The organism is Aeromonas sp. FL131, assembly GCF_049860615.1.
Lineage (GTDB): Bacteria > Pseudomonadota > Gammaproteobacteria > Enterobacterales > Aeromonadaceae > Aeromonas > Aeromonas hydrophila.
The window spans coordinates 4,472,819-4,567,500 of record NZ_CP187595.1 but is presented as its reverse complement, the minus strand read 5'-3'; the positions used below and the strand labels follow the sequence as shown (position 1 = coordinate 4,567,500).

Sequence of the window (94,682 nt, the reverse complement as noted above, 5' to 3'; positions counted from 1 at the left end):
GGTGATCTCGGTCCGCCTGATGAAGGACAAGGCCACCGGCAAGCGCAGAGGATTCGGTTTCGTGGAGATGCCCGCTGCCGATGCCGCCAAGGCGATCGCCGCACTCAACGACAAGGAGTATCAACAACGTACCCTTAAAGTACGTGAAGCCAATGACAAGCGGGACAAAGATGAGCGAGAAGGCAGTGAAGTGGATGCCTGACCGCTGGCAGGCAATCCGTTAGAACCTGACCTCTTCGAGTGATGACAGCCCCCAAGCTTGCAAGGGGGCTGTCAGTTTCCGGGTCTGGGCATCCAGCCGGGTGCAATAGGCCTTACCCCCGACATCTTCCAGCCGTGTTGGTGTCGTGACCAAACCGGCCAGCAGGTGAGCCACCCGCTTGGCGACCGCACTGCCGGAATCCACCAGCTGGCACGCAGGCATCAACTGCCGTATTTCTTCATCCAGCAAGGGGAAATGGGTACAGCCCAGCACCAGAGTATCCGGATGCTCTTCCCCTTCCAGCCAGTCCGCCAGTACTTCCCGCAACAGCGCCATATTGACCGGCAGACCCGCCAGCTTGTGCTCGGCCTCGACTACCAGCTCGGTCGCCCCCTTGAGCAGCACCCGCTTGCCCGGCGCAAACTGGGCGATGAGCTCGTGGGTATATTCACGGCTGACGGTACCCGGGGTTGCCAGCAAGCCGATGCAACCATTGCGGGTAAGCGCGGCCGCGGGCTTGATGGCGGGTACCACGCCGACGACCGGTACTGTCATGGCCGCACGCAGGGACGGCAGCGCTATGGTGCTGGCCGTGTTGCAAGCAATCACCACCAGATCGATATCATGCTCGACCACCATGTGGCTGACCAGTCTGGTACAGGCTTCGGTGAGGGCGGCTTCGCTCAGCTCACCATAGGGGAAGTTGGCGTTGTCGAAGCAATAGATATAGTTGTGTGCCGGCAATGCGCGGCGGATCTCGCGGTAGATGGTCAGCCCACCCATACCGGAGTCGAACACGAGAATATTGGCCACTTGAGCTCCCCTTTGCTGCAAGTCGGCGATCATACTCCCGCCGACCGCCAATAGAAAAGGCCCCACCAATGGCGGGGCCTCGCTTTTTATCTTCTCTTATATAGGCAGCGTTGCCGCTCAGAGACGGTAGTCTGCCGTCAACTTGAACTCGGTACCTGCCGACGCATAGCCATAGGCCGGGGCGTAATCACGATCAAACAGGTTGTCGATGCGACCACCCAGCGTGAACTGAGGCGTCACCCCATAGCTCGCCCCCAGGTTGATCAGGGTGTAGGAACCCAGCTCAACCCGCTCCGCCGGGAAGCTGCTGAAGTTCTTGTCATCCCGCTTGCCGACATAGAGCAGTTCGGTGGAGAGATCGACCGGGCCCAGTTGTACCTGAGTCAGCCAGCTGGCCTTCTGCTTGGCACGACGCAGCAGTTGCTGATCCCCGTCGTTCTTGTCTTCGGCCCGGGTGTAGTCAAAGCTCAGATCGTGGCGCAGTGGTCCGGTTTCCAGACCGAGCGCCACTTCCACACCGCGGATCTCGGCGTCGGTGTTGTCCGGTCGGCAGGTAGAGGACGCGCTTTGGCAGGCAATCAGATTCTGGATCTGGTTGCGGTAGAGGTTCAACGACCAATCCCAACCGGTGTAGCGACCGTTGAAGCCCAGCTCCAGGTTCTTGCTCTCTTCCGGTTTCAGCGCGGGGTTCTCATAACCCGGATAGTAGAGATCGAGGAAGGTCGGTGCCTTGAAGGCAGTACCGTAACTCAGGCGCACATTATGGTTGTCATCGAGATCCAGCCCGCTGGCCGCTGACCAGGTGTTGTGGCGGCCATATTGCTTGTTGTCATCGGTACGACCAGAGAGCTCCCACAGCAGGGCCTGCCAGCGGTAGCTGCCCACCACGAACAGACCCGTGTTGTCGCGATCCGGGGCATTGAATGACTGACCATAGCTGCGTGTATCGGATTTCAGCTGCTCCTGCTGCCAGTCAGCCCCACCGGTCAGGTTGAGCCCCTCGACACCACTCCAGCTGTTGATCCAGGAGAAGCGGGTCAGCCCGGTGTGGATGGGCTCCGCACTGGACTCCCCTTTGCTCTCCAGCCAGCTCTTCAGTTTGTTCTCGCCGTAGCTGGCCTCCAGCCGGCTGCTCAGCGCACCGCTCTGATACTTGAGGCCGCCATCGTACTGGAACGCCTGCACCCGGCTCTGATCGGCCGACTGATACGCATCATCCATCTCGGTCTGGTTGTCATAGCCCTGGGCGTTGAAATCGGCACTCCATGCGTCGTTGAAAGCATGATTCAGTCCGAACTGGCCGTTCAGGCTGTCAAAGCCATCCCGATCCGGCTGCTGGGCATTGGCCACCACGTCGAACCCATCGGTGCGCTCGTAGCCGATCATCATATTCATGTCGGTCTGCTGGCCCAGAGTCTGCACGGTACGCAGCTGGCCCTGACCGTAGCCATTGCTGCCCACACCGCCTTTCAGGTGGGTCTCGCTGCCATTCTTGGCGGATGTCTTGGTGATCAGGTTGATGACGCCGCCGATGGCGTCCGAGCCATACACGGCCGCCCGCGGGCCACGGATGTACTCGATGCGTTCGATATTGCCGAGCGGGATCTGGCTGAGATCCGGCGTGCCGGCCACCATGGCCGCGATGGGGCGCCCATTCATCAGCACCAGTGAATGGTTGGAGTTGGTACCACGGATGAACAGGCTGCTCATGTGGCCTCGGCCACCCAGGGTAGTGATCTGCACGCCGGGCAGCGTCTTCAGCAACGCTGGCAGGCTCTGCACCTGGCGGGACTCGATCTCGGCGCGATCGATCACCACAACGGGAGCCAGTACAGAGCTGATGGGTTGCTCCACCCGATTGGCGGTGATGACCAGGGTAGGATTGACGGGGATGGTGGTCTGGGCAAAGGCCGCCGTTGGCAACAGGGCAGCCGCCAATAATTTCTTGGACATGAGAGATCCTTAAGTTCGCGTAAGCATCTACTTCGTGGCCGGTTTCTCTCGGCCCGAAATACGAACTTTGGCAGGTCTTCGGGCTGGGGGGCTGATGGCCTACGGCGACGGCTTCCCACCTGTGGCAGTGCCCTGATGTCGCTTCGTTCCCCCTTACCGCTGCGCGCCAGCTCCGGATTTTCACCGGATTCCCTATTAAGCATGATGCGCCAAAGCGCAGGGATTATAGGCAGAGCAGAGGTGGATGTATAGCCATCCAGATTTCTATTTCTTGCCACCCAGTGCGGCCAACCGCTGCTTCGCACCCTCCATCACCGCCTGTACACCGGGATGGGAGAGGTGACGACCGGCCGACACCAGATAGTAGGAGAGCGTCACCTCGGTCAGGGTTGCAATCCGTTCGACACCGTAGAGTCGCTCGATCTCGTCGGCCATGGCCAGCGGCGCCGGAAAGATCCCCATCCCCGCCTTGCCGAACGACTTCATCAGGGTCGAATCATCGAACTGGCCGACCAGATGGGGATGGATGCCCTGCTGCCGATACCAGGCCAGCAGGCAGTCATGGGTCGCCGACTTCTCCCCCGGGATCAGCAGCGGCAACCCTTCGAGGGAAGCAGGAAAACCCTGCCGCGCCCTGGCAGCCAGCTCGGGGCTGGCAAACAGCGCCAGCGGGCTGCGTCCCAGCTCGTGGTTGTAGCCGCGCACCCCGCTGTCGGGGGGAAGCGGGCGATCGATCAGCACCATGTCCAGCTTGTGGCTGGCCAGCTCGCTGAACAGCTGTTCCGCCCGCTCTTCATGGCACACCAGCCGCAGCGGGGTGGCCAGCGCCATGGCGGGCGCCAGCAGCTCGAACGCCAGGGTGCGGGGCACGGAGTCGGCGATCCCCACCTGCATGGTCAGCTCCTGGCTGACATGGCGCAGGGTATGCTCGAGATCGGCGCCGAGCGAGAAGATGGCGCCGGCCTGTTCGAGCGCCTGGCGACCGGCGGCGGTCAGGGCAAGCCGCCGCCCCACCCGGTTGAACAGCGCTACCCCGAGGGAGAGCTCCAGCTCGGCCACCTGACCGCTGACGGTCTGCGGCGTGAGGTGCAACTGCTCGGCGGCCCGCGTCACACTACCGCTGCGCGCCACGTGCCAGAAGTAATAGAGCTGTTTGTAGTTGAGCATCGGGCCCCTTATCAGTTTTTACCGAACAATCATCAATCAAAATCTGATTTTATCGAAACATCTTGCACTCTAGCATGCAACCACCCTGTGAATTGCCTCCTGCGAACTCCCATGCTGGATGTTGTTGTACTCTTTTTCCTGTTTGGCCTGCTGGCCGGTCTGGTGCGCTCCGAGCTCAAGCTGCCGCCCGCGCTCTACGATACTCTCTCCCTCTTTCTGTTGCTGGCCATCGGCCTCAAGGGCGGCGTCGGCCTGGCGCAGCAATCGCTGCAACCGTTATTACCGCAACTGGCACTGGTGATCCTGCTCGGCATGCTGCAGACCCTGGCCGGGTTTGCCGTGCTGCGCCTCAAGATGAACCGGGCCGATGCCGCGGCCACCGCCGCCCACTACGGCTCGGTCAGCGTGGCGACCTTTGCGGTCGGGGTGAACTGGCTCACCGAGCGCGGCATCAGCTTCGAATCCCAGCTCTCCATCTTCCTGGCGGTGATGGAGATCCCCGCCATCCTGGTCGGCATCGTGCTGGCCCAGGGGATAAGCCGGCAGACCCGCTGGCGCCGGCTGGCCCATGAAACCTTCCTCGGCAAGGGAGTCACCCTGCTGCTGGGCGGCATGGCCATCGGCTACCTGGCCGGTCCCGACGGGATCGCCCCGCTCAAACCCCTGTTCGTCGACCTGTTCAAGGGGGCGCTGGCGCTGTTCCTGCTGGAGATGGGCCTCATCGTCGCCCGCCAGTGCCAGGACCTGCGCCGCCACGGCCTGTTCCTGCTCGGCTTCGCCCTGCTGATGCCGCTCGCCTCGGCTAGCCTCGGCCTGGTGATCGGCCAGCTGATGGGGCTCTCCCTCGGTGGCCTGACCCTGCTGGCTACCCTGGCAGCCAGCGCCTCCTATATCGCCGTGCCGGCCACCATGCGCATCGCCGTCCCTCAGGCCAATCCGGGCCTGTCGCTCAGCGCCGTACTGGGGGTCACCTTCCCGTTCAACATCATGCTGGGGATCCCGCTCTACCACAGCTGGGCCCGCCACTTCACGGAGTAGCCACATGCAGACCGAGATCCGCACCCTGCTCACCGTCATCACGGAAGCGAACCTGGAACCCACCCTGCTGCGCACTCTCACCCGAGAGGGGCTGCGCGGCTACACCATCACCGATGCCAGAGGCCGCGGCGACCACGGTGAGCGCAATGCCAGCTGGAGCGAGAGCGGCAACATCCGGCTGGAGGCGATCTGCAGCCGCGAACAGGCGGAACGCCTACTCGCCCACCTGCAGAGTCGCTACTACCCCGACTATGCCATGGTCGCCTTTTTGCAACCGGTCGAAATCGTGCGACCCGAAAAATTCTGAGCCGGCTTGCCGGCTCTTTTTGCCAACCAGAGACAAACGTTTGACTGCAAGGAGTCATCAGCCATGAATACCCCTCCCCTGATCGGCCTGGTAATGGGATCCGACTCCGACTGGCCCGTGATGCAGGCCGCTGCCCGCATCCTCAAGGAGCATGGCGTCCCCTATGAGGCGCGCGTGGTCTCGGCCCACCGCACCCCGGATCTGCTGTTCGAATATGCCGCCAGCGCCCGTGAACGTGGCCTGCGCGCCATCATCGCCGGGGCCGGCGGCGCAGCCCATCTGCCGGGCATGGTGGCCGCCAAGACCACCATTCCGGTGCTGGGTGTGCCCATTCCGACCCGCCAGCTCAAGGGGATGGACTCCCTGCTCTCCATCGTCCAGATGCCCAAGGGGGTGCCGGTCGCCACCTTCGCCATCGGCGAGGCGGGCGCCGCCAACGCCGGCCTGTTCGCGGTCTCCCTGCTCTCCGTCGCGCAAGACGGCGATGCCCCCCGCTACCAGCAGCAGCTCGACGGTTTTCGCGCCAACGAACGCGACCGGGTGCTGGCCCTCACCCTGGAGGACCCGGCATGATACTGCCACCCGCCACCCTCGGCATGCTGGGGGGCGGCCAGCTCGGCCGCTACTTCGTGATGGCCGCCCACCGCCTCGGCTACAAGGTGGTGGTGCTGGATCCCGATCCCGCCAGCATCGCCGGCGCTGCTGCCGATCACCATATTGTTGCCGCCTATGACGACCCGACCGCCCTGCACGATCTGGCCAGCCGCTGCGCCGCCGTCACCTGCGAGTTCGAGAACGTGCCAGCCACCGCCCTGGCCCTGCTGGAGCAGTACCAGCCGGTACGCCCGGCCGCCGGTGCCGTGCGCATCTGTCAGGATCGCCGCGAAGAGAAGGCCTTCTTGAGCAGAGCCGGCATCCCGGTCGTCCCCAACCAGACCCTGCAGCCGGGTGAGCCGCTGCCGACGCTGCCCGCCTCTCTCTTCCCCGCCATCCTCAAGACCGCCCGCGAGGGATACGACGGCAAAGGCCAGTGGACCATTCAGGCCGCCGACCAGCTGCCAGCAACGCTGGCCGCCAGCGGCGTACCCTGCGTGCTGGAACAGCGGCTGACGCTGGAGGGTGAGTTTTCCCTGACCCTGGCCCGCAGTCCGAGCGGTGCCATCGGTGCCCTGCCGCTGGTGCAGAACTGGCACAGCGGCGGCATTCTGGACCAGACCCGCTCCCCGGCCAAGGTGCCGGCGCTGGAGGCCGACGCCAGACGCATCGCCGAACAGCTGATCGCCGCCCTCGACTACGTCGGCGTGCTGACGGTGGAGTTCTTCCTGGTGGCAGGGAAGCTGCTGGTCAACGAGCTGGCGCCGCGCCCCCACAACTCGGGCCACCCCAGCCTCGACAACGCCGAGTGCAGCCAGTTCGAGCTGCAGGTGCGCGCCCTGTGCGATCTGCCGCTGCCCGCCCGGATCGCCGTGCGCCCCGCCATGCTGCTCAACCTGCTGGGGGATCTCTGGCAGGCCGGCACGCCCGACTGGGCCGCCCTGCTGGCACTGCCCGGCGTGCATCTGCACCTGTACGGCAAGGGGGAACCCCGCCCCGGCCGCAAGATGGGCCATGTCACCATCACCGCCGCCGACTGGCCAACGGTGGAAGAGACCTGCCACCGGGTGCGCCAGCTGCTGGGGCTGCCGCCACGCTGAGCGCTTAACCGTGCACAAAAAAAGACCCGGGCCAGGCCCGGGTCTTTTCATTGCTTGCTGCGACAGGCGGGTGATCAGGCCCGCTCCACCGATACCGGCGCCGGCAGGCGGATGGTGAGGGAGAGCACCAGCGCCACCACCAGCAACACCAGGATCAGGTTGAAGGTCGCCATGAAGCCGCCGAACAGGGAGGCTACGATGGAGCCGATGATGCTGCCCAGACCAAAGCCCAGATAGATGACGCCGTAGTTCTTGGTCAGGTTGTTGAGACCGAAGAAGTCGCTCACCAGCGAGGGGTAGACGGTGATGGTGCCGCCGAAACTGAACGCCACGCAGGCCACCGCCACGAAGAACAGGTTGGCGTTGAGCGGCACGAACAGCAGCAGCGCCATGCCGGCCAGGGTAATCAGCTGGGCGATGGTAATGACCCGGATGCGGGACATCTTGTCGGAGAGGATGCCCAGCACCAGCCGGCCGCCCAGGTTGGCCATGGCGATGATGGCGACGGCGTTGGCGGCGACCACGGCCGGCAGGCCCACCATGTTCTCGCCAATGTCCTTGGCCACGCCGATGACGTAGAGACCGCTCATGCAGGCGGTGAGGAACATCAGCGCCAGCATCCAGTACTGCGGCTTGCGCATCGCCTCGGCCAGGGTGAAGTCGCGGCTCTCGCTCTGCTGCACGGCGGCCGCCTGCTTGGGCGCATCCTTCATCAGCATGCCACCCACCAGCACCATGGACATGGCGATCAGCCCCCACAGCTGGAAGGTGGTCTCGAGACCGTTGCTGGAGAGCAGCAGCAGGTTGATGTACTTGAAGCCCAGGCTGCCGAGGCCGTAGGCACCGATGGAGCAGGCGGAGATGAGCCCCTTGCGCTCCGGGAACCACTTCACGCAGTTGGAGAGGGTCATCAGGTAGCCAGTACCGTCGGCAAAACCGACCAGGATGCCGGCGCAGAGGTAGAGCATCGCCAGGTTGCTGGCGTGGGCGGTGAGGAAGAAGCCGATGCCGAGCAGCACGCCGGCACCCAGGGTGACGTTGCGCACCCCGAACCGCTCCTGCAGCTTGCCCGCCAGGGAGGAGGCCACCGCCAACGAGAGGCTGAGCAGGCCGAAGGCGAAGGCGACCTGGCTGACCGGCTCGTCCAGCTTGTCGGAGAGCTGGGCGTTGAACAGGCTCCAGGTGTAAACGGATCCCAGCGCGAACTGGGTGATGATGGTCCCCAACAGGGTGAGGTAGCGGGTGCGATTCATCTCTTTGGTCATGATGCGTCTCGGTCAATGGCCTTAAGGAAACTGGGGCCACTATAGGCAAGACGCCACTCCCGCCGACCGATTAAGGCATGAAATGCAGATCGGCGGGAATGAATGACAATCAGAGCCGCATCAGCTGACGGAACGCCTTGATGTTGCTGCGGCTGACCGGCACCTCGAACGGCAAGTCATGGAGCCGGATGAGATAGGTGCTGTTGAACCAGGGCACTATCTCGCGGATCTTGTTGATGTTGACGCAGTAGGAGCGGTGACAACGGAAGAACCCCTCGGCAGGCAGCCGGCTGACGAACTCGCTGAGGGTCATGGTCATCACGTAGCGATCATCGCGGGTGTAGACATAGGTGAGCTTCTCGTCGGCTTCCGCGTAGTAGATCTGCTCGCAGGGGGTGACGATGATGCGCTCCCCCTTCACCAGATTGACGGTGCGATTGTGCGGCGTGCCCGGCTCGCTCCCCTGCCCCGTCTGCGACTTGCCAGCCAGCTCGAGCTTTTGCAGCAGACTGATGAGGCGCGGTTCGTTGTAGGGTTTGAGGATGTAGTCGAACGCCTCCAGCTCAAACGCCTCCACCGCAAACTCCTTGTAGGCGGTAACGAACACGATGTGGGGCGGATGGCTCGACTTGTGCAGGTTCTTGGCCAGCAGCAGGCCGTCAATGGAGGGGATCTGGATGTCGAGGAACACCACGTCCACCTCGTGATCCTGCAGGTATTTGAACGCCTCCAGCCCATCCTCGAAGCTAGCCACTATCTCGATGGTGCTGTGCTGCCCCACCAGGTAGGCCAGCTCCTCACGAGCCAGATATTCGTCTTCCACTATGATGGCTTTCAGCATGGCAATGCCTCGCGAGTCAGACACTTAACTTCCTCAATGATGGCCTTCAGCATGGCATCGACTCCTGATCCGGCAGATAGAAACTTACTTCGGTACCCGGCTCCAGCCGCTTGAGGTGCAGGCCATCGCCATAGAGCAGCTTGACCCGCTGATGAACGTTCATCAGGCCGATACTGCGGCTCTCCACCCGGCCGGCGGCGACCCCGTCGATCACCTCCTGGCTGATGCCGTAACCGGTATCGCGCACCGCCACCCGGATGCCGCCCGCCAGCTGCTTCACCTCAATGGTGACACGACCCGGCGCGCTGCGGGGCTGGATGCCGTGCAGGATGGCGTTTTCCACCAGCGGCTGCAACAGCAGGCTCGGCACCTGGATGTGCACGTCGTCCACCTCGAATACCACCTCCAGCTTGTCACCGAAGCGGGCCTGCTCGATAGCCACGTAGTCGCGCACCTGCTGCAGCTCCTCTTGGATGTCGATGAGGGTATCCCCCTTGTTGAGGTTGTAGCGCAGGTAGTCCGCCAGATTGGCGATCAGCTGGCGCGCCTGCTGGGGGCGAATGCGGATCAGCGACGAGATGGCATTGAGGGCGTTGAACAGGAAGTGCGGGTTGATCTTGCTCTGCAGCGCGGTGAACTCCGCCTTGCGGGTCATCTCCTTGAGCTGCTCGATGCGTGACACCTCCATCTGAGTGGAGATGAGCTGGGAGAGGCCCACCGCCATCTCCTTGAGGGAGCTGGTGATGCTGTGGGTGCGACGGTAGTAGATCTTGAGGGTGCCACTCACCGAGCCGTTTTCCCGCAGCGGAATAATGATGACCGAGTGGAAATCGGAGAGGTGATACTGGCGCAGATCGTTGTTGATGATGATCTGGTCCAACAGCACCGCCCGCTGGGTCATGTCGCTGATGGCGTGGTGCTCGTCCAGCTCGTAGTAATCCTTGCCCACCCCCACATAGGCCAGCACGTCGCGGGTGTCGGTGATGGCCACCGCATCGGCGCTGATCTCGCTGCGAATGATGGCGCACACCTGGCTCAGGGAGTGGCGATCGATGTTCTGGAAAAACGGCAGCGTCTTGTTGGCGATGTCGAGCGCCAGCTTGGCCTGCTTGGCGGCGATCAGCTCCTTCTCGTCATCCAGATCCTGCACCAGCTTGATGATGAGGCCGATGCAGAGCGCCCCGGCGATCATCGGGTAGGCGATGTGGCTGACGATCTCGACGCCCACAGCATGGGGCTCGGTCAGCAGCCAGATGAGCAGCATGGTGAGCCCTTCACACAGCATCCCCGCCAGAATGCCGTACAGCCAGAGCCGCGACTTGCGACAGCGCAGGTGCAGCCAGGTGGCGAGCAGGCCGGCAATGATGCTGGCGATGAGGCACGGGATCGAGGTGTGGCCATCCATGTCGATGAGATAGCGGTGCAGACCGGAGATGACTCCGGCCGGAATGCCGACCCAGGGACCGAACAGGATGCCGCCTGAGATGATGGCGATGATCCGCACGTTGATGAGGGCCCCTTCCACCGGAATGCCGGTATAGGTGCTGAACACCGCAAACAGGCAGAAGATCGCCGCCACCAGCACCAGCTCGGCCGGGGTGTGGTCCCGCTTCTGGAACAGCCGCTGGAACGGCCGGGTACGGGTCAGGAAGAACAGGGTCATCAGCATCAGCGCCGCCCGTTCGAACACCGCCAACAACATCATCTGATTTTCGAGCAAAGCTGGGATTCCATATCTATGACTAAAGAGAGGACAAGGCGCGGGATCATACCCCGTATCCCGTGTCAGCTCATTCCGAATAGTGGGGTACAGATTAAGCTTCGCCGCGGGCGGGTCGATAGATGAGTGACCCCCGGCAGCGGGGTAACCTCGATATCCAGGAGATAATCATATGTCTCAGAAAGGAGTTCTGGTGGCACTACTGGCTGGTTGCTGCACGATGGCGGCTCAGGCCGACACACAAACCAATCAGCTCACCTGGCCTGCCACCGCCAGCAAGAGTACCGGGATGGAAATTTCGCTCACCCACCCGGGTCAGCAACCGGTCAATTCCGTTTCCACATCCAGCCCGGTCCAGACCGAGGCCATCAACCTCAGCAATCCGGACTTCAACACCACCTATCAATTGCAGGCCCGCACCCTGTATGCCAGTTTGCCCGAACAGGCCGGCACCGACTTCAAGCTGGCGCTCAACGGCCAACCACTGCCACAACACCATGCCCTGCCTCTGACCCAGGCCACCCGCTACTTCCTCAGCTATCTGGCTCCGGCAGCCAAACCGGACCAGACTGGCGAAGCGGCCTATGAACTGCTGGTCTACTGGCACGGTTGACCATCCAGGAAGGCATGCCCGGCATGCCTTCATTTTCATTCCGGTTCGGCCTGCATTTGCATGATGGCCTGTCTGACAATCCCGTAGGCATGCTGCAACGGCTGCAATGCCCTCGGCAATCCCTGCGGCCCGAGCCCGGCAGATTCTGTCTCGCTGCACACGGCAACCAGTTTCATCGCTCCCATGATCCTGGCCCCACCCTTCAGACGGTGCACATAGCCGAGAAAACGGGCCAGTTCACCACCCTCTGCGGCTTGCTGCAGACCCAGCAGATCATCGTCGCTGGCCCGCACAAATTCATGCAACAAGGGCAGCATCAGCGCAGGCTGATTGCCGGTCAATGGTCCGAGACACTGCTTGATCTCCTGCACACAGCCCTCGATTTCCCGCTGCTCCTCATGCTGCATGTGGCGACACAGGCAGCGCTCCAGCTCTTCCAGCCCTACTGGCTTGAACAGGCAGTCGTCCATGCCGGCAGTCAGCCCCTCGCTCACCTGCTCCTGGCGGGCATCCGCCGTCAACCCCAGGATGAGGCAACGATGCGTACCCCGGCTCAGCTCCAGAGCACGATACTGGCGGGTCAGTTCAAAGCCGCTCATGCCAGGCATGTTGAAGTCGGTGATCATCACGTCAAAGGGTGTGTTGGCAGACAGTGCCAGCGCCTCGCGCCCCGACTCGGCCGCCGTGGCATCATGCCCGAGGTATGCCAGTTGCTGGCTGACCAGCAGCCGGTTGGTGGGGTGATCGTCCACTATCATGACCCGCAGTCGCCGGTGATGCCCTGTCATCGTGCCCAATGCCACGAGTGTGACTGATTCGACGGCGCTCGCCAGCGGCAATTTCATCTCGATGCTGATGCACGTGCCGTGGCCGGGCTCGCTCTCCAGCAGCAGCGAGCCTCCCATCGACTCGCACAGCGAGCGAGAGATCATCAGTCCGAGACCGGTCCCGGAGCGCTGGATGTGCTCGGGCTGCCTGGCCTGACCAAAAGGCTGAAACAGCCTGGCTTGCTCCGCAGGCGCAATCCCTATGCCCGTATCCCGGATCACCAGTTGCAAGGTGCACCAGCCGTCGCTGGTTTTTGATTGCAGCTCGACCCGCACCGATCCCTGATCGGTGTACTTGATGGCATTGCTGATGAGATTGGAGAGGATCTGCTTGTAGCAGATGCCATCAATCTGTACCCAGCGGGGCTCGCCGGCGGCGAGGTCCAGTTGCAGGTTCTTTTGTCTGGCCAGCGCAGTGAATACGGTGACCACCGAGGCCGTCAGCGCCGTGATTTCATGGGGTTCCGGCCTCAGTTCAAGCCGGCCGGACTCGATCTTGGATATATCCAGAATATCGCCAATCAGGCTCAGCAGATCCCTGGCCGAACCATGGGCGATGGAGAGTGAAGTCTTGTCCTCCTCATGCAGTCGATCGCGGCGCAGGGTCAGTTCCAGCAAACCAATGATGGCATTCATGGGCGTGCGGATCTCGTGGCTCATGGTGGCCAGAAAGGTCGACTTGGCACGATTGGCCTCCTGGGCATCCTGACTGGCCAGGGCCAGCTCTTCGAGCAGCCGCAGCCGCTCGCTCACGTCGATCCAGCCACCGATTCCGCCCTGAACATTTCCCTCCAGGTCATAGTAGGGCTGTACCCAGTGATAAACGGCCACGGACCCCGTCGCCATGGAGAGGCGATGATCCCCTTGCCTGGCACAGCGCACCGTACGCGCGGTGCTCAAATCCTCGAACAGGGGAGCCAGAAAAGGCCAGCGCTGCACATCGTCCGCCATGGTGGAGCCCAACAGACGGCTCTTCTCCTCGCCAAAGAAGCTGGCATAAGTGCTGTTGCAGAGCACCAGCCGATCCTCTCGATCTCTGGCATAGATGGGGTGGGGTGTGCCGTCCACCAGATCTTCGATGAACTTGAGCTGGGCACTCAAAGCCATCTCGGCTGCCCGGCGCTGGCGCACCTGTTTGTGCAAAGAGAGGCCCCATAGGCCGATCCAGATGGTCAGCAGCATGATCAAGGCAATGATGCCGCCAAATTCCCGTACCAGCTCCTGCCAGGTGATGGCCTCCTGCTGGGTACTGACGCGCCAGCGATTGGAGAGTCCCTCCAGCTCATCCGGCGGAATGATGGCAATCACCCGATCCAGAATGTCGCGCAACATATGCTGCTTGGGCGAAACGGCAAACGCCGCCCCGATCGGGATGGAGTCGAACAACTCTCCCGTGATGAGCAGACTGTCCGGAAACTTGCTGTTGATGTAGTACTTGGCGACCCGCAACGGCAACACGGTCACGTCGCAGGTCTCGGTCGCCACGCAGCGCAGCGCATCTTCGATCCGTTCGAACTTTCTGGTGGTCAGCTTGCCATACTCGTCCTCTATCGCCTGCTCGGAGATGAAGTCCTTGATAATGGCGACCGTACCGGTCTTGAGCAGCGTCTCCGGTGCCGTCGCCTCATGGCGGACCCCCACCACATAGGCCAGCGGGTCGAGCACAAAGGCACGGCTGAACAGGTAACGACTGCGACGCTCTTCCGATGGGCTCAACACCGCGATGTCCACCTGCCCACCATCCAGCAACTGCAACATCTGCCCTGGCGTCTTGACCGGCACCACCTCTATTTCCACCCCCAGCTTCGCTCGCAACACCTGCAGCAAATCGGCCACCACCCCGTGCAAGGTGTCATTGATGTCGAGAAAACTCAGCGGCGGCACCCCGCTGTTGACGGCCATCCGGATTTTTTTCTGCTGACCCAGCCAGGCCCACTGCTCGCTGGTCAGCTCGACCTTGCTGGCCCCGATAGAGAGGCCGCCGCCATTCCAGCGTTTGGCAATTTCCTCCCGCTTGCCTTCCAGAATTTCATCCAGCGCAATATTGATGATTTTTTTAAGCCGCTGATTTTTTCTTTCCAGCGAAAACGAAAAACCATGGGTGTCTATATAAAGAGGTTTCAGTAATTGAATGCTGTCTTGATAAAATTTATTGACGATGAAGTTCCCGGAAATCATGTCCAGCATGACGGCATCGACCTGGCCATATGCAACCGCAGAAAGTGCGCTATAACGAGAGGAATACATTTTTATCTGAACCTTGGGCAGGTAGCGCATCACATCCAGCGCCGGCAGATAATACTCCGGGACGGCCACCGTTCTTATATCACGCTCCTTTACGTGAATATTCTTATATATGGCCGGATCATCCGGCATATATTTACCTGATTACCCATGACCCTCAGCCAGCTTCAAGAGCCGATATGGCATCGGAGGGCTTGCCACGACTGCATGCCCCAATTCAACCAACATGCTCTTGAGGTCAAAACGATGATTAAACCGGAAGCAGTATTCCGCAAGATGCCTTGGTAAATGCTTCGCTCCGAGCGTATGGCAACTGCCCCGCAGCGAGTTCTTCACATTCCCTATCATCGTGTTTACCCAGTTGAATGCCGGATGATCCAGCAAATCAAGGTTGCCCCCGGTGACAACACCCAGGTGCTCACAATTGGCCTCCTTGACCGCTTTGAAACAGGCCAATCCATCGGATATCACCGCGCTACCACTAGCAAGATGCCGTTTTGCCCAATCAGCAATGACGTTGGTTTTGAAACCATCGACCACCGTCATCCGCATCTTGATTGGATGCCCTTCCTTGTTCAGGGCTACTGCTGCCACAAACGGCGTCTTGCCTGCCGCGCCGCGACCTCGTTTGCCACCACGGCGCTCTCCACCCCAGTAGACATCATCGAGCTGAATGATGCCGCTGATGGGCTGCTTGTCATCGGACTCTTTCATGGCTTGCAGCAGCTTGTGCTTGAGCATCCAGGCGGTGTCATATTTGACGTCCAACTGGCGCTTTAGCTCCATCGCTGACAAGCCAGTTTTGGTCTGTGACAGCAGCTGCATCGCCAGAAACCACTTGGTCAGTGGGAGTTTGGTGTTTGCAAAAATCGTGTTTCCAGTCAATGACATCTGGTGACGGCAGTTATTGCATTGCAGCACGCGTGGCCGACTTTTCAGGCGACAGCAGGTCTTGTTGGCGCACTCAGGACAGATGAAACCGTTCGGAAAACGCCAAGCAAGCAGCGCGTTTTCGCACTGCGCTTCAGTGCCATAGTCCTTGAAAAAATCAAACAGGCTGTAGCCTTTCTGGAATTGGACTTTGCTTTTGGCCATGATCTCGCACCTCGATAACTGTACGTAAGATCAGTATAGTTCGTGGTAACTGACTGCTAATCATGGGTAATCAGGTATATTTATCGGTCAACAATAATTGCTGCTCTTCTTCATAGGCATTGGAGGTGCTCAGCAGATCGACCTCTCCCCGCTTGAGCGCAGCAATGGCCGCGGCGCGAGACGGCAGATTCTTTACGACGATCTCGACACGCAACAGATGACTCAGCATGCCGACAATGTCGGCGGTGACGCCTTCGTAAGCATTGGCACGCAGGGTGATGTCCATCGGAGGATTGTCGGGCATGGGTACCCCGAGCACCAGCCGGCCACGATTTCTCAACCACAGCCAATCTTCCGCATGCAGTGGCAGGGTCTGCTTCTCGAGGTACTCGCTGTCATTGCGCGCATAGACATGCAGATAGGGCGCCGCCAGCTCATGAGCCGAAGCCCATGAAGCGCAGCAACAGACCAGCAGAGCTGCAAACCAATGCCTCATGGTCACAGCAACTCTTGACGCTTGGCCAGGCTGATCAGATCAACCATGGTGGTGACATTGAGCTTTTGCATCAGCCGACTCTTGTAGGTGCTGACCGTCTTCTCGCTCAGCAGCATGCTCTCTGCAATCTGCTTGTTGGTGTGCCCCTGGCATATCTGCAACAAGACGCTCATCTCTCTATCCGAGAGTGCCGACAAGAGATCTTTCCGATCGACTTCATGGGCATTCTTGGCGCCAGCAATCACATCGCGAGGGAAATAAAGCTGACCTTTCCCTACCTTTACCAGCACTGTTTTCAGCAAGGAAAGGTCATCCAGCTTGGATATGAAACCGTTGGCACCGGCTTGCAGACAACGCACCATAATATGATGCGTAGCTTGTGCCGACAATATGACCACCTTGATATCAGCATCCATCTCTTTCAGTCTTTTGATCACCTCAATGCCGTCCAGCCGGGGAATTCCGATATCCAGCACGACCATATCAGGCTGATATTTCCGCGCCATCGAAACTGCATCAACACCATTATCAACTTCGGCAACAATATGATGATCATCCTGCTGCAGCAGGATATTTACAGCCATTCTGATGGCAGGGTGATCATCTACTACCAATATTTTTGCCATATACTTTCCTGTCATTACTCCATTTGATTCAACGTATATTAACTACAAAGTCAGCACGTGTACCATATGGCGCTTGAATATTAATGATATGTTACGTAGTTCAAGTAACGACGCCTCTCTTCGTACCTCATTCATTTTTATCTGATATTTTTATTTATGCTCATCAAATACTTACAGAGCTATATATTCTTTTGAATCTCTATTTTTTCTTGTACTCATTCCTGTACGGCAACCCCTCCCATCCTCCCCCGTCAGAGGGACGCACCATCTAGATAAGAAAAGCACCAAAACTCTTAAAAATCAAAATCATAAGAAAAACAAAAAACCCTGATAAGAGAATGGACAAGGCTTATTTTAAGTTGCAGACAACAACCATCTTTTAGGACTTTTCCTACACAGCATTCAATCGATCCGAGCAGGTCCGTCCAGTATCTTTGCCGGCGAAAAGATGAGCTGATTGACGAAACATTACCCTTCGGCGATCGGCAAGATTGCCTGGACAAACCCGTCCGGCAAGGTGGAAAGGGAATGCACCCTGGGTGCGTGAAATCAAACGGGTGGCAAATGCCCCCATCAGGAAATGTGTAGGAAATATCAAGATGAAAAAGACTCTGATTGTGCTGACTGTTGCAGGACTGGGCTTCGCTGCCGCCGCTCAGGCCGCTGTAGAAGCAAAATCCGTTGCCACCTGGAAGGCAACCGCCAAAAAGGACACCGAGTCGGCGCTGGTTGTCACGCCGCTCGACAGCCTCTCTTTCCAATACGCGGAAGGGATCAAGGGTTTCAACACCGTGAACGGCCTGTTCGACGTTGCCATCAAGGGTGATGCCAGCGCCACCGACTTCACGCTGAAGGCCAAGAAGCTGAGCGGCACTCTGAACCACCTGAGCGGCGGCTCCACCGTCGACGTCGGCGTGCTGTGGCAAGGAGCTCCCGTCAGCACCACCGCCTATACCACGCTGATCGATACCGCTGCCGGCATCACGGGCGGCAACCTCTCTCCGCTGGCCAGCAGCTTCAAGGATGACACCCAGCGCAGCACCGCCCAGGGCTCGTTCACCTTCAACATCGAGAGCGCGACCGTCAACGGCACAGACGCGGCTTTCGAGACCCTGCCGGATGGCCTGTGGAGTGGGGAAGTCAACGTCGAGTTCGTTGCCAACTGGTCCTAATTACCTCGACGCATAGTATTCGGGGCCCTGCGGGGCCCTTTGCAATCACAGGAGTTCCCATGAACCTGAAAATGCTGATGGCATGGATGCTGTTTATTCCCGGGGTCAGCCAGGCCATCAACGTTGGTTCCGTCACCACCTTCATCGATGCAGGCAGCCAGGATGTAGCCAAGGAGATCGAGAATGGCAGTGCTCAAGCCAGGCTGGTCACCATCTCCATCAGCCGCATCTCTTCACCCGAAGAGGGTGGCCAGGAGATCCCGATGGAAGTGGCCGGCGAGCTGATGCTCTCGCCCAGCCGACTGATGCTGCCCGCCCATGCCAAGAACAACGTTCGTTTCTTTTACAAGGGACCGCAGGACGGCAAGGAGCGCTACTACCGCATCCGCTGGCTGGACACCGCCCTGTCGATGGACGACCAGAGCAACAATCGCCGCCAAGCGGTTGCCACCACCTCTGCCCAGATAGGCACCATTCTGGTGGTCACGCCACGCCAGCAACACTTCGCCTACAACCTGCAAAACGGAATGTTGAGCAATCAGGGGAATGCCTCTTACCGCACCGTGGCCTACGGCCCCTGTCTGGACCGCAAGGCACAGGCGCAGTGTAAAGAGACCTACTACGACCTGCCCGGCAAGCAGCGCCGCTTCAAGAAAGTCGATATGCAGGATCCGCAAAGTCATCTTGGCCTCTGGCTGGGTCAGGAATTCGTCGTCGTCAAATAACCCGTTTGTGCTGGTACTGCCTTCACCACCCGGTCGAGTGGCGGTGTTGTTTTGCCGAAATCTGAAACCATGGTGCGTGATATGTTGAAGAAAACCTGCTTGTTGCCGCTCTCATTGCTGATGGTGGTCTCCGCCTCGGCCAACAGCGCGGCGCCACTCAAGATCGCCAACGTCATCATTCCAGCCAGTTTTGCCCAGGCTCTGGCAGAAGGGCTGGCTGTTCCCGTTCGCCTGCAGTACACGGATGAAAAAAACCAGCTCGACACCCTGACCGATCACCCGATCGGCAATGCCACCCTGCTGCTGCAGGACGGCAAGCTGCATCTGCTGCACATCGATTTTGGTGCTGGCCAGCAGCAAGGTCTGCTCAACGACCAGCTGACCGCCATGCTAGCCAACGAAGAGAAGCGCACGTTTTCTGCCGAGGGCAGCTTGCAGATAGATGCCAACGCCAGCATGCAGCTTGACCTGGTGGCCATGTTGCTGACGATTCGGGTTTCACGCGATGCATTCGGCCAGGCCAGGCAGCCGGACAACCGGGTGACCTTGACCCCGACCGTTGACGCCCTGACCGGTGTTCATCGCTACAATCTGGGCTACTCCTTCAACAGCAATCGGCAAAACGGTCACAACGACTCCAACTTCCTGCAACTGGACAGTACCGTCGGGATGGGCGCCCATCACATGGCGCTGGACGCCTCCCTCTACAACCTTGGGGAGCCAGAACAGAGCGGTGACATCTATCGTGCCATGTACGAGCGGGATCTTGACGATCGCCGCATCGCAGCCGGCATGGTCTCGACCTGGGATCTGCAGACGCTGGGGGTGGTGACCGGCCTGAGTACTGGCCGCATTTATGGGGCATCGTACGGCAACCAGGCCCAGTCACGTAAACAGAAGGCCGACGCATCCACCACCCCGGTACAAGTCTTCATGCCTGCCAATGGCGAGGTCAGGGTGTACCGTGAGGATCGCCTGATCAGCCTGCAAAACCTGGCCATCGGCAACCAGAATATCGACACCTCGGCGTTCCCCAGTGGCGTCTACAACGTCACGGTCGAAGTCTATGTCGATGGACGGCTGACCAGCACCACGACCCAGCGCGTCACCAAGCTGGGCGGTAGTCTGGGCTTTACTCAGGAGTGGGGATGGCAATGGTGGGGAGGCATGATGGAAGGCGCCCAGAACAACGGTGATTCACCGCTGCTGGGAGTATCGCTAGCACGTTCGCTGGATACCCTGGAACTGGCCACTACAACCTATGCCTTCAAGGATGCTGCGGTAGGCGAAGCCCGTGCAAACTGGCAGGCAACCGATCGTGTCAGCGCCCAGTTGCAAACCATGCTGGCCTCCGACCAATCGTGGCGATTCGCATCCAGCCTTGCCCTGCAGGCCCATGACAATGCCTCTCTTTGGCTCAGCCAGGAGAAGCTCGAGACCGGCAGCGCCCTGACGGTGAGCAACGCCGAACTCTACTCTGCCGGCATCACGATCAATCTGGGTGGCTGGGTCAGCGGTCTCGGCCAGCTCACCTTCAATACCCTGCACGACCGCCAGATGAACAGCGATCGCAGTTATGCCGATTACTACCAGCACCTTTATGCCGGCAAATACGGCAACCTGTCGCTGCGCGCCAGCCTGCAGAGCGACAGCGGCACGCTCAACGGATTCAACAACAAGAGCATCACGCTGGATTACTCGATCCCGTTCGACAACCTGTTCAGCTTTGGCATGAGCAGTAACGAGCAGGGCCAGACCACGGCCAACGTCAACTACCAGAAACGCATGGACGGCGTCATCAATCTGGCCTCGTTCAATGCCTCGCGCATGATGCACGGCAGTGATGAACACAATATGGCGCTCTCCGGCACTCTCGGGTTCGAGAACAAGGTCATCGGCGGCACCATGACGCTGGGCCGCGGCCATGGTGGCGACATGAATGGCAACCTGATTGCGCGCGGCGCCCTGGTCACGACGGAGGACTCACTGGTCGCCTCTAGCCGCAACTCCTCGGGGGCCGGCTTGATCATCAATACCGGTATCGATCGCCAAGGACAGATGCTCGCCAAGGTCAACGGACAGGATTACCCCCTGCAGGGCGAGCAGACCTTCCTCGCCCTCCCCCCTTACGGGGAATACGAGATCGAGCTGCTCAACAGCAAGCGGGGCAAAGACAGCTACGACATCAATACCGGCAAGCAGCGCTACACCCTGTTTCCCGGCAACGTGGCCACCCTGGATGCGCGCAGCACAATCAAGGAGATGGTGACCGTCTTCGGCATACTCAGGGCGGAAGACGGCTCCTTACTGGCCAATGCCCGCATCGACAACCATATCGGCACCACGGTGACCAACGAGGAGGGTGAATTCTCGCTGGATGTGGATAAAGCCAATCCCATGCTGACCTTCCGCCAGGGGAATGACTTCTGTGAAGCCGAGCTCGATCTTGAAAAACACAGCGGCGCCGCCTGGGTAGGCATCATTACCTGCCAGGGGCTGCCCACCTATGCCATGGTGAGAGAGTACTGATGATGAATCCCGCATATAAATGGCTGTTGGCGATGGCAATTGCCACCAGCTGGGCCTCGCAGGCCAGTGCCGCAGTATCCAAAACTGTCTGGCCAAATGCTCCGCTACGAAACTTTCTGTTTATTGAGAACCAGGAAGACAACAACCTGTTTGTGGCACCTACCGACGGATTAGATCCACGTTTGACCGGTGCAAATGCTTGGACCTCCCTTAAAGGGAATGGGCAAGTGAGCCTGGCGTATGTTGATAATGGATACAACACTGATATTAACAATTGGAACGTCGACATGTGGGAAAACGGCCCGATCCGTCGTCCTTATGTCAACCAGCGCTGCATCATGACATATACCCGCTGTGATCCCGACACGGCAGAAGCGGTCAACAAACCCGCCGTGGTAGATGACCTTGGCTTTTTCGGTCTCATTGGCGCATCCGCGGGATGGGGGCACGGCAAGCTCAGCACAAGCTTCTTTGACTATCTGCGCACCATGCCAGTTGGAGCCATTTTGAACAGAGAAATGAACTTGTGCATGACCACGCTCAAATACGATGCGGCGGCTGGAGAGCGCTGTATCAATCAGAACAGTGGCTACTGGTACGTGAGAAACATGCAGCACAAGAAGGCTGGTCATCTGCGCTTCGTACAAACCAACGCGATTAGCGAAGTCATTGTTGACAGCAATGGCGTACCTTATGTCTTGCCTGGTTCTCAAGGCTGTGAAAACTATCGTCTAGGCAATCAAGACGGCATTTTATGTCGGTTCCTTGATTACAACTTCAATGACGATGGCAGCCAAAATTATATCGAACCGTATATTTATACCAATGTCAGAAATAGCTCATTGAATAGCGCCATTGGCGTCACTGATTTGCAAATGAGTGCGGATCTCAAGAATTGGGCATACAAGGGTTATCGCCATAATATCAGCTACCTCAGGGGGCAATCCTCTGTGTATCTGTTTCTATCAAGCAATTTCTTCAAACAAGTGGTGAGGTTGGGTCTGCAAGAACAACTTACTCGTAGCCTGATCAACTTCAATATGAAAAATGGGTATGCACCTGAGAGTGGATACTATGAGTTCAGTGGCACAACTGAGATACATATCAAGCCACGGGACTTCAGCGTATCGATTCTGTCATCCGATGGTATAACCACACCTTACAGGGAAGGCAGCGTTGGAAAAGATATTCTGAATTTCCCCTACAATATTTCTGATAGTGGCCCTATTAGTGCCGATCTGCTCGAAATATCTATTTCGCAAGACCAAGGCGTTCCTTATCAAGGGCATTGCACTTTTTACCCGGCCGGGAAAGTATCATCCGAGCAGGCCGTGCCAATTCCGACCAGGCTGGTGTTTGATTCAGGGACTCATGGTGCCGCTTCCCAGCATGCCATAGAATGTGGCGGACACTCGGTAGATATCCGTGCCTTGGGCATAAAAGACAACCAACCACCACAAGAGTGGAGCGATCCCGTCAGCGGCAAAGGCATTACCCGATTCTACAAGCTGGCGCTGGAATTCGATCTGACCGATCCCATGGTGCAACGCACCATTGGCAACGACTTGTGGGAAGGGGAAGTACAGCAAAGCGGTACCATTACCATCAAAGGGACCTGGCGCTGACCATGAAGAACGACACGCATCGCATTCTCTGGCTCTTGCTGGCCGGCACGCTGAGCTCACAGGCCATGGCCATCGACATCGGCGCCATGACGATTGCCATGGCACCGAACGAAGAATTCATTGCCCGGACCGTCACCAACAACAGCGGCTCGCCCAAGGTCTACGAAGTGCAGATGGAAAAAATCAGCAATCCCACGGCTACGGGGACAAGCGTTCCGACGGTGCCCGGCGAGCTGCTGTTCGCCCCCAAGCGCTTCACACTGCACGCCAAGCGCATGCAGAACGTCAAGCTCTACTACAAGGGGCCGGCGGATGGTCAGGAGCGTTACTATCGCATCACCTTCACCGAGTCACCGGCGGCCCAGCTTGATGAAAGTGGCCAGGCCAGGCGCCGTGGTGCGTTGGAGATGAAACTCGCGCTGCAATCGACCCTGGTGGTGCGCCCGCGCCAAGTGCGTTTTCAATACCAGCTGGACCCGGCAAGGAACAGCATCACCAATACCGGCAACACCTACTTCGAATTCATGGTGAAACGGGGATGTCTGCAGGCGGACAGCGAGGCCGACAGCAAATACCTGCTGCCCGGCGAAACCTACCAGAACCCAAGGATCGGCCAAGCAGGCAACCAGAAGCTGATCGTCTACCAATCCCGGTTCATCCGGGTCGGCAAGGATTGCTGGCCTGACTAGCCGCTCGCAAACGGGCGACCGGGATTGGGCAATGCCCTGACCATCAGGATGACAACGTGGCCAGCCGGGCGGCGAAGCCCATAAAGAAGAGGCCGATAAGGCCATTGCCGAGTTTGGCGAGGCGTACCTTGCGCGCAAAGAAGCGGGCCATCAGGGTGCCGCCGAAGATCAACAGGGTGAGATAGACGAAGCTCATGGCCTCCAGCATGCTCGCCAGCACCAGGTAGGAGACCCAGGTGTGGGCATAGTTGAAGTCGACGAACTGTACGAAGAAGGAGACGTAGAACAGGATCGCCTTGGGGTTGGTGAGGCTTAAGGTGAGCGCCTTGGAGAAGTAGCGCTCGCCGGACTCGACCACGGATGCCTCCCCTTCCCGCCTGGCGACGAAGTTGGCGTGGAGTATCTTCACCCCCAAGTAGAGCAGATAGAGGGCGCCGAGGTAGCGCACCAGGGTGAACAGCAGGGGGGTGGTGCGAATGAGGGAGGCGATGCCCAGATAGGCGCAGAAGATCAGGATGGCGTCGCCGACGAAGACCCCGAGGGCCGCCTTGTAGCCGGGGCCTATGCCACGGGTCGCCCCGGTGCGCAGCACATAAATCGAGTTGGGCCCCGGCGCTATGATGATGAAGAAGAGCCCGACCAGATAGGTCCAGACGTTGATGACTCCCAGGCTCTCAAACATGGCGCGCCCCCCTGGACTTGGAAAAGAGCCCACTCAAGCAGGTCCAGACATTGATGACACCCAGGCTCTCAAACATGGCACCCCCCTCTGGACCTGGAAAACAGCCCGCTCAGGCAGGTCCAGACGTTGATGACTCCCAGGCTTTCGAACATGATCCCTCCATGGCGGGCGGCGACCCGCATAATGCGACGACGAGGTTTCTATACTAATCCGCCGCCCGCCGAGCACAAGTGCCGATCTATAATCCGTCGCCCCACCCTCTCACCGCCGTAACCGGCAACCCCGATCACCCCCACTTTATGGTGTCCAGACGCGTCGGGATCAGGCATGTTAAGCCATACCCAGACTCACAGAACCCGCCCTCATGGAAAAGAGCCTCAGTACCGATCAGCCACTCGCCGCCGCTACCGCGCACGATGCCTTGAATCGCACCACCTATCCGGTGATCGCCGCCATCAGCTTCTCGCACCTGTTGAACGACATGATGCAGTCGGTGCTGCTGGCCATCTATCCGCTGCTCAAGCTCGGCCTCAACCTGTCGTTCGCCCAGATCGGCCTCATCACCCTCACCTACCAGTTCACCGGCTCGCTGTTGCAGCCGCTGATCGGCCTCTACACCGACCGCCGACCCATGCCCTATTCATTGCCGTTCGGCATGGGCTTTACGATGATCGGCTTGCTGTCGTTGTCGCAGGCGACGAGCTTCGGCGCCGTGCTGCTGTCGGCCATGCTGATCGGTATCGGCTCGTCGGTATTCCACCCGGAATCTTCCCGGGTCGCCCGCATGGCGGCCGGCAGTCAGCCTGGGCTGGCCCAGTCGCTGTTCCAGATCGGCGGCAACCTGGGCTCGGCCATAGGCCCGCTGCTCGCCGCGCTGATCATAGTGCCGCAGGGCCAGGGTAGCGCGGCCTGGTTCTCGCTGTTCGCCCTGGTCGGCGTCATCGTGCTCAGCCTAGTCGGACGCTGGTCCAGCCACCACGCCGCCAACTTCCATAAACGGATGAAGGCGCACCTCGGCCACGGCCTGAGCCGTCGCCAGATCGGCTGGTCGCTGGCCATCCTCGGCCTGCTGATGTTCTCCAAATTCTTCTACATGGCCAGCCTGAGCAGCTATTACACCTTCTACCTGATGGACAAGTTCAGCCTGTCGCTGGACAGCGCCCAGCTCTATCTGTTCGCCTTCCTGTTTGCCGTCGCGGCGGGTACCGTGCTCGGCGGGCCAATTGGCGACCGCATCGGCCGCAAACGGGTGATCTGGATCTCCATCCTCGGCGTCGCCCCCTTCACCCTGCTGCTGCCCCATGTCGACCTGTTCTGGACCTCGGTGCTCTCGGTCATCATCGGCCTGATCCTGGCCTCGGCCTTCTCCGCCATCCTGGTCTACGCCCAGGAGCTGGTCCCCGGCAAGGTCGGCACCATCTCAGGCCTGTTCTTTGGCTTCGCCTTCGGCATGGGAGGCATAGGGGCGGCCCTGCTGGGCCAGCTGGCCGATGCCACCAGCATCGAAACCGTGTACAGGGTCTGCGCCTACCTGCCGCTCATCGGCTTGCTGACCGCGTTCTTGCCAACCCTTAGAAAGGGATAGCGAGCCACCGCGCGAGGGATGAAACCCATAAAAAACGCGGCCTGAGCGGCCGCGTCTGGAAGTGGATGAGAACGAGGGTTGGTCAGCAGTACTGGCCAGCCCCCCCCCCAGCCGCCGGGGCTACAGCCCCACTGGAAGTTGCCCCCCAAAGGCCGCAATCGCGCTCATCGACGATATAGAAGCATCTTCCATCAGCAGTACTGGCCGGCTACCCAACCGGAAGACCAGGCCCACTGGAAGTTGTAGCCACCGAGCCAGCCGGTCACGTCCACCACTTCGCCGATAAAGTAGAGACCGGCCACCTTGCGCGCCTCCATGGTCTTGGAGGAGAGCTCGTTGGTATCCACCCCCCCCAGGGTCACTTCGGCGGTGCGATAACCCTCGGTGCCGTTGGGCAGGATCTGCCAATCCCCCAGCAGGGTGGCCACCGCCTCCAGCTCCCGCTCGTTGTACTGGCGCATCGGCTTGCTGACCAGCTGGCCCAGCTCCACCAGCTTGTCGACGAAGCGCTTGGGCAGCTCGCGTCCCAGCACGGTTTTCAGCTCCTGCGCCGGATGGGCCTGGGCCCACTCCCTGAGGGTGGCGGCGATGTCGAGCTCCGGCAGCAGGTTGATGTGGATCTTCTCCCCCGCCAGCCAAAACGAAGAGATCTGCAGGATGGCCGGGCCGGAGAGGCCGCGATGGGTGAACAGCATGGCCTCCTTGAAACAGGTGCCATCCTCGGCGGTCACCGCCACCGGCAGGCTGACCCCGGCCAGATCGGCGAAGGCCTCTTTCTCGGCCTGATGCAGGGTAAAGGGCACCAGCCCGGCGCGGGTCGGCAACACCTTGAGGCCGAACTGCTCCGCCAGCTTGAAGCCGTAGGGGGTGGCGCCGAGTTTCGGCATGGAGAGGCCGCCGGTGGCCACCACCAGCGAGTGGCAGCTGATCTCCCCCTGACTGGTGGTCAGCACGAAACCCTCGTCACTCTTGCTGACGGCGAGGATCTCGGTCTGGAACTGCAGGGCCACGCCGGCCCAGTCACACTCGGTCAGCAGGATGTCGACGATCTCCTTGGCGCTCTCGTCACAGAACAGCTGGCCCAGGGTCTTCTCGTGATAGCTCAGGCCGTGCCGGTCCACCAGATCGATGAAATCCTGCTGGGTGTAGCGCGCCAGCGCCGACTTGCAGAAGTGGGGGTTGGCCGAGAGGAAGGCGTGGGGGCCGGCCTGATGGTTGGTGAAGTTGCAGCGGCCGCCGCCGCTGATGAGGATCTTGCGGCCCGGCTTCTTGGCGTTGTCGAGCACCAGCACGGAGCGGCCCCGATAACCGGCCTGGGCCGCACACATCAATCCGGCCGCCCCGGCGCCGATCACCACCACATCAAACTGCTTCATCATCACTCACTCATCAAAAGAAAAACGGCCCCTTTATACGAAGACCGTCATTGTATCCGGCAAAAACCAGCACCGCGGTTTCATGGCTGCCGCAATAGCAAACGGCCCCTGTTGAGAGGGGCCGTCATTGTACTGGCTGAACACTAAGTGTCCACGACTATCAGGCGTTGCCATCCATGATGCTGGCAGGGGCGCCCTTGGCCAGCTCGGCCAGCTCCTTGTCGATGAAGTAGAGGCCCTTGCCGTCTTCACCCACCAGCGACAGGCGGTCGACGATACTCTTGAACAGCTTCTCCTCTTCATGCTGCTCGGCCACGTACCACTGCAGGAAGTTGAAGGTGGAGTAGTCCTGGGTGGTGAACGCCACGTGGGCCAGGCCGTTGATGCACTTGGTGATGTGGTATTCGTGCTCGAGGGTGGTACGGAAGATGTCACCCAGCGACTTGAACTCGTGGGGAGGGGCATCGATGGCACCCAGCAGCGGCATGGCACCGGTCTCGCTCACGTAGGTGAACAGGCGCTCCATGTGCTGACGCTCCTCGACGGCGTGCTGGCGCAGGAAGTTGGCCGCCCCCTCGAAGCCCTTGTCCTCGCACCAGGCGCTCATCTGCAGGTAGAGGTTGGAGGAATAGAATTCAAGATTAATCTGCTCGTTCAACTTCTCGATCATGGCTTTGGCCAACATGATGATTCTCCACTGTGATTTGGTCACGATTGTCGCCACAGTTTCGTTATGAAGCAACCAGATACCGCTGCCCAAGCTCTCAGTTGTGACAGCTTTTCGCCTCATCCTATCCCCCATACGGTTATAGAGAAGCAAAGAAACATGGTGTAGGTGGATTCAGCCATTATGATGGCGCCAGTGGTCGGGGAAAGGATTCAATGAGATTCATAATGGCACTGGCGCTGCTCTGGATGACCCAGCTGCAGGCCACTCCCTCCTTGCTGAAAGAGGCTGAACTGCAGGCGGCGCGCGATCCCGTTGGCTATCTGCAACGCCTCGACGCCAACCCGCAGCAGGACATGGAGCAGTTTTACGCCAGAGCCCTGGCCCAGGCCTCGCTGGGGCGCTATCCGCAAGCCCTGCTCGACAACGCCCGTGCCCGCGGGCTGGCCAGTGCCCAGCAGGAGACCCTGCGCCTGCTCGACTTCCGCTTGCAGCAGATCGCCCTCACCCTGGATACCGAAGCGCCGGATCAGGCGCTCACCCTGCTGGAGCAGCTCAAACCCGCCGTCGCCGGTCATCCGCAGCAGACCTCCGAGTGGCACGCCCTGAACGGGCTCGCACTCTATCGCACCCAGCAGCTCAGTGCAGCGATCGCCGAGCTCAAGACCGCCTTTCGCCTCAAGCAGACGATACCAGACTCCACCATCGCCAGCCTACAGTGCGCCCGCCTGCTGATGACCCTCGGCAACCTCTATGCCGACCTCAATCTGGCACGGGAGGCCGAAAGCTATTACCTGGAGGCGCTGCAGCGCATGGTGCAGCTGGACGAACCCAACAGCCAGACCATCATCCGGGCCAACATGGCGCGGCTCTATATCGATACCGATCGCCCCGCCCAGGCCAGACGGCTGCTGGACAATCTGCTGGCCAACCCGGCGCTGGCGCCGGACTACCGTGCCATCATCCTCGGCTATCAGGCCATGGCGCTCAATGCCGAGCGCGACTGGGCCGGCGCCCTGCGCGCCTTGGACGAGGCGCAGGCGCTCTATCAGCAACTGGGCTACCCGGAAGCCGGGGTGCGTCTGCTGGAGACCCGGGCCAGGGCACTGCAGGGCAGCGGCGAGAAACAGCTGGCGCTGCAACTGCTGACCAGCCAGGGGCCCGCCGGTGCCGGCAGCAAGGCCTTGCAGGCCAGCCTGCTGGCGGATCAGGGGCGCTACCCCGAGGCCTACCAGGCACTCAATGAATACGTGAACGACTACAAGCAGCACTTCAACCAGACCCTGAGCCAGCATGCCGCCGCCTTCCAGGCCGAGATGGATCTGGCCCGCAGCGAGGCCAGCAACCGGGTACTGCAACAGGAGAACGAAAACAAGCGCCAGCAACTGCTGCATCAGCAGAGCGCCCGCCACTACCAGCTGGCGCTGGTCGGCCTGCTGGCCAGCGCCCTGCTGCTGCTGGGCGTCACCACCCACCGGCTGCACCGCAGCTCGCGCCACCTCTACAAGCTGGCCACCTTCGATCAGCTGACCGAGCTGCCCAATCGCCGCGCCCTGCTGGAACGGCTGGCTACCCAGTGGCAGCAAGAGGGCCCGCTCACCCTGCTGATCATCGACATCGATCACTTCAAGCAGATCAACGACCGTCACGGCCATCAGGCGGGAGACAGGGCCATTCAGCGGCTGGCGCGGGAGCTGAGATCCTGGGCACCCGACCTGCAGCTGGTCGGGCGCTGGGGCGGCGAGGAGTTTCTGGTAGCGGTGCCGCTGCCGGCGGCGGATTGCTGGTATCTGGCAGAGCAGCTACGCCAGCGCATCGGCCAGATCGACAAACCCCGCATGACCATTAGCATCGGGGTAGCCGGCCGCTCGGCCGCCGACGACGGGCTGGGCCAGCTCATCCACCGGGCCGACATGGCCATGTATCAGGCCAAGCGCCAGGGCCGCAACCAGACCATCCTGGCCGCAGAGCCGAGCAACCCGGAGCAGCCGGAGGCCCTGGCCAGCAGCGTGGCCTGACCTTCAGCCCCCTAGCTCAGGGCAGCAACTCGGTCAGCGAGGCCAGATCCACCGGTGCGCCGTAGTCGACACCCGGCAGCTCGAAGCCATTGAGCTGCATGAAGTCCTGGCGCAACCCGGCAAAATCCCCCAGCCCATGGAAGTTGTCCGGCGTAACCTTGGACCAGAGCGCCGAGACGGCGGCCTGAATGGCGGGGTCCAGTTCGTGGTCATCCATCCGGATCAGCCGGTTGCCGTCGGCCACCACCCCTTGCGGGCCGTACATCTTGGTGGCGAACAGCCGCTGCATCTGCTCGATGCAGCCCTCGTGCACGCCACGCTCCTTCATCACCCCCATCAGCAGTCCCAGATAGACCGGCAGCACCGGAATATAGGCGCTCGCCTTGGTCACCAGCGCCTTGCAGACCGATACCCAGGCGTGGCCGCCAAGCTCCGCCAGCTGCAGGTTGATGGTCTCGGCGGTGGCGTGCAGATGCTCCTTGGCATAACCGATGGTGCCGTCCCGATAGAGGGGGTAGGTCGATTCTGGGCCGATATAGGAGTAGGCCACGGTTTGCGCGCCGGGTGCGAGGCAATCCGCCTGCTGCAACGCCTGTAGCCAGAGCTGCCAGTCCTCGCCGCCCATCACGCTGACGGTGTCGCGGATCTCCTCCGGGGTGGCCGGATCCAGCGCCTGCTGCACCAGGGTGTCCTGTTCCAGATCCAGTCCCCAGCCGCTGAATGGCTGGCCGGTGGTCTTGAGCACGGAGCGCACTTGCGTGCCGTCAGGCAACACCCGGATGCCGCTCGCCAGCGAGTAGATCACCAGATCCACCTGCCCCAGCTGCTGGCGGATGGTGTCGATGGCCTGCTGGCGCATCCCGGTAGAAAAGGCATCCCCGAGCAGATTGATGGCGATACGGCCGGCCTGCTCCGCCTCCTTGCGAAACCAGATGTTGTTGTACCAGCCGGCGCTGCCCGGCCCCTTGTCGGAGGGGCCCCGCTCGAACGATACGCCGACGGTGTCGGCACCGGCCCCGAAGGTCAGGGCGATGCGCGACGCCAGCCCGAAGCCGGACGAGGCGCCCAGCACCAGCACCCGTTTCGGCCCGTTGAACGGGCCCGCCGCCCGGATCCGCTCGATCTGCTGCAGCACGGCGGCACGGCAGCCGATGGGATGACAGTTGCGGGCGACGCAGCCCTGGATCTGTGGGTGAATGATCATCAAGGAGTCTCCAAGGAATCAATACGATACGCAAAATGACAGTGCAGACCGACCCGCATCCAACCGGGATCCGGTGTTCAATGGCCGGCGACGGTCTGCCAAAGGAACTGGCTACAGCATAACCAAGCGAGACGGGATTACCTTGATGTCGGGCGGAATATCGGCGAGAAGGCGGCAGAAAAACAAAAGGGAGCGCGAGGCTCCCCAAAGCGGTATTCAGATGCTTTTTGTTGTTTTGTGTTCATTGCGAAGCACGGGCACATCCTATGCCTGTCACCGGTCGCAGGCAAGCCGGCGGGTGTGACCTGCTTCAAACTCCTGTTCGATTTATAGCCAGTTTATTGGCTGTCGTTGGCGACAAGCTCCATAAGAAACTCATTTAAATCCCAAAACTGTGCCGGGGACACCATTTTAGTTTCAGCAGACATTGGTATAGTGGACTCAGGATCAGTGAGGAGAACTCCCATGAATGGAACCTATTACAAACACATACTGGCCGCGATCGACCTGTCGGAAGACAACCGCAAGGTGATCGAGAAGGCGGTCGACCGGGCCCGCTCCAACGGCGCCAAGCTGTCGGTGATCCATGTCGATGTGGACCTCAAGGATCTCTACACCGAGATGATCGATATCGACATCGACAACGTGCAGGATCAGGTGATCGCCGAAGCGAAAGAGAAGCTGGAAGCCTTCCTGGCCTCGGTGGACTACCCCATCGAGAAGAAGCTGGTGATCTGCGGTGATTTGAGCGAGCGGGTCAACCAGGCGGTCAGGGATTACCAGATCGATCTGCTGGTGTGCGGCCACCGCCAGAGCTTCTGGAGCCTGCTCACTTCGAGCGCGCGCCAGCTGATGAATACCGTGCCCTGCGATCTGCTGGTCGTCCCCTTGCAGAAGTGATCAAACAGGCGTAGTTTGATTTGCCATGAATATGACCTCATTCAATCACAACTACTGGTGGTGCTGCTCTTAAACAGGCGGCACTGCTTTTCTATGTAATATTTCCCAAAGAAAACACCGTGACCGCCGAGAGGTGGTCATTGTTTTCATCCCTTTGTCGCCTCCCGGCTCACCCAACTGGAGAGAGTGACATGCACAACCCCGTTATCCTGACCGGCGACCGTCCCACCGGCAAACTGCACATCGGCCACTACGTCGGCTCGCTGCGCCAGCGCGTGGCCGCCCAGCACCATTACCGCCAGTTCGTGATGATCGCCGATCTGCAGGCGCTGACCGACAACGGCCACAACCCGGCCAAGGTGACCGACCACGTGCTGGAGGTGATGGCCGACTACCTGGCCGCCGGCCTCGACCCGACCAAGACCACCTTCTGCCTGCAGAGCGCCCTGCCCGCCCTCGCCGAGCTGACGACCTATTACCTCAACCTGGTCAGCGTCGCCCGGCTGGAGCGCAACCCCACCGTCAAGGCGGAGATCCAGCAGAAAGGGTTCGAGCGCAGCCTGCCCGCCGGCTTCCTGATCTATCCGGTCAGCCAGGCCGCCGACATCACCGCCTTTCGTGCCACCCATGTGCCGGTGGGTGAGGATCAGCTGCCGATGCTGGAGCAGACCAACGAGATAGTGCGCCGCTTCAACACCCTGGTGGGCAAAGAGGTGCTGACCGAGTGCCAGCCCATTCTGAGCGACACCGGTCGCCTGCCCGGCATCGACGGCAAGGCCAAGATGTCCAAGTCCCTCGGCAACACCATAGAGCTCGGCATGTCGGCGGAGGAGATCAAGCAGGCGGTGTTCGCCATGTATACCGACCCCAACCACCTCAAGGTGAGCGATCCGGGTCAGGTGGAGGGCAATACGGTGTTCGCCTATCTGGATGCCTTCCACCCCGACAAGGCACTGGTGGCCGAGATGAAGGCCCACTACCAGCGCGGCGGGCTGGGAGACATGCGCTGCAAGCAGGTGCTGAACGACTGCCTGCAGACCCTGCTCGCCCCGATGCGGGAACGGCGCGAGGCGGCCATCGCCGACAAGCGCCAGTTGCTGCGCCTGTTGCAGCAGGGCACCGAGCAGGCGCGCGCCCTGACCGACGAGGTGCTGGCCGAGGTGAAGGGGGCGATGGGGCTCGACTACTTCGCCGGACTGAACTGATCCGCCCCGCGCTGCGCCGGGCTGCCGAGCGCATCCGCGCCGTAGCGCTCGAACGCCAGCCGGTGCAACAACCCCTTGAACCAGCCGATCGCCTCGTCGTGGGCGGTGAGCGGGTGGCCCGCCATCAGATAGACGATGGGGATGTCGGGGTCCAGCTGGTGCAGTCGCAGCGGGTAGTAGCGGCAGAAGTGGCGCCCGATCATCTCGGGCACCACCACCAGATAGCGGCCGGTCGCCATCAGCGGCGGCACCGCCATAAAGCTCGGTAATCGGACACCCAATTCACGCTCCACCCCGAAGCGGGCCAGCCAGAGATCCACCATGGCCTGGCTGTGGCCCCAGCTGGAGGTGTGGATGTGGGGCCGGCTGACCAGATCGTCCGGCCCCAGCACGTCCGGCAGCTCGCTGCCAAGGGGCGACAAACAGACCAGCGGGTTGTTGAACCAGGGCTCACGCCACAGCCGGGGCGAGAGGTGATTGGCATCGGCGAAGCCGATCACCAGATCCAGCTCCCCCTTCTCCAGCTCCCGCTCGTAGTCGCTGTCGGCCAGCTCGCACACCTCCAGCCGGCAGTGCGGGGCATGCCGGTGCAGCCGCTCCACCAGCGCCGGCACCAGCCCATGTTCCACCGAACCCGGAGTGGCGATGCGAAAGATCCGCCGCGCACTGGCGGGGTCGAACCCCTTGGCCTGCCGCAACCCCTGCTCCAGCATGGCCAGCGCCTGGCGCACCGGGCCGGCCAGCGCCTTGGCGCGCTCGGTCGGCATCATCTCGCGCCGGCTCATCACGAACAGGGGGTCGTCCAGCGCCGTTCGCAGCCGCCCCAGCGCATGACTGACGGTGGACTGGGAGAGGTGCAGCCGCTCGGCGGCACGGGTGACGTTGCGCTCCTGCATCAGCATGTCGAACACAGTGAGCAGGTTGAGGTCTAGGCGGGAAAGGGGCAGTTCCATCGATATTGGCCATGGTCGGATGACGACAATTCATTTTTGGCATAGTAGCAGATTGCATAGAATGCGCAGGCGAATTACATCGGAGATTAAAATGCGTAGCTATCTGTTGTTGCTGGCGATTGGCCTGTTGTGGGGCTCCCAGTTCATTTTCATGCATCAGGCCGTGACCGAATTGCCCCCCATCATGGTGGCAGCGGGTCGCGCCTTGTGTGGCAGCCTGACCCTGGGTCTGCTCTGCCTGTTCATGCGTCTCAAGAGCGAGCACACCCCGTGGCGTACCTATATGCTGATCGCCCTGCTCGATGCCACCCTGCCCTTCATCATGGTGGCCTGGGGTCAACAGTATGTGGATAGCGCCATCGCCGCCGTGGTAATGGGTTGTATCCCGTTTGTCACCATCCTGATGGCACCCTTGTTGGTTTCCGGTGAAAAAATCACCAAGGGCGGTCTCGTCTCCGTGGTCATCGGCTTCGTCGGCGTGCTGGTGCTGTTCTGGCCGAAACTGGCCAGCGGCATGAATGCCGGCCTGCTCGGCGCCATGGCCATCCTGTTCGGTGCCAGCTGCTTCGCCATCGGCCTGCTGATGATCAAGCGCTTCGCCAAGGACCACCCGGTGGTCGTGGCACGCAATATCCTGATCTCTTCGGCCATCCAGCTGCTGCTGGCCGCGCCGTTCGTCACCGATCTGAGCGCGCTCACCATGCCGAGCCAGCATGCCATCGGCGCCGTCGCGGTGCTCGGGGTGTTCTGTACCGGTCTGGTCTACTTCCTCTACATGGCGCTGATCCAGAAGGCGGGCCCGACCTTCGCCTCCTTCAGCAACTACCTGGTGCCGCTGTTTGGCGTCATGCTGGGTGCCCTGTTCCTCGGCGAACAGATCCAGTCCACCACCGGCGTGGCACTGGCCCTGATCCTGGGCTCGGTCGCCCTCAACCAGTGGGCTCAGCAGCGCCGCGTCCAGCGGGAGGCTGCCCTATGTCAGGCATCCTGACCACGCTCTGCGGCGGCCTGGTGGTGATCGCCGGCTGGCAGTATCGCCAGCGGCTGATGGGTCTGCTCGGACTGCTGATGGTGCTGCTGCCCTGGTTCTTCGACAGCAAGCTGCAAGCCATGCTGAGCTATGCGCTGAGTGCCTGACATCCATCTCTGAATGTGTGACGAGAGTGTATCTCTCCTGTTTTTGGGACCGTTTTTCAAAAAAACCTCCGATTTGTCCCTTCTACCGGCGCTCTGCGCCGGTTTTTTTATGCCTACCTTGCCCCGTCCTGCCGCCAGTCACACCCGATAGCGATAACTCAGCCGCTCGTTCTTGCGCGGGCCGGTGATCTGCCAGCCGAGCAGAAAGCCGTCCCCGGTCGACGTCAGCTCGGCGCTGTAGTGATCCTGGCCGCACAGGTGGGGCTCGGCGGTGAGCCAGCGACCATCCGCCTGAGGCAGCAGCTCGAACAGCACCACCGGCTGCTCGTAGCGCAGATGTGAGAGCCGGATCCCCCGCTCGCCACGCTCCCACCAGAAGCGGTTGTGCATGGTCAGCACCCGGCCATGGGGCGTGGTGTAGCGACCCTGCTCGGCAAACAGCCAGCCACCCTGATGATCGGTCACCGTCACTTCCCCCTCGCCACTGCCACACCAGTCGGTGGCGGAGCCTTCCCCGTTGCTCGCGGTAAAGGCAAATGCTCCGATCTGTGGCAACTGGCGCCATAAACGCTGGATCAAGACTTCCATCTCGGCCATCATAGCCCCCTTCAAAATTGACAACTGACGACAAATCAACCACATGAACTACTTGATAGGGGTTACCCTGCTCTGGTCATTCTCCTTCAGCCTGATCGGGGTCTACCTCGCCGGTCAGGTGGATGCCTACTTCTCGGTACTGACCCGCATCGTGCTCGCCAGCCTGGTGTTTCTGCCCTTTCTCAGACGGCGCTGGTTGCGCCCCGACCTGGTGGCCAAGCTGATGGCCCTCGGCGCTACCCAGCTCGGCATCATGTATCTGTTCTATTACCACTCCTTCCTGCTGCTGACGGTGCCGGAAGTGCTGGTGTTCACCATCTTCACCCCCATCTACGTCACCCTGATCCATGACCTGCTGGAGCGGCGCTTCAAGCCCACCTATCTGTGGGGAGCCTTGCTGGCGGTGCTGGGGGCGGCCGTCATCCGCTTCGACGGGCTGACCGAGAGCTACGTGCTGGGCTTCCTGGTGGTGCAGGGTGCCAACATTTGCTTCGCCATCGGCCAGGTCGGCTACAAGGTATTGTTGGCACGGGAGAAGGAACAGCCCCCACAGCTCGCCGTGTTCGGTTGCTTCTATCTGGGCGCCCTGGTCGTGGCCCTGCCCGCCTGGTGGCTGCTGGGCACGCCGCAATACCCCACCAGTACCCTGCAGTGGGGCATTCTGTTGTGGCTGGGGATAGGCGCTTCCGGGCTTGGTTACTTCTTGTGGAACAAGGGGGCGACCCAGGTCAGCAGCGGTGTGCTGGCCATCATGAACAACGCCCTGATCCCGGCGGGTCTGCTGGTCAATCTGCTGCTGTGGGGCAAGGATACCGACCTGCTCAGGCTCACCCTGGGCGGCCTGCTGATGCTGGCCTCCCTCTGGGTGTGCCAGCGCCATGGGGTAAGTGAGCGCTGACTAAAAATCAGCCAACGACGGTGTTGTGCTCCCGTCTGGCCTGACCGTGGCAGGTAGCCAGCCGGGCCAGCAGGTGATCGATCTGCTCGCCAGCCTGGCTCTGCACCAGGCCGATGCTGACGGTCACCGGTCGCTGCGGCAGCAGGCTGGCATCGGCGATCTCGAGCCGCAGCCGTTCGGCAATCTCGAGGCCGCTCAGCCGATCGGTCTGGGAGAGCATCAGGATGAAGCCGTCTTCGTCCCAGCGGGCGAAGGGGTCTTCCCGTCGCAGCTCGTGACGCACGATGCGGGCCAGCTTGGCCAGCATGGCATCGCAGGCCACCTCGCCGAACAGCTGCTGGATCTTGGCCCTGTGGTCGACGCTGAATTGCAGCAGGCTGAAGCTGCCGCTCTCGCTGGCTAGCCGCTCATCGAGCAACAGCTCGAAGTGGCTGCGGCTCTCCAGCCCGGTGAGGGGATCGGTGCCGTGTCGCTCTTCCACCAGCAGTGCCTGTGAGTCGAGCAGACGCACCACCCCCAGCACCTGGCCGTGAACATCGCGCCTGGCCCGCTCTTCCAGCCGGACATAGTGGCCATCGTGATGCAGGATGCGGTATTCGAGCCGGATCTGGGCCACCCGCCCGCTCTGGCAGGCGGTCAGCGCCTCCTGCAGGCTCCCCACGTCGTCGGGGTGCACCCGCTCCAGCCAGCCGAGATCGTCCAGACCGGCTTCGTTCAATCCCAACAGCCGCAAACAGGAGAGATCCCGCTGCACGCCCTGCTGCGGGCTCCAGCTCCAGAGCCCTGCCTCCAGCAAGGCGATGGCATCCGCCATCAGCGCCAGATCAAACCGGGTAATTGCCTCCCTGAGGGGAGCCTTGAGCATGTCCATCGAGCGCCTCGACACCGAATCTGAAGACCTTCTCAATAAGTAACATTGGCTCTCGTGCCGAGCAACAGGGTCAGCTCGCTTTTCCTTGATAGCCGTTCATCAGGGCCTGCCAGTTCTCCGGTACGAAGTGAAAACTGGTATGCAGTTGGGACTCCTTGTTGAAGGAGCGCAGCAACCGTTCCAGGTTGGCCTGCTGCCAGTTGCCGGGAGAACGGATGGCGCCCTTGTCGAAGTCGATCACCCACACCTTGCCCTCCTTGTCGAGCAGCAGGTTGTGGCTGTTGAGATCGGCGTGATAGACCCCGGCGTCGTGCAACCGGCGCACCGTCTGGCCCACCTTGTGCCACACCTCGCCGGCGATCGGCCCCTGCTTGAGCAGGGCGACCAGATCCTTGGCGCCACGGATGCGCTCGATCAGGATGTCAGCCCGATAGAAGGGGCCCTGCTTGGCCATCCGGGCGGCAAACGGACGCGGCACCGGCAATCCCTGAGCACTCAACTTGGCCAGCAGCGTGTATTCGGCCATGGCCCGGCTCGATTCGACCCCTTCGAACCAGAAGCGATCCCGCACCACCTTGCCCACCATGCCACCGCGATAGTAGTGACGCAGCACCAGGTGGCGGGATTCATCCTTGACGAACCAGGTCACTCCGCGGCCGATGGAAGACCCCACCACCTGGCGATGTGTCTGCCACCAGGCCGGATCAAACAGCTCGGGAGAAGGGTCGCGAAACGCCCCTTCGGCGTACCAGCAGATCTGGTTGTGTTCGGTCTGAATTTGCATTTTTGGCGATTCCGGTCGGTCAGTCATGGCTACACAAGGCAAGGGCAGGCAACAGCAACACGGGCCTTGTCAGGGGCACCGGCTGCCGGTCGTGCGCAATTTTACAATCCACGGGGGAGTTTGCATAATGCCATCCATCCATTTTGCCACCATTGCGCCACATCATGCCGCTGTTCCAAACGCCGCCCTCCTCCATCTGCATCCTGCGGCTCTCCGCCATCGGCGACTGCTGCCACGCGCTGGCGCTGGTGCGCGTCATCCAGCGGGCCTGGCCGACGACCCGCATCACCTGGATCACCGGCAAGATTGAAGCGACGCTTTTTGCCGATCTGCCCGGGGTCGAAGTCATCGCCTTCGACAAGAGCAAGGGCTGGCGCGGCTATCGCGAGCTCTGGCAGACCCTCAGGGGACGCCAATTCGATGCCCTGCTGCACCTGCAGGCGGCCATGCGGGCCAGCATCGCCACCCTCGGCATCAAGGCCAAGGTCAAGCTCGGGTTTGATCGGGAGCGGGCCAGCGACGGCCAGTGGCTGTTCACCAACCACAAGGTGCCATCCCCCGCCTCGCCCCACGTGCTGGACGGCTTTCTCGCCTTCGCCAAAGAGCTCGGAATAAAGGATCTGACCCCGGACTGGCAACTGCCCATCAGCGCCGAGCACCAGGCCTGGGCGAAAGAGAAGGTCGACGGCAAGCCGACCCTGCTCATCTGCGCCGCCGCCAGCAAGGCATTCAAGAACTGGACTGCCGCCGGTTATGCCGCGCTGGCGGATCATGCCGCTGACAGAGGTTTTCAGGTCTATCTGTGCGGCGGGCCGGCCAAACTGGAGCGGGATCTGGCCGCCGACATTCAACGGCTGAGCCACAGCAAGCCGGTGGATCTGGTGGGGCAGACCAACCTCAAGCAGTTGCTGGCGCTGATCAAGGAGGCCAGTCTGGTGCTGGCCCCCGACACCGGCCCCACCCACATGGCGACCCTGGTGGATACGCCGGTGCTCGGCCTCTATGCCCACCACAACCCGGAGCGTACCGGCCCCTATCTGTGCCGTGACTACGCGGTCAGCGTCTATCAGGAGCTGGTCGAGCAGGAGACCGGCAAACCGCTGGCCGAGCTCGGCTGGCGCACCCGTCTCAAGGATCCGGACGCCATGAGCAAGCTCACCCGCGAACGGGTCATCGCCGCCTTCGACCGGCTCTGCGCCGATCGCCAGTTGCCCGCCGGACAGCAACTCGGAATTTCCGAGCAGTGAAGCAGGGATAATCTGCTGGCCCGCCCGCACGGTGGCAGGCAGAATGGCGGCTGATGTGGGTGACGCTCCCGCAGCAAGCTACGAATACTTTGATCGGCTGGAATATGATTCCGGCCGTTTTTTTATCCGCCACCTTCTGTTAAAATTCGCCGCCTTTACATCCCTCTTAATTCAAGAATTTTCCGCGTTTTGGATTTGGCTGTCTCCCTTTCGGGCACAAGACGGCGGCCTCTGCTACAACCAAAACACGGTCTCGCTTAAAGGTACAGACATGGCGCAACAAGGCACTCTCTATATCATCTCCTCCCCGAGCGGAGCGGGTAAATCCAGCCTGCTCAACGCCTTGCTGACCCAGCACAACAGCGCAGGCAAGATGCAGCTGTCGGTTTCCCACACCACCCGCGCCACCCGTCCCGGTGAAGAGCACGGGGTGCACTACCACTTCGTCAAGGTGGAAGAGTTCAAGGCGCTGATCGAGCGCGGCGACTTTCTGGAGTGGGCCGAGGTGTTCGGCAACTACTACGGCACCTCCCGCGCCGCCATCGAAGCCTGCCTGGCGCAGGGGATCGACGTGTTCCTCGACATCGACTGGCAGGGCGCCCGCCAGATCCGCGAACAGATGCCGACCAAGTCCATCTTCATCCTGCCACCCAGCCGCGAAGAGCTGGAGCGTCGCCTGATCGGCCGCGGCCAGGACAGTGCCGAGGTGATCAAGGGCCGGATGGAGAAAGCCATTGCCGAAATGGTGCACTATGACGAGTATGACTATGTCATCATCAACGAAGACTTTGAGCAGGCACTGTTCCAGCTGAGGGCTGTCATCGAGTGCCAACGGCTGGAATTGCGCCAGCAGCAGCAGGCCCAACAAAACTTGCTGCAACAGCTACTGGCAGAATAGGCCAAAAACAAGTAAACTTTTGCGTCATTTTTAAACACCGCTTTTTTAAACCGAGAAAGCCCAAACACTGGAGTCCTGCATGGCACGCGTTACTGTAGAAGATGCTGTAAAACAGGTAGGTAACCGTTTTGACCTGGTGCTGGTCGCCGCCCGCCGCGCCCGCCAAATCGCGGTTCAAGGCAAAGATCCCCTGGTTGACGAAGAGAACGACAAGCCGACCGTGATCGCCCTGCGCGAGATCGAACTGGGTCTGGTGAACAACCAGGTGATGGACACCCAGGACCGTTACGAGCAGCAGGAGCAGGAAGCCGCCGAGCTGGCTGCCGTTGCTGCCATCGCCGAAGGCCGCGGTTAAGTCAGTTATTTCTTATAGTCGGCGCCCGCCCGGGTGCCGACTGTTCTCCCCCATTTACAACCGCTCGAAAACCTCGCAAACTCAGGACAATACCCTCTATATCCACGGATTGCCGTTTCACCGCTGCGGGGACTGTCTTGTATTTATTTGAAAATCTTAAAGAAATAGCCAGTTCCTACCTGCCACCCGAGCAGGTGGAGAAGCTCAGGCAAGCCTATGTGGTGGCCCGTGATGCTCACCAGGGACAGATGCGTTCCAGCGGCGAGCCCTATATCACCCACCCGGTTGCCGTTGCCCGCATTCTTGGCGACATGCGCCTCGATCATGAAACCCTGATGGCTGCCGTGCTGCACGACGTCATCGAAGATACCCCTGTCACCAAGGCCGATCTGGCCGAACTGTTTGGCGATGCCGTCGCCGAGCTGGTAGCAGGCGTCTCCAAGCTCGACAAGCTGAAGTTTCGCGATCGCAAGGAGGCCCAAGCCGAGAACTTCCGCAAGATGGTGATGGCCATGACCCAGGATATCCGGGTCATCCTGATCAAGCTGGCCGACCGCACCCACAACATGCGCACCCTGGGCTCCCTGCGGCCAGACAAGCGCCGCCGCATCGCCCGGGAAACCCTCGAAATCTTCGCCCCCATCGCCAACCGCCTCGGTATTCACACCATGAAGAACGAGCTGGAAGAGCTGGGCTTCGAGGCGCTCTACCCCATGCGCTCGCGCGTGTTGCGCGAATCGGTGCGCCGCGCCCGCGGCAATCGCCGTGAAATCATCGACTCCATCCAGAGCGAGATTGAGGGCCGGCTGCGGGAGGCTGGCATCGAATCCCAGGTCAGCGGCCGCGAAAAGAACCTGTTCTCCATCTACAACAAGATGGAGAAAAAAGAGCTGCAATTTCATGAGGTAATGGATATCTACGCCTTTCGTGTGAGGGTGAAGGACATAGATACCTGTTACCGGGTGCTGGGCCAGATGCACAGTCTCTACAAGCCCCGCCCCGGCCGCTTCAAGGATTACATCGCCATCCCCAAGACCAACGGCTACCAGTCGCTGCACACCTCCCTGGTGGGGCCGCACGGGGTGCCGGTGGAGGTGCAGATCCGCACCGAGTTCATGGATCAGATGGCCGACAAGGGCGTCGCCGCCCACTGGGCCTACAAGCAGGATGGTGACAGCTCGGGTACTACCGCCCAGATCCGCGCCCAGCGCTGGATGCAGAGCCTGCTCGAGCTGCAGCAGAGTGCCGGCAGCTCCTTTGAATTCATCGAGGGGGTCAAGACCGACCTCTTCCCCGACGAGATCTACGTGTTCACGCCGGAAGGGCGCATAATGGAACTGCCCGCCGGGGCCACCCCGGTGGACTTCGCCTACACGGTGCACACCGACATCGGCCACGCCTGCGTCGGTTCGCGGGTCGATCGCCACCCCTATCCGCTGAGCAGCCCGCTGCATTCGGGCCAGACGGTGGAGATCATCACGGCGCCGGGGGCTCGCCCCAACGCGGCCTGGCTCAACTTCGTGGTGACCACCAAGGCCCGCTCCAAGATCCGCCAGTTCCTCAAGAACCTGCGTACCGAAGAGTCGGTGGTGCTGGGTCGCCGCCTGCTCAACCATGCGCTGGGCGCCAAGAACATCGAAGACATCCCGGAGCCGCGCATCAAGCAGGTGCTGGCCGATACCAAGCATGAGAACCTGCAGGGCCTGCTGGCCGACGTGGGCCTTGGCAACGCCATGAGCGTGATGGTGGCGCGCCGCATGCTGGGGGATGAGCTGCCGCCGGAAGAGCAGCCCAAGTCCAGCAGCAAGAAGATGCCGATCAAGGGGGCAGACGGCATGCTGGTCACCTTCGCCAACTGCTGCCGCCCCATCCCGGGGGACGCCATCATCGCCCACATCAGCCCGGGCAAGGGGCTGGTGATCCACCAGGAAGCCTGCCGCAACATCAAGGGCTACAGCAAGGAACCGGACAAGTACCTGCCGGTGCAGTGGGAAGTGGACAAGGAGCAGGAACAGGAGTTCCGCACCGGCATCAGCATCGAGATCGTCAACCACCAGGGTGCCCTGGCGGAGCTGGCCAACGTGATTGCCGCCACTGGCGCCAACATTCACGCCATCAGCACCGAAGAGAAGGATGGCCGGGTCTATCTGGTCACCCTGCTCATCACCACCAAGAGCCGGATCCACCTTGCCAACATCATGCGCAAGATCCGGGTGATGCCGAACGTGCTCAAGGTGAGCCGACAGAAAAACTGACCACAGGCGGCGCAAGCCGCCTGCTGCTTTTCAAGAGACAAGCTTGGCCCACCGCCGCAGGCACACCCGTTCAACTTGGCGAGTGGACAAACCCGGCGCCGGCAGAGCCGGTATGACCGCGAAACGCGTCGAACGAATTTACGACAGGCTGGCCCGGTGCCAGCCCGATTTGATCCTGTGCATGCAAGCGATGCGTGCACACACCTCACGACATAGAAACCGATATGACTCCTGAACGCTTCAAGCGCATCACCGACATGCTGGCCCAGCGTCAGCTCGATTTGACCGTCTGTATGGAAGAGGTGCATAAACCTCACAATCTGGCCGCCATCGTGCGTACCGCCGATGCCATCGGCATCCACCGGGTACATGCAGTCTGGCCCAAGACCTGGATCCACAAGCGCAAGGGCACGGCCCGCGGCAGCCAGAACTGGGTGGACGTGAAGCTGCACCCGGACATCGGCAGTGCAGTGGCCGAGCTGAAAGCCTCCGGCATGCAGATCCTGGCGACCCACCTCTCCGACAGCTCGGTGGATTTTCGCGCCATCGACTACACCAAACCCACCGCCATCCTGGTGGGTCAGGAGAAGCACGGCATCGGCGAAGAGGCGCTGGCCCTGGCCGATCACCATATCGTCATCCCCATGGTGGGCATGGTGCAGTCCCTCAACGTCTCGGTGGCCGCCGCTGCCATCCTCTATGAGGCCCAACGCCAGCGCGAACTGGCCGGCTGCTACCAGCGCGGCTGCCCGCTCGACCTGGAGGAGCAGAACAGCATACTGTTCGAGGGGGGCTATCCCATCTATGCCCAGCTCTGCAAAGAGAAAGAGATGCCCTATCCCCAGCTCGGCCCGGCCGGTGAAATCCTGGCGGACGAGCAGTGGTGGCAGCAGATGCAGCTGACCCGCAAGGGCTGGGCCGCCCAGCAATCGGATGATCCTTCGGAAGAGTACGCTGATGAAGCTTAACCACCTGCCCTTGCTGGCCCTGACCCTGTTTTCTGCCGGAGCCCTCGCCGTGAACAATCCCTATCAGCTGACGCCGGAAGCCGACGTCGCCACCCTTCATCAGCAGACCCTGCCCGACTTCTGGCGTCAGCACGCCGTCGAGAGCGCCTTCAAGGGCAAGGACGGGGTCACCATCCGCTATGCAGCCCTGCGCCAGGCCAAGGTCGATCGCGCCATCCTCATCGTCAACGGTCGGGTCGAAAGCTACCTCAAGTATCAGGAGCTGGCCTGGGATCTGTGGCGTCAGGGCTACAGCCTCTACCTCATCGACCACCGCGGCCAGGGTTTGTCCGATCGGCTGTTGACCGACCAGGAGAAGGGATATGTCGACCAGTTCGACGATTATGTACTCGATCTCAAGCAGTTTCATGACGAGGTGATCGCCCAGGACCAGCCCGCCAAGCTGTTCCTGCTGGCCCACTCCATGGGCGGCGCCATCTCCGCCCGCTATCTGGAACGCTGGCCCGATGATATCGAGGCGGCCGTGCTCTCCTCCCCCATGATGGGCATCAATCTCGGCGGCCTGCCCAAGTGGCTGGCCAAGGGGCTGGCGGCCACCATCGGCACGGTCGGCGGCTGGCTGGGCGAGCCTCCCTATGGCCCGGGCCAGGGCCCGTACGAGAGCCACGACTTTGCCGACAACGGTCTGAGCCACAGCGAAGCCCGCTATCAGGCCTTCCGCGAGCTCTACGAGCAGCGCCCGCAGATCAAGCTGGGAGGCGCCACCGCCCACTGGATCTATCAGGGACTGACGGGGGCGGACGCCGCCGTGGCCGAGGCCGGCGCCATCAAGACGCCGCTGCTGGTGCTGCAGGCCGGTGACGACGGCGTGGTGGACAACGCCGCGCAGGACGCCTTCTGTGCGCTCGCTCGCTGCGAGGGAGGCAAGCCGCTGCGCATAGAAGGGGCCTGGCACGAGCTGTTCATGGAGGCCGATCCCCAGCGCCAGGCCGCGCTCAACGCGACTCTGGCCTTCTTCGCACGCTACTAGCGGCTGGTTATTTTTTGTATCCCTAAATAAATGGGGTCGCGGGAGCGGTTGCTGTACACTGCTCCCGCTTTCATTCGTAACCCCGAGGTGATGATGTATAAGGTCGTTGTATCCGATCTCGATGGCACCCTGCTCAACGGGCAGCACCAGATCTCCCCCCGCACCCGCGATACCCTGCACCGTCTGGTGGAGCAGGGGATCAAGTTCGTGGTGGCCACCGGCCGTCACCATGTGGATGTGCGCAGCATCCGCGACACGCTCGGGCTCGACATCTATCTCATCACCTCCAATGGCGCCGTGGTGCACGACAAGCAGGATCAGCTGATCTTCAACCAGGCCCTGCCGGACAGCGTGGCGGCCGAGCTGATCGCACTGGAGCGCGACCCCTCCATCCATATCAACCTCTACTACGGCGACGAGTGGCTGGTGGAAGAGGAGATGCCCTGGCTGCTGCAGTTCCATCATGAATCCGGCTTCAGCTATCGCCTGACCGATCTCGCCAGCCACCCGCTGGACAAGGTCAACAAGGTGTTTTATATCGGCGAACACGAGAAGCTGCTGCAGATCGAGGCAGAGCTGAACCAGCGTTATGGTGATCGGCTCAACGTCACCTTCTCCCTGCCGGACTGCCTCGAGGTGATGCACGCCGGGGTGCACAAGGGCAATGCCGTGCGCGCCGTGCTGGAGCAGCACGGGCTGGAGATGTCCCAAGCGGTGGCCTTTGGCGATGGCATGAACGACTTCGAGATGCTGAGCATGGTCGGCCGCGGCGTGGTGATGGGCAATGCCCACGACCGGCTCAAGCTGGCGCTGGCCAACCACGAACAGACCCTGAGCTCTGACGAGGATGGCGTCGCCGTCTATCTGGAGCAGTTGTTCGCCCTGCAGGGCGTCAACGTCGCCTGAGACAAGGCGCCATGAGCAGCTCTGCGGCTCATGGCGCACGACCCCCTTCAGCGGCTGAAGCGATGGCCGCAGACCCCGCAGCAATACTGGCGGGACAGGCGTCGATCCAGGGTACGCCCCAGCCACCAGCCCAGCCCTCCCCCTATCAATCCACCCAGCACGGCACCACCCAACGCTCCCGCCAGGGCACCGACGACAGTGCCGACACCACCCAGCGCCGAGCCCGTTGCGGCCCCTATCCTGGCGAGCGTAGCGGCGCAGGCATAGCCGCCCGCAGCCCCCAGGCCCAGGGCACAGGCTCGCTTCACCCGTTCATCCTCGATCCGTGCTACCCCTTCACTCATGCAGTGCGGGCATCTCATGGCGTGCTCCTGTGCGGATAACCGTCCGAACGACTCGACCGGCAGCCGGGCTCAGGTGGCCGGCTTGAACCGATCCTTGTCGAGCTGGTGTTTCTTCATACGCAGATAGAGCTTCTTGCGCGGAATGCCGAGGTACTGGGCGGCATCGGTCACCCGGCCGGAAAAGAGGAACAGGGTATCCTCGATCACCCGCCGCTCGAACTCCTCCACCAGGTCGTCCAGCGGCTCCTTGCCGCTGGCCAGGGGGATGACCTGCTCCGCGCCGGCCAGCTTGACGATGCCCACCGCATAGAGCTCGGCCACGTTGCGCAGCTCGCGCAGGTTGCCGGGCCACTGATGCCGCTTGAGCGTCTCCAGATAGGCGCGATCCACCGCCGGTACCGGCCGGCCGATGCGCTTGCAGCCCTGTCGCAGAAAGGCCCGGAACAGGGGGATGATGTCACAGCTGCGCTCCACCAGCCGGGGCAGCTTGAGCCGCACCTGGGAGAGGAAATAGTAGAGCTCCGGCATCAGTTGCTGGCGCTCCACCAGCGCCTCCGGCGACTCGTCAAACAACCCTATGGTACGCAACGGCTTGCTCCCCTTGCGCTCCTGATCCAGCAGGTGGTTGCCGAGCCAGCGCTGGCAGTCGGCACTCAGGCGGGCCGGGGATTGCAGCACCAGGGTACCCTGCCCCGCCTGTACCAGGCTGGTTTGCACCTCGGCCAGGCTGGGGGCCGAGACACAGTCGTGCAGCTGGAAGGCTTGCTCCCGGCGGACGCTGATCCGGTGCAGCAGCCTGGCCAGGGTGTGACGACCCGAGCCGGCAGGCCCTTCCAGCAGCAGGTCCTTGTCGGTCTGTGCCAGCTGGTTGAGCTGGCTGCGAAGCGTCACTATCTGTGGACTGGTGCCGATCAGCTCGTCATCCACCGTCGCCTGGATCTCGCTGCGGCGCGCCAGCACGGCGCTGCGCTGTCGGCAGGCCCGCTCCAGCAGGCCCAACAGATCCTGCGGATTGAGCGGTTTCTCCAGAAAGTCGAACGCCCCCTGCTTGACCGCCCGCACCGCCAGCGGAATGTCCCCGTGACCGGTGATCATGATGACCGGAATCTCGGCGTCCAGCGCCTGCACGCTGGCCAGCAGGTCCATGCCGTTCATGGCCGGCATGTAGATGTCAGAGACCAGCACCCCTGGCCACTGATCCGCCAGCAGCGCCAGCGCCTCGTGGGGCGAAGTCGTCGCCCTGGGGTGGTAGCCGGAGAGCCGCAGCAGGTGGCAATAGGATTCCAGCACGTCCTCGTCATCGTCCACCAGCAGCACGTTGGCAGGACGGTTAGCGGGCAACAACATCGATGGCGTTCTCCTCGTTCTGATGGGCGACCGACCCGGCAGGGTCGGCCAACGCAAATTCCATGATCACCATGGCGCCGCCGGTCAGCGCCGATCCCAACATGATTTCGCCGCCACAACGGGCCAGCAGGGAGCGACAGATGGTCAGCCCCAACCCCAGCCCAACCTCCTTGGAGGTGGTGAAGGGGGTGAACAACCTCGGCAGAATGGCCTCGCTGAAGCCGGCGCCGCTGTCGACCACCGCCAGCCGCAGCCGGGCCTCGCTTCGTTCCAGCAACTGCAGCCGGATCTCGCGCCGCGCCAGCCCGGCCACCGCATCCAGACCGTTCACCAGCAAGTTCACCAGCACCTGCTCCAGCAGCACGGGGTCGGTATCGAGCCAGAGTCCGTCCGGCAATTCGTTGCAGAGGATGCAGCCATCGCGCTTCGCCCGCGTCTCCAGCAGCAGCATGGCCTGCTCAGCCAGCGCTCCCAGCGCGAGCCGGACCCGCACCTCCTCGGCCGGCGACTTGCGGGCGAAGTGGCGCAGGGCGTTGATGATCCGGCTCATGCGCCGCCCCAGCTTGTCGAGCTTGCCCAGATCCTGGTCCAGCGCCTGCAGCTGACCGGCGGCGAGCGCCGTCCGGCTGGTGTAGAGGTAGGTCATCATCGCCGACAGCGGCTGGTTCAGCTCGTGGGCCAGGCTGGTCATCGCCTGCCCCACCACCGCCATCTTGGCCGCCTGGATCAGCTCATCCTGGGTCTGCAGCAGGGTGCGCTCCGCCTGCTGGCGCTGCACCACCTCCTCCGCCAGCAGCCGGTTGTTCTCGGTCAGCTCGCGGGTCCGCTCCGCCACCCGCAGACTGAGCTCCCTGGCCGTCAGCTCCTGGCGGGTGACATCCGTGATGGTGATGATGAACCTGTACCCGCGCCCCTGCTCGAAGCGGCGCAAGTTGAGGTGCAAAAAGCGGGGCGTCTCACCCAGCCTACAGGCCAGGGTGCACTCGCTGTGGCCGAACCGGTGCAGCGGCTGGCCCGCCCTGAACTGAACGGCCAGTACCGCCCCCGCCTCTGCCGGAAAGGCCTGCCACAACGGCTGGCCCAGCTCGACGCCGGTCTGCTGGAACAAGGTGAGCGCGCTCGGGTTGACCGACTCTATGGTGCCATCCGGATGGCAGGTGATGAGGCAGGCCTGGGTGTTGTTGATGAGGTTGAGGGCATTGGCCCGCTCCATCTGCTGCAACTGCAGGCTGAAGTGGCGCAGGCTGTCGCCCAGCCGGCCGATCTCGTCCCGGCCGCAGGTGCTGACCGGCACGTCCAGCCGGCCTGCCGCCACCCTGTCCAGCTCCTGTCCCAACAGGTCGAGCCGCTTGATCAGCCGGCGGCCGATCAACACCACCAGCACGAAGATGCTGAGCAGCAGGGTGAGCAGCAGCACCACCAGGATCACCAGCTTGCCGGTCGCCACCAGCTGGCTGCTGTCCTCCCCCAGCGCACTGAGGGAGCGGTTGGCGTCACTCACCATCAGGCTGACCCGTTGGTGATAACGCGATACGGCGTCGTCCAGCCGCGGCCGCAGAGCCGTCAGCTGCTGGTGGGTCAGCACATCCGCCAGCAGCAGCCGGTGCAGCGGGCCGTCCGGCTTCACCAGGGTGATGATATCCTGCAGGATCTGACGATAGCTCACGGTCGAGGGGTACTCCGCCAGCCGCGAGGTCAGCGCGTCTATCTCGTCAATCTTGTAGCCGATGAACAGGAAGGCGCTCTCCAGATCCTGCTGATAGCGCTGGGCGATCACCTCGCCCACCAGCGACTGCAGTTCATTCTCCTTGAAGGTGAGATCCTGCAGGGCGGAGAACTCCTTGATGACGTTGCCAAATTCGCTCATGTCGTCCGGGCTGGCCACCATGCTGGTCAGGTGCCACTCCACCTCCTGCAGCAGAGGGGCGGCATCGTCCACCAGATCCTGGTGCAGCCAGTTGCTGCGCTTCTGCAGCTGCTGCAGGGTTTCGGCGTGCTCGATCTGCTGCTTGAGGTAACGCCCGTGATCCGCCACCAGCGCGCCCAGCTCCTCGAACGCCTGGCGCTGCGAGGGGGTCTGATCCCCTGGGGTGCCCAGCAGGTAGGCGCGCTGGATGTCCCGCAAGGTGGTGGACACCGCGTTGGAGAGGCGCTGGTACTGCACCGGGTCCCGGGTATCACGCAACTGGGCCAACAACAACAACAGGCGGGAGCTGGCCCGCTCCAGCTGGTAGGCGCCGTCGATGGCGGGCAGGCTCTCTTCCACGATGAGGTGGATCTGCCGGCCCAGCCGATCCCACATCACATAGGCGGCCATGCCCATGGCACCGGTCAGGGCCGTGATGGTCACGAAGGCGAGGATGAGCCGCCGTCCCAGGCTGCGCGGCATGGCCAGCATGCGCCCCAGCCGGTTCATGGTCTGGCTGCCTGTTCGACCAGACGCTGCGCCTCGTGCAGACGTGCCTCGGTAGCCTGGCGCCACTGATGCATCACCCGCTCCGCCTGCGGATTGCCCTGCTCCCGGTCATAGAGACCGTCAAACAGCGCCAGCAACGCCGGATCCTGCGCCTCCCGCTCGCTCAGCGGCGGCGTGCTCGCCTTGGCGACGGCCTGCTCCAGCAGTGCGACCCGCCAGGGCTCGCCATGGGTATTCAGACCGTTGATCCCCTGCCAGGTCATCTTCAGCCTGGGTAGCTGCTGGGTGATGGTCTGCTCGAACAGGGCCTTGAGCAGACCGGCCCGCCGATAGAGCAGCGCCTTGTCGGTGACGTAGCGGGTCTGCCGGGCCAGCCGGGGTTGGCTCAAGGTGGCCTTGGCCATGCCGGGGGTAGCGATGATGGCTTGGCCGCGATCGGAGAGCAGGTACTGGATGAACAGAGCCGCGCTGGCCGGCTGGGTGCTGTGACGTGCCACCCCCAGGTAGGTCGGCAGGATCACCGAGTCGGGCATGATGTTGAAGCCGACGTGATCGAAGCGGGCCTGGCTGTTGAGGGCGTAACTGTCGATCACCAGGCCGGCCCCCGCCAGACCCCGGCTGATGCCGTCGCTCACCCCGAAGCTGCGCGCCGTGATGGCCGACAGGTTGCCGCCCAGCCGCATCAGCAGGGCCCAACCCTGCTGCCAGCCATATTGCTGCAGCACGCTCTCTACCATCATGTGGGTGGTGCCGGACTGGGAGGGCGAGCTCATCATCACGTGCCCCATGAAGAGCGGGGACGCCAGTTGCTGCCAGGTGGTGGGCAGCGGCAGCTGATATTTGGCCAGATAATGGCGGTTATACATGATGCCGCTGCTGGAATAACCGACCACGGCCACTTTATTGCCCAGCCCGAGAGTATGAGGAGCGAGCCATTTGGGCGGCATAGTTTCATTTGGCAAAGCTGCCAGCAAACCGGCTTTGTCCAGCGTGTTAAAAAAAGTCGGCGATGACGACATGATAATATCGACTTTCGGTGCACCGGTTTCCGTTAATAAGCGCAGGGAGGGAATGGTACGCCGATAAATAACCTCGATCCGGATCCCGGGATATTGTTCGGCAAAGCCCTCGATCACTGCCTTGACCGGCGCCTCAGAAAAGGAGGTAAGCACCGTCAGCGAGGCGGCCTGAAGGGTGCTGAATGGCAACAAAACGCAGCCCGTGAGCAGGGCCAGCCGGCGGAAAAAGAGGTGCATGACTATAGGTCGACTCGCGCTTTAATTCAGGATTATGTGCAGTACATCTAATATTTGGCACATGCCGTTATTTTTATTTCCACGAGGATGAGCCAGTTCTGACTCATTATGCCTCGGCATGCCGCTATTGTTATTCATCGAATATCAATAGGACAGTTCAAATATGTCATTTTTGACTCATGGTTTTCCCATGATTGAGTCAGAGTTGACCCATATCCGGCTTTTTGCCGACTGAATTTCTCCCTTCATATGATGGCAGCCGCTATCAGAGCTCCCTCTGAAACCAAGCTGCCAAATATAAACGGAGAACCCCATGTTCAACTTTTTCAAGACGCGAGCCGACCTGCCGGTCATGGAAGCCTCGCCCGATAAAATCCGCTCCATTTACCGCAAGTACCAGTGGCAGGTCTTCCTAGGTCTGGTACTCGGTTACGCCATGTTCTATGTCGTGCGCATGAGCCTCAACGTGGTCAAGAAGCCCATGCTGGACTCCGGCGTGGTGACCCTGGAAGAGCTGGGGGTCATCGGCTCCGCCTTCCTGTTTACCTACGCCGTCGGCAAGTTCTCCAACGGTTTCCTCTCCGACTACGCCAACATAGGCCGCTTCATGTCGGTCTCGCTGGGGCTCTCGTCCATCTGCACCATCCTGATGGGCATGAACACCGCCACCTTCTTTCTGGTGCTGATGTGGGGCCTGAACGGCTGGTTCCAGTCCGTCGGGTCCGCCCCCTCCTGCGTCTCCATCTTCCAGTGGTTCTCCCCCAAGCAGCGGGGATCGGTCTACTCCATCTGGGGCGGCTCGCGCAACATAGGGGAAGGCATCTCCTGGATCCTGACCGCCACCATCGTCAGCTACTTCGGCTGGAAGGCCGGTTTCATCGGCGCCGGCATCGCCTCCCTGATCGCCGCCCTGTGCATGTATCTGGTGCTGAAAGATCGCCCGCAAACCTACGCCCTGCCGGAGCCGGCCGTCGCCTTTGGTGAAGCACCCGAGATTGCCAAGAAGGTGGACCCGGCCGAAATCCGCCGCGCCCAGCTGTTCGTGCTCAAGCAGCCCGCCGTCTGGCTCATCGCCGCCGCCTGCGCCTGCATGTACATGTCCCGCTACGCCATGAGCTCCTGGGCCGTGCTCTACCTGCAGGAGCAGAAGGGCTACAGCCTGATCGACGCCGGCTTCGCCATGTCGGCCTATCCCATCGCCGGTTTCCTCGGCGCCATTCTGGCCGGGATCATCTCCGACAAGCTGTTCAACGCCAACCGCCACATCCCGACCCTGCTCTACGGCTTGGCCAACGTGGCCGGCATGTGCCTGATGTTCTGGGGCCCGCAGAGCCGCATGATGGATGCCGTCGCCCTCGCCCTGATCGGTTATGCCATCGGCGGGCTAGTGGTCTTCCTCGCCGGTCTGACCGCCTGCGACCTGATGCCCAAGACCGCAGTGGGCGCCGTGAAGGGCTTCATCGGCCTCTGCTCCTACATCGCCGCCTCCATCCAGGAGCTGGTCTCCGCCGCCCTGATCAAGACCAGCGAGATCGACGGCGTCACCCACTACGACTTCAGCAGCGCCCAGTACTTCTGGCTCGGTGCCTCCGTGGTCTCCATGCTGCTCGCCATGACGGTGTGGAATGCCAAGAAAGTCGTCAACCACTGATCCCCGTTCAGCACAAGGGTGGCCCGTCGGCCACCCTTGTGCGTTTTCCTCGCAACAGGAGCATCCCATGCGCAAGACCAAAATCATCGCCACCCTGGGCCCGGCCAGCTCATCCGCCGCCATGGTGGAGCAGCTGATCCAGGCGGGAGCCAATGTATTCAGGCTGAACTTCTCCCACGGCAGTCCGGAGCAACACCTGGCCTTAGCGGCCAAGATCCGGGCCTGCGCCGCCCGCCTCGACCGCGAGATAGGCATCCTCGCCGACCTGCAGGGCCCCAAGATCCGCATCGCTAGCTTTGCCGACGGCAGCATCCAGCTGCAACCGGGCGACCCCTTTACCATTGATGCCTGCCTGGACAGCCACTTGGGCGATCAATCCCGGGTCGGTACCGACTATCCGGCGCTGGCCGGCGAACTGCAGACGGGCAACGTCGTGCTGCTGGATGACGGCCGCATCCAGCTCTGCGTGGAACAGGTGATCGACGAGCGCATCGAAACCCGGGTGCTGGTCGGCGGTACCCTGTCCAGCCGCAAGGGCATCAACGTGCTGGGCGGCGGTCTGAGCGCTCCGGCCCTGACCGACAAGGACAAGGCCGACATCCTGACGGCCCGCCTGCTCGAGGCCGACTATATCGCCGTCTCGTTTCCGCGCAGCGCCGCCGATCTCGAAGAGGCCAGAACCCTCATTCGTGCCAGCGGTAGCCGGGCGGCCATCGTGGCCAAGGTGGAACGGGCGGAGGTGGTGGTGTCAGTGGCCGCCATGGATGAGCTGATTCACGCCGCCGACCTCATCATGGTGGCGCGTGGGGATCTGGGGGTAGAGATTGGCGATGCCAGACTGCCCGGCGTGCAGAAGAGGTTGATCCGGCGCTGCCGGGCGCTCGGCCGCCCGGTCATCACCGCTACCCAGATGATGGAGTCCATGATTGCCAGCCTCATGCCCACCCGGGCCGAGGTCATGGATGTGGCCAACGCCGTCATGGATGGCAGCGATGCGGTGATGCTATCGGCCGAGTCGGCAACCGGCCGCTATCCGGTGGAAGCAGTCGCCGCCATGGCCCGCATCGCGCTGGCCGCCGAACAGGAGATGGAACCGGCAGGGCATGGCCTCGCGGCCAGCCACGGGGAGCTGGCCAGGCTGGCCTGACGCTCTACCAGATGAGGCTTTTCAGGTTCAGCTTGTCGAACATGCTGCCCTTGTTCTGCCATGCGAAGCTCTGGTTGGCCCCGCCGAAACAGTCGGCCAGCCGCAGCGGGGTGCCCGGCTTGTGACGACGGCCGGCCACATCCAGACAGCGGTCAGCCTTGCTGTTGAACAGCCGATCTTCCTGCCACTGCCATTGCCGGCTCTCATCCTGGCACTCGGCCATGGTCAGCTCGCTCACCCCTTTGGCCACCAGGCAACGCTGGTCAAGCTGCAAGGCACCGGCATCCCAGCTGAACTGCTGGCGAACAGTCTGGTCGCAAGGCTGGGTGATCAGCTGATTGTGGTCATTGAGGGCCACGCAGAATCCGGCATCGGTTACCAGCGCAGAGGTGGCAATACTCTGCATGGGGGCAGCCCCCATCAGGATCTCGTCGGGTTTGGGTTTGTATGAGCAGCCGCTGAGGGCCACGACAACCAGCGCCAGTGTACTGACGCGTAAAGAATGGTTCATCGCGGCTTTCCGGGGAAGGCCGCCTTGATTTTCAGAAAAAAGTATTCTGAGTCCCTAAATCCATATGCCATACGCTTTATCACTTTGATCTTGTTGTTCACCCCTTCCAGCACACTCGTGTGCATCGGGTAGTTTGCACTCGCCAGGATCCCCCGCATATATTTCGATAAATTTCGACCAAATCGTTGCAGCGGCGCTAGCCCGCTTTCCTTCACCTGCCGCATCCAGCTCCGCCATCGTCGCCATCCTTCCCACACGCTCGGCGCATACCAGATGCCCTTCAACGCCTCTTTCAGCACGTACACCATCGCCAGCGGTTGATTCGCCGCCAACAGCTCCTGCAACTTCACATCCTGTTTTTCACTCAGCTTCGCCCGATTACGTAGCAGCAACCAACGCGCACTTTTGACCACTTTTCGCGCCGGTTTATCGCTTTTCAGTGCATTCGCCTGCTCCACTCGCACCCGGTCCACCACCTCTCGGCCATAGCGAGCCACCACGTGGAACAGGTCGTAGACCACCTCCGCCTGCGGGCAGTGTTGCTTCACCTCCAGGTCGAACGCCGTGTTCATGTCCATCGCCACCGCCTCAATCTGCTGGCATCGCTCGCCGAGCTGCTCGAAGAAGGGACGGATAGCGGCCCGGCTGTTGCCGTGCCCCACCCACAGGACGCGGGTTCGCTCGGCATCCATGATCACGGTGGCATAGCGGTGTCCCTTGTGCAGGGCAAACTCATCCATCACCAGCCGCCGCACCTCCCCAAGTTCGATGGTGCCCACACTGGTCTGCAAACGGCGCTTGTCGATCTCCTTGATGGTGTGCCAACCGACCCCGGTGAGCTGGCTGACATGGCGGATGGGGAGGTACTGAACGAGCGCTTCAATCCAGCACTGCATGCGCCGGGTGAGGCGGGAGCCAGAGGGGAGCCAGTCGATATGTTCACTGACGCGACCACAGCGCAGACAGTCGACGCGGCGAACAGGCAGTTGTAACCAGACTTGTCGGTCAAATAGGTCTCGCTCACGCACCCGGCGGATACGTTGGTCGTGGATCAATGGCGTGGGTTGCAGGCATCGGCGACAACGGGGCAACAGGTCGGCGCGAGGCTCAAGGGTAAACAGGGTGTGATGGTTGGCAGAAAGCGCTTGGGCGATGACGGTATAACCTGGCCAGAAGGAGGCAATATCAATATGATGCACGGCGACAGCAGGGTGATGGTGGTGGTGTGTTTGGAGACAGCCAGTTTACCAGCACCCTGTCTGTCAACTTCCACTTCCCCAAGATCCCGCGAAGAACCTAAAGAATTTGGGTGCATATGACATGTTGGCCTGAATTGTGTTCAATAACGCCCACTTGCCGTGGGTCTGCATCCCAGCATACCCGAAGCGACAGCGAGAAAGTGCCAACAGAAATGTAAACAGACGTGACAGAAACCTGCGGCTACAGGCTGGCAGACGACAGAAAGCAAAAAACCCCGCCTGAGCGGGGTTTTTCAGAATGTGGTCGGTGATAAAGGATTCGAACCTTTGACCCTCTGGTCCCAAACCAGATGCGCTACCGGGCTGCGCTAATCACCGAGGCTTTAAAAAAGCTTTCTTTTCAAAACACAAAGACGACCATGAACGGTCATCCTCGTCATACAGCAAGTATGGTGCGAAGAGAGGGACTCGAACCCTCACACCCGGGGGGCACTAACACCTGAAGCTAGCGCGTCTACCAATTCCGCCACCTTCGCATACCTGACAAGCTGTAAAATGGGGTGGCTGATGGGGCTCGAACCCACGACAACCGGAATCACAATCCGGGACTCTACCAACTGAGCTACAGCCACCACAGCTGTTTTCGTTCTTCAACTCGCCCGCTTAACCGGCGCACTTTTGATGGTGCGCCCGACAGGATTCGAACCTGTGACCTCTGCCTCCGGAGGGCAGCGCTCTATCCAGCTGAGCTACGGGCGCTACGCTGTCGAACGGGGCGCAATATTAATGATGGGGACCCACCTTGTCTACTATTTTTTTATCCCTCAGAATCAACCGCTTGTTTTTCCATCGTTTCTGGCTTTTTTTAAGCGTTTTTGTTTCATTCAGGCTGGATCCAGCCCAGCTCCGCTACTTTTGGCTCCCCCCACATAGCAATCCGATGATGGGCAAAACTTGACTTGCCTCAAAGCCTCCCTAGAATGAATGAACGTTCATTCAGTCGTTGTGATCATCCAATCATGAACAAGAAAGAACGCATTTTCGATGCGGCTCATGAAGTACTCGGCGAACAGGGTTTCCACGGCCTCTCCATTGCCGTGGTGGCCAAGAAAGCCAGAGTGGCGGCAGGCACCATCTATCGCTATTTCAGCGACAAGGATGACCTCATCCGTCAACTCTATCGGCACACCATCCTCCAGTGTCATCCCCTGGTCATGGAAGGCGTGCAGACAGAGGAGGTATCGTTCGAATAATTTCGGCGGCTGTGGCTCAACATCCACGCCATCTTTGTCGACGAACCGAACGCGCTCAAATGCAAATTGCAGTATGAAACATCCCCGCTGGGAGCGGAGCTGGAGCAGGACCCGGTCATCCAGGCCGCCTGGGCCCCGCTGGATCGCTTCTACGAACGGGGGATAGAACAGGGCCTGTTTATCGACCTGCCCGTTCGGGTACTGCAGGTGCTGAGCCTGGACTGTGTGGCAAATCTGGCGTTTCAACGCCAGGTTCACCAATTCGAACTGACGCAAGAGCAGCTGGAAGCCGTGATCCGGGCCAGCTGGCGAGCCATTTTGACCCCTTAAACATTGCACTCATATCTCAGGAGCGAGAGTTCATGAAAAAGTGGATGAGCATCATGTTGCTCATCGCGCTGGCCCTGTTCGGCAGCGTGATTGGCTTCAACCTGTTCAAGCAAAAGATGATAGCCAACTACATGGCCAACATGCCGGAGCCCGAGTTCCCGGTCACCACCCACAAGGTGGAGACCCGTGACTGGGTACCGACCATCGAGGCGATCGGCTTCATCGAACCCAATCAGGGGGTGACCCTGTCGACCGAGCAGTCCGGTACCATCGACAGCATCTCCTTCGAATCCGGCGCCACCGTCAAGCTGGACCAGCTGCTGCTGAGCCTGGACGCCAGCGTCGAGAAGGCCAACCTGCGCGCCTCCATGGCCAAGCTGCCGGCGGCCAAGGCCAAGTACGAACGCTACCAGAACCTGTTTACCAAGGGTTCCATCTCCCGCGACCAGCTGGATGATGCCGAGGCGACCTATCGTTCCCTCGAGGCCGACATCGAGAGCCTGAAATCGACCATCGCCCGCCGCGAAGTGCGCGCACCGTTTGCCGGCGTGGTCGGCCTGCGCAACGTCTTCCTCGGTCAGTACCTGCAACCGGGCACCGACATAGTGCGGCTGGAAGACACCAGCGTGATGCGCCTGCGCTTCACCGTGCCGCAGACCGACATCTCCCGCATCAGCCTGAATCAGGAGATCCGGATCAACGTGGATGCCTACCCGAACCGCCAGTTCAAGGGTCACATCAGCGCCATCGAGCCGGCCGTCAACTACCAGAGCGGCCTGATCCAGGTGCAGGCGAACATCCCCAACAACGACGGCCTGCTGCGCTCCGGCATGTTTGCCCGCGCCAGCATCCTGCTGCCGGCCCAGAAGGACCAGATAGTGCTGCCGCAGACCGCCATCACCTTCACCCTGTACGGCGAGAACGTCTACCTGGTCAAGGAGCAGGACGGCGTGAAACGCGTCGAACAGGTGGTGGTCAAGGTGAGCGAGCGCAAGGGCAACGATGCCCACGTGGTCTCCGGCATCAAGGCGGGTGACGAAGTGGTCATGTCCGGCCAGGTACGCCTGAGCAACGGCGCCAAGGTAAAAATCGTGCAGGATCAGGGTCTGAAGGTTCCTGACCAGGCTCCCATGCTGTAAAACGCGGAGAGACAGATGCGCTTTACCGACATATTCATCAAACGGCCCATCCTGGCCATCTCGATCAGCTTTCTGATCGCGTTGCTGGGCTTGCAGGCCGTGTTCAAGATGCAGGTGCGCGAGTACCCCGAGATGACCAACACGGTCGTCACGGTCAGCACCAGCTATTACGGCGCGAGTGCCGACCTGATCCAGGGCTTCATCACCCAGCCGCTGGAACAGGCCATCGCCCAGGCGGACAACATCGACTTCATGACGTCGTCCACCCAGCTCGGCAGCTCCACCATCACCGCTTACATGAAGCTCAACACCGATCCCAACGCTGCCCTGTCCGACATTCTGGCCAAGGTCAACTCGGTACGTTCCCAGTTGCCCAAGGAGTCGGAAGACCCCTCGGTCACCATGTCCACCGGCTCCACCACGGCGGTGCTCTACATCGGCTTCACCAGCCCAGAGCTCAACGCCAGCCAGATCACCGACTACCTGGAGCGGGTCATCAAGCCCCAGCTCTTCACCGTCGGCGGCGTCTCCAAGGTCGACATGTACGGCGGTACCAAGTACGCCCTGCGGGTATGGCTGGATCCGGCCAAGATGGCGGCGTTCAACCTGACCGCCGCGGACGTGATGAACGTGCTCAACAGCAACAACTATCAGTCCGCCACCGGCCAGGCCACCGGCTACTTCACCCTCTACAACGGCAACGCCGAGACCCAGGTCAACACCACCGAGGAGCTCGAGCGCCTGGTGGTCTCCACACGTGACGGCAAGGTGATCCGCCTGGCCGACATCGCCAAGGTGACCCTGGAGAAGAGCCACGACACCTATCGCGCCACCGCCAACGGCCGCGAGGCCGTGGTACTGGCCATCAACGCGGCACCGACCGCCAACCCGATCAACATCGCCCACGACGTGCTGGAGATGCTGCCGAGCCTGAAGAGCAACATGCCGAGCACCATGGAGGCCAACGTCCTCTATGACTCGACCGTTGCCATCAACGAATCGATCAGCGAAGTCATCAAGACCATCGCCGAGGCGGCCGCCATCGTGCTGGTGGTGATCACCCTGTTCCTGGGTTCGTTCCGGGCGGTCATCATCCCGATTATCACCATTCCCCTCAGCCTGATCGGGGTGGTGATGGTGATGCAGATGTTCGGCTTCTCCATCAACCTGATGACCCTGCTGGCCATGGTGCTGGCCATCGGTCTGGTGGTGGATGACGCCATCGTGGTGCTGGAGAACGTGGATCGCCACGTCAAGGAGGGGGAAGAACCGTTCCGGGCCGCCATCATAGGCACCCGTGAAATCGCCGTGCCGGTCATCGCCATGACGGTCACCCTGGCCGCCGTGTATGCGCCGATCGCCCTGATGGGGGGCATCACCGGCTCCCTGTTCAAGGAGTTTGCCCTCACCCTGGCCGGCGCCGTGTTCGTGTCGGGCATCATAGCGCTGACCCTCTCGCCCATGATGTGCGCCAAGATGCTCAAGGCCAACGAGGAGCCGGGCAAGTTCGAGAGCAAGGTGCATCATCTGCTCGATCGCATGACGGTCCGCTACGATGCCATGCTGCACGCAGTGATGCAGAAGCGCATCGTGGTGGTGCTGTTCGCCGTCATCGTCTTCGCCAGCCTGCCGATGCTGTTCAAGTTCATTCCGAGCGAACTGGCACCGAACGAAGACAAGGGCGTCATGGCCGTGCTGGGTACCGCCCCCTCCAACGTCAACCTGGACTATATCCAGGGCACCATGGAACAGGTGAACAAGGTGCTGGACGAACAGCCGGAAGTGGCCTTCTCCCAGGTCTTCTCCGGGGTGTTCAACGCCAACCAGGCGTTCGGTATCGCCTCCATGGTGCCGTGGAGCCAGCGTGAAGCGAGCCAGAAAGAGGTGCTGGAACGGGTTGGCAAGCTGGTCGAGAACGTGCCCGGCATGTCCATCACCACCTTCCAGTTCCCGGAATTGCCGGGTGCCTCGAGCGGCCTGCCGATCCAGTTCGTCATCACCACGCCGAACAACTTCGAGAGCCTCTATCAGGTGGCGAGCGAGATCCTGACCGCAGCCCAGGGGAGCGGACGCTTCGTCTACTCCGAGCTGGACCTGCAGTACGACTCCGCCACCATGAAGATCAAGATCGACAAGGACAAGGCGGGTGCCTACGGCATCACCATGCAGGACATCGGCATTACCCTGGGCACCATGATGTCGGACGGTTACGTCAACCGGATCGACCTGGATGGCCGCTCCTACGAGGTGATCCCGCAGGTCGAGCGCAAATACCGCCTCAACCCCGAGTCGATCAAGGGTTACTACGTGCGGGCGGCCGATGGCCAGTCCATCCCGCTCGGCAGCCTGATCAGCATCGAGGTGGTCGGCGAACCGCGCGCCCTGCCCCACTTCAACCAGCTCAACTCGGCCACCATAGGTGCCGTGCTGATGCCGGGCACCACCATGGGCAACGCCATCGCCTGGCTGGATGCCACCGCCAGCGAGAAGCTGCCGCAAGGTTACCGTTACGACTACATGGGTGAAGCCCGCCAGTTCGTGACCGAAGGCAGCGCCCTGTACGCCACCTTCGCCCTGGCGCTGGCCATCATCTTCCTGGTGCTGGCGATCCAGTTCGAGTCGGCCCGCGACCCGCTGGTGATCATGGTCTCCGTGCCGCTGGCCATCAGTGGCGCACTGATCGCGCTGGCCTGGGGTGCCGCCACCATGAACATCTACTCCCAGGTGGGTCTGATCACCCTGGTCGGCCTGATTACCAAGCACGGTATCCTGATCTGCGAGGTGGCCAAGGAGGAGCAGCTGCTGCACGGTCGCAACCGGATGGAGGCCGTGATGGCCGCCGCCAAGGTGCGTCTACGCCCCATCCTGATGACCACGGCCGCCATGATCGCCGGTCTCATCCCGCTGCTCTATGCAACGGGGGCCGGGGCTGCCCAGCGCTTCAGCATCGGCATCGTGATCGTGGCCGGTCTGGCCATCGGCACCCTGTTCACCCTGTTCGTGCTGCCGGTGATCTACACCTACCTGGCCTCCGAACACAAACCGCTGCCGGTGTTTGACGAATCCATTCCGCCCAAGGCGAAAGGGAGTCATTAAAAACCGTTCTTAATCAACAAGGCCCCGTTTCGGGGCCTTGTTTTTATCACGCTAACGAAACACGACATAAGTGCATGAAGCAGTTAAACTAAATGGCAATATATCCAGACCGCAAGGACGCCATGTCAGGACTCTTCTCCAAGACCGCTAAGGCCGTCGGCCGTAACGGACTCTCATACCGCCTGCTCTCCTACATTCTGGTGTGCAGTACCGTATTGGCGATGATCATTACGGTGTTGCAGCTTGCCTGGGATTACCGCAAGGACGTGGCCGTGATCGAGGACAGCATCGGCCAGATCGAGGCCTCCTTCCTCCAGCCCATCGCGGCCAGTCTGTGGAACCTGGACGAAGAGCAGGTCAAGGTACAGATCGAAGGCATCATGAACCTGCCCAACATGCAGTTCGTGATGGTGAAGGAGATGCTCGGCAACTCGGAAGTGCCGCTGCTGACCCAGGGGGTGGAGCGGGAAAGCTACGACATCTCCCGCGAGTTCAACCTCACCTATCAGGGTGAAGTGGTGGGCAAGCTGTTCGTCGCCGCCTCCCTCGAGCAGATCTACCAGCGCCTGATCGAGAAATCGGTACTGATCATGGTCAGCCAGACCATCAAGACCCTGGTGGTCTCGTTCTGCATCCTGATCATCATCTACTACCTGGTGGTGCGGCACCTCAACCGCATCGCCAACTATGCCCAGAAGTTCAATCTGGACCGGCTGGCCATCGAGTTGACCCTGGAGGGGCGCCCCCTGCCCCGCAAGAAACCCGACGAGCTCGACACCCTGGTCGCCACCCTCAACCAGATGCGTACCCGGCTGAACGACGAATTTGCGGCGCGCCATCAGGCCGCCGAGCAGCTGCAACAGGAGCGTGACTTCTCCGCCACCCTGATCAACTCGGCCAACATGGTCATCTGCTGCATGGAGCCGGACCTCAACATCGCCAGCATCAACCCGGCGGCCATTCTGCTGACTGGCTACCACCAGCAGGAGATACTGCAGCACAACTGGCTGGATCTGTTCGTCAGCAAGGCCCAGCGCGATGAGCTGGCGGCCATCCTGGCCGATCACGGTTCCATCGAGGACAAAGAGGTCATCATGCATGACCAGCAGGGCCACGAGCTGGTACTGCAGTGGACCTTCGCCCCCTTCTACGAGGGGCCCAACCTCAAGTATCTGATCGGCTTTGGCTACGACATCACCCGCCTCAAGAAGGTGGAGCGGGAGATCATCCAGCTCAACGAACAGCTGGAGGGCAAGGTGGTGGAGCGTACCCGCAGCCTGAGCGATGCCAACGACCAGCTGGGCAAGGCCTACGACGATCTGAAACAAGCCCAGCAGACCCTGGTGGATTCGGAGAAGATGGCCTCCCTCGGTTCGCTGGTGGCCGGCGTGGCCCACGAGATCAACACCCCCATCGGCATCAGCGTGACTGCCTCCTCCTACCTGCAGGAGCGGGTGGCCGACTTCAAGCAGCACATCGACTCCAAGCAGCTGTCGCGCTCCTATCTCACCGAATTTACCGTCAACCTCGACGAGTCCATGCAGCTGCTGCAGGGCAACCTGCGCCGCGCTTCGGAGCTCATCGCCAGCTTCAAGCAGGTGGCGGTGGATCAGTCGTCCGAGGCTCGCTACAACTTCAGCCTCGCCGACAACCTGCACCAGGTGGTGGTCTCCCTCGGTCACAAGTTGAAGAAGGCCCAGTGCGAGGTGGATATCCAGTGCGATCCCAAGCTGTCGATCTTCTCCTTCCCCGGCAGCTTCACCCAGATCTATTCGAACCTGATCCTCAACTCCATCAACCATGGCTTCGACAACTGGGACAAGCCCAAGAAGATCACCATCAAGGTGGAACAGCAGGGTGAAGAGCTGCTGATCGACTACAGCGACAACGGCCGCGGCATCCCGCCCGAGATCTTGCCGCGCATCTTCGACCCCTTTGTCACCTCCAAGCGGGGCCAGGGCGGCAGCGGGCTCGGCACCCACATCATCTACAACCTGGTGGTGCAGCTGCTGCGCGGTCGCATCAACTGCGTCAGCGAGCCGGACAACGGCGCCCAGTTCCATATTCGCCTGCCGATCCAACATAACTGAACGCTGGCTCTTGTGAGCCAGCCGCTTTATCCCCATCATGCTGTGATTGCATTCTTAATGAGCGGAGAACCTCGCAATGGCACAGCATTTTGACTATATCGCCATCGGCGGCGGCAGCGGCGGCATCGCCTCGGCCAACCGGGCTGCCATGTACGGTAAGAAAGTTGCCCTGATTGAAGCCAAAGAGTTGGGTGGAACCTGCGTCAACGTCGGCTGCGTGCCGAAGAAGGCCATGTGGTATGCCGGCCAGATCGCCGATGCCCTGAAATATGGCGCCGACTACGGCTTCGACACCACCCTCAACCACTTCAACTGGGCCAAGCTGGTCGAGTCCCGCCAGGCCTACATCGGCCGCATTCATCAGTCCTACCAGAACGTGCTGGGCAAGAACCAGATCACCGTCATCAAGGGCTTCGCCCGCTTCGTCAGCAGCAACACCATCGAAGTGAATGGCGAGCAGTACAGCGCCGATCACATCCTGATCGCCACCGGCGGCCGCCCTGAAGTGCCGGCCATCCCGGGTGCAGAGCTGGGCATCGACTCCGACGGCTTCTTCGAGCTGCAGAGCCAGCCCAAGCGGGTTGCCGTGGTAGGGGCCGGCTATATCGCGGTAGAGATCGCCGGCGTGATGCAGGCGCTCGGCTCCGAGACCCACCTGGTGGTGCGCAAACATGCGCCGCTGCGCAACTTCGACCCCATGATCCACGAGACTCTGGTCGAAATCATGGCGCAGGAAGGGCCCAAGCTGCACACCCACGCCATTCCGAAAGCCGTGGTCAAGAACGCCGATGAGAGCCTGACCCTGCAACTGGAAGATGGTCGCCACCTCACCGTCGACTGCCTGATCTGGGCCATCGGCCGCGTCCCGGCCACCGACAACCTCAATCTGGCCGCCGCCGGTATCGAGTTGGACGAGAAGGGCTTTATCCCGACCGACAAGTTCCAGAACACCGCCGTCGCCAACCTCTATGCCGTCGGTGACAACACTGGCCGCATCCAGCTCACCCCGGTGGCTGTCGCGGCGGGCCGCCGCCTCTCCGAGCGGCTGTTCAACAACAAGCCGAACGAGCACCTCAACTACGATCTGGTGCCAACCGTGGTGTTCAGCCACCCCCCCATCGGCACCATCGGCCTGACCGAGCCGGAAGCCGTTGCCGAATACGGTGAAGATCAGATCAAGGTCTACCGCAGCCAGTTCACCGCCATGTACTCGGCGCTGACCCTGCATCGCCAGCCCACCCGGATGAAACTGGTCTGTGTCGGGCCGGAAGAGAAGGTGGTCGGCCTGCACGGCATCGGCTTTGCGATGGACGAGATCCTGCAAGGCTTCGGCGTCGCCATGAAGATGGGCGCCACCAAGGCGGACTTCGACAACTGCGTCGCCATCCATCCGACCAGCGCGGAAGAGTTTGTGACTATGCGCTGATGGCCGTGTGAGGGGAGAAACTCGAGGATTGTCTCGACAACTGCGTTCTCCCTCTTCATCCGACCAGCGCAGAAGAGTTTGTGACGATGCGATAAGCATGTTTGAAGCTGGCCTGTCACTATCAGACCAGCCTCAGTCAATTGCTACCAAACCCGGCCTAAGCCGGGTTTTTTGATCGCGCCCCACCCATCCCACTGCCCATCCCTTCATTTTTACGCCGATTTTACGCCAGCCAAATCGGGCTTTATGGCGCCTTTACGCCCGTTTTACATACCCTTTCAGCGTCAATAAGACCTATGGGATCGACACGGATATGCATCGATCCCTGACGCTAATTACCTCAACGGAGTCGTTATGAATTGGCTATATCTGCTGCTGGTCCTCGCCCTCGCGGGTTATCTGCTGTGCGCCCTCGCGCGCACCCATGAGTGAGGAACCGGATATGTGGCAAGAGATCATCTATCCCGTCGCGTTCGTGCTGCTGGTGCTGCTGCCGGCGCCTCTGCTTGGCAACTACCTGTATCGGGTATTTGAAGGCAAGAGTCGCTGGCTGGCCCCGCTTGAGCGCGCCACCCTGGCCTGCTGCGGCACGGACGGGCGCGAGCAGGACTGGAAGTCCTACGCCCTCAGCCTGCTGGCCTTCAACGGCGCCGGCTTCGGCCTGCTGTTCCTGATCCTGCTGGCGCAGGGGCTGCTGCCCCTCAACCCGCAGCAGCTGCCCGGGCTGAACTGGCAACTCGCCTTCAACACCGCGGTCAGCTTCATGACCAACACCAACTGGCAGGCCTACTCCGGCGAAGCCAGCCTCTCCTACTTCAGCCAGATGGTGGGGCTCACCACCCAGAACTTCGTCTCCGCCGCCACCGGCGCTGCCGTCGCCATCGCCCTGTTTCGCGGCATCGCCCGCCAGCAGACCACCCACCTCGGCAACTTCTGGCAGGATCTGGTGCGTTTCTGTCTCTACGTGCTGCTGCCGATGGCGCTGATCCTGGCGCTGCTGCTGGTCTGGCAGGGGGTGCCCCAGAGCCTGTCGGCCTACCTGCCGTTCCACGCGCTGGAAGGCCAGGAGCAGCTGCTGCCGCTCGGCCCGGCCGCCTCCCAGATCGCCATCAAGCAGCTCGGCTCCAACGGCGGCGGCTTCTTCGGCATCAACTCGGCCCATCCGTTCGAGAACCCCACCGCCCTCTCCAACTGGCTGGAGATGGTCGCCCTGCTGACGCTGGCCGCCGCCATGGTCTGCACCCTGGGTCGCTACGTGAAGGATCTGGCTCACAGTCGCGCCATCCTCATCGCCATGACCATCATGCTGGTGCTGGGGCTCTGCCTCGCCATCGGTCAGGAGCTGAAACCGGATCCGGCCCTCGCCCACCTCACCAGCGAAGCCGGCAACTGGGAAGGCAAGGAGAGCCGCTTCGGCCCCGTGCTGTCCAGCATCTGGGAAGTGGCCACCACCGCCGCCTCCAACGGCTCGGTCAACGCCATGCACGACAGCTTCGCCCCGCTCGCCGGCATGGTCGCCATGATCAACATGCTGCTGGGTGAAGTGGTGTTCGGCGGCGTCGGGGCCGGCATCTACGGCATGATGCTGTTCGTGCTGCTGACCGTGTTCCTGTGCGGCCTGATGGTGGGGCGCACCCCCACCTATCTGGGCAAGCGGCTCGGCATCACCGAGATGAAATGGGTGGTCGCCAGCATGCTGGTGATGCCGGTCGGGGTATTGGTGATCGGCGGTATTACCCTGCTGATGCCGGACTCCGCCACCGTCATCGGTCACGACGGCCCCCACGGTCTGTCACGGCTGATCTATGCCTACGCCTCGGCCGCCGGCAACAACGGCTCCGCCTTCGCCGGCTTTGCCGCAGCCGACAGCTGGCAGTGCATCGCCATCGGGCTGGCCATGCTGCTCGGCCGCTTCGGCTACATCATTCCGGTGCTGGCCATCGCCGGCCAGCTGGCCCGTGCCCCGCGCCAGGAGCGAAGCGAGGGGGACTTCCCCGTCAGCGGCCCGCTCTTCATCACCCTGCTGATCGTCACCGTGCTGCTGATGGGGGGTCTCTCCTTCCTGCCGGTACTGGCGCTGGGCCCGGTGGCGGAACACCTGAGCCTGCTGGGAGGTGCCTTCTGATGCTGCACATCCGACTGATCTGCGTGACCAACTATTCGATGCAGGGAGCTTTCCAATGAGCAAGTCCGCTTCAATGAGCACCGACACCATTCAGGTGAAGGGCAAGAAACAGAAATCACAGATCCTGCAGGCCATGGTGGAAGCCCTCTATCGCTTCAACCCCAGGGCGCTGTTTGGCAGCCCCATCCTGTTCACCCTCTGGCTGGCGGCCGTGATGGCGACCCTGGAGTCGCTGCTGGGGCAGCCGCTCTCCGGCGTTGCCCCATCGCTGGCCTGGCAGCTGACCGCCTGGCTCTGGCTCACCCTCTGGTTTGCCAACTTCGCCGAGACCCTGGCCGAGGGGCGTGGCAAGGCGCGGGCCGACAGCCTGAAGGCCGGCATGAGCCAGCTCAAGGCTCGTCGGGTCACCAGCCCACAGGATGACAAGGGCGAATGGGTACCGGCCACCAGCCTGCTCAAGGGCGATCTGGTGCTGGTGCGCAGCGGCGAGATGATCCCGGCCGACGGCGAAGTGGTCGCCGGCATCGCCTCGGTCAACGAGGCGGCCATCACCGGCGAATCCGCCCCCGTCATCCGCGAGTCCGGCACCGACCGCAGCGGCGTGACCGGCAACACCACCGTCGTCTCCGACCAGATCTGGGTGCACATCAGCAACAACCCGGGCGAAAGCACGCTGGATCGCATGATTGCGCTGGTGGAAGGAGCCAAGCGGCAGAAGACCCCCAACGAGATGGCGCTGGATGCCCTGCTGGTGGGGCTGACCCTGATCTTCCTGCTGGTGGTGGCCACCCTGCCCTGGTTCCTCGACTACAACGGCACCCAGGTGCCCCGACTCTATCTGCTGGCGCTGTTCATCACCCTGATCCCGACCACCATCGGCGGTCTGCTCTCCGCCATCGGCATCGCCGGCATGGACCGGCTGGTGAAGCTCAACGTGATCGCCAAGTCGGGCCGGGCGGTGGAGGCCGCCGGCGACGTGCGCACCCTGCTGCTGGACAAGACCGGCACCATCACCTTCGGCAACCGGATGGCGGACGAGCTGATCCCGGCCCCCGGCGTGGACCCCTCCCTGCTGGCCCAGGCCGCCATGCTGGCCTCGCTCGGTGACAACACGCCGGAGGGCAAATCCATCCTGACCCTGGCGGGCAAGAGCCACACCAGACCGAGCCAGCTGGAGAGCGACATCCTCATCCCCTTCAGCGCCGAGACCCGGCTGAGCGGGCTGGATCGCAACGGCCATCACTATCGCAAGGGGGCGGTGGATGCGGTGCTGCGCTACCTCTCGCTCGATCGCAAGGCGGTGCCCGAGCTCATCCTCAAATCGGTGGACAACATCGCCCGCCAGGGCGGCACCCCGCTGCTGGTCTGTACCCACGAGAAGCTGCTGGGAGTGGTGTTCCTCAAGGACATCATCAAGCCGGGCATCAAGGCCCGCTTCCAGATCCTGCGCCACATGGGGATCCGCACCGTGATGATCACCGGTGACAACCCGCTAACCGCCGCCGCCATCGCCGCCGAGGCCGGGGTGGATGACTTCATCGCCGAGGCGACACCGGAGAAGAAGCTGGCCTACATCCGTCAGGAGCAGGCCGACGGCCGGCTGGTCGCCATGTGCGGGGACGGCGCCAACGACGCACCGGCGCTGGCCCAGGCCGATGTGGGGCTGGCCATGAACGAGGGGACCCAGGCCGCCAAGGAGGCGGGCAACCTGGTGGATCTCGACTCCAACCCCACCAAGCTGCTGGACGTGGTGCTGGTGGGCAAGCAGCTGCTGGTGACCCGCGGCGCCCTGACCACCTTCTCCATCGCCAACGACGTGGCCAAGTATTTCGCCATCCTGCCGGCCCTGTTCATCGCCGCCTATCCGCAGCTGGGAGTGCTGAATCTGATGCAGCTGGGCAGCCCCGAGAGCGCCATCCTGTCGGCCATCATCTTCAATGCCCTGATCATCGTCGCGCTGGTGCCGCTGGCCCTGCGCGGGGTCAGCCTGCAGGGCTCGGCCGCCAGCCTGCTGCGCCGCAACCTGCTGATCTACGGCGTCGGCGGCCTGATAGTGCCTTTCATAGGTATCAAGTTGATCGACCTGGTCATCACCGGCCTGGGGCTGGTGTAACTACATAGCGGGGTGCAGGCATGGCTTGTACCCCATCAATCTTTTGGAGCAAAGAAACATGATCGCAATCAGAACCCTGCTGACCCTGACCCTGCTGCTGGGGGTAGCGTATCCGCTGGCAGTCACCGGGCTGGCCCAGCTGCTCTTCCCCTGGCAGGCCAACGGCAGCCTGCTCACCAACGCCAAACAGCAGGTGGTCGGCAGCGCCCTGCTGGCACAGAAGTTCGAGCGGGCCGACTACTTCCACTCCCGCCCCTCCGCCAGCGACTTCGCCACCATAGGCGGAGGTGCCAGCAACCTAGGGATGAGCTCGCCGCTGCGGGCCGAGTTTGCCGCTGCGGCGGCCAGGGCGCAGCCGGAAGCCAGGGTCCCCGCCCTGCTGACCCGCTCCGCCTCCGGCCTCGATCCCCATCTGCCGATCGATGCAGCCCTGGCTCAGGTAGAGCGGGTCGCCGGGCAACGCGGGCTGGATCCCGTTCAGCTGACGGAGCAGGTCAAGTCGGCGGCACAAGCTGGTATCCTTGGCCCGCAGGTGGTCAACATTCTCCAGTTGAACCTGCAACTCGATCATCAAAAGGGCGCCTGAGGGCGCTCCTTGCCGTTCGGGACAGGCTCCCTTTCGACAACGGGGACAAGCATGAGCAATGAGGTCACGGCCGCGGTTCGGCCGATGCAACGGGAGCACGGGGATGCGTGATGAGGTGAGGGCGGACGCCCTGCTGGCGAGCCTGGAACAGGAGCACAGGGGCAAGCTGAAGGTGTTTCTCGGTGCCGCCCCCGGCGTCGGCAAGACCTACGCCATGCTGCAGGCGGTGCGGGAACAGGCCAAGGAGGGGGTCGACATCCTGATCGGGGTGGTGGAGACCCACGGCCGCCAGGAGACCCTGGCCCTGCTCGACAAGCTCGCCATCCAGCCGCGCAAGCTGCACCTGCACCGCCAGCAGCGGCTGGAGGAGATGGATCTGGACGGCCTGCTGGCCCGCAAGCCCGCCATCGCCGTGGTGGACGAGCTGGCCCACAGCAACGCCCCCGGCAGCCGCCACGAGAAGCGCTGGCAGGATGTGGAGGAGTTGCTGGGCGCCGGCATCGACGTCTACACCACCCTCAACGTGCAGCACCTGGAAAGCCTCAACGATCTGGTGTGGCAGCTGACCGGGGTCAGGGTCAAGGAGACCCTGCCGGATCAGGTGCTGCTGGAAGCCGACAGCCTGGTGCTGATCGACCTCCCCCCCAAGGAGCTGCTCGGCCGCCTCAAGGAGGGCAAGGTCTATGTGCCCCATCAGGCCAAGGCCGCCCTGCAGTCCTTCTTCTCCCTCAACAACCTGACAGCCCTGCGCGAGCTGGCGATGCAGACCGCCGCCAGCCACGTTGAGGGGGATCTGCAACTGCAGTGGCAGGCGGCCGGCAAGACCACTCTGCCGCTGCGGGGCAAGCTGATGGTCTGCCTCGGCGATCAGCACGGCGCCGCCCTGGTGCGCTACGGTCACCGCTTCGCCCAGCGCCGCCAGCTGCCCTGGCTGGTGGTGCACATCGACAGCAAGGGGCAGCGTTCGGTCGAGCTGGAGCAGGCACTGGCGCTCGCTTCCCAGCTGGGGGCCAAGGTGCTGACCCTCTCCAGCCCGGCGGTGGCCGACACCCTGCTGGAGACCGCCGAGCAGCAGCAGGTGTCGCAACTGCTGCTGGGCAAACCCCACAAGGCCCCCTGGCGTCGCTCGCTGGTGCAACACCTGCTCAAGCAGGCGCAAGGACTCGAGATCACGCTGGTGGATACCGAGAAGCGCAAGCCCAGCCTGGGCTTGCAGCCGCTCCACCCCAAGGACATTCGCCAGAGCCTGCTGGCGGTGGCCATCATGGGGACCACCTCGGCCGCCGTCTGGGGCCTCTCCCACTGGCTGCCGCCCGCCTCCCTGCCCATGCTGTTCGTGCTGGGGGTGCTGGCCACCGCGCTCACCACCAGCCTGATGCCCGCCATCCTGGCCGCCGTACTGGGCTTCGTCGGCCACAATCTGCTGTTCACCGCCCCCTACTTCTCTTTGAGCGTGGCCAGCCACAGCGATCTGCTCACCCTGTTCGTGCTGCTGATCGTCGGCATCACGGCCGGGCGGCTCGCCTCCCGTCAGCGCCAACAGCTGATCGGCCTGCGCGAGACCCAGCAACTGGGCAATGCCCTGCTGTCGCTGAGCCAGGGGCTGGCCACCGCCAGCAGCCCGGAAGAGGTGCTCAGACAGGGATCCCAGGCCATCTCGCTGGCGCTGGGCCAGCCGGTGTTCGCCCTCGATCAGCACTACCAGCACAGGGCCGGCTCGACCCAGCACAAGCCGGGGCAGACCGACAAGGCGGCCATCGACTGGTGTCTGGCCCAGAAACAGAGCGCCGGCGCCCACACCGCCACCCTCAACGCGGCCGAGGCCCAGTACCACCACCTCAGCGATGAACTGGTGCTGGGGATAGTGCTGGCCAATCCGCTCGCCTCTTCGGCCGAGCATCAGCTGCAGGCCCTGCTCACCGATATCCGCGCCGCGCTGGCCCGGATCGATCTCAACGAACGGCTGGCCGACAGCCAGCTGCAGGCGGAGACCGACCGGATGCGCGCCGCCCTGCTCTCCTCGGTCTCCCACGATCTGAAGACGCCGCTGGCTACCATCATGGGGGCCGGCAGCACCCTGCTGGAATATGGTGACCGGATCAGCAGCGAAGACCGTAGCGAGCTGCTGCACTCGGTGCAGGACGAGGCGCGCCGCCTGCACAGCTATGTGCAGAACCTGCTGGACATGACCCGCATCGGCTCGCCGGATTTCCAGCTGAAACGGGACTGGGTCGACCTGGCGGATCTGGTGGAGAACGCCCGCCGCCGGCTCGACTCCTCCTGGCGCCAGCACAAGCTGCTGGTGCACTTCGATCAGCAGATCCCCCGCCTCTATGTGCACGGTGCCCTGATCGAGCAGGTGCTGGTCAACATCCTCGACAACGCCTCCCGCTACTCGCCGGCCGGCACCCCCATCGAGTTCAAGGTGATGCTGGCGGACCCCGATCTCATCCTCGACATCATTGACATCGGGGTCGGCATCGCCGAGTCGGATCGGGACAAGATCTTCAATCTGTTCTACACCCAGCCGGTCGGCGACTGCGGCAGCCGCGGCACCGGGCTTGGCCTCGCCATTTCCCGCGCTATGATAGAGGCCCACGGTGGCCGCATCTGGGCATTTTCCGGCCCCAACGGCAACGGCACCTGCATGCGCATCTCCCTGCCGCTGGCTCTCAATGCAGCCGCGGCCTGAACATTTTTACTCTATCCAGCTGGAGGCTGAATGGCTCACATACTGGTCATCGACGACGAGGCGGCCATCCGCCGTTTTTTGCGGATCAGCCTGATCGCCGAGGGGCATCAGGTGAGCGAGGCGGTCGGCGTCAACGAGGGGCTGGCGCAGTATCGCCACCTCAATCCCGATCTGGTGATCCTGGACCTCGGCCTGCCGGACGGAGACGGCATTCAGGTGTTGCAGGCCATTCGCGAGCACCATCAGCACCCGGTACTGGTGCTGTCGGCGCGGGATTCGGAACAGGAGAAGGTGCGACTGCTGGATGCGGGCGCCAACGACTACATGAGCAAGCCGTTCGGCATCGGCGAGATGATGGCTCGCATCCGGGTGCTGCTGCGCCAGCGGGCCGGGGTCAGCAGCGGCGAGCAGCGCCACTTCCCCCAGTGCGGGCTGACCCTGGACAGCAGCAGCCACAGGGTCACCCTGGGGGAAGAAGAGGTGCCCCTCTCCCGCAAGGAGTTCGCCCTGCTGCAGGCACTGGTGTGCCACCCCGGCAAGCTGGTGCTGCAGACCCAGCTGCTCAACGACATCTGGGGGCCGAGCCACAAGGAAGACACCCACTACCTGCGCATCGTCATCGCCAGCCTGCGCAAGAAGCTGGGAGATAATCCCCAGCAACCCACGCTGATCGAAACTGAATCCGGCATCGGTTACCGCTTTATCGGCAGCTGATGTTTCACGTGGAACGACGCCAACCACAGCACAGTGCCAACAGACCGCAGCCGCCGAGCAGCAGACCGAGATCCTGCAAACTGGCGGCAACCGCCAACCCCAGGCTGAGCAACAGGTAGTAACCGAGCCCGAACAGGGCACCGGCACTGCCTGCCACCTCCCGATAGGCCAGCAGCGCCTGGCTCAGCACATTGGGGATCGCCAGCCCGAACGCCACTACCACCCCCATCATGGGCAGCAGGAACCAGAGCGAAGTCTGACTGGCCCACACCAGCCAGCCGGACCCCAGCGCCAACGCGGCAGCAAGCCGGATCAGCGAGGAAGGCGACCAGCCACGCCCCAGCAGGCGCTTGTTGAGCAGGCTGCCCCCCAGGGTCGCCAGCGCCAGCAAGATGCCGGAGTAACCGAACTCGCCCGCACTCAACCCCAGCCCGGCAAACAGGAAGGGAGCCAGGCTGTAGTAGCCAAACAGCATGGTGTTGAACAGCGCCACCAGTGCGGCGCTGCGCCACAAGGCTGCATCACGCACCATCCGTTGTGCCAGCGGCCAGAGCGCTGCCCGCTGGGTGATGGCCGGCCGGGTTTCCGGCAGTTGCCAGCAAGTGACCAGCAGCAATCCGGCGGCCAATACCAGCAGTGCACTGAATACCCCGAGATAGCCGAACCCGCTCGCCAGCTGGCCGCCGCTCACCAGCCCCAGCACCGGACTGAGGGAGAGCGCGATGCCCATCACCGAAAAAACCCGCGCCAGATCGCTGCCCTGATAGCTGTCGCGCAGCATGGTCTGGGTCACCACGGAGCCCACGGCGGCGCCGAAGGCCGCAATGACCCTGGCCAGCAGCAGGGTTTCAAATTGAGTGGCCAGCAATGCCAGCAGAGTGCCGGTGCCATAGGTCATCAGCCCCGCCAGCATGGCGGGACGCCGCCCGACCAGATCGCACAGTCGGCCCCAGCAGACCACGCCCGCAGCAAACGCCAGAAAATAGACCGACAGGGTCTGGGATGCCTGCCCCTCGCTCACCCGAAACTGGCTGGCGATATGGGTCAGCACCGGGCTGTAGATGGTCTCCACTATCTGCGGAAACATCATCAATCCGACCACCAGCCAGAGCGGTGGCAACTTGTTGTTCATGACAAACCTCCTTCACAAGAGGCCGTCATTCTAGAGTGACGCCGATTGTCCGATTACAATAAGCAGGACTATAAACATCAATAATCGGACACATGGCCTTTATTCTTCCCGATCACCCTTTTGACCCGGATCAGCACGATGGCAGCGCCATCGGGATCGCCTCCGCTCTCGGCTGGCACGACTCCGGCCGCCATCAGCACAGGCGCCATCAGCTGCTGTTCGCCCAGGCCGGTTGCATGACCATAGAGCTGGACGATCAGGTCTGCCTGCTGCCGCCGACGCGAGCGGCCTGGTTGCCGGCAGGCCTGCCCCATCGGGTGCTGATGCGCGGGGTGGTGGCGTATCGCTCCCTCTACTTCCAGCCAGAGCACGGCTTGCCGACCGAAATGGCGGTGCTGGCGGTCAACCCGCTGCTGCGGGAGATCATCGAGCGGATGGCGATCTGGCCGTGGGACAAGCCGGCAGCGGAGCAGCATTGCACGCTGGCGCTGTTGCAGGAGGAGCTGGCGCAAGCGCCGCGAGAATCCTGGCAGTTACCGCTGCCGTCAGACTCGCGTCTGGCCGGCTGGCTGCAGGAAGTGAAGCGGGGCGACACCCTGCCCGATCGGCTCAACCGGCTGGCCGAACGGGTGGGTGCCAGTGACAAGACCATAGGTCGCATCTTCATGCGAGAGACCGGCATGAGCTACCAGGCCTGGCGCCAGCAGTGGCGACTGTTGCGGGCGCTGGAACTGCTGGCCGAGGCCGAACCCATCAGCCGGGTAGCGGCAACGCTGGAGTTCGCCAGCGACAGCGCCTTCATCAGCTTCTTCAGACAACACACGGGGCAGACCCCGCTGCGCTATCTCAACTCTCGGGGTGAGTCGCATCGGCCGAGCTCGCCTCCACCACCAGGGTCTCCAGCGCCAGCGGCTTGAGGTTGTGGATCGCCTCCTCCACCACCGCATGGGAGGCCTGCTGCTGCTGGGCCGCTATCTCCTGCGCCAGCTTGGCGCTGTCCAGTTCGGGTCTGGGGTACTCGTCGGCCATCACGTTCAGGCTCAGGCTGCTGGCAATCAAGGTTGCGATCAGGATTTTCATCTGGTGTGCTCCGGTGTGGTTGAGATGACCAGATAGCTATTCCAATTGTTGTGCCACATCTATAACGACATGATTTTGTTTAAATTAATTGTTTTCAGATGATAAATAGCCCCAATTGGAAAACATCCTGTAGTCAGGATTGAACCAACAAGTAGTCATTTTCACCACGCTTAATTTTTGTCTGTTGTTCCACGTGGAACGTCCCGTTATTTTGATCGACACCCGCTTTTAAACTGAGCTATGGTGCTACATCTTCGTAACTGACTCTGGATCTGTCACCGAATGGAATTTTCCTTGTTCGGCGAGAAGTTCACTCGCCACGCCGGTATTACCCAACTCATGGATGACCTCAATCAGGGGCTGACCAATCCGGACGCCATCATGCTGGGTGGCGGCAATCCGGCCCCAATCCCCGCCATGCTGGAACGCTTTCAGGCCGAGGCCAAGAGCCTGCTCGACAACGGCGAGCTGGTCAAAGCGATGGCCAACTACGATGGTCCCCAGGGCAAGGACAGGTTCACCAAGGCGCTGGCGGCCCTGCTCAGCAAGGAGCTGGGCTGGGATATCTCGGCCCGCAATATCGCCCTGACCAACGGCAGCCAGAACGCCTTCTTCTATCTGTTCAACCTGCTGGCGGGCGAATTTGCCGATGGCCGCAAGAAGAAGGTGCTGTTCCCGCTCGCCCCCGAGTACATCGGCTATGCCGACTCGGCGCTGGCAGACGACTACTTCGTGGCTTACAAGCCCACCATCGAGAAGCTGGCCGATGGCCAGTTCAAGTACCACGTGGATTTCGAGAGCCTGCAGGTGGGTGACGACATCGGGGTGATCTGCGTCTCCCGCCCGACCAACCCCACCGGCAACGTGCTGACCGACGAAGAGATCGAACACCTCGACCAGATTGCCCGCGACAAGGGCATTCCGCTGCTGATCGACAACGCCTACGGCGTCCCCTTCCCGGGCATCATCTTCAGCGAGGCCAAGCCGTTCTGGAACGCCAATACCATCCTCTGCATGAGCCTCTCCAAGCTCGGCCTGCCGGGCACTCGCTGCGGTATCGTTATCGCCGACGAGAAGATCATTCAGGCCATCACCAACCTGAGCGGTATCATCAATCTGGCACCGGGCAGTCTGGGCCCCGCCATTACCATCCCGATGATCGAGAGCGGCGAGATCATCGCCCTCAGCGAACAGGTGGTGAAGCCCTTCTATCAGCAGAAGGCAGAGCTGGCGGTGCAACTGCTGCGCGAAGCGATCCCCGATCCGCGCTTCCACATCCACAAGCCGGAAGGCGCCCTCTTCCTCTGGCTCTGGTTCGAGGGCTTGCCGATCCACTGTCAGGAGCTGTACGAGCGACTGAAGGCGAAGAACCTGCTGATCGTGCCGGGCCACTACTTCTTCCCTGGCATCGACGACCCGGAGTGGCGTCACAGCCAGGAGTGCATCCGCCTCAACTACTCCCAGAGCGAGGAGCTGGTGCGGCGCGGCATCGCCATCCTGGCCGACGAGATCAACGCCCTCTACGCCGGCTAAGCCAGTTCGGCGATACAAAAACAGAGAGGCCTGCACATGCAGGCCTCTCTTGTTTATTGCGCGCCGGTTTTCTTAACCGGGCAGTGCCAGCTGATCGGGCTTGCCGATCGGGATGGCACGAGGCTTGAGCGCCTCCGGCAGCTCGCGCGCCAGATCGATGGTCAACAGCCCATGCTCCAGCTTGGCGCCCTGCACTTCCACATGCTGGCTCAGCTTGAAGGCGAGCTCGAAGTCGCGCTCGGCGATCCCCTGATGGAGGAACTGGCGCTCATCGGCGGCGGCCTTGCGCCCCTTCACCTTGAGGGTGCCGTTTTCGGTTTCCAGCTCCAGCTCTTCGCGCTCGAAGCCGGCCACAGCAACCGTGATGCGATAGCCGTCGTGATCGCGCTTTTCGATGTTGTACGGGGGGTAAGCGGCGGTCTTCTGCTCGAACAGACCTTCCAGCTCACGGGCCATCCGCTCGAAGCCGACGGCGTTGGAATAGAGATGAGAAAAATCGAGGTTACGCATAATCCTATCCTTCTATAAGCAACAGGTTTCACTTCTCCACGGGCCCATCATCGGCACCCGGGAGACGTCATCAATTCAATGAGGTCAGGCTATCAGCCGTTGATCTCGATCTTGCGGGGCTTCATCGCCTCGGGCACTTCGCGCACCAGGTCGATGTGCAGCAGACCGTTTTTCAGATCGGCACCCTTCACCCGCACATAGTCAGCCAGCTGGAAGCGACGCTCGAAACCGCGTTCGGCTATGCCTTGGTAGAGGTAGTTGCGCTCGCTATCGGCCTGCTTGTTGCCCTTCACCGTCAGCAGATTTTCCTGGAAGCTCAGCTCCAGCTCTTCCTGAGTAAAGCCCGCCACCGCCATGCTGATGCGGTAGTCGCTATCACCCAGCTGCTCGATGTTGTAGGGGGGATAACCGGCATTGCCATTGCTGGCCGCAGATTCGATGAGATTGGCCAGACGATCGAAACCGATGGCAGAACGATAGAGCGGAGAAAAGTCGATAGAGCGCATAGTATTATCCTCTTTTGAGCGATAACTGATTATTTGCCCTCCTGATGGACGGGCGCCTGGTCGAAACCTCTGTCGAGCGTTCCGGCCTTGTTATCTATATAGGGGCCCGCTTTCGGCTTTCAAGGGTCCTGATCGAAAAATCTTCTCGCCGCCCGTTGCAGGCCTTTTCCACATTCGGCTTTCTCCTCCAGTCACAACATGGCACCCTGAACGGAGATTTTGAGGAGCCACATCATGTCCCGTTCAGAACGCCTGCTGGCCCTGCTGCAACTGCTGCGCGGCCACCGCTACGCCATCACCGGCAGCGAGCTGGCCAGCCAGCTTGGCATCAGCCTGCGCACCCTCTATCGGGATATCGCCACCCTGCAGGCACAGGGCGCCCACATCGAGGGGGAAGCTGGCATCGGTTATGTGCTGCGCCCCGGCTTCATGCTGCCGCCGCTGATGTTCAGCGAGGAGGAGCTGGATGCGCTGGTACTGGGCTCACGCTGGGTGGCGGCCCATGCCGATCATGCCCTCAGCACAGCCGCCAGCAGCGCGCTGGCCAAGATAGAGGCCGTGCTGCCCGCCGACTACCGCCAACAGCTGCATGCCAGTGCCCTGCTGATCGGTACCTCTCGCGGTGACTGCCCCGTCGACGAGGCTCCGCTGCGCAGCGCCATCCGCCAGCAGCGCAAGGTGAGCCTGAGCTATCGGGATCTCAAGGAGGAGAGTTCGGAGCGCACTGTCTGGCCCTGTGCCCTCGGCTACTTCGACCAGGTGCGGGTACTGGTGGCCTGGTGCGAGCTGCGCCAGGCCTTTCGCCACTTTCGGGTGGACAGGATCAGCGCGATGCGGCTGGAGGCGGAACCTTATCCTGGCAGTCGGGAGCGGCTGCTCAAGGAGTGGCGCGACAGCCAGCAGATCCCGCAGCCCAGATTCATTGCTGACAGAAACTGACAGCAGGCAGCGCCATGCTGACGGGGTCGGCGCCGATGCGCCATCTCATCAGCAAGGAGCATCACCATGTTAGTCCCCCAGTTCACCATCCTCTATGTTGCCAACCCGGCTCGCAGCACGCTCTTCTATCGTGAGCTGTTCGGACGCCCACCGGTGGAGGAGTCCCCCACCTTTGCCATGTTCGTGTTCGAATCGGGCGCCAGACTGGCGCTCTGGTCCAGTGCCACGGTCGAGCCCGCCGTGACTCAAACGGCCGGGGCCATGGAGCTGGCCTTCGCCCTCCCCGATGATGCCGCCGTCGATCGCCTGTCTACCGAGTGGCTGGCGCGCGGGTTAACACTGATCCAGGCACCGACCCGGATGGAGTTTGGCTACACCTGCATGGCGCTCGATCCGGATGGCCATCGTCTGCGCCTCTACTGCCCAGCCCCCGAACTGGGCTGAGCCGGCACCATCAAGACGGAGCCATGTTTCACGTGGAACGTGCAGCCTTCTTCACCAGGAAAACAAAAAGCCGCTCACAGGGAGCGGCTTTTTTATATCGAGCTGACAGCGCTGTCGGATCTCACTTCTACTGAGAATCACCATTCAATGAAAACAGCCACTTATCGGCCTTCGTGCGCACGAAAAATCTCATCAATGTTGCAATGAATCTTACGAAATCTCATAACTCATGAAACACCTTAAATTTCAGTTAGTTATGAACACATCTGGTGACTTGAGCAATTCCAAGGAGATTATGGCTTTTCCCGCAGTGGTTTCGGGTCAGCTGGAGAACTCGGTTCCTGAAGATCTGAATCTTTACTCTGCTTCCGGCGCTTGAGCTCCTCTTTCACCCATTGGCCTGCCCGCTTCATCTCATTCCTGAGATCTTGTACAGATCTAGTTATCACCTGACACCGGCCTCAAACCGGTGTCTTGTTTACGCTACTTTAGTGCGCACTTCCTTCGGTATCAATTTCAGACCCTTCTTGAACATGCTGTAAGGCGTCTGTCCCTCCATCATCCTGCCCTGATGTGGCCGCTGGGTGTTGTAGTGTTCCAGGTAGCTATCCAGGTCTGTCTGCATCTGCTCTACCGACTCATACCAGGTCGTCCTCCCCTTGATACGGAAGTGTTCATCCAGCAGTGTGCGATGCAGCCGTTCGATAAAGCCGTTGCTCTGCGGCCTGCGTACCTTGGTTGTCCGGTGCTCAATCCCCTCCAGTTGCAGGAACAGCTCGTAGGGATGGTGGTCAGCTCGTCCACAGAACTCGCGCCCGTTATCCGACAGGATGGTATAGACCCGTGCCTCGTGGGCCTCGAAAAACGGCAGTACCGTTTCATTGAGCACATGAACCGAGGTCACCGGCAGCTTGCTGGTGTAGAGCCGTCCCCAGGCGTGGCGGCTATAGCAGTCCAGCACGGTTTGCAGATACACCTTGCCAACCCCCTTGAGCGCGCCGACGAAGAAGGTGTCGACCGCCACCAGTTCTCCGGTGTAGTGAACCTCAATCTGGCGTTCGCGAAACTCGGGGCTGAAGCGTTCGAGCAGGCGAATCTGCTCGTCATTGAGCTCAATGGTCTGCTCCCGGTGAGTTTTCTCAAGGCGCAGCAAGCGGTCGTGCTTGGAGAGCAAGTCGTGCCGTTGCCACACGCCACGCACACCGCCCGCACTGACATTGATGCCTTGCAGAGCCAGTTCTTGCGCGACCCGCAGCGGGCCATGAGTTGGTCTGGTGAGGGAGTAATCGAGGATGGCCTGTTCAATCTCGGGAGCGACCCGATTGGGATGAGCCCCTTTACAGCCGGGCAATTTGTCGAGCAATCCCTCGGCGCCATAGGTCTGGTAATTACGGCGAATTTCGTAGAACTGCTGACGGCTGTAGCCGATGAGCTTGCAGGCTTTGCTGACATTATTGAGCTCTTTGGCGAGCTCTAGCAGGCTGAGTTTGCGACGTGCTACTTTCTCGTTGGTGGTCATACGGTGACTCCGGATAACACGGTAGGGGTACCGTTTTGTTATCCGGTTTGAAGCCGTATGACCACTCCCTTTTGTGGGCAACTGTCAGGTGAATACCATCTCCATACTGTCGGATCTCACTTCTACTGAGAATCACCATTCAATGAAAACAGCCACTTATCGGCCTTCGTGCGCACGAAAAATCTCATCAATGTTGCAATGAATCTTACGAAATCTCATAACTCATGAAACACCTTAAATTTCAGTTAGTTATGAACACATCTGGTGACTTGAGCAATTCCAAGGAGATTATGGCTTTTCCCGCAGTGGTTTCGGGTCAGCTGGAGAACTCGGTTCCTGAAGATCTGAATCTTTACTCTGCTTCCGGCGCTTGAGCTCCTCTTTCACCCATTGGCCTGCCCGCTTCATCTCATTCCTGAGATCTTCTATTTCTTGCTCTGTTAGACGCCGATAACTCATCTCGTAACCTCCTTGGACCCCCCGGCTCAGAAGTGATTCCGCTGAGGCGTACTACACGGTAGTCTATGCGATTCGAAACCATCTGATACACAAGGAGTTATCATCATGGAAGAATCTGTTTTCGGAATGGCCATTGATATCTCGGGCTTACCCGGCCCGTTGTTGAATATGGCCATACTTGTAGTCTCTTTTATCGGATTGCGACTCTTTTTCCACTATAGAGCAGGAACCTCATATGGTTTTGTAAGCAGGCTGTATGCATTACTTGTAGGTCGCTCAGAGTACCAAGACGACACCCTTGCCGAATTCTGGCGACGCAATAAGGAACTTGAGCGTTTTAATGCGATTTTCAACTTCAAAGCCAAATCGTTAGATGACGCTCATAAGCTCATTAAATGGTTCGACGAATATGACTTGGACCATAAAAAATTCGCCCGCCTTAAGGGCTGGTTTGACATTGAAAAGCTGGAAATAAAGAAAGCGACTAGAACCCAAGCTGTTGGCTTCATGCTTTTGGGGATTGCGTTTGCTTTGGTGTCGGTCCCGCCGCTCGACCTTGGGTTAAGAAATGCTGCGTTGATCAAGTTCAAAGGCGAATCCCAATGGATCTGGCTGGATCATGACCAAGCGTACAACTCCCCCTACAATCTCACCAAAGACTGGCGGTTCACCGCACGAACCTGCTCACAGGAAACATTCAGTGCAGAGTCTGTGGGATGAAAAAAGAGTTTCATCCTTGAAAATAAAGTCTCACCATTAAAAATAGAGTTTCATCATTTGGCCAACATCGACTAACCTCGAGTCATCAACAGTCGATGTTGGCCTTTCTATGTCAGGGATTTTCAAGGGACTGAATCAGGGACAGATAGACAGACGGATCAGGGAAGGCCGTGGCCAAGGTCATGGGCCTGACTACAAGCCGTTTATCTATACCAGGGACGTATCGTCTCTCGGTCGTTCCCACCGCATTTACGGCAACAAATGCCGGCGTTTACACCACCTCCTCTCCGATCTGGAACTGGCTGTTCTCCTTACACTCGACTGGTCCCCTCATGTCATCGACATCAGGGAGCAGTTTCCACTACGTGTCGAAGACACCGTCAGGCTTGCCCAAGAGCACGGCCTCCCCCACGGCAAATTCCAAGGAGCCGCACAGGTGCTGACCAGTGACTTCTTGGTAGACTTCGACGATCAGTCCAGGCCGGCCATTGCCTTTCAGGCCAAGTACAGCGCCGATCTGGCGAAACCCGAAGTCATAGAACGCCTCGAGCTAGAGAGGCAATATTGGGCTGAGAAGAACATACCTTGGTACATCGTCACCGAGATGGATTTCACCAAGACGGCTTTCAATAACATCCAATGGCTTTACCCGGTACAGACGGAGGATGCAGTAGCAGCAGATGATCTGGAGCACTACCTGGGGCTCTTCTCAAAGGAATTCATGCAAGCTCCCGACAGGCAAATAACCGCAGTGGCGCAGAGCCTCGACATGGTTTACGAACTGGAACCAGGACAGGCGTTGTACTGGCTTCGCCAACTCTTGGCCCGCCGTTACTTCATCTTCGACATCACGGCCCCTTACAGGACCTTGCTGGGAAGCCAGCTCACACTCAACGACGACTGGCAAGGAGTCACCCAAGCCTATGCTGCCGGTTAACCAAGTTTTCAGGGTTGGAGACAAGCATTTTCGCCTCCTATGGTGCGATGCCGAGACGGCCTTTTGGATCGACCTCGAAGACAAGGCGGCTTGGCCGGTGCCGATAGCTACCAGCGAGTTGGAAAACATGCTGTTGGACGGTGCCGTGGAACCCGCCGAAGACCCGTTCTTGGACTCGACACTCAGGGAAATAGAGGAAGGCAGCCCGGAATGGGAGAAAAGAGAATCTGCTTGGGAAATGCTTCGAGGTGAGGTAGGGGACGTCGGACTTTTCTTCAGGAAAGGGCGAGGGCCAGCCGTTATCCGAATAACCCAGACACATGGCGTCACCCACCAGACCGTCTACCGATTGCTGAAACGGTATTGGCAAAGGGGCATGTGCAAGAATGCGCTGCTTCCCGACTACGTAAAATCTGGAGCCAAGGGCAAGGCAAGGAAGCCAAGTGGGCAGAAGCTAGGAAGGCCGAGGATTGTTCGCAACGGGACGGGCAGCAACGTCACCGAAGACATCGCCCGGATCTTCCGGCAGGTGATCGAAGGAAGGCTTCTCAAGGAGAGCCACCCTGTCGTCACTGATGCCTACGCCAGCGCCGTGAATTTGATCCGGGCAAGGTACCCGGCGATGGAGGTAGAGGATCTGCCGACCCCGGAACAGTTCAGGTACTTCTTCAAGAGGGAATACACAGCGGTCTCTGTTGCCGAGAAGCAGTGCACCTCCGTGGACTTCGCCAAGGACGTCAGGCCCCTCAAGGGGACATCTACGGCCGACACCTTGGGTCCAGGTCATCGCTACCAAATTGACGCCACCATTGCGGATATCTACCTAGTGTCCGAACAGGACCGCAGCCTCATAGTCGGTCGACCCGTCATCTACTTCGTGGTCGACGTCTTCAGCCGCATGGTGACTGGCATGTACGTTGGGTTCGAGGGGCCTTCCTGGGCCAGCGCCATGATGGCTCTGGCCAACGCAGTAACCGACAAAACGGCCTACTGCCGGGCGTTTGGCATCGATATCGATCCTGAGCACTGGCCAGTCGGTGGCCTCCCTGATGTCATCCTCGCCGACAAGGGTGAGTTGAACGGCACCAAGGTCGAGCCGTTTGCCGAAGCCTTCGGTGTCCGCATCGAGAACGCGCCAGCTCGACGCGGGGATGCCAAGGGAATAGTGGAAAGGAAGTTCCGCACAGTGCAGGGAGACTTTAAGCCTTACGTCCCTGGCGTGGTGGGGGAAATCACCAGCCGAAAGCGCGGTGGTAAGGATTACCGGCTGGATGCTACCTTGACCCTGCCGGAGTTCACCAAGCAGATCCTCGACTCGGTGCTGTACTACAACAACTATCGCCCCCTGTCCAAATACGACAGGTCTGAAGGTATGCCCGGCGACTTGCCGGCCATCCCCCTGGCGTTGTGGCGTTGGGGATTGGCCAACCTCACCGGCCGTTTGCGCCAGGCACCGGATGAGTTAGTGCGCATCAACCTGCTTCCCCACGACTTCGCCACCTTGTCCGACAGGGGAATACGCCTGTTCGGGTGCTACTACACCTGCGCCGAGGCAATGAAGTTGGGATGGTTCCACAGGGGGCTTGGCCAGCGGCCATCCAAAGTTCAAGTAGCCTACGATCCGCGCAGTGCGGACCATATCTATGTGAGGCCGAACCAAAGTCTGAAGGATTACTGGGTTTGCGACCTTGCCGATTTCAGCCGGCGCTTCAGAGGAACCACTTTCTGGGACGTATGGAACCAGACTAAGTCCGAGCGGAAAGCCGACGCCAATGCAGCCATGGTGGCGATTGAGGAGCGCGGCAAGCTGCTAGAGAGGATGGAGGAGGTGACGGCGCAAGCCGAGGCGCAACGTCCGGAGCGGACAGGCCTCACCAAGAAGGACCTGGGTACCCAGATTCGCGAGAACAAGCAACAGGAAAAACGCCACGAACGCCATCATGCAGCCTTCAAGCCTGCCAAGGTGCGGCAGGACAAACCTGCCAATGTGGTCCCGCTCAAAGGCGGCAAGCCGGATGACTACGCCTACCCAGACATGAGCGATCTTATCTTCGGGGAGGGCGACGATGACTGACGAGGTCCGCCGCGGCGCCATTCCCCAGGCTAGCTATCAGGAGCAGCAACTGCCCGAGTACGACGGCAACCCCCTCATTAGCGCCCTGCCGCCCATCCCCGGTTTTCAGGAAGTGGTAGCCCAGCTCCAGGCCTTGCCCGCCTTCGATCCTCAGGAGGCTTTGCTGGACGGTCGGGTCAGAGCCCATGCCATAGCCCGTTTGCTTCATGGCTTCTTCCAGCCCTTGACCCACCATCTGGAGTTGGAAGGCAAAATCAGCCTGATGATCCGTCAGGGCTACATAGGCCGAAACCCGGCCAACGGCGCCTGGTATTCACACCTCCAAAACGGCTACCGCCGAGTGGAGGAAGAGGATCTGGATGTAGCCATCTACCAAAGCGTTTCCTCCACGGCCAGCAGCTTGTCGCTGTTCGGTTGCTCGGGTTGCGGCAAGACCCGCACTCTGGAGCGGATCCTGGGGATGTATCCCCAAGCCCTCCACCATCCCGAATACAACATCACTCAGCTGACCTACTTGAAGGTCGACTGCCCCATAGATGGCGATCTGGACGAGCTGTGCCTGAGCTTCTTCAATCAGGTGGACAGGGTACTCGGAACCCATTACAGCCGTAGCCACGGCCGCAAGAAGCTGGGGACGAAGCGCCTGCTGGCCAGCATGTGCCAGGTAGCCAACCTCCATGCCCTCGGGGTCCTCATCATCGACGAGGTCCAGAATCTCAACGAGGCCAGATCGGGTGGCGCCGAGAAGATGCACAACTTCTTCGTGTCCCTGGTCAACACCATAGGGGTGCCCATCATCCAGGTAGGCACACACCGGGCTAGCAAGTTCTTCCAGCGCACATTCAGGGCTGCGCGGCGGATTTCCGGGCTGGGTAGCATCCGCTGGGACAGGCTGCCCAGGGACGAACACTGGACGAGGCTCCTGAAGCGGCTCTGGAAGTTCCAGTGGTTGAGGGAAGCAGCCCCCCTTGACGAGGAGTTGGAAGCGACCATGTACGAGCTGACCCAGGGGGTCATGGACATAGTGGTCAAATTGTTTGCTCTGGCGCAGATCCGGGCCATAGTGACGGGCGCCGAGCACATCAAGCCACCGCTGCTGCGTAAGGTCTTTGAGGATGAATTTAAGCCGGTTCATCCTATGCTGGCCGCCCTGAGGAGCGGCAGGCCAGAGCTTATCGCCAAGTACGACGATCTGCTGATGCCCGAGATAGAAGGTCGGCTGATCTCCCTCAGCCGGTCGCTGGACAGGGCTGTTCCACTCAAGCCGCCGTCGCCCCCGGTCGACGACAAGGCCAAAAAGCTGGCCGCCTTGCTCGAGGCTATGGAGATACCGAAGGACATAGCCATGCCCATGGCCGACGAGTTGATGGCCGATCACCCTAGCCTTCCATTGGCGACCTTGGTCCACAAAGCGACAGCCTACCTCGCCCAGGATAAGCCCAAGGTGTCGACCATCTCCAAGGTGAAACGAGCCGAGTGGGGCCGCCTCCCACAAAGTGACTTGCGGCGGCTCTATGCGGACGGGCCCGAGAGCTCGGCCTACGACAGCTTCAAGAAAGCCGGTCTGGTGTTCGACCTACAGTCGCTGCTGGGAAAGGCGGGCTGAGATGTACTTCCCCAGGCTCTACCCGGACGAGCTGCTCTACAGCGCCATCGCACGCTGCCGGGTGCACCTGGGAATAAGTAGCCACAAGGGCCTTTTAGCCATGCTGTTTGGCGACACCAGAGTGGCTGCGGTCACCGACCTGCCCAGCCACCTGCAAAGCCTGGCAGGCAACACCGGCTTGGATCCGGAAACACTGGTGGCCAACCACACCCTCTTCCCCCTCTACGCGCCATTCATCCCCAAGCAGCGTCGTTTCAAGCTTCATCAATCCATGCTTGCCCCGGACCAACCCGGCGCCATAGGTTTGGCGGGCGCGTCGACAGCCCTAGTCAAATGGCCTGAATGGTTGCGCTACTGCCCGCTCTGCTTCGAGGAGATGGTGGCGAACCTCGGCGAGCCCTATTGGCGGCGTTGCTGGCAGGTGCAGGGCGTGGACGCTTGCCTCGAGCACGGTTGCCTGCTTCTGGATTCCTCTGTCCCGTTTCGGTGGGCGCACAGGCATGAGTTCCACGCTGCCACCCTGCTCCCCGGTGACAGAGCTATCCCTGCCGAAGCCGCATTGACAAGGCTTGCCACCGCCCTGACGCAGCTCCTGGCGTACCGGGGTGGGAGATCCCCCGGGTTTGCGGGCTGGAGCAACTTCTACCAGTGTCTGGCCACGGACTGCGGCGCCCGGCGGGGCGGGCAAGTCAGGGCCGATGCGATCTGGCGGATGATCCAGGACACCCATCCCAGGGACTGGATCATTGCCAACGGCCTTTGGGCCGTCGAACCGCCGTTCTGGCTACTGGCCCTGTTCAGGAAGCACCGCAAGGCCTTCGGCTGCCTTCAGCACCTGATCGTCTGGACCAGCTTACGCCCAGGACATGATGTCGGCGGGATCATAGAGGAGGCGTGGACATGCCGCCTAAGCATGCATCAGGCTGACCAGCCAGAGTTCTTACTCTCGGCAGAACCTGAACAGCGGCAGCGCTATCGCGCTATCTGGACTGCCGCTCTTGCTGCACATGGTGGTCCTAAAGCTGCCAGGAAATGTGAAGGTCAGGCGGTTTACGCTTGGCTGTATCGGCATGACAGGGGATGGCTGCTCGCAACCAACCGGGACAGGACATCCCGGAAAGGCAACCACGGTCATACCGACTGGAGGCGCCGTGATAGAGATCTGGTGCGCCGGTTGATAAGGCTCGAGCGGGACTCTGCCGAGAAGATCGGCCTACCGCGCCGAAGCCGCAACTGGTTCCTGCACCAACTGCCTCATCATGCCTCGGTTGAGCGTCACCTAGCGCAACCCCCCCTCTGCCACGCCTTTCTGGAACGCTATGCCGAGTCCGTGGGTGAATACCAGATCCGCCGCCTGACCCGGGCGGCGCTGGAAGACGCCTCGGCCGGAAGGTGCTCCAAGCGTTGGCAGCTGGAGAGACGCTGCGGTCTGAACAAGGGAAGGACGGCCCCTCTGGCGGCCGCGTTTATTGCGGACATGGGAGAGTGGGATTGAGTCGAGTGTTGTTTCGTCAGATACCCAAGGGAGCCAGGCTGCTGGCAATGGGAAACTTCTTCAAAGAAAGCGTGCCAGACGCCCAGTGGCGGCTGGCGGTATTCCTCAACCAGGGCAGCGATATGCTGCCGCGCCGATTCGGCCTAGAGATGCTATGCGTGATGGGGCTTGGACGTGAGTTCATCGCGGAAGATAAGACTCCCTACATATCGCACGGCTTCCTTAAAAAGCTGGTGCTGCCGCCAGTGGATACATGGCGGGAAAGCACCTTGGGCGAATGTCCCCGCCTGTCCAGAAGGCTTGCCCGCAATCCTGAGGTGGCCAGCCAACGCTGCTTCGTATTCGAGGCGAACGGCCTGACCGTCTGGCTCCCCAAGTTCGAACTGGCCCGCAAGCTTTTCTTTCATGCTGGCTTTCTGGTGCGCTCGGCCTTCGAGCCCAACGGCCTGGACATGGCTTTCTCGGTGCAGAAGGAAAAAGAGATCATCCACATCCGAACGCCGGCGAAGACCGGAGCCCCGAGTCAGCTGCTTAAGATCAAGGGGTACCGGGACCACTTCAGCTGGCTGCTGCTGGACCCGGACGTGCGAAGTTCCTTCGAATCTATTTGGCGAAGCCTCAATGATGAGCAGGACACAGGGGGGACGAGGTATGCCAGATGGCGGTTCAATTTCATCCCGCCGAGCTGCCTATCCGGCGTCACCATGGAGGTTCAGGGCCCCCTGGACCAGGACAAGAGGGAGTTGTTGGTGTGGGAGATCAGGGGGCTGCTGGGGCTCAGGTTCGATTGCCGGGACGAGATCCACTTCCACCATCCTTCGCTTCGCCTGTCCGTAAAGGGGGAAGGCGGCGGCCGGATGCCTCCAGCTCCGGGGACCGAGGAAATCGAGGTGGATGAGGAAGAAGAGCCTGATGATGGTAGGGAGCGGCAGCTGCTTGAGCTGCCCATAGAAGGCATCGCCTTCGACGACCATCCGGCGACACGGATCGCCTACCAAGGCCAGCGAGCCGCCGGCCAGGGTAAGAGGGTGGATGACGACACGGTGCCCGGCGGGGAGGCGAGAATTCTCGGTTTGGCCGATGACGTCACGGGGGGCACAGTGGCACCGGGGGAGTTCCAGCAGTTGGACGTACCGAAAGACACAGGCCAGTTTCCCAACCGCTTCGTGATGCTCAGGAATATTATCCGGCAGATAGCCGAGGAGCCAGGCATCGAGCTGCTGGAGTTGGAGGTCAAGTCCCTGCCCCAGGTGCCGCGTTGCAGCTACCACATGATGGACGAAAATACGCCCCGTTGTTACTTGATGGCGAGGTTCGGGCTGGAAGATGGATGGGAGCGGTACTTGTTGGAAGTTGATACTTCCGATAACAGAAAGCGACTGTCCACCCGAATCGTGATCTTTCGAGCAGAAGCAAACGCTAGAGATTGTATCGATAGAATACTTAAAGATATGGTTAAGTTCTCTCTGAGATGGCCAACACTCATGGAAAAGGTCTGCAAGTCTTTTCATTCGATTCATCACCCAAAAGAAAATTCGACGGATCAACTTCAGGTAAGGGTTGATGCTTGGGTGCTGCGGTTGAAGGAGGGAGTGAAAGCGTTATAGGTGATGATGAGTCATGGCGGTAATATAAACAGAATCTTTTGACTACCACATCTTTAGATGGCCTCAACCCTCGGCATGAATACACCGCTTATTTTCGATTAAAAATTAAACACGTCCAGATAAGTCGAGATCTGGCAAAGGATGATGAATTTGTCTGAAAAACAAAACCTACACTTCGATGTCAGTACTGGCCTAAAACGTGTGTTGGGTCGGGAACTCATTACTGATGACGAAGTCGCGATATTCGAACTCGTCAAAAATTCATTCGATGCAGGTGCAGACAGCGTGCAACTGTACTTCGGCGATGAAGCTATTGTCTGTACAGACCTAGTTATCACCTGACACCGGCCTCAAACCGGTGTCTTGTTTACGCTACTTTAGTGCGCACTTCCTTCGGTATCAATTTCAGACCCTTCTTGAACATGCTGTAAGGCGTCTGTCCCTCCATCATCCTGCCCTGATGTGGCCGCTGGGTGTTGTAGTGTTCCAGGTAGCTATCCAGGTCTGTCTGCATCTGTTCTACCGACTCATACCAGGTCGTCCTCCCCTTGATACGGAAGTGTTCATCCAGCAGTGTGCGATGCAGCCGTTCGATAAAGCCGTTGCTCTGCGGCCTGCGTACCTTGGTTGTCCGGTGCTCAATCCCCTCCAGTTGCAGGAACAGCTCGTAGGGATGGTGGTCAGCTCGTCCACAGAACTCGCGCCCGTTATCCGACAGGATGGTATAGACCCGTGCCTTGTGGGCCTCGAAAAACGGCAGTACCGTTTCATTGAGCACCCCCGAGCTCAACAAGCTGCATCTGCGCAACCGGCAGACGTTACCGGCGCCCGGCATCACCACTATCAAGGAGGCCAAAGCCAAGCTGCTTGGCCGCTGGCAACCGCATCACCAGGTGACCATCACCATCAGCCACCCCGAGTACATCAATCTCGGTCGGCTCTACCGAGGGCGCTTAGCAACCCTGGCAGAACTCCCGGCACACCTGACCCAACTGCGGCTGCGCCACAACGTGCCCGGCACCCACATCCGTATCCAACTGAGGTATCGCTAATCATGAGCACGACAAACGAGCATACAACTCACTCCGGTCTCATGGGCCTAATCATGACCCGTCAACATGAACTCAAAAGGGCCTCGCTAACACGCTAGCACAAAAGATCGAAATATTTTTGGGTTTCACTGTAATGATTCGCCCTCTTTAAACGACTGATGCTTAGGAAGGCGCTTTTGCCATTCCTCAATCAATCGATATCTCAAGGAGAGAAACATGAGCAATACTCGCAACCTGACCGCTTCCCTGGCCTTGGCTCTGACAGGCGCCATCGCAATGGTGACTCTGCCTGCACACGCCGAAACCAACACCGCCGACAAACCGGCCATGGAAAAATGCTTCGGGGTTTCCCTCAAGGGAAAAAATGATTGCAAAGCCGGAGCCGGGACCAGCTGTGCCGGTACCTCTACCAAGGACTATCAGGGCAATGCTTTCAAAGCAGTTGCGGCTGGCACCTGTACCACCCTCAAATCCCCCACCTCCCCGACTGGCCATGGTCAGCTGGAAGCCTTCACCGAAAAGATGTAACTCAAGCGGAGCAATTCCATGCCGACCCGTCACAATATGATTGACCGAGGCGGTATCTCCAGGCCAGCGGCAAGTTTGCCGCTGGCCTGCGGGATAGGGCTCAAGCCTCAGCATGCCAGCCAGCTGGTCCAGCAACCTGCAGACATCGGATTTGTCGAGATCCACGCCGAAAACTACCTGGTGGCAGGCGGCCCCTTTCACAGGCATCTTACCCAGGTCCGGGAGCATTATGCACTGTCGGTGCATGGCGTCAGCATGTCGATTGGCGGGGCTCACGCGCCAGACCGGGAACACCTCAAGTCTGTAAGCCAACTCATGGCTCGTTACGGAGCCGCACAATTTTCCGAGCATCTTGCCTGGAGTGGTCATCACCCCTCCTACCTCAACGACTTGCTGCCCTTCCCCTACACGCCTGCCAGTTTGCTGCGCGTATGTGAACACATAGATCAAGCCCAAGAGGCCTTGGGCCAGGCCATATTGGTGGAGAACCCGGCGACCTATGTCTCATTTGTGCAAACCGAATACAGCGAGACCGACTTCATCGGTGAAGTGCTGAACCGCACCGGCTGCGGTCTGCTGCTGGATGTCAACAATGCCTGGATCAGCGCACAGAACCATGGCCGCGATGCCGTTGCTTATATAAAGCAGTTGCCCATGAGCAGAGTGGGCGAAATCCATCTGGCGGGCCATAGCACAGAGCAAGACAGTCTGGGAGCCCCCCTGCTGATCGATAGCCATGATCGCCGGGTCTCCGAGGAGGTGTGGGCGCTGTATCGCTTTGTCATAGAATTGGCCGGCCCCAAGCCAACGCTCATCGAATGGGACCAGAACGTTCCAGAATTGGCGATGCTGCTCGATGAGGCGCGCCTTGCATCCCAATGCTGGCCTGCCACCGTTTGTCCGCGAGGAGTGATGTCATGACTTGGTACGATGAATGGTGCCAGGCACTGCTCAGCCCAGGGTCGCCAGCCCCCGCTGGCTTGTCGACTTGGAATGGCTCCGACCCGGCGCAGCGCTTTGCGGTCTATCGCAACAACGTACTCGTGGTGTTGCGAGATGCCCTGGCAGATACGTTTCCGGCCTTACGTGATCACCTCGGGCACAGCACCTTTGCTGACCTCGCCCTCGACTACGTATGCCAATATCCCCCCCACAGCCCCATCCTGGCTGACTATGGGCACAGCTTCCCCGACTGGCTCGTAAAACAGCAGGTGCTGCGGCAATTGCCATCCTGGTGCCATGAACTGGCTAGATTGGAACGTGCTTACGTCGACAGTTTCCACGCCGCCGATGCCGAGACCCCGACACTGGTCGACTGGCAGCATCTTCTGGCCGACGAGCAGCGCCTCGTCCATTCCCGACCGCAGTTGCACCCCTCACTCCATCTGATCGAGGTGCAACACGAGATCCTGCCACTCTGGGCAGCCAGTCAGGAAGCGGCTCGCCTTAGTCATCCCCTTGATCTGGAAGATGAACGGCCAACGCCGAACCTGCGTTTCCATACCTTGTGTGTCCTGCGTGAGGAGGAAGAGGTTGCAGTGGTCGTGTTGAGCCAAGATGCCGCACTCGCTCTCAAGCGGATAGCCTCGGGCTCATCGTTGGCAGAGGCACTCGCCGATATTGATGACGAGCCGTTACGTATCCAGCTGCTTGCCCACTGGATCCGCCTGCCACTATTCTGCGCACTATAGGAGTCGATATGAACGCAGTACTTCGCCATTGGAACAATTTCACGCTCAGGTTGGCACAGGCCCCTTATTGGCCATTGGCCCTGCTGGCCCGGTTTTCCCTGGCAGCCTTATTCTGGCGCTCGGGACAGACCAAAATCAGCGGGTTTGCCGTCGACCCGCTCGACGGGACTTGGCAATGGGGTTGGCCCCAACTGAGTGATTCGACCATCTACCTGTTTGCCGAGGAGTATCGCCTGCCTCTCCTGGCGCCCGAGCCCGCTGCCCTGCTGGCAGCCCTGATGGAGCACCTGCTGGCACTGATGTTACTGCTGGGGATCGGTAGTCGCATCGCCGCCATCGGTTTGTTGGTCATGACGGCCATCATCCAGCTCTTTGTCTATCCCGATGCCTATCCCACCCATGGCCTCTGGGCTGTCGCCCTGCTTGCGCTCATCGTCAGGGGACCTGGTTTGGTATCGGTTGATCACTGGCTGGCACACCGCTTCAAATCCTGAATTCATCAATAAAAACATATCTATCAATTGTTTTGTGGAAACCTCTTATGTCCGAAAGAATCAATCTTGGTAAATCTGCGCCAAAGCTGTACCAAACCCTCGTTAGCCTCGACCAGCTTGCGTCTGAGGCAGTCACATCCGCTGGTATTGCAGAAGGCTTTTCCCACCTGTTGGTATTGCGTGCATCCCAGATCAATCAATGTGCGTATTGTGTCAGAGTGCATGCTCGCGACGCCCTTGCAAGCGGGGAGACCATTGACCGCATCAGCGTGCTACCGGCATGGAGAGAGACGAGTTACTTCAATGAGAAAGAGTGTGCAGCTCTGGCACTTGTGGAAGCAATAACGCTGGTTGCTGATGGACAAGTACCGGATGCAATTTACGACCATGCTACCGCCATCCTTTCCCAAGAGGAACTGTCAGCGATTGAGTGGCTTGCGATTGTCATCAACGCTTGGAACCGCATTGGTATTGCAAGCCGTTATCCTGTCAAACCATAGAAATGTACCCTCATAGCTCCGGGAGATTTTCATGTTAATCAAGCGTTCTGCCCCCCATCACCCCACCGAGCGGGATGTCACCCCGGAATCCGTCTATCAGGATCGTCGCCTCATCCTCAAGGGGCTGGGATTGGGCGCCGCAGCTACTCTGACCTTCCCGACCAAGGCCAGTCTGCTAGATCTCTTCCCCACCGAGAAACCGGTGCCGGGCCCCGCTACCAAGGCGCTCAACTACCGGGCTGCC

At 60.9% G+C, this 94,682-nt stretch carries 83 protein-coding genes, 4 tRNA genes, 2 pseudogenes and 1 riboswitch (2 of these 90 running past the window's edge); of the genes and pseudogenes, 55 read left to right on the top strand and 34 right to left on the bottom strand.

Annotation, left to right across the window (positions count from 1 at the left end):
- On the top strand, positions 1 to 202 hold the 3' end of the coding sequence (locus ACPW75_RS21280; RefSeq protein ID WP_011704113.1) for an RNA recognition motif domain-containing protein. The gene continues 290 nt to the left of window position 1, outside the view; the window shows 202 of its 492 coding nt (coding positions 291-492); its start codon lies off the left edge, out of view; its stop codon occupies positions 200 to 202.
- A gap of 18 nt (positions 203 to 220) precedes the next feature.
- On the opposite strand, the gene murI is transcribed toward ACPW75_RS21280, so the two are convergent.
- The 3 genes from murI to ACPW75_RS21265 all read right to left on the bottom strand — a co-directional run bounded on the left by murI (position 221) and on the right by ACPW75_RS21265 (position 4,135).
- Positions 221 to 1,015 carry a glutamate racemase gene (murI, locus tag ACPW75_RS21275; RefSeq protein ID WP_017410537.1) on the bottom strand — a complete coding sequence of 265 codons (795 nt, stop codon included), beginning with the start codon at positions 1,013 to 1,015 and terminating at the stop codon, positions 221 to 223.
- Positions 1,016 to 1,132: 117 nt separating this feature from the next.
- Positions 1,133 to 2,968 carry a TonB-dependent receptor domain-containing protein gene (locus ACPW75_RS21270; RefSeq protein WP_077097877.1) on the bottom strand — a complete coding sequence of 612 codons (1,836 nt, stop codon included), beginning with the start codon at positions 2,966 to 2,968 and terminating at the stop codon, positions 1,133 to 1,135.
- 52 nt (positions 2,969 to 3,020) lie between these two features.
- Positions 3,021 to 3,197: riboswitch (cobalamin riboswitch) on the bottom strand.
- Between the two features lie 35 nt (positions 3,198 to 3,232).
- Positions 3,233 to 4,135 carry a LysR family transcriptional regulator gene (locus tag ACPW75_RS21265; protein ID WP_190283826.1) on the bottom strand — a complete coding sequence of 301 codons (903 nt, stop codon included), beginning with the start codon at positions 4,133 to 4,135 and terminating at the stop codon, positions 3,233 to 3,235.
- 111 nt (positions 4,136 to 4,246) lie between these two features.
- Between ACPW75_RS21265 and ACPW75_RS21260 the strand changes: the two genes are divergently transcribed.
- The 4 genes from ACPW75_RS21260 to ACPW75_RS21245 all read left to right on the top strand — a co-directional run bounded on the left by ACPW75_RS21260 (position 4,247) and on the right by ACPW75_RS21245 (position 7,174).
- Positions 4,247 to 5,173 (top strand): sodium-dependent bicarbonate transport family permease, encoded by a 927-nt coding sequence (locus ACPW75_RS21260; protein WP_179101518.1) that lies wholly within the window; start codon positions 4,247 to 4,249, stop codon positions 5,171 to 5,173.
- A 4-nt stretch (positions 5,174 to 5,177) separates the two neighbouring features.
- The gene (locus ACPW75_RS21255) at positions 5,178 to 5,480 is read left to right on the top strand and encodes a P-II family nitrogen regulator (RefSeq protein WP_005306985.1); all 303 of its coding nucleotides are present in this window, start codon (positions 5,178 to 5,180) and stop codon (positions 5,478 to 5,480) included.
- A 63-nt stretch (positions 5,481 to 5,543) separates the two neighbouring features.
- Positions 5,544 to 6,053 (top strand): 5-(carboxyamino)imidazole ribonucleotide mutase, encoded by a 510-nt coding sequence (gene purE, locus ACPW75_RS21250; protein ID WP_011704108.1) that lies wholly within the window; start codon positions 5,544 to 5,546, stop codon positions 6,051 to 6,053.
- On the top strand, positions 6,050 to 7,174 hold the full coding sequence (locus tag ACPW75_RS21245) for a 5-(carboxyamino)imidazole ribonucleotide synthase (protein ID WP_077097883.1): 1,125 nt from the start codon (positions 6,050 to 6,052) through the stop codon (positions 7,172 to 7,174). Before purE ends, ACPW75_RS21245 begins: the two co-directional genes overlap by 4 nt.
- A 74-nt stretch (positions 7,175 to 7,248) precedes the next feature.
- Here the strand turns inward: ACPW75_RS21245 and ACPW75_RS21240 are convergent, their stop codons facing one another.
- The 3 genes from ACPW75_RS21240 to ACPW75_RS21230 all read right to left on the bottom strand — a co-directional run bounded on the left by ACPW75_RS21240 (position 7,249) and on the right by ACPW75_RS21230 (position 11,000).
- Entirely contained in the window at positions 7,249 to 8,439 is a 1,191-nt protein-coding gene (locus ACPW75_RS21240; RefSeq protein ID WP_016348936.1) for an L-lactate MFS transporter, read from the bottom strand.
- Positions 8,440 to 8,548: 109 nt separating this feature from the next.
- On the bottom strand, positions 8,549 to 9,280 hold the full coding sequence (locus ACPW75_RS21235) for a LytR/AlgR family response regulator transcription factor (protein WP_011704105.1): 732 nt from the start codon (positions 9,278 to 9,280) through the stop codon (positions 8,549 to 8,551).
- Between the two features lie 46 nt (positions 9,281 to 9,326).
- Positions 9,327 to 11,000 carry a sensor histidine kinase gene (locus tag ACPW75_RS21230; RefSeq protein WP_162275801.1) on the bottom strand — a complete coding sequence of 558 codons (1,674 nt, stop codon included), beginning with the start codon at positions 10,998 to 11,000 and terminating at the stop codon, positions 9,327 to 9,329.
- Positions 11,001 to 11,172: 172 nt separating this feature from the next.
- Between ACPW75_RS21230 and ACPW75_RS21225 the strand changes: the two genes are divergently transcribed.
- Entirely contained in the window at positions 11,173 to 11,613 is a 441-nt protein-coding gene (locus tag ACPW75_RS21225) for a hypothetical protein (protein ID WP_077097885.1), read from the top strand.
- A gap of 35 nt (positions 11,614 to 11,648) precedes the next feature.
- Here ACPW75_RS21225 and ACPW75_RS21220 read toward each other — a convergent pair whose 3' ends face one another.
- The 4 genes from ACPW75_RS21220 to ACPW75_RS21205 form a co-directional block, all read right to left on the bottom strand.
- Positions 11,649 to 14,627: an ATP-binding protein gene (locus ACPW75_RS21220; protein ID WP_425904348.1), complete on the bottom strand. Its 2,979-nt coding sequence runs from the start codon at positions 14,625 to 14,627 to the stop codon at positions 11,649 to 11,651.
- 201 nt (positions 14,628 to 14,828) lie between these two features.
- The gene (locus ACPW75_RS21215) at positions 14,829 to 15,779 is read right to left on the bottom strand and encodes an IS1595-like element ISAeca5 family transposase (RefSeq protein WP_279962591.1); all 951 of its coding nucleotides are present in this window, start codon (positions 15,777 to 15,779) and stop codon (positions 14,829 to 14,831) included.
- Positions 15,780 to 15,849: 70 nt separating this feature from the next.
- Positions 15,850 to 16,275: a hypothetical protein gene (locus tag ACPW75_RS21210; RefSeq protein ID WP_256822372.1), complete on the bottom strand. Its 426-nt coding sequence runs from the start codon at positions 16,273 to 16,275 to the stop codon at positions 15,850 to 15,852.
- 2 nt (positions 16,276 to 16,277) lie between these two features.
- Complete coding sequence (locus ACPW75_RS21205; protein WP_017410528.1) at positions 16,278 to 16,901, bottom strand: response regulator transcription factor; 624 nt, start codon at positions 16,899 to 16,901, stop codon at positions 16,278 to 16,280.
- A 599-nt stretch (positions 16,902 to 17,500) separates the two neighbouring features.
- On the opposite strand from ACPW75_RS21205, the gene ecpA reads away from it, so the two are divergent.
- The 5 genes from ecpA to ACPW75_RS21180 all read left to right on the top strand — a co-directional run bounded on the left by ecpA (position 17,501) and on the right by ACPW75_RS21180 (position 23,641).
- Positions 17,501 to 18,073, top strand: coding sequence for a common pilus major fimbrillin subunit EcpA (gene ecpA, locus ACPW75_RS21200; protein ID WP_077098165.1), 573 nt, complete (start codon positions 17,501 to 17,503; stop codon positions 18,071 to 18,073).
- 59 nt (positions 18,074 to 18,132) lie between these two features.
- Complete coding sequence (locus ACPW75_RS21195) at positions 18,133 to 18,798, top strand: hypothetical protein (protein ID WP_077098163.1); 666 nt, start codon at positions 18,133 to 18,135, stop codon at positions 18,796 to 18,798.
- Positions 18,799 to 18,879: 81 nt separating this feature from the next.
- On the top strand, positions 18,880 to 21,327 hold the full coding sequence (locus ACPW75_RS21190; protein ID WP_232105277.1) for a fimbrial biogenesis outer membrane usher protein: 2,448 nt from the start codon (positions 18,880 to 18,882) through the stop codon (positions 21,325 to 21,327).
- Positions 21,327 to 22,952: a hypothetical protein gene (locus ACPW75_RS21185; RefSeq protein WP_179101536.1), complete on the top strand. Its 1,626-nt coding sequence runs from the start codon at positions 21,327 to 21,329 to the stop codon at positions 22,950 to 22,952. Before ACPW75_RS21190 ends, ACPW75_RS21185 begins: the two co-directional genes overlap by 1 nt.
- Positions 22,953 to 22,954: 2 nt before the next feature.
- Entirely contained in the window at positions 22,955 to 23,641 is a 687-nt protein-coding gene (locus ACPW75_RS21180) for a fimbrial biogenesis chaperone (RefSeq protein ID WP_179101535.1), read from the top strand.
- 43 nt (positions 23,642 to 23,684) lie between these two features.
- Here ACPW75_RS21180 and leuE read toward each other — a convergent pair whose 3' ends face one another.
- Entirely contained in the window at positions 23,685 to 24,323 is a 639-nt protein-coding gene (gene leuE / locus ACPW75_RS21175) for a leucine efflux protein LeuE (protein WP_077098157.1), read from the bottom strand.
- A 364-nt stretch (positions 24,324 to 24,687) separates the two neighbouring features.
- Here leuE and ACPW75_RS21170 point away from each other — a divergent pair, with 364 nt between their 5' ends.
- Positions 24,688 to 25,908 carry an MFS transporter gene (locus ACPW75_RS21170; RefSeq protein WP_077098154.1) on the top strand — a complete coding sequence of 407 codons (1,221 nt, stop codon included), beginning with the start codon at positions 24,688 to 24,690 and terminating at the stop codon, positions 25,906 to 25,908.
- A gap of 191 nt (positions 25,909 to 26,099) precedes the next feature.
- On the opposite strand, the gene ACPW75_RS21165 is transcribed toward ACPW75_RS21170, so the two are convergent.
- Positions 26,100 to 27,284, bottom strand: a complete 1,185-nt coding sequence (locus tag ACPW75_RS21165) for an NAD(P)/FAD-dependent oxidoreductase (protein ID WP_179101508.1) — start codon at positions 27,282 to 27,284, stop codon at positions 26,100 to 26,102.
- Between the two features lie 160 nt (positions 27,285 to 27,444).
- The gene (gene ftnA / locus ACPW75_RS21160; protein WP_016348910.1) at positions 27,445 to 27,969 is read right to left on the bottom strand and encodes a non-heme ferritin; all 525 of its coding nucleotides are present in this window, start codon (positions 27,967 to 27,969) and stop codon (positions 27,445 to 27,447) included.
- A gap of 209 nt (positions 27,970 to 28,178) precedes the next feature.
- On the opposite strand from ftnA, the gene ACPW75_RS21155 reads away from it, so the two are divergent.
- Positions 28,179 to 29,969 (top strand): GGDEF domain-containing protein, encoded by a 1,791-nt coding sequence (locus tag ACPW75_RS21155; protein WP_077097711.1) that lies wholly within the window; start codon positions 28,179 to 28,181, stop codon positions 29,967 to 29,969.
- A gap of 16 nt (positions 29,970 to 29,985) precedes the next feature.
- On the opposite strand, the gene fabV is transcribed toward ACPW75_RS21155, so the two are convergent.
- A complete protein-coding gene (fabV, locus tag ACPW75_RS21150; protein ID WP_077097709.1) occupies positions 29,986 to 31,173 on the bottom strand; it encodes an enoyl-ACP reductase FabV in 1,188 nt (395 codons plus the stop codon).
- A gap of 465 nt (positions 31,174 to 31,638) precedes the next feature.
- Here fabV and ACPW75_RS21145 point away from each other — a divergent pair, with 465 nt between their 5' ends.
- Positions 31,639 to 32,073 (top strand): universal stress protein, encoded by a 435-nt coding sequence (locus ACPW75_RS21145; protein WP_010635648.1) that lies wholly within the window; start codon positions 31,639 to 31,641, stop codon positions 32,071 to 32,073.
- A 191-nt stretch (positions 32,074 to 32,264) separates the two neighbouring features.
- The gene (trpS, locus tag ACPW75_RS21140) at positions 32,265 to 33,278 is read left to right on the top strand and encodes a tryptophan--tRNA ligase (RefSeq protein WP_077097707.1); all 1,014 of its coding nucleotides are present in this window, start codon (positions 32,265 to 32,267) and stop codon (positions 33,276 to 33,278) included.
- Here trpS and ACPW75_RS21135 read toward each other — a convergent pair.
- On the bottom strand, positions 33,257 to 34,231 hold the full coding sequence (locus tag ACPW75_RS21135) for a LysR family transcriptional regulator (RefSeq protein WP_042064403.1): 975 nt from the start codon (positions 34,229 to 34,231) through the stop codon (positions 33,257 to 33,259). The genes trpS and ACPW75_RS21135 overlap by 22 nt on opposite strands.
- Positions 34,232 to 34,322: 91 nt before the next feature.
- On the opposite strand from ACPW75_RS21135, the gene ACPW75_RS21130 reads away from it, so the two are divergent.
- Together ACPW75_RS21130 and ACPW75_RS21125 are read left to right on the top strand one after the other, a co-directional pair.
- On the top strand, positions 34,323 to 35,222 hold the full coding sequence (locus ACPW75_RS21130) for a DMT family transporter (protein ID WP_016348905.1): 900 nt from the start codon (positions 34,323 to 34,325) through the stop codon (positions 35,220 to 35,222).
- Positions 35,207 to 35,368, top strand: a complete 162-nt coding sequence (locus tag ACPW75_RS21125; RefSeq protein ID WP_016348904.1) for a hypothetical protein — start codon at positions 35,207 to 35,209, stop codon at positions 35,366 to 35,368. Before ACPW75_RS21130 ends, ACPW75_RS21125 begins: the two co-directional genes overlap by 16 nt.
- Positions 35,369 to 35,506: 138 nt before the next feature.
- Here ACPW75_RS21125 and ACPW75_RS21120 read toward each other — a convergent pair whose 3' ends face one another.
- Complete coding sequence (locus tag ACPW75_RS21120) at positions 35,507 to 35,965, bottom strand: DUF6314 family protein (protein WP_077097705.1); 459 nt, start codon at positions 35,963 to 35,965, stop codon at positions 35,507 to 35,509.
- A gap of 43 nt (positions 35,966 to 36,008) precedes the next feature.
- Here ACPW75_RS21120 and ACPW75_RS21115 point away from each other — a divergent pair, with 43 nt between their 5' ends.
- On the top strand, positions 36,009 to 36,863 hold the full coding sequence (locus ACPW75_RS21115) for a carboxylate/amino acid/amine transporter (protein WP_073352238.1): 855 nt from the start codon (positions 36,009 to 36,011) through the stop codon (positions 36,861 to 36,863).
- Positions 36,864 to 36,870: 7 nt separating this feature from the next.
- On the opposite strand, the gene ACPW75_RS21110 is transcribed toward ACPW75_RS21115, so the two are convergent.
- A complete protein-coding gene (locus tag ACPW75_RS21110) occupies positions 36,871 to 37,734 on the bottom strand; it encodes a GGDEF domain-containing protein (protein WP_024945897.1) in 864 nt (287 codons plus the stop codon).
- A gap of 70 nt (positions 37,735 to 37,804) precedes the next feature.
- The gene (locus tag ACPW75_RS21105) at positions 37,805 to 38,518 is read right to left on the bottom strand and encodes a 3-deoxy-D-manno-octulosonic acid kinase (protein ID WP_011704082.1); all 714 of its coding nucleotides are present in this window, start codon (positions 38,516 to 38,518) and stop codon (positions 37,805 to 37,807) included.
- Between the two features lie 164 nt (positions 38,519 to 38,682).
- Between ACPW75_RS21105 and ACPW75_RS21100 the strand changes: the two genes are divergently transcribed.
- From ACPW75_RS21100 to ACPW75_RS21070, 7 genes are all read left to right on the top strand, one after another.
- Positions 38,683 to 39,765 carry a glycosyltransferase family 9 protein gene (locus ACPW75_RS21100; RefSeq protein WP_077097715.1) on the top strand — a complete coding sequence of 361 codons (1,083 nt, stop codon included), beginning with the start codon at positions 38,683 to 38,685 and terminating at the stop codon, positions 39,763 to 39,765.
- A 271-nt stretch (positions 39,766 to 40,036) separates the two neighbouring features.
- A complete protein-coding gene (gmk, locus tag ACPW75_RS21095) occupies positions 40,037 to 40,663 on the top strand; it encodes a guanylate kinase (RefSeq protein ID WP_016348898.1) in 627 nt (208 codons plus the stop codon).
- 79 nt (positions 40,664 to 40,742) lie between these two features.
- Positions 40,743 to 41,018 (top strand): DNA-directed RNA polymerase subunit omega, encoded by a 276-nt coding sequence (gene rpoZ / locus ACPW75_RS21090; protein ID WP_005307060.1) that lies wholly within the window; start codon positions 40,743 to 40,745, stop codon positions 41,016 to 41,018.
- A 137-nt stretch (positions 41,019 to 41,155) separates the two neighbouring features.
- Positions 41,156 to 43,273, top strand: coding sequence for a bifunctional GTP diphosphokinase/guanosine-3',5'-bis pyrophosphate 3'-pyrophosphohydrolase (gene spoT, locus ACPW75_RS21085; RefSeq protein ID WP_011704079.1), 2,118 nt, complete (start codon positions 41,156 to 41,158; stop codon positions 43,271 to 43,273).
- Between the two features lie 224 nt (positions 43,274 to 43,497).
- A complete protein-coding gene (gene trmH, locus ACPW75_RS21080) occupies positions 43,498 to 44,241 on the top strand; it encodes a tRNA (guanosine(18)-2'-O)-methyltransferase TrmH (RefSeq protein ID WP_024945900.1) in 744 nt (247 codons plus the stop codon).
- A complete protein-coding gene (locus ACPW75_RS21075) occupies positions 44,231 to 45,271 on the top strand; it encodes an alpha/beta fold hydrolase (RefSeq protein WP_077097701.1) in 1,041 nt (346 codons plus the stop codon). Before trmH ends, ACPW75_RS21075 begins: the two co-directional genes overlap by 11 nt.
- A 93-nt stretch (positions 45,272 to 45,364) precedes the next feature.
- Complete coding sequence (locus ACPW75_RS21070; protein WP_077097699.1) at positions 45,365 to 46,177, top strand: Cof-type HAD-IIB family hydrolase; 813 nt, start codon at positions 45,365 to 45,367, stop codon at positions 46,175 to 46,177.
- Positions 46,178 to 46,224: 47 nt separating this feature from the next.
- Here the strand turns inward: ACPW75_RS21070 and ACPW75_RS21065 are convergent, their stop codons facing one another.
- From ACPW75_RS21065 to ACPW75_RS21050, 4 genes are read right to left on the bottom strand one after another with little or no spacing between them, the layout of a single operon-like run.
- Positions 46,225 to 46,539: a hypothetical protein gene (locus ACPW75_RS21065; protein ID WP_190283822.1), complete on the bottom strand. Its 315-nt coding sequence runs from the start codon at positions 46,537 to 46,539 to the stop codon at positions 46,225 to 46,227.
- 51 nt (positions 46,540 to 46,590) lie between these two features.
- The gene (locus ACPW75_RS21060) at positions 46,591 to 47,868 is read right to left on the bottom strand and encodes a sigma-54-dependent transcriptional regulator (RefSeq protein WP_077097165.1); all 1,278 of its coding nucleotides are present in this window, start codon (positions 47,866 to 47,868) and stop codon (positions 46,591 to 46,593) included.
- Positions 47,852 to 50,284 carry an ATP-binding protein gene (locus ACPW75_RS21055; RefSeq protein WP_077097164.1) on the bottom strand — a complete coding sequence of 811 codons (2,433 nt, stop codon included), beginning with the start codon at positions 50,282 to 50,284 and terminating at the stop codon, positions 47,852 to 47,854. Before ACPW75_RS21055 ends, ACPW75_RS21060 begins: the two co-directional genes overlap by 17 nt.
- Positions 50,281 to 51,540, bottom strand: a complete 1,260-nt coding sequence (locus ACPW75_RS21050) for an ABC transporter substrate-binding protein (protein ID WP_179101475.1) — start codon at positions 51,538 to 51,540, stop codon at positions 50,281 to 50,283. The genes ACPW75_RS21055 and ACPW75_RS21050 overlap by 4 nt, the downstream gene beginning before the upstream one ends.
- A 313-nt stretch (positions 51,541 to 51,853) precedes the next feature.
- On the opposite strand from ACPW75_RS21050, the gene ACPW75_RS21045 reads away from it, so the two are divergent.
- Both ACPW75_RS21045 and pyk read left to right on the top strand, forming a co-directional pair.
- Entirely contained in the window at positions 51,854 to 53,191 is a 1,338-nt protein-coding gene (locus ACPW75_RS21045) for an MFS transporter (RefSeq protein WP_024945907.1), read from the top strand.
- Positions 53,192 to 53,258: 67 nt separating this feature from the next.
- Positions 53,259 to 54,338, top strand: coding sequence for a pyruvate kinase (pyk, locus tag ACPW75_RS21040; RefSeq protein WP_077097162.1), 1,080 nt, complete (start codon positions 53,259 to 53,261; stop codon positions 54,336 to 54,338).
- A gap of 4 nt (positions 54,339 to 54,342) precedes the next feature.
- Here pyk and ACPW75_RS21035 read toward each other — a convergent pair whose 3' ends face one another.
- The 6 genes from ACPW75_RS21035 to ACPW75_RS21010 all read right to left on the bottom strand — a co-directional run bounded on the left by ACPW75_RS21035 (position 54,343) and on the right by ACPW75_RS21010 (position 56,807).
- Positions 54,343 to 54,849, bottom strand: coding sequence for a ricin-type beta-trefoil lectin domain protein (locus ACPW75_RS21035; protein WP_425904347.1), 507 nt, complete (start codon positions 54,847 to 54,849; stop codon positions 54,343 to 54,345).
- Positions 54,846 to 56,048 (bottom strand): ISL3-like element ISAeme19 family transposase, encoded by a 1,203-nt coding sequence (locus ACPW75_RS21030; protein WP_084865641.1) that lies wholly within the window; start codon positions 56,046 to 56,048, stop codon positions 54,846 to 54,848. The genes ACPW75_RS21035 and ACPW75_RS21030 overlap by 4 nt, the downstream gene beginning before the upstream one ends.
- 301 nt (positions 56,049 to 56,349) lie before the next feature.
- Positions 56,350 to 56,426 (bottom strand) — tRNA-Pro (locus tag ACPW75_RS21025).
- Positions 56,427 to 56,498: 72 nt separating this feature from the next.
- Positions 56,499 to 56,584, bottom strand: a tRNA-Leu gene (locus tag ACPW75_RS21020).
- 20 nt (positions 56,585 to 56,604) lie between these two features.
- Positions 56,605 to 56,680 (bottom strand) — tRNA-His (locus tag ACPW75_RS21015).
- 50 nt (positions 56,681 to 56,730) lie between these two features.
- A tRNA-Arg gene (locus tag ACPW75_RS21010) sits at positions 56,731 to 56,807 on the bottom strand.
- Positions 56,808 to 57,067: 260 nt separating this feature from the next.
- Between ACPW75_RS21010 and ACPW75_RS21005 the strand changes: the two are divergent.
- From ACPW75_RS21005 to ACPW75_RS20960, 10 genes and pseudogenes are all read left to right on the top strand, one after another.
- Positions 57,068 to 57,631: pseudogene (locus ACPW75_RS21005) on the top strand (TetR/AcrR family transcriptional regulator).
- 32 nt (positions 57,632 to 57,663) lie between these two features.
- Positions 57,664 to 58,770, top strand: coding sequence for an efflux RND transporter periplasmic adaptor subunit (locus tag ACPW75_RS21000; protein ID WP_005307097.1), 1,107 nt, complete (start codon positions 57,664 to 57,666; stop codon positions 58,768 to 58,770).
- Positions 58,771 to 58,785: 15 nt separating this feature from the next.
- Positions 58,786 to 61,866, top strand: coding sequence for a multidrug efflux RND transporter permease subunit (locus ACPW75_RS20995; RefSeq protein ID WP_077097160.1), 3,081 nt, complete (start codon positions 58,786 to 58,788; stop codon positions 61,864 to 61,866).
- 122 nt (positions 61,867 to 61,988) lie between these two features.
- Positions 61,989 to 63,956 carry an ATP-binding protein gene (locus tag ACPW75_RS20990; RefSeq protein ID WP_275115643.1) on the top strand — a complete coding sequence of 656 codons (1,968 nt, stop codon included), beginning with the start codon at positions 61,989 to 61,991 and terminating at the stop codon, positions 63,954 to 63,956.
- Between the two features lie 76 nt (positions 63,957 to 64,032).
- The gene (gene gorA / locus ACPW75_RS20985) at positions 64,033 to 65,382 is read left to right on the top strand and encodes a glutathione-disulfide reductase (protein WP_190283821.1); all 1,350 of its coding nucleotides are present in this window, start codon (positions 64,033 to 64,035) and stop codon (positions 65,380 to 65,382) included.
- 442 nt (positions 65,383 to 65,824) lie between these two features.
- On the top strand, positions 65,825 to 67,507 hold the full coding sequence (gene kdpA / locus ACPW75_RS20980; RefSeq protein WP_041216162.1) for a potassium-transporting ATPase subunit KdpA: 1,683 nt from the start codon (positions 65,825 to 65,827) through the stop codon (positions 67,505 to 67,507).
- A 55-nt stretch (positions 67,508 to 67,562) separates the two neighbouring features.
- Positions 67,563 to 69,620, top strand: a complete 2,058-nt coding sequence (gene kdpB / locus ACPW75_RS20975) for a potassium-transporting ATPase subunit KdpB (protein ID WP_024946250.1) — start codon at positions 67,563 to 67,565, stop codon at positions 69,618 to 69,620.
- Between the two features lie 58 nt (positions 69,621 to 69,678).
- Positions 69,679 to 70,206, top strand: coding sequence for a potassium-transporting ATPase subunit C (locus ACPW75_RS20970; protein WP_077097156.1), 528 nt, complete (start codon positions 69,679 to 69,681; stop codon positions 70,204 to 70,206).
- A 103-nt stretch (positions 70,207 to 70,309) separates the two neighbouring features.
- Positions 70,310 to 72,898 carry a sensor histidine kinase gene (locus ACPW75_RS20965; protein ID WP_017410498.1) on the top strand — a complete coding sequence of 863 codons (2,589 nt, stop codon included), beginning with the start codon at positions 70,310 to 70,312 and terminating at the stop codon, positions 72,896 to 72,898.
- Between the two features lie 30 nt (positions 72,899 to 72,928).
- A complete protein-coding gene (locus ACPW75_RS20960; protein ID WP_011704058.1) occupies positions 72,929 to 73,612 on the top strand; it encodes a response regulator in 684 nt (227 codons plus the stop codon).
- 4 nt (positions 73,613 to 73,616) lie between these two features.
- Here ACPW75_RS20960 and ACPW75_RS20955 read toward each other — a convergent pair whose 3' ends face one another.
- On the bottom strand, positions 73,617 to 74,744 hold the full coding sequence (locus ACPW75_RS20955) for a multidrug effflux MFS transporter (RefSeq protein WP_077097154.1): 1,128 nt from the start codon (positions 74,742 to 74,744) through the stop codon (positions 73,617 to 73,619).
- A 92-nt stretch (positions 74,745 to 74,836) separates the two neighbouring features.
- Here ACPW75_RS20955 and ACPW75_RS20950 point away from each other — a divergent pair, with 92 nt between their 5' ends.
- The gene (locus ACPW75_RS20950) at positions 74,837 to 75,661 is read left to right on the top strand and encodes an AraC family transcriptional regulator (protein WP_077097152.1); all 825 of its coding nucleotides are present in this window, start codon (positions 74,837 to 74,839) and stop codon (positions 75,659 to 75,661) included.
- Here ACPW75_RS20950 and ACPW75_RS20945 read toward each other — a convergent pair.
- A complete protein-coding gene (locus ACPW75_RS20945; RefSeq protein WP_016348875.1) occupies positions 75,591 to 75,824 on the bottom strand; it encodes a hypothetical protein in 234 nt (77 codons plus the stop codon). The two genes, ACPW75_RS20950 and ACPW75_RS20945, sit on opposite strands and share 71 nt — an antisense overlap.
- A 282-nt stretch (positions 75,825 to 76,106) precedes the next feature.
- Here ACPW75_RS20945 and ACPW75_RS20940 point away from each other — a divergent pair, with 282 nt between their 5' ends.
- On the top strand, positions 76,107 to 77,357 hold the full coding sequence (locus ACPW75_RS20940; RefSeq protein WP_045788723.1) for a valine--pyruvate transaminase: 1,251 nt from the start codon (positions 76,107 to 76,109) through the stop codon (positions 77,355 to 77,357).
- Positions 77,358 to 77,429: 72 nt separating this feature from the next.
- Here ACPW75_RS20940 and ACPW75_RS20935 read toward each other — a convergent pair whose 3' ends face one another.
- On the bottom strand, positions 77,430 to 77,867 hold the full coding sequence (locus tag ACPW75_RS20935; RefSeq protein WP_076362540.1) for an Hsp20 family protein: 438 nt from the start codon (positions 77,865 to 77,867) through the stop codon (positions 77,430 to 77,432).
- A gap of 92 nt (positions 77,868 to 77,959) precedes the next feature.
- Positions 77,960 to 78,373, bottom strand: a complete 414-nt coding sequence (locus ACPW75_RS20930; protein ID WP_016348872.1) for an Hsp20 family protein — start codon at positions 78,371 to 78,373, stop codon at positions 77,960 to 77,962.
- Between the two features lie 234 nt (positions 78,374 to 78,607).
- Here ACPW75_RS20930 and ACPW75_RS20925 point away from each other — a divergent pair, with 234 nt between their 5' ends.
- A complete protein-coding gene (locus ACPW75_RS20925; RefSeq protein WP_077097150.1) occupies positions 78,608 to 79,312 on the top strand; it encodes a helix-turn-helix transcriptional regulator in 705 nt (234 codons plus the stop codon).
- Between the two features lie 66 nt (positions 79,313 to 79,378).
- A complete protein-coding gene (locus ACPW75_RS20920) occupies positions 79,379 to 79,756 on the top strand; it encodes a VOC family protein (RefSeq protein ID WP_077097148.1) in 378 nt (125 codons plus the stop codon).
- Positions 79,757 to 80,234: 478 nt separating this feature from the next.
- On the opposite strand, the gene ACPW75_RS20915 is transcribed toward ACPW75_RS20920, so the two are convergent.
- Positions 80,235 to 81,275: an IS481-like element ISAs19 family transposase gene (locus ACPW75_RS20915; RefSeq protein WP_119197101.1), complete on the bottom strand. Its 1,041-nt coding sequence runs from the start codon at positions 81,273 to 81,275 to the stop codon at positions 80,235 to 80,237.
- 564 nt (positions 81,276 to 81,839) lie between these two features.
- Here ACPW75_RS20915 and ACPW75_RS20910 point away from each other — a divergent pair.
- The 7 genes from ACPW75_RS20910 to ACPW75_RS20880 all read left to right on the top strand — a co-directional run bounded on the left by ACPW75_RS20910 (position 81,840) and on the right by ACPW75_RS20880 (position 90,515).
- Positions 81,840 to 82,454, top strand: a complete 615-nt coding sequence (locus ACPW75_RS20910; protein WP_077097146.1) for a DUF6216 family protein — start codon at positions 81,840 to 81,842, stop codon at positions 82,452 to 82,454.
- A 109-nt stretch (positions 82,455 to 82,563) separates the two neighbouring features.
- Entirely contained in the window at positions 82,564 to 83,391 is an 828-nt protein-coding gene (locus ACPW75_RS20905) for a TnsA endonuclease C-terminal domain-containing protein (RefSeq protein ID WP_077097949.1), read from the top strand.
- Positions 83,378 to 85,465, top strand: coding sequence for a Mu transposase C-terminal domain-containing protein (locus ACPW75_RS20900; protein WP_077097947.1), 2,088 nt, complete (start codon positions 83,378 to 83,380; stop codon positions 85,463 to 85,465). The genes ACPW75_RS20905 and ACPW75_RS20900 overlap by 14 nt, the downstream gene beginning before the upstream one ends.
- Complete coding sequence (locus tag ACPW75_RS20895; RefSeq protein WP_077097945.1) at positions 85,458 to 87,071, top strand: ATP-binding protein; 1,614 nt, start codon at positions 85,458 to 85,460, stop codon at positions 87,069 to 87,071. The genes ACPW75_RS20900 and ACPW75_RS20895 overlap by 8 nt, the downstream gene beginning before the upstream one ends.
- Before the next feature lies 1 nt (position 87,072).
- The gene (locus ACPW75_RS20890) at positions 87,073 to 88,566 is read left to right on the top strand and encodes a TnsD family Tn7-like transposition protein (protein WP_109001716.1); all 1,494 of its coding nucleotides are present in this window, start codon (positions 87,073 to 87,075) and stop codon (positions 88,564 to 88,566) included.
- A 5-nt stretch (positions 88,567 to 88,571) separates the two neighbouring features.
- Positions 88,572 to 90,173: a Tn7-like element transposition protein TnsE gene (locus tag ACPW75_RS20885; RefSeq protein WP_234932894.1), complete on the top strand. Its 1,602-nt coding sequence runs from the start codon at positions 88,572 to 88,574 to the stop codon at positions 90,171 to 90,173.
- A gap of 150 nt (positions 90,174 to 90,323) precedes the next feature.
- Complete coding sequence (locus tag ACPW75_RS20880) at positions 90,324 to 90,515, top strand: hypothetical protein (RefSeq protein ID WP_162543689.1); 192 nt, start codon at positions 90,324 to 90,326, stop codon at positions 90,513 to 90,515.
- 25 nt (positions 90,516 to 90,540) lie between these two features.
- Here ACPW75_RS20880 and ACPW75_RS20875 read toward each other — a convergent pair.
- Positions 90,541 to 90,966: pseudogene (locus ACPW75_RS20875) on the bottom strand (integrase core domain-containing protein); the annotation flags it as partial.
- On the opposite strand from ACPW75_RS20875, the gene ACPW75_RS20870 reads away from it, so the two are divergent.
- From ACPW75_RS20870 to msrP, 7 genes are all read left to right on the top strand, one after another.
- Complete coding sequence (locus tag ACPW75_RS20870) at positions 90,944 to 91,225, top strand: hypothetical protein (protein WP_199916166.1); 282 nt, start codon at positions 90,944 to 90,946, stop codon at positions 91,223 to 91,225. The pseudogene ACPW75_RS20875 and the gene ACPW75_RS20870 sit on opposite strands and share 23 nt — an antisense overlap.
- Before the next feature lie 216 nt (positions 91,226 to 91,441).
- Complete coding sequence (locus tag ACPW75_RS20865; protein ID WP_077097939.1) at positions 91,442 to 91,753, top strand: BufA1 family periplasmic bufferin-type metallophore; 312 nt, start codon at positions 91,442 to 91,444, stop codon at positions 91,751 to 91,753.
- 18 nt (positions 91,754 to 91,771) lie between these two features.
- Complete coding sequence (locus tag ACPW75_RS20860; protein WP_081398616.1) at positions 91,772 to 92,674, top strand: DUF692 domain-containing protein; 903 nt, start codon at positions 91,772 to 91,774, stop codon at positions 92,672 to 92,674.
- The gene (locus ACPW75_RS20855) at positions 92,671 to 93,444 is read left to right on the top strand and encodes a DNA-binding domain-containing protein (RefSeq protein WP_077097937.1); all 774 of its coding nucleotides are present in this window, start codon (positions 92,671 to 92,673) and stop codon (positions 93,442 to 93,444) included. Before ACPW75_RS20860 ends, ACPW75_RS20855 begins: the two co-directional genes overlap by 4 nt.
- Before the next feature lie 8 nt (positions 93,445 to 93,452).
- Positions 93,453 to 93,938: a DoxX family protein gene (locus ACPW75_RS20850; protein ID WP_077097935.1), complete on the top strand. Its 486-nt coding sequence runs from the start codon at positions 93,453 to 93,455 to the stop codon at positions 93,936 to 93,938.
- 47 nt (positions 93,939 to 93,985) lie between these two features.
- Positions 93,986 to 94,438 (top strand): carboxymuconolactone decarboxylase family protein, encoded by a 453-nt coding sequence (locus tag ACPW75_RS20845; protein WP_077097933.1) that lies wholly within the window; start codon positions 93,986 to 93,988, stop codon positions 94,436 to 94,438.
- A 31-nt stretch (positions 94,439 to 94,469) separates the two neighbouring features.
- Positions 94,470 to 94,682, top strand: partial view of a protein-methionine-sulfoxide reductase catalytic subunit MsrP gene (gene msrP, locus ACPW75_RS20840; RefSeq protein WP_077097931.1) — the 5' end (the start) only. Its footprint extends 795 nt past the window's final position; 213 of the gene's 1,008 nt are visible here — the first part of the coding sequence; the start codon lies at positions 94,470 to 94,472; its stop codon lies off the right edge, out of view.

What these genes read in the sequence shown, in the direction of transcription:
- ACPW75_RS21270 (WP_077097877.1), bottom strand. Translation starts at nt 2,968, where the DNA reads ATGTCCAAGAAATTATTGGCGGCTGCCCTGTTGCCAACGGCGGCCTTT.
- ACPW75_RS21265 (WP_190283826.1), bottom strand. Translation starts at nt 4,135, where the DNA reads ATGCTCAACTACAAACAGCTCTATTACTTCTGGCACGTGGCGCGCAGC.
- ACPW75_RS21260 (WP_179101518.1), top strand. Translation starts at nt 4,247, where the DNA reads ATGCTGGATGTTGTTGTACTCTTTTTCCTGTTTGGCCTGCTGGCCGGT.
- ACPW75_RS21255 (WP_005306985.1), top strand. Translation starts at nt 5,178, where the DNA reads ATGCAGACCGAGATCCGCACCCTGCTCACCGTCATCACGGAAGCGAAC.
- purE (WP_011704108.1), top strand. Translation starts at nt 5,544, where the DNA reads ATGAATACCCCTCCCCTGATCGGCCTGGTAATGGGATCCGACTCCGAC.
- ACPW75_RS21245 (WP_077097883.1), top strand. Translation starts at nt 6,050, where the DNA reads ATGATACTGCCACCCGCCACCCTCGGCATGCTGGGGGGCGGCCAGCTC.
- ACPW75_RS21240 (WP_016348936.1), bottom strand. Translation starts at nt 8,439, where the DNA reads ATGACCAAAGAGATGAATCGCACCCGCTACCTCACCCTGTTGGGGACC.
- ACPW75_RS21235 (WP_011704105.1), bottom strand. Translation starts at nt 9,280, where the DNA reads ATGCTGAAAGCCATCATAGTGGAAGACGAATATCTGGCTCGTGAGGAG.
- ACPW75_RS21225 (WP_077097885.1), top strand. Translation starts at nt 11,173, where the DNA reads ATGTCTCAGAAAGGAGTTCTGGTGGCACTACTGGCTGGTTGCTGCACG.
- ACPW75_RS21220 (WP_425904348.1), bottom strand. Translation starts at nt 14,627, where the DNA reads ATGCTGGACATGATTTCCGGGAACTTCATCGTCAATAAATTTTATCAA.
- ACPW75_RS21215 (WP_279962591.1), bottom strand. Translation starts at nt 15,779, where the DNA reads ATGGCCAAAAGCAAAGTCCAATTCCAGAAAGGCTACAGCCTGTTTGAT.
- ACPW75_RS21210 (WP_256822372.1), bottom strand. Translation starts at nt 16,275, where the DNA reads ATGAGGCATTGGTTTGCAGCTCTGCTGGTCTGTTGCTGCGCTTCATGG.
- ACPW75_RS21205 (WP_017410528.1), bottom strand. Translation starts at nt 16,901, where the DNA reads ATGGCAAAAATATTGGTAGTAGATGATCACCCTGCCATCAGAATGGCT.
- ecpA (WP_077098165.1), top strand. Translation starts at nt 17,501, where the DNA reads ATGAAAAAGACTCTGATTGTGCTGACTGTTGCAGGACTGGGCTTCGCT.
- ACPW75_RS21195 (WP_077098163.1), top strand. Translation starts at nt 18,133, where the DNA reads ATGAACCTGAAAATGCTGATGGCATGGATGCTGTTTATTCCCGGGGTC.
- ACPW75_RS21190 (WP_232105277.1), top strand. Translation starts at nt 18,880, where the DNA reads ATGTTGAAGAAAACCTGCTTGTTGCCGCTCTCATTGCTGATGGTGGTC.
- ACPW75_RS21185 (WP_179101536.1), top strand. Translation starts at nt 21,327, where the DNA reads ATGATGAATCCCGCATATAAATGGCTGTTGGCGATGGCAATTGCCACC.
- ACPW75_RS21180 (WP_179101535.1), top strand. Translation starts at nt 22,955, where the DNA reads ATGAAGAACGACACGCATCGCATTCTCTGGCTCTTGCTGGCCGGCACG.
- leuE (WP_077098157.1), bottom strand. Translation starts at nt 24,323, where the DNA reads ATGTTTGAGAGCCTGGGAGTCATCAACGTCTGGACCTATCTGGTCGGG.
- ACPW75_RS21170 (WP_077098154.1), top strand. Translation starts at nt 24,688, where the DNA reads ATGGAAAAGAGCCTCAGTACCGATCAGCCACTCGCCGCCGCTACCGCG.
- ACPW75_RS21165 (WP_179101508.1), bottom strand. Translation starts at nt 27,284, where the DNA reads ATGAAGCAGTTTGATGTGGTGGTGATCGGCGCCGGGGCGGCCGGATTG.
- ftnA (WP_016348910.1), bottom strand. Translation starts at nt 27,969, where the DNA reads ATGTTGGCCAAAGCCATGATCGAGAAGTTGAACGAGCAGATTAATCTT.
- ACPW75_RS21155 (WP_077097711.1), top strand. Translation starts at nt 28,179, where the DNA reads ATGGCACTGGCGCTGCTCTGGATGACCCAGCTGCAGGCCACTCCCTCC.
- fabV (WP_077097709.1), bottom strand. Translation starts at nt 31,173, where the DNA reads ATGATCATTCACCCACAGATCCAGGGCTGCGTCGCCCGCAACTGTCAT.
- ACPW75_RS21145 (WP_010635648.1), top strand. Translation starts at nt 31,639, where the DNA reads ATGAATGGAACCTATTACAAACACATACTGGCCGCGATCGACCTGTCG.
- trpS (WP_077097707.1), top strand. Translation starts at nt 32,265, where the DNA reads ATGCACAACCCCGTTATCCTGACCGGCGACCGTCCCACCGGCAAACTG.
- ACPW75_RS21135 (WP_042064403.1), bottom strand. Translation starts at nt 34,231, where the DNA reads ATGGAACTGCCCCTTTCCCGCCTAGACCTCAACCTGCTCACTGTGTTC.
- ACPW75_RS21130 (WP_016348905.1), top strand. Translation starts at nt 34,323, where the DNA reads ATGCGTAGCTATCTGTTGTTGCTGGCGATTGGCCTGTTGTGGGGCTCC.
- ACPW75_RS21125 (WP_016348904.1), top strand. Translation starts at nt 35,207, where the DNA reads ATGTCAGGCATCCTGACCACGCTCTGCGGCGGCCTGGTGGTGATCGCC.
- ACPW75_RS21120 (WP_077097705.1), bottom strand. Translation starts at nt 35,965, where the DNA reads ATGGCCGAGATGGAAGTCTTGATCCAGCGTTTATGGCGCCAGTTGCCA.
- ACPW75_RS21115 (WP_073352238.1), top strand. Translation starts at nt 36,009, where the DNA reads ATGAACTACTTGATAGGGGTTACCCTGCTCTGGTCATTCTCCTTCAGC.
- ACPW75_RS21110 (WP_024945897.1), bottom strand. Translation starts at nt 37,734, where the DNA reads ATGGACATGCTCAAGGCTCCCCTCAGGGAGGCAATTACCCGGTTTGAT.
- ACPW75_RS21105 (WP_011704082.1), bottom strand. Translation starts at nt 38,518, where the DNA reads ATGCAAATTCAGACCGAACACAACCAGATCTGCTGGTACGCCGAAGGG.
- ACPW75_RS21100 (WP_077097715.1), top strand. Translation starts at nt 38,683, where the DNA reads ATGCCGCTGTTCCAAACGCCGCCCTCCTCCATCTGCATCCTGCGGCTC.
- gmk (WP_016348898.1), top strand. Translation starts at nt 40,037, where the DNA reads ATGGCGCAACAAGGCACTCTCTATATCATCTCCTCCCCGAGCGGAGCG.
- rpoZ (WP_005307060.1), top strand. Translation starts at nt 40,743, where the DNA reads ATGGCACGCGTTACTGTAGAAGATGCTGTAAAACAGGTAGGTAACCGT.
- trmH (WP_024945900.1), top strand. Translation starts at nt 43,498, where the DNA reads ATGACTCCTGAACGCTTCAAGCGCATCACCGACATGCTGGCCCAGCGT.
- ACPW75_RS21075 (WP_077097701.1), top strand. Translation starts at nt 44,231, where the DNA reads ATGAAGCTTAACCACCTGCCCTTGCTGGCCCTGACCCTGTTTTCTGCC.
- ACPW75_RS21070 (WP_077097699.1), top strand. Translation starts at nt 45,365, where the DNA reads ATGTATAAGGTCGTTGTATCCGATCTCGATGGCACCCTGCTCAACGGG.
- ACPW75_RS21065 (WP_190283822.1), bottom strand. Translation starts at nt 46,539, where the DNA reads ATGAGATGCCCGCACTGCATGAGTGAAGGGGTAGCACGGATCGAGGAT.
- ACPW75_RS21060 (WP_077097165.1), bottom strand. Translation starts at nt 47,868, where the DNA reads ATGTTGTTGCCCGCTAACCGTCCTGCCAACGTGCTGCTGGTGGACGAT.
- ACPW75_RS21055 (WP_077097164.1), bottom strand. Translation starts at nt 50,284, where the DNA reads ATGAACCGGCTGGGGCGCATGCTGGCCATGCCGCGCAGCCTGGGACGG.
- ACPW75_RS21050 (WP_179101475.1), bottom strand. Translation starts at nt 51,540, where the DNA reads ATGCACCTCTTTTTCCGCCGGCTGGCCCTGCTCACGGGCTGCGTTTTG.
- ACPW75_RS21045 (WP_024945907.1), top strand. Translation starts at nt 51,854, where the DNA reads ATGTTCAACTTTTTCAAGACGCGAGCCGACCTGCCGGTCATGGAAGCC.
- pyk (WP_077097162.1), top strand. Translation starts at nt 53,259, where the DNA reads ATGCGCAAGACCAAAATCATCGCCACCCTGGGCCCGGCCAGCTCATCC.
- ACPW75_RS21035 (WP_425904347.1), bottom strand. Translation starts at nt 54,849, where the DNA reads ATGAACCATTCTTTACGCGTCAGTACACTGGCGCTGGTTGTCGTGGCC.
- ACPW75_RS21000 (WP_005307097.1), top strand. Translation starts at nt 57,664, where the DNA reads ATGAAAAAGTGGATGAGCATCATGTTGCTCATCGCGCTGGCCCTGTTC.
- ACPW75_RS20995 (WP_077097160.1), top strand. Translation starts at nt 58,786, where the DNA reads ATGCGCTTTACCGACATATTCATCAAACGGCCCATCCTGGCCATCTCG.
- ACPW75_RS20990 (WP_275115643.1), top strand. Translation starts at nt 61,989, where the DNA reads ATGTCAGGACTCTTCTCCAAGACCGCTAAGGCCGTCGGCCGTAACGGA.
- gorA (WP_190283821.1), top strand. Translation starts at nt 64,033, where the DNA reads ATGGCACAGCATTTTGACTATATCGCCATCGGCGGCGGCAGCGGCGGC.
- kdpA (WP_041216162.1), top strand. Translation starts at nt 65,825, where the DNA reads ATGTGGCAAGAGATCATCTATCCCGTCGCGTTCGTGCTGCTGGTGCTG.
- kdpB (WP_024946250.1), top strand. Translation starts at nt 67,563, where the DNA reads ATGAGCAAGTCCGCTTCAATGAGCACCGACACCATTCAGGTGAAGGGC.
- ACPW75_RS20970 (WP_077097156.1), top strand. Translation starts at nt 69,679, where the DNA reads ATGATCGCAATCAGAACCCTGCTGACCCTGACCCTGCTGCTGGGGGTA.
- ACPW75_RS20965 (WP_017410498.1), top strand. Translation starts at nt 70,310, where the DNA reads ATGCGTGATGAGGTGAGGGCGGACGCCCTGCTGGCGAGCCTGGAACAG.
- ACPW75_RS20960 (WP_011704058.1), top strand. Translation starts at nt 72,929, where the DNA reads ATGGCTCACATACTGGTCATCGACGACGAGGCGGCCATCCGCCGTTTT.
- ACPW75_RS20955 (WP_077097154.1), bottom strand. Translation starts at nt 74,744, where the DNA reads ATGAACAACAAGTTGCCACCGCTCTGGCTGGTGGTCGGATTGATGATG.
- ACPW75_RS20950 (WP_077097152.1), top strand. Translation starts at nt 74,837, where the DNA reads ATGGCCTTTATTCTTCCCGATCACCCTTTTGACCCGGATCAGCACGAT.
- ACPW75_RS20945 (WP_016348875.1), bottom strand. Translation starts at nt 75,824, where the DNA reads ATGAAAATCCTGATCGCAACCTTGATTGCCAGCAGCCTGAGCCTGAAC.
- ACPW75_RS20940 (WP_045788723.1), top strand. Translation starts at nt 76,107, where the DNA reads ATGGAATTTTCCTTGTTCGGCGAGAAGTTCACTCGCCACGCCGGTATT.
- ACPW75_RS20935 (WP_076362540.1), bottom strand. Translation starts at nt 77,867, where the DNA reads ATGCGTAACCTCGATTTTTCTCATCTCTATTCCAACGCCGTCGGCTTC.
- ACPW75_RS20930 (WP_016348872.1), bottom strand. Translation starts at nt 78,373, where the DNA reads ATGCGCTCTATCGACTTTTCTCCGCTCTATCGTTCTGCCATCGGTTTC.
- ACPW75_RS20925 (WP_077097150.1), top strand. Translation starts at nt 78,608, where the DNA reads ATGTCCCGTTCAGAACGCCTGCTGGCCCTGCTGCAACTGCTGCGCGGC.
- ACPW75_RS20920 (WP_077097148.1), top strand. Translation starts at nt 79,379, where the DNA reads ATGTTAGTCCCCCAGTTCACCATCCTCTATGTTGCCAACCCGGCTCGC.
- ACPW75_RS20915 (WP_119197101.1), bottom strand. Translation starts at nt 81,275, where the DNA reads ATGACCACCAACGAGAAAGTAGCACGTCGCAAACTCAGCCTGCTAGAG.
- ACPW75_RS20910 (WP_077097146.1), top strand. Translation starts at nt 81,840, where the DNA reads ATGGAAGAATCTGTTTTCGGAATGGCCATTGATATCTCGGGCTTACCC.
- ACPW75_RS20905 (WP_077097949.1), top strand. Translation starts at nt 82,564, where the DNA reads ATGTCAGGGATTTTCAAGGGACTGAATCAGGGACAGATAGACAGACGG.
- ACPW75_RS20900 (WP_077097947.1), top strand. Translation starts at nt 83,378, where the DNA reads ATGCTGCCGGTTAACCAAGTTTTCAGGGTTGGAGACAAGCATTTTCGC.
- ACPW75_RS20895 (WP_077097945.1), top strand. Translation starts at nt 85,458, where the DNA reads ATGACTGACGAGGTCCGCCGCGGCGCCATTCCCCAGGCTAGCTATCAG.
- ACPW75_RS20890 (WP_109001716.1), top strand. Translation starts at nt 87,073, where the DNA reads ATGTACTTCCCCAGGCTCTACCCGGACGAGCTGCTCTACAGCGCCATC.
- ACPW75_RS20865 (WP_077097939.1), top strand. Translation starts at nt 91,442, where the DNA reads ATGAGCAATACTCGCAACCTGACCGCTTCCCTGGCCTTGGCTCTGACA.
- ACPW75_RS20860 (WP_081398616.1), top strand. Translation starts at nt 91,772, where the DNA reads ATGCCGACCCGTCACAATATGATTGACCGAGGCGGTATCTCCAGGCCA.
- ACPW75_RS20855 (WP_077097937.1), top strand. Translation starts at nt 92,671, where the DNA reads ATGACTTGGTACGATGAATGGTGCCAGGCACTGCTCAGCCCAGGGTCG.
- ACPW75_RS20850 (WP_077097935.1), top strand. Translation starts at nt 93,453, where the DNA reads ATGAACGCAGTACTTCGCCATTGGAACAATTTCACGCTCAGGTTGGCA.
- ACPW75_RS20845 (WP_077097933.1), top strand. Translation starts at nt 93,986, where the DNA reads ATGTCCGAAAGAATCAATCTTGGTAAATCTGCGCCAAAGCTGTACCAA.